The 115,343-nt window shown below is 70.0% G+C and carries 97 protein-coding genes and 1 pseudogene (2 of these 98 cut by a window edge); 61 read left to right on the top strand and 37 right to left on the bottom strand.

Annotated features, from left to right (window positions below):
* Together ACGFWE_RS18915 and ACGFWE_RS18920 are read left to right on the top strand one after the other, a co-directional pair.
* Positions 1-2,037: the 3' portion of a transglycosylase domain-containing protein gene (locus ACGFWE_RS18915; RefSeq protein ID WP_393600523.1), read on the top strand. The gene continues 309 nt to the left of window position 1, outside the view; only the last 2,037 of its 2,346 coding nucleotides appear in the window; its start codon lies off the left edge, out of view; it ends in the stop codon at positions 2,035-2,037.
* 141 nt (positions 2,038-2,178) lie between these two features.
* Complete coding sequence (locus tag ACGFWE_RS18920) at positions 2,179-2,613, top strand: hypothetical protein (protein ID WP_393600524.1); 435 nt, start codon at positions 2,179-2,181, stop codon at positions 2,611-2,613.
* Between the two features lie 380 nt (positions 2,614-2,993).
* Here ACGFWE_RS18920 and ACGFWE_RS18925 read toward each other — a convergent pair whose 3' ends face one another.
* The 4 genes from ACGFWE_RS18925 to ACGFWE_RS18940 form a co-directional block, all read right to left on the bottom strand.
* Positions 2,994-5,117 (bottom strand): SpoIIE family protein phosphatase, encoded by a 2,124-nt coding sequence (locus tag ACGFWE_RS18925; RefSeq protein ID WP_393600525.1) that lies wholly within the window; start codon positions 5,115-5,117, stop codon positions 2,994-2,996.
* A 295-nt stretch (positions 5,118-5,412) separates the two neighbouring features.
* Positions 5,413-6,105 carry a DUF402 domain-containing protein gene (locus ACGFWE_RS18930; RefSeq protein ID WP_352388917.1) on the bottom strand — a complete coding sequence of 231 codons (693 nt, stop codon included), beginning with the start codon at positions 6,103-6,105 and terminating at the stop codon, positions 5,413-5,415.
* Between the two features lie 72 nt (positions 6,106-6,177).
* Complete coding sequence (locus ACGFWE_RS18935) at positions 6,178-7,581, bottom strand: class II fumarate hydratase (RefSeq protein WP_352388916.1); 1,404 nt, start codon at positions 7,579-7,581, stop codon at positions 6,178-6,180.
* A gap of 597 nt (positions 7,582-8,178) precedes the next feature.
* Positions 8,179-9,846 (bottom strand): fumarate hydratase, encoded by a 1,668-nt coding sequence (locus ACGFWE_RS18940; protein ID WP_352388915.1) that lies wholly within the window; start codon positions 9,844-9,846, stop codon positions 8,179-8,181.
* Positions 9,847-10,023: 177 nt separating this feature from the next.
* On the opposite strand from ACGFWE_RS18940, the gene ACGFWE_RS18945 reads away from it, so the two are divergent.
* Together ACGFWE_RS18945 and ACGFWE_RS18950 are read left to right on the top strand one after the other, a co-directional pair.
* Positions 10,024-10,755 carry a DUF1707 domain-containing protein gene (locus tag ACGFWE_RS18945; protein WP_352388914.1) on the top strand — a complete coding sequence of 244 codons (732 nt, stop codon included), beginning with the start codon at positions 10,024-10,026 and terminating at the stop codon, positions 10,753-10,755.
* A gap of 174 nt (positions 10,756-10,929) precedes the next feature.
* Entirely contained in the window at positions 10,930-11,304 is a 375-nt protein-coding gene (locus tag ACGFWE_RS18950; RefSeq protein ID WP_164432724.1) for a WhiB family transcriptional regulator, read from the top strand.
* A gap of 137 nt (positions 11,305-11,441) precedes the next feature.
* Here the strand turns inward: ACGFWE_RS18950 and glpX are convergent, their stop codons facing one another.
* Positions 11,442-12,476, bottom strand: coding sequence for a class II fructose-bisphosphatase (gene glpX / locus ACGFWE_RS18955; protein WP_352388913.1), 1,035 nt, complete (start codon positions 12,474-12,476; stop codon positions 11,442-11,444).
* A 127-nt stretch (positions 12,477-12,603) separates the two neighbouring features.
* Between glpX and ACGFWE_RS18960 the strand changes: the two genes are divergently transcribed.
* On the top strand, positions 12,604-13,125 hold the full coding sequence (locus ACGFWE_RS18960; RefSeq protein ID WP_393600526.1) for a DUF4245 domain-containing protein: 522 nt from the start codon (positions 12,604-12,606) through the stop codon (positions 13,123-13,125).
* Positions 13,126-13,186: 61 nt separating this feature from the next.
* On the opposite strand, the gene ACGFWE_RS18965 is transcribed toward ACGFWE_RS18960, so the two are convergent.
* The 4 genes and pseudogenes from ACGFWE_RS18965 to ACGFWE_RS18980 all read right to left on the bottom strand — a co-directional run.
* Complete coding sequence (locus ACGFWE_RS18965) at positions 13,187-13,777, bottom strand: malonic semialdehyde reductase (RefSeq protein WP_393600527.1); 591 nt, start codon at positions 13,775-13,777, stop codon at positions 13,187-13,189.
* Positions 13,778-13,924: 147 nt separating this feature from the next.
* A complete protein-coding gene (locus ACGFWE_RS18970) occupies positions 13,925-14,158 on the bottom strand; it encodes an exodeoxyribonuclease VII small subunit (protein WP_352388910.1) in 234 nt (77 codons plus the stop codon).
* A gap of 9 nt (positions 14,159-14,167) precedes the next feature.
* Positions 14,168-15,376, bottom strand: coding sequence for an exodeoxyribonuclease VII large subunit (gene xseA, locus ACGFWE_RS18975; RefSeq protein ID WP_352388909.1), 1,209 nt, complete (start codon positions 15,374-15,376; stop codon positions 14,168-14,170).
* A 68-nt stretch (positions 15,377-15,444) separates the two neighbouring features.
* A pseudogene (locus ACGFWE_RS18980) lies at positions 15,445-15,843 on the bottom strand (amino acid permease); the annotation flags it as partial.
* Between the two features lie 100 nt (positions 15,844-15,943).
* Between ACGFWE_RS18980 and ACGFWE_RS18985 the strand changes: the two are divergent.
* Together ACGFWE_RS18985 and ppgK are read left to right on the top strand one after the other, a co-directional pair.
* Entirely contained in the window at positions 15,944-16,954 is a 1,011-nt protein-coding gene (locus tag ACGFWE_RS18985) for a 4-hydroxy-3-methylbut-2-enyl diphosphate reductase (protein WP_393600528.1), read from the top strand.
* Between the two features lie 29 nt (positions 16,955-16,983).
* Positions 16,984-17,727 carry a polyphosphate--glucose phosphotransferase gene (gene ppgK, locus ACGFWE_RS18990; protein ID WP_352388907.1) on the top strand — a complete coding sequence of 248 codons (744 nt, stop codon included), beginning with the start codon at positions 16,984-16,986 and terminating at the stop codon, positions 17,725-17,727.
* Positions 17,728-17,925: 198 nt separating this feature from the next.
* Here the strand turns inward: ppgK and ACGFWE_RS18995 are convergent, their stop codons facing one another.
* Positions 17,926-18,453 (bottom strand): DUF6542 domain-containing protein, encoded by a 528-nt coding sequence (locus ACGFWE_RS18995; RefSeq protein WP_352388906.1) that lies wholly within the window; start codon positions 18,451-18,453, stop codon positions 17,926-17,928.
* A gap of 178 nt (positions 18,454-18,631) precedes the next feature.
* On the opposite strand from ACGFWE_RS18995, the gene ychF reads away from it, so the two are divergent.
* Positions 18,632-19,720, top strand: coding sequence for a redox-regulated ATPase YchF (ychF, locus tag ACGFWE_RS19000; protein ID WP_352388905.1), 1,089 nt, complete (start codon positions 18,632-18,634; stop codon positions 19,718-19,720).
* A gap of 179 nt (positions 19,721-19,899) precedes the next feature.
* Entirely contained in the window at positions 19,900-20,298 is a 399-nt protein-coding gene (locus tag ACGFWE_RS19005; RefSeq protein ID WP_393600529.1) for an SseB family protein, read from the top strand.
* A gap of 31 nt (positions 20,299-20,329) precedes the next feature.
* Here the strand turns inward: ACGFWE_RS19005 and ACGFWE_RS19010 are convergent, their stop codons facing one another.
* Positions 20,330-21,067 carry a GAF and ANTAR domain-containing protein gene (locus ACGFWE_RS19010; RefSeq protein ID WP_393600530.1) on the bottom strand — a complete coding sequence of 246 codons (738 nt, stop codon included), beginning with the start codon at positions 21,065-21,067 and terminating at the stop codon, positions 20,330-20,332.
* Between the two features lie 52 nt (positions 21,068-21,119).
* Entirely contained in the window at positions 21,120-21,884 is a 765-nt protein-coding gene (locus tag ACGFWE_RS19015; RefSeq protein WP_393600531.1) for a GAF and ANTAR domain-containing protein, read from the bottom strand.
* 223 nt (positions 21,885-22,107) lie between these two features.
* Between ACGFWE_RS19015 and ACGFWE_RS19020 the strand changes: the two genes are divergently transcribed.
* Both ACGFWE_RS19020 and ACGFWE_RS19025 read left to right on the top strand, forming a co-directional pair.
* Positions 22,108-24,231, top strand: a complete 2,124-nt coding sequence (locus ACGFWE_RS19020) for a SpoIIE family protein phosphatase (protein ID WP_352392353.1) — start codon at positions 22,108-22,110, stop codon at positions 24,229-24,231.
* A gap of 91 nt (positions 24,232-24,322) precedes the next feature.
* On the top strand, positions 24,323-24,511 hold the full coding sequence (locus ACGFWE_RS19025; RefSeq protein WP_352392352.1) for a hypothetical protein: 189 nt from the start codon (positions 24,323-24,325) through the stop codon (positions 24,509-24,511).
* Between the two features lie 74 nt (positions 24,512-24,585).
* On the opposite strand, the gene ACGFWE_RS19030 is transcribed toward ACGFWE_RS19025, so the two are convergent.
* From ACGFWE_RS19030 to ACGFWE_RS19045, 4 genes are all read right to left on the bottom strand, one after another.
* Positions 24,586-24,972, bottom strand: a complete 387-nt coding sequence (locus tag ACGFWE_RS19030; protein WP_352392354.1) for an ANTAR domain-containing protein — start codon at positions 24,970-24,972, stop codon at positions 24,586-24,588.
* 127 nt (positions 24,973-25,099) lie between these two features.
* Positions 25,100-25,837: a GAF and ANTAR domain-containing protein gene (locus ACGFWE_RS19035; protein ID WP_393600532.1), complete on the bottom strand. Its 738-nt coding sequence runs from the start codon at positions 25,835-25,837 to the stop codon at positions 25,100-25,102.
* 51 nt (positions 25,838-25,888) lie between these two features.
* Positions 25,889-26,656, bottom strand: coding sequence for a GAF and ANTAR domain-containing protein (locus tag ACGFWE_RS19040; RefSeq protein WP_393600533.1), 768 nt, complete (start codon positions 26,654-26,656; stop codon positions 25,889-25,891).
* Positions 26,657-26,918: 262 nt separating this feature from the next.
* Positions 26,919-28,202, bottom strand: coding sequence for a cytochrome P450 (locus ACGFWE_RS19045; RefSeq protein ID WP_352390375.1), 1,284 nt, complete (start codon positions 28,200-28,202; stop codon positions 26,919-26,921).
* Between the two features lie 284 nt (positions 28,203-28,486).
* Here ACGFWE_RS19045 and ACGFWE_RS19050 point away from each other — a divergent pair, with 284 nt between their 5' ends.
* Positions 28,487-30,697, top strand: coding sequence for a DEAD/DEAH box helicase (locus ACGFWE_RS19050; RefSeq protein WP_393600534.1), 2,211 nt, complete (start codon positions 28,487-28,489; stop codon positions 30,695-30,697).
* Positions 30,698-31,262: 565 nt separating this feature from the next.
* Here ACGFWE_RS19050 and ACGFWE_RS19055 read toward each other — a convergent pair.
* Complete coding sequence (locus ACGFWE_RS19055) at positions 31,263-32,180, bottom strand: LysR family transcriptional regulator (protein ID WP_393600535.1); 918 nt, start codon at positions 32,178-32,180, stop codon at positions 31,263-31,265.
* Between the two features lie 82 nt (positions 32,181-32,262).
* Here ACGFWE_RS19055 and ACGFWE_RS19060 point away from each other — a divergent pair, with 82 nt between their 5' ends.
* On the top strand, positions 32,263-33,093 hold the full coding sequence (locus ACGFWE_RS19060) for an oxidoreductase (protein WP_393600536.1): 831 nt from the start codon (positions 32,263-32,265) through the stop codon (positions 33,091-33,093).
* A gap of 13 nt (positions 33,094-33,106) precedes the next feature.
* Here the strand turns inward: ACGFWE_RS19060 and ACGFWE_RS19065 are convergent, their stop codons facing one another.
* Positions 33,107-34,288 (bottom strand): serpin family protein, encoded by a 1,182-nt coding sequence (locus tag ACGFWE_RS19065; protein WP_393600537.1) that lies wholly within the window; start codon positions 34,286-34,288, stop codon positions 33,107-33,109.
* A gap of 83 nt (positions 34,289-34,371) precedes the next feature.
* Between ACGFWE_RS19065 and ACGFWE_RS19070 the strand changes: the two genes are divergently transcribed.
* From ACGFWE_RS19070 to ACGFWE_RS19095, 6 genes are all read left to right on the top strand, one after another.
* Positions 34,372-35,667 carry a DUF4190 domain-containing protein gene (locus tag ACGFWE_RS19070; RefSeq protein WP_393600538.1) on the top strand — a complete coding sequence of 432 codons (1,296 nt, stop codon included), beginning with the start codon at positions 34,372-34,374 and terminating at the stop codon, positions 35,665-35,667.
* A 147-nt stretch (positions 35,668-35,814) separates the two neighbouring features.
* Positions 35,815-36,567: a GntR family transcriptional regulator gene (locus ACGFWE_RS19075; protein WP_352390369.1), complete on the top strand. Its 753-nt coding sequence runs from the start codon at positions 35,815-35,817 to the stop codon at positions 36,565-36,567.
* 312 nt (positions 36,568-36,879) lie between these two features.
* The gene (locus ACGFWE_RS19080) at positions 36,880-37,071 is read left to right on the top strand and encodes an SPOR domain-containing protein (protein ID WP_352390368.1); all 192 of its coding nucleotides are present in this window, start codon (positions 36,880-36,882) and stop codon (positions 37,069-37,071) included.
* A 25-nt stretch (positions 37,072-37,096) separates the two neighbouring features.
* Entirely contained in the window at positions 37,097-37,498 is a 402-nt protein-coding gene (locus ACGFWE_RS19085; RefSeq protein WP_393600539.1) for a (deoxy)nucleoside triphosphate pyrophosphohydrolase, read from the top strand.
* A gap of 107 nt (positions 37,499-37,605) precedes the next feature.
* Positions 37,606-38,013, top strand: coding sequence for an ATP-binding protein (locus tag ACGFWE_RS19090; RefSeq protein ID WP_352390366.1), 408 nt, complete (start codon positions 37,606-37,608; stop codon positions 38,011-38,013).
* Between the two features lie 199 nt (positions 38,014-38,212).
* Entirely contained in the window at positions 38,213-40,840 is a 2,628-nt protein-coding gene (locus ACGFWE_RS19095; RefSeq protein WP_352390365.1) for a SpoIIE family protein phosphatase, read from the top strand.
* Positions 40,841-41,081: 241 nt separating this feature from the next.
* Here ACGFWE_RS19095 and ACGFWE_RS19100 read toward each other — a convergent pair whose 3' ends face one another.
* Complete coding sequence (locus tag ACGFWE_RS19100; RefSeq protein WP_327721981.1) at positions 41,082-41,645, bottom strand: TetR/AcrR family transcriptional regulator; 564 nt, start codon at positions 41,643-41,645, stop codon at positions 41,082-41,084.
* Positions 41,646-41,783: 138 nt separating this feature from the next.
* Here ACGFWE_RS19100 and ACGFWE_RS19105 point away from each other — a divergent pair, with 138 nt between their 5' ends.
* From ACGFWE_RS19105 to ACGFWE_RS19115, 3 genes are all read left to right on the top strand, one after another.
* Positions 41,784-42,509 carry an SDR family oxidoreductase gene (locus ACGFWE_RS19105; RefSeq protein WP_393600540.1) on the top strand — a complete coding sequence of 242 codons (726 nt, stop codon included), beginning with the start codon at positions 41,784-41,786 and terminating at the stop codon, positions 42,507-42,509.
* Positions 42,510-42,578: 69 nt separating this feature from the next.
* Positions 42,579-43,661 (top strand): aldo/keto reductase, encoded by a 1,083-nt coding sequence (locus tag ACGFWE_RS19110; protein WP_352390363.1) that lies wholly within the window; start codon positions 42,579-42,581, stop codon positions 43,659-43,661.
* Between the two features lie 57 nt (positions 43,662-43,718).
* Entirely contained in the window at positions 43,719-44,465 is a 747-nt protein-coding gene (locus tag ACGFWE_RS19115; protein WP_393600816.1) for an SDR family oxidoreductase, read from the top strand.
* A gap of 145 nt (positions 44,466-44,610) precedes the next feature.
* On the opposite strand, the gene ACGFWE_RS19120 is transcribed toward ACGFWE_RS19115, so the two are convergent.
* Positions 44,611-45,993, bottom strand: a complete 1,383-nt coding sequence (locus ACGFWE_RS19120; RefSeq protein ID WP_393600541.1) for a hypothetical protein — start codon at positions 45,991-45,993, stop codon at positions 44,611-44,613.
* Between the two features lie 81 nt (positions 45,994-46,074).
* Here ACGFWE_RS19120 and ACGFWE_RS19125 point away from each other — a divergent pair, with 81 nt between their 5' ends.
* Both ACGFWE_RS19125 and ACGFWE_RS19130 read left to right on the top strand, forming a co-directional pair.
* Positions 46,075-47,151, top strand: a complete 1,077-nt coding sequence (locus ACGFWE_RS19125) for a hypothetical protein (RefSeq protein WP_393600542.1) — start codon at positions 46,075-46,077, stop codon at positions 47,149-47,151.
* 45 nt (positions 47,152-47,196) lie between these two features.
* Complete coding sequence (locus tag ACGFWE_RS19130) at positions 47,197-48,168, top strand: phosphotransferase (RefSeq protein ID WP_393600543.1); 972 nt, start codon at positions 47,197-47,199, stop codon at positions 48,166-48,168.
* Positions 48,169-48,322: 154 nt separating this feature from the next.
* Here ACGFWE_RS19130 and ACGFWE_RS19135 read toward each other — a convergent pair whose 3' ends face one another.
* Complete coding sequence (locus ACGFWE_RS19135; RefSeq protein WP_352390359.1) at positions 48,323-48,940, bottom strand: TetR/AcrR family transcriptional regulator; 618 nt, start codon at positions 48,938-48,940, stop codon at positions 48,323-48,325.
* A 122-nt stretch (positions 48,941-49,062) separates the two neighbouring features.
* Between ACGFWE_RS19135 and ACGFWE_RS19140 the strand changes: the two genes are divergently transcribed.
* Entirely contained in the window at positions 49,063-49,467 is a 405-nt protein-coding gene (locus ACGFWE_RS19140; protein ID WP_352390358.1) for a Dabb family protein, read from the top strand.
* A gap of 28 nt (positions 49,468-49,495) precedes the next feature.
* A complete protein-coding gene (locus ACGFWE_RS19145) occupies positions 49,496-50,398 on the top strand; it encodes an NAD-dependent epimerase/dehydratase family protein (protein WP_393600544.1) in 903 nt (300 codons plus the stop codon).
* A gap of 68 nt (positions 50,399-50,466) precedes the next feature.
* On the opposite strand, the gene ACGFWE_RS19150 is transcribed toward ACGFWE_RS19145, so the two are convergent.
* Genes ACGFWE_RS19150 through ACGFWE_RS19165 form a run of 4 tightly spaced genes read right to left on the bottom strand, consistent with a single transcriptional unit; the run spans position 50,467 to position 54,314 of the window.
* A complete protein-coding gene (locus ACGFWE_RS19150; RefSeq protein WP_393600545.1) occupies positions 50,467-51,237 on the bottom strand; it encodes a succinate dehydrogenase/fumarate reductase iron-sulfur subunit in 771 nt (256 codons plus the stop codon).
* On the bottom strand, positions 51,234-53,168 hold the full coding sequence (locus ACGFWE_RS19155) for a fumarate reductase/succinate dehydrogenase flavoprotein subunit (protein ID WP_352390355.1): 1,935 nt from the start codon (positions 53,166-53,168) through the stop codon (positions 51,234-51,236). Before ACGFWE_RS19155 ends, ACGFWE_RS19150 begins: the two co-directional genes overlap by 4 nt.
* Positions 53,168-54,004: a hypothetical protein gene (locus ACGFWE_RS19160; protein WP_352390354.1), complete on the bottom strand. Its 837-nt coding sequence runs from the start codon at positions 54,002-54,004 to the stop codon at positions 53,168-53,170. Before ACGFWE_RS19160 ends, ACGFWE_RS19155 begins: the two co-directional genes overlap by 1 nt.
* Before the next feature lie 19 nt (positions 54,005-54,023).
* Positions 54,024-54,314, bottom strand: coding sequence for a hypothetical protein (locus tag ACGFWE_RS19165; RefSeq protein ID WP_352390353.1), 291 nt, complete (start codon positions 54,312-54,314; stop codon positions 54,024-54,026).
* Between the two features lie 299 nt (positions 54,315-54,613).
* Between ACGFWE_RS19165 and ACGFWE_RS19170 the strand changes: the two genes are divergently transcribed.
* The 12 genes from ACGFWE_RS19170 (at position 54,614) to ACGFWE_RS19225 (ending at position 71,843) form a co-directional block, all read left to right on the top strand.
* Positions 54,614-56,863, top strand: coding sequence for an ABC transporter family substrate-binding protein (locus tag ACGFWE_RS19170; RefSeq protein WP_393600546.1), 2,250 nt, complete (start codon positions 54,614-54,616; stop codon positions 56,861-56,863).
* Between the two features lie 128 nt (positions 56,864-56,991).
* Complete coding sequence (gene typA, locus ACGFWE_RS19175; protein ID WP_352390351.1) at positions 56,992-58,899, top strand: translational GTPase TypA; 1,908 nt, start codon at positions 56,992-56,994, stop codon at positions 58,897-58,899.
* A gap of 372 nt (positions 58,900-59,271) precedes the next feature.
* Positions 59,272-60,291: an ABC transporter permease gene (locus tag ACGFWE_RS19180; RefSeq protein WP_352390350.1), complete on the top strand. Its 1,020-nt coding sequence runs from the start codon at positions 59,272-59,274 to the stop codon at positions 60,289-60,291.
* Between the two features lie 100 nt (positions 60,292-60,391).
* A complete protein-coding gene (locus ACGFWE_RS19185) occupies positions 60,392-62,197 on the top strand; it encodes an ABC transporter substrate-binding protein (protein ID WP_352390349.1) in 1,806 nt (601 codons plus the stop codon).
* A gap of 98 nt (positions 62,198-62,295) precedes the next feature.
* Positions 62,296-63,273 carry an ABC transporter permease gene (locus ACGFWE_RS19190; RefSeq protein ID WP_352390348.1) on the top strand — a complete coding sequence of 326 codons (978 nt, stop codon included), beginning with the start codon at positions 62,296-62,298 and terminating at the stop codon, positions 63,271-63,273.
* Positions 63,274-63,288: 15 nt separating this feature from the next.
* A complete protein-coding gene (locus ACGFWE_RS19195; RefSeq protein ID WP_352390347.1) occupies positions 63,289-64,350 on the top strand; it encodes an ABC transporter ATP-binding protein in 1,062 nt (353 codons plus the stop codon).
* Positions 64,351-64,363: 13 nt separating this feature from the next.
* Positions 64,364-65,497 carry an oligopeptide/dipeptide ABC transporter ATP-binding protein gene (locus tag ACGFWE_RS19200; protein WP_352390346.1) on the top strand — a complete coding sequence of 378 codons (1,134 nt, stop codon included), beginning with the start codon at positions 64,364-64,366 and terminating at the stop codon, positions 65,495-65,497.
* Positions 65,498-65,927: 430 nt separating this feature from the next.
* Positions 65,928-67,571: an ABC transporter substrate-binding protein gene (locus ACGFWE_RS19205; RefSeq protein WP_352390345.1), complete on the top strand. Its 1,644-nt coding sequence runs from the start codon at positions 65,928-65,930 to the stop codon at positions 67,569-67,571.
* A 7-nt stretch (positions 67,572-67,578) separates the two neighbouring features.
* Entirely contained in the window at positions 67,579-68,502 is a 924-nt protein-coding gene (locus tag ACGFWE_RS19210; RefSeq protein WP_352390344.1) for an ABC transporter permease, read from the top strand.
* Positions 68,495-69,463, top strand: coding sequence for an ABC transporter permease (locus ACGFWE_RS19215; protein WP_352390343.1), 969 nt, complete (start codon positions 68,495-68,497; stop codon positions 69,461-69,463). The genes ACGFWE_RS19210 and ACGFWE_RS19215 overlap by 8 nt, the downstream gene beginning before the upstream one ends.
* Before the next feature lie 375 nt (positions 69,464-69,838).
* The gene (locus ACGFWE_RS19220) at positions 69,839-70,813 is read left to right on the top strand and encodes an ABC transporter ATP-binding protein (protein WP_352390342.1); all 975 of its coding nucleotides are present in this window, start codon (positions 69,839-69,841) and stop codon (positions 70,811-70,813) included.
* Positions 70,806-71,843 (top strand): dipeptide ABC transporter ATP-binding protein, encoded by a 1,038-nt coding sequence (locus tag ACGFWE_RS19225; RefSeq protein WP_352390341.1) that lies wholly within the window; start codon positions 70,806-70,808, stop codon positions 71,841-71,843. Before ACGFWE_RS19220 ends, ACGFWE_RS19225 begins: the two co-directional genes overlap by 8 nt.
* A 130-nt stretch (positions 71,844-71,973) precedes the next feature.
* Here the strand turns inward: ACGFWE_RS19225 and ACGFWE_RS19230 are convergent, their stop codons facing one another.
* Positions 71,974-74,094 (bottom strand): prolyl oligopeptidase family serine peptidase, encoded by a 2,121-nt coding sequence (locus tag ACGFWE_RS19230; protein ID WP_393600547.1) that lies wholly within the window; start codon positions 74,092-74,094, stop codon positions 71,974-71,976.
* Between the two features lie 177 nt (positions 74,095-74,271).
* Here ACGFWE_RS19230 and ACGFWE_RS19235 point away from each other — a divergent pair, with 177 nt between their 5' ends.
* The 8 genes from ACGFWE_RS19235 to ACGFWE_RS19270 all read left to right on the top strand — a co-directional run bounded on the left by ACGFWE_RS19235 (position 74,272) and on the right by ACGFWE_RS19270 (position 82,081).
* Entirely contained in the window at positions 74,272-74,466 is a 195-nt protein-coding gene (locus ACGFWE_RS19235) for a hypothetical protein (protein ID WP_352390339.1), read from the top strand.
* An 86-nt stretch (positions 74,467-74,552) separates the two neighbouring features.
* Complete coding sequence (mshB, locus tag ACGFWE_RS19240) at positions 74,553-75,440, top strand: N-acetyl-1-D-myo-inositol-2-amino-2-deoxy-alpha-D-glucopyranoside deacetylase (RefSeq protein WP_393600548.1); 888 nt, start codon at positions 74,553-74,555, stop codon at positions 75,438-75,440.
* A complete protein-coding gene (locus ACGFWE_RS19245; RefSeq protein WP_393600549.1) occupies positions 75,437-75,847 on the top strand; it encodes a DUF6113 family protein in 411 nt (136 codons plus the stop codon). Before mshB ends, ACGFWE_RS19245 begins: the two co-directional genes overlap by 4 nt.
* Positions 75,848-76,095: 248 nt before the next feature.
* On the top strand, positions 76,096-78,507 hold the full coding sequence (locus tag ACGFWE_RS19250) for a hypothetical protein (protein WP_393600550.1): 2,412 nt from the start codon (positions 76,096-76,098) through the stop codon (positions 78,505-78,507).
* 109 nt (positions 78,508-78,616) lie between these two features.
* On the top strand, positions 78,617-79,528 hold the full coding sequence (locus ACGFWE_RS19255; protein ID WP_393600551.1) for an ABC transporter ATP-binding protein: 912 nt from the start codon (positions 78,617-78,619) through the stop codon (positions 79,526-79,528).
* Entirely contained in the window at positions 79,525-80,265 is a 741-nt protein-coding gene (locus ACGFWE_RS19260; protein WP_352390334.1) for an ABC transporter permease, read from the top strand. The genes ACGFWE_RS19255 and ACGFWE_RS19260 overlap by 4 nt, the downstream gene beginning before the upstream one ends.
* A gap of 5 nt (positions 80,266-80,270) precedes the next feature.
* Positions 80,271-81,467: a sensor histidine kinase gene (locus tag ACGFWE_RS19265; RefSeq protein ID WP_393600818.1), complete on the top strand. Its 1,197-nt coding sequence runs from the start codon at positions 80,271-80,273 to the stop codon at positions 81,465-81,467.
* Positions 81,464-82,081 (top strand): response regulator transcription factor, encoded by a 618-nt coding sequence (locus ACGFWE_RS19270; protein ID WP_352390333.1) that lies wholly within the window; start codon positions 81,464-81,466, stop codon positions 82,079-82,081. The genes ACGFWE_RS19265 and ACGFWE_RS19270 overlap by 4 nt, the downstream gene beginning before the upstream one ends.
* A 64-nt stretch (positions 82,082-82,145) precedes the next feature.
* Here ACGFWE_RS19270 and ACGFWE_RS19275 read toward each other — a convergent pair whose 3' ends face one another.
* Positions 82,146-82,997 (bottom strand): transglutaminase-like domain-containing protein, encoded by an 852-nt coding sequence (locus tag ACGFWE_RS19275; protein WP_352390332.1) that lies wholly within the window; start codon positions 82,995-82,997, stop codon positions 82,146-82,148.
* 29 nt (positions 82,998-83,026) lie between these two features.
* On the bottom strand, positions 83,027-84,034 hold the full coding sequence (locus ACGFWE_RS19280; RefSeq protein ID WP_352390331.1) for a GNAT family N-acetyltransferase: 1,008 nt from the start codon (positions 84,032-84,034) through the stop codon (positions 83,027-83,029).
* A 140-nt stretch (positions 84,035-84,174) separates the two neighbouring features.
* Between ACGFWE_RS19280 and fdxA the strand changes: the two genes are divergently transcribed.
* Positions 84,175-84,492, top strand: coding sequence for a ferredoxin (gene fdxA / locus ACGFWE_RS19285; RefSeq protein WP_007384503.1), 318 nt, complete (start codon positions 84,175-84,177; stop codon positions 84,490-84,492).
* A gap of 121 nt (positions 84,493-84,613) precedes the next feature.
* Positions 84,614-85,708 carry a bifunctional succinyldiaminopimelate transaminase/glutamate-prephenate aminotransferase gene (locus ACGFWE_RS19290; RefSeq protein ID WP_352390330.1) on the top strand — a complete coding sequence of 365 codons (1,095 nt, stop codon included), beginning with the start codon at positions 84,614-84,616 and terminating at the stop codon, positions 85,706-85,708.
* Positions 85,709-85,785: 77 nt separating this feature from the next.
* Here ACGFWE_RS19290 and ACGFWE_RS19295 read toward each other — a convergent pair whose 3' ends face one another.
* Both ACGFWE_RS19295 and ACGFWE_RS19300 read right to left on the bottom strand, forming a co-directional pair.
* Positions 85,786-86,241, bottom strand: coding sequence for an ATP-binding protein (locus ACGFWE_RS19295; RefSeq protein WP_352390329.1), 456 nt, complete (start codon positions 86,239-86,241; stop codon positions 85,786-85,788).
* A 274-nt stretch (positions 86,242-86,515) separates the two neighbouring features.
* Entirely contained in the window at positions 86,516-87,505 is a 990-nt protein-coding gene (locus ACGFWE_RS19300) for a heavy metal transporter (protein ID WP_393600552.1), read from the bottom strand.
* An 84-nt stretch (positions 87,506-87,589) separates the two neighbouring features.
* Here ACGFWE_RS19300 and dapE point away from each other — a divergent pair, with 84 nt between their 5' ends.
* Together dapE and ACGFWE_RS19310 are read left to right on the top strand one after the other, a co-directional pair.
* The gene (gene dapE, locus ACGFWE_RS19305) at positions 87,590-88,669 is read left to right on the top strand and encodes a succinyl-diaminopimelate desuccinylase (RefSeq protein WP_352390327.1); all 1,080 of its coding nucleotides are present in this window, start codon (positions 87,590-87,592) and stop codon (positions 88,667-88,669) included.
* A 121-nt stretch (positions 88,670-88,790) separates the two neighbouring features.
* The gene (locus ACGFWE_RS19310; RefSeq protein WP_057610047.1) at positions 88,791-89,549 is read left to right on the top strand and encodes a TIGR00730 family Rossman fold protein; all 759 of its coding nucleotides are present in this window, start codon (positions 88,791-88,793) and stop codon (positions 89,547-89,549) included.
* Between the two features lie 40 nt (positions 89,550-89,589).
* Here the strand turns inward: ACGFWE_RS19310 and folP are convergent, their stop codons facing one another.
* On the bottom strand, positions 89,590-90,450 hold the full coding sequence (folP, locus tag ACGFWE_RS19315) for a dihydropteroate synthase (protein WP_352390326.1): 861 nt from the start codon (positions 90,448-90,450) through the stop codon (positions 89,590-89,592).
* A 143-nt stretch (positions 90,451-90,593) separates the two neighbouring features.
* Between folP and ACGFWE_RS19320 the strand changes: the two genes are divergently transcribed.
* Both ACGFWE_RS19320 and ACGFWE_RS19325 read left to right on the top strand, forming a co-directional pair.
* A complete protein-coding gene (locus ACGFWE_RS19320; protein ID WP_352390385.1) occupies positions 90,594-90,947 on the top strand; it encodes a DivIVA domain-containing protein in 354 nt (117 codons plus the stop codon).
* Positions 90,944-91,522 (top strand): DNA-3-methyladenine glycosylase I, encoded by a 579-nt coding sequence (locus tag ACGFWE_RS19325; protein WP_352390325.1) that lies wholly within the window; start codon positions 90,944-90,946, stop codon positions 91,520-91,522. The genes ACGFWE_RS19320 and ACGFWE_RS19325 overlap by 4 nt, the downstream gene beginning before the upstream one ends.
* 3 nt (positions 91,523-91,525) lie before the next feature.
* Here ACGFWE_RS19325 and ACGFWE_RS19330 read toward each other — a convergent pair whose 3' ends face one another.
* The gene (locus tag ACGFWE_RS19330; protein ID WP_352390324.1) at positions 91,526-92,317 is read right to left on the bottom strand and encodes an enoyl-CoA hydratase-related protein; all 792 of its coding nucleotides are present in this window, start codon (positions 92,315-92,317) and stop codon (positions 91,526-91,528) included.
* A gap of 357 nt (positions 92,318-92,674) precedes the next feature.
* Here ACGFWE_RS19330 and ACGFWE_RS19335 point away from each other — a divergent pair, with 357 nt between their 5' ends.
* A complete protein-coding gene (locus tag ACGFWE_RS19335; protein ID WP_003966491.1) occupies positions 92,675-92,842 on the top strand; it encodes a DUF3117 domain-containing protein in 168 nt (55 codons plus the stop codon).
* Between the two features lie 111 nt (positions 92,843-92,953).
* Here the strand turns inward: ACGFWE_RS19335 and ACGFWE_RS19340 are convergent, their stop codons facing one another.
* Positions 92,954-93,652: an O-methyltransferase gene (locus tag ACGFWE_RS19340; protein WP_352390384.1), complete on the bottom strand. Its 699-nt coding sequence runs from the start codon at positions 93,650-93,652 to the stop codon at positions 92,954-92,956.
* 235 nt (positions 93,653-93,887) lie between these two features.
* Between ACGFWE_RS19340 and sigE the strand changes: the two genes are divergently transcribed.
* The 4 genes from sigE (at position 93,888) to ACGFWE_RS19360 (ending at position 97,238) form a co-directional block, all read left to right on the top strand.
* Positions 93,888-94,586: an RNA polymerase sigma factor SigE gene (sigE, locus tag ACGFWE_RS19345; protein ID WP_037943029.1), complete on the top strand. Its 699-nt coding sequence runs from the start codon at positions 93,888-93,890 to the stop codon at positions 94,584-94,586.
* A complete protein-coding gene (locus tag ACGFWE_RS19350) occupies positions 94,583-95,563 on the top strand; it encodes an anti-sigma factor family protein (protein ID WP_393600553.1) in 981 nt (326 codons plus the stop codon). The genes sigE and ACGFWE_RS19350 overlap by 4 nt, the downstream gene beginning before the upstream one ends.
* Before the next feature lie 304 nt (positions 95,564-95,867).
* Positions 95,868-96,293: a sec-independent translocase gene (locus ACGFWE_RS19355; RefSeq protein WP_393600554.1), complete on the top strand. Its 426-nt coding sequence runs from the start codon at positions 95,868-95,870 to the stop codon at positions 96,291-96,293.
* 279 nt (positions 96,294-96,572) lie between these two features.
* Entirely contained in the window at positions 96,573-97,238 is a 666-nt protein-coding gene (locus ACGFWE_RS19360; protein WP_352390320.1) for a hypothetical protein, read from the top strand.
* Positions 97,239-97,283: 45 nt separating this feature from the next.
* Here ACGFWE_RS19360 and ACGFWE_RS19365 read toward each other — a convergent pair whose 3' ends face one another.
* Positions 97,284-99,215, bottom strand: a complete 1,932-nt coding sequence (locus ACGFWE_RS19365) for a glycosyltransferase family 2 protein (protein WP_393600555.1) — start codon at positions 99,213-99,215, stop codon at positions 97,284-97,286.
* Between the two features lie 509 nt (positions 99,216-99,724).
* Between ACGFWE_RS19365 and ACGFWE_RS19370 the strand changes: the two genes are divergently transcribed.
* The 4 genes from ACGFWE_RS19370 (at position 99,725) to ACGFWE_RS19385 (ending at position 112,427) form a co-directional block, all read left to right on the top strand.
* Complete coding sequence (locus tag ACGFWE_RS19370) at positions 99,725-101,281, top strand: FG-GAP repeat protein (protein WP_393600556.1); 1,557 nt, start codon at positions 99,725-99,727, stop codon at positions 101,279-101,281.
* A gap of 32 nt (positions 101,282-101,313) precedes the next feature.
* Positions 101,314-104,949 (top strand): LamG-like jellyroll fold domain-containing protein, encoded by a 3,636-nt coding sequence (locus tag ACGFWE_RS19375; protein ID WP_393600557.1) that lies wholly within the window; start codon positions 101,314-101,316, stop codon positions 104,947-104,949.
* A 94-nt stretch (positions 104,950-105,043) separates the two neighbouring features.
* Positions 105,044-111,937, top strand: coding sequence for a polymorphic toxin-type HINT domain-containing protein (locus ACGFWE_RS19380; RefSeq protein WP_393600558.1), 6,894 nt, complete (start codon positions 105,044-105,046; stop codon positions 111,935-111,937).
* Positions 111,921-112,427 carry an Imm21 family immunity protein gene (locus ACGFWE_RS19385; RefSeq protein WP_393600559.1) on the top strand — a complete coding sequence of 169 codons (507 nt, stop codon included), beginning with the start codon at positions 111,921-111,923 and terminating at the stop codon, positions 112,425-112,427. Before ACGFWE_RS19380 ends, ACGFWE_RS19385 begins: the two co-directional genes overlap by 17 nt.
* Positions 112,428-112,541: 114 nt before the next feature.
* Here the strand turns inward: ACGFWE_RS19385 and ACGFWE_RS19390 are convergent, their stop codons facing one another.
* The 3 genes in view from ACGFWE_RS19390 to ACGFWE_RS19400 are tightly spaced (at most 43 nt apart) and all read right to left on the bottom strand, a layout consistent with a single transcriptional unit that may run on beyond the window.
* The gene (locus ACGFWE_RS19390; protein WP_393600560.1) at positions 112,542-113,675 is read right to left on the bottom strand and encodes an Mrp/NBP35 family ATP-binding protein; all 1,134 of its coding nucleotides are present in this window, start codon (positions 113,673-113,675) and stop codon (positions 112,542-112,544) included.
* A 43-nt stretch (positions 113,676-113,718) separates the two neighbouring features.
* Positions 113,719-114,354, bottom strand: a complete 636-nt coding sequence (locus tag ACGFWE_RS19395; protein ID WP_352390318.1) for a DUF1003 domain-containing protein — start codon at positions 114,352-114,354, stop codon at positions 113,719-113,721.
* Positions 114,344-115,343 carry the 3' portion of a magnesium transporter MgtE N-terminal domain-containing protein gene (locus ACGFWE_RS19400; protein WP_352390317.1) on the bottom strand. The gene runs 278 nt beyond the window's last position, so only the last 1,000 of its 1,278 coding nucleotides appear in the window; its start codon lies beyond the right edge, outside the window — the gene reads right to left on this strand; the stop codon is at positions 114,344-114,346. Before ACGFWE_RS19400 ends, ACGFWE_RS19395 begins: the two co-directional genes overlap by 11 nt.

A 115,343-nucleotide genomic window follows, 5' to 3' on the forward strand; every position in this document is an offset into this window, starting at 1 on the left:
GAGTACAGCGACGGCTCGGTCATGGCCCGCGTAGGCGACAAGAATCGCGAGATCGTGGACCTCTCGGAGGTGCCCAAGCCCGTCCAGCGCACTTTCGTGGCGGCGGAGAACAAGACCTTCTACACGGACTCCGGCGTCGACCTCAAGGGCACCGCCCGCGGTCTGCTCAACACGCTCTCCGGCAAGGGCAAGCAGGGTGGCTCGACGATCACCCAGCAGTACGTCAAGAACTACTACCTCGACCAGGACCAGACCGTCACGCGCAAGCTGAAGGAACTGGTCATCTCGTTGAAGGTGGACCGCACGACGTCCAAGGACAAGATCCTCGCGGGCTACATCAACACCAGCTACTACGGCCGCGGCTCCTACGGCATCCAGGCCGCCGCCCAGGACTACTACCGCGTCGACGCCAAGAAGCTCAGCGTCGCACAGGGCGCGTACCTCGCCGCGCTGCTCCAGGCCCCGAGCCAGTACGACTGGGCGGTCGCCAGCGACACCGGCAAGAAACTGGTGACGGCCCGCTGGAACTACGTCCTGGACAACATGGTCGAGCAGGGCTGGCTGAAGAAGACCGAGCGCGACGCCATGAAGTTCCCGGTGCCCAAGCCGCCGAAGGCCGCCCCCGGCCTCGAGGGCCAGAAGGGCTACCTGGTCAAGCTCGCCAACCAGCAGCTGGAGAAGCAGCTGGTCAAGACGCAGGGCATCACCCAGGACGAGGCGGAGGCCCGGGTCGAGAACTCGGGCTGGACCATCACCCTGAACATCGACAAGAAGAAGCAGGCCCAGCTGGAGAAGTCCGTCAAGACCCAGCTGATCAGCAAGCTGGACCCGAAGAAGCGGTCGGTCGACAAGAACGTCCAGGCCGGCGCCGTCTCCGTCGATCCCAAGACGGGGAAGATCGTCGCCCTGTACGGCGGCCAGGACTACACCAAGCACTTCATCAGCAACGCCAACCGCACCGACTACCAGCCCGCGTCGACCTTCAAGCCGGTCATCCTCGCCGCCGCCCTGGAGAACGCCTCCGAGACACAGGGCGGCAAGGCGATCGGCGCGAACACGATCTACGACGGCACCAGCAAGCGCCAGGTCGTCGACAGCAACGGCGACAAGGTCGGATTCGCCCCCGAGAACGAGGACGACCACAGCTACGGCAAGCAGGTCACCGTCCAGACGGCGATGAACCAGTCCATCAACTCCGTCTTCGCGCAGATGGGCGTCGACGTCGGTATGGACAAGGTGCTGAAGACGGCCACAGATCTCGGCATGGACACCGGCAAGCTGAGGCCGCTGCCCGCCTACACCCTGGGCACCATGGGCGCGAGCCCGATCCAGATGGCCGCTGTCTATGCCACGCTCGACAACCACGGCAAGCAGGTCACGCCGACCATCATCAAGTCGGCCGAGAAGGGCGGCACCGAGACGCAGCTGCCGGACCCGATCGGCGAGCAGGTCATCAGCCGGAAGGCCGCCGACACGGTGACGTCGGTACTGACCGGCGTGGTCGCCGACGGTACGGCGAAGGTGTCCGTGGCGGAGAACCCGGCCCGCGACGGCCGCAAGGTCGCCGGCAAGACGGGTACCTCCGACGACAACCTCTCGGCCTGGTTCAACGGCTTCACCCCGGACCTGGTCACCTCGGTCGCCCTGTTCGGCGAGGACGCCAAGACCGGCGCCCAGACCAAGATGTACAAGACCGCCGGCCTCCCCCGCGTCAACGGCGGTGGCTTCCCGGCGCAGATCTGGGCGGCGTACACCTTCGGCGTCGCGGCCGAGAACACCAAGTTCGACCTCGACACCGACCAGGGCGCCGCAGTCCAGCCGACATGGACCCCGAAGCCCTCGGTGACCCCGTCGGAGACGCCCTCGGAGACGCCGTCGGAAACCCCGTCGGAGACGCCGTCGGAAACCCCGTCGGAAACCCCGTCGGAAACCCCGTCGGAGACGCCGTCGCCGAGCGCGCCGACCGGTGAGCAGAGCACTCCCGTCGAGACATCGACCTCACCACTGAACCCGTTCGACCCGAACGACGACCAGTAGCGAATCCATGAGAAAGGGCGCCCGGCCCGTGCCGGGCGCCCTTTTGCGTGCAGGCGGTTTTCAGTCGACTCGCGGTCGGGAAGGCGGCCGCGGCATGAAGGCCACCCTCCTCGCCAATCAGAAGAAGAATCTGCGTTCCCGATGACACTTTCCGGTTCGGCGGTACTGATCGCCCTCGTACTATTCGTTCTCCTCGCTGCCCGGTGCGCGCGCAGGCTCTCCACTCCACAGGTCGTCGGCCTGGAGAGAAGGACATGGGCATGGACGGGCGCCGCCCTGCTGGGAGTGCTGCTCTCGCTCGTCGTTTACGCCGTCGGCGCCCTGTCCGGATTCACGCGGAGCGAGGAGAGCTGCGCGATCCAGGCCGGGAAAGGACCGCCGAACCGGCCGCAATCGATCACCGACGGTGCGTTCCCGGTGTCCCGCGTCTGCCGTTGGAGCGATGGAACAACGGTCGACCTGGTACCTGCCGCGATCAACCCCTTGCTCTACGCCTGTCTGACCGGCGTAGCCGTCTGCTCAGTCCTGGCAGTGCGGGGGGCCGTGAAGCGAAAGAAGGAGCTCGTCCGTGAGTGACGTCGTACCGCCCTCGGCGTGGCTGGATCGTCGGCGTTTCCTGAGCGTGGGCCTTGGTGCCACCGGTGGCATCGCGCCAGGAGTGGGCGGTGTTGCGGGCACCGCTGTGGCCGCGCAGCAAAAGTCATCGACGCCCCACCGCCGCAGAAGATCGAGGGAAGCGGTCTGAGCGTGGCGGTCAGCGACGGGGAGGTTGCCACTGTGCTGCTCCACGTTGCCTCGAACCTGCCCGCCGCCGTGCGGCCGTAGAGCTGCAGCGCCATCAGCGCTCCGCCTGACCTGCACATTCTCTCCGGCTCAGGAGCAACAGGAACCGTGCGCGGGCGGGATCCGTCTCGTCGCGCACGGTTTCCTGCGGGGCTCTGTGCACATCACTTGGATCAGCTCCTGTTGAGCTCGAACCACACCACCTTGCCGGTGCTGAGCCGGGTCGCTCCCCACCGCCGGGCCAGCCGGTTGACGAGGTACAGGCCCCGGCCGCCCTCGTCGGTGGCCCGCGCCTGCCGCAGCCGCGGCAGTTGCGGCACGTCGTCCCCGACCTCGCACCGCAGCACATCTGTGCGCAGCAACCGCAGCGTCACCGGCCGCGTCGCGTACCGGACCGCGTTGGTCACGACCTCACTGACCAGCAGCTCGACGGAGTCGGTCATGTCCTCCATGCCCCAGCGGGACAACGCCCGCCGCGCGAGCCGCCGTGCACGGCCCGGAGCCGCGTCCTCCGGCTCCAGGAACCAGTACGCCACATCGCTGGGCGCGATCCCGTCGAAGCGGGCCGCGAGCAGCGCGATGTCGTCGTCCCGGTCGCCGGGACCGAGCATGTCCAGCACCTCGTCGCACAGCGCCTCCAGCGGCGGCGGATGATCCGGCCCGGTGAGCTGCGCGGTGGCGGCGAGCTTCTCGCGCAGCTGCTCTATCCCGGTCCACACGTCCCGCAGCCGGGACTCGACGAGCCCGTCGGTGTACAGCAGCAGCGTCGCCCCGGCCGGCGCGTCCAGCTCCACGGCCTCGAAGTCCACGCCCCCGACACCGATCGGCGCGCCCGGCGGCACCCGGAGCACCTCGGCCCGGCCGCCCAGATGCAGCAGCACCGGCGGCGGATGACCGGCGTTGGCGATGGTGATCCGGTGCGACACCGGGTCGTACACGGCGTAGAGGCAGGTCGCCATGCGGTCCGTACCGAGCCGCTGGGCCTGCTCGTCGAGGTGGTGCAGCACCTCCTGCGGGGGCAGGTCGAGCCCGGCGAGCGTCTGCGCGGTCGTCCGCAGCTGGCCCATGATCGCCGCGGACGTCATGGAGTGCCCCATCACGTCACCCACGACCAGCGCGACCCGGCTGCCGGGCAGCGGGATCGCGTCGTACCAGTCACCGCCCACCCGAGCCGTCTCGGCGGCCGGCAGATAGCGCGAGGCCAGCCGTACGCCGGTCGGCCGCGGGAGCGTCTCGGGCAGCATGGTGCGCTGCAGCTCGTCGGCGATGTACGCCTCACGGCCGTACAGGACCGCCTTGTCGATGCCCAGCGCGCTGTGCGTGGCCAGCTGGGCGGCGACGAGCAGGTCGTCCGGGTCGAAGGGGATGCGGTCGGGGCGGCGCAGGAACAGGGCGGCGCCGATGACCCGCCGTCGGCCGCGCAGCGGGGCGAGAATCGCCCGACGACCGGTCGGTACGGCGAACTCGCCGCCCTCCCCGAGCAGTTCCGGCAGCGCCGCATGGGCCGCGGGGGTGTCCGTGAAGACCGGCCGCACCCCGCGCAGCACCTCGGCGAGCGCGCTGCCCGGCTGCACCTCGCACAGTTCGGTGCCGAGGGCGTCCAGCTCGGTCGGATTCTCCGGCACCGGCACCGGCAGGATGCCGTCCTCCAGGTCCCGCTCCTGCTGCGGGATGCGGTCGCTGCGCCGCAGCCGCAGCACGAGGGGGCCGGTGGGCCGCTCGTCGCCGACGGGCAGCGGATCGCGCAGATAGACGAGGATCGCGTCCGAGAAGGTCGGCACCGTCGCCCGGCACAGACCCATCACGATCTCGTCCAGGTCGATGCCGCGGGCGATCCGGCGGGTCGCCGCGCCCACGAAGCGCAGCCGGTCGCCGTCGCGCCGCATGGGCGTGGGCCGGCCCGGGGCCAGCCCCTGCCCGGTACGGCGTTCGTCACCGCTCTGCGGTGGCCGCTCGTCCCCACCGCCCGGCTGGACAGGCACCCCCTCGGGGACGGGCCGCGGGCGGTGCGTGTCCGGCTCCGCGGTGGCCGGCTGGGAGTGCTCGGGGCCGGTACCGGCCGGGTTCATGCCCATGTCCTTGTGGTTGCCGGTCCTGCCGGTCGTGCCGCTGCCGGCCTGGACGACGGGTGCCGCCTCCGGAGCGGGGTCACCGGAGCGCGCCTGGACCGGTAAAACGGTCGGCGCCTCGACGCCCTGGGCGGGCGGTGGCGCCGGGGAACGCAGGAGCGCCCCGCGGGGGTCCGTGGGGTCGACGCCCGGCTGGGGGCGTTCGAAGGAGGTCGGGTGCTCCGTCACGCGTGTCGAATCCGTCCGTCCGGGGCTGCGCGCCGTACGCGCAGTGGGTCCCGCCGAAATCCCGATACCCGGAATACGTGTCCCAGGAACGGAATTCCCGCGTGGTCAGGGGCTGTTCCTGCGTTTTTGGTCAACCTTCCACGGCCCGTACCGGTGTTGCCCTCGTACCCCACGCTCACGTCCTGCCGCCCCTCGGTGACGATCGGTCAAGCCCAGTGCCCGCTCTGGTAGTTGCCACTGCGCACTCTTGCGGAGGACGATCCTACGTTTGCAGCCCGGGGGCGCATCAAGGGTCTCATGAGGACAAGTGCGCGGGAGTACGGTCCCAGTCTTCCGGAAGGAGCGGGACAGTCCAGGACGGATCGGGCCGCCAGTCGGGCCAGCCGTCCGAGAACGGCGGGCCCCAGGCGCGGATCACCTCCACCGCGGAGCGCCCCGCCGACCTGACCTGTTCGGCCAGGTCCGGGCCCATCAGCCCGTCCCGCTGGGCCTGTGCGAACTCGTCCTCGTCCCGCCACTGCCAACTGCGGTCCGGATCCACGGTGATGTCCAGGAAGTGGTCCTCGGAATCCACACCCCCGGCCCAGCGCGCCAGCGGCTCCTCGAGGTTCACGTACCAGTTCTTGAACCGCCAGCCCGGCTCCCAGAACAGCCACACCGACCACGGCAGCCCCGGCCGCGCCAGCTTCAGCACCCCGGTGCCGAACCAGCGGTCCCGCTGCACGGCACGCGGCTTGGTGTAACGGGACTCCAACGGCTCGGCGTGCACCGGCGTCCCGTCCGCCAGCACCGGCCGCACGCACTCGGTGCCCGGCGCCAGCCACACGGCGAGCAGGTCCTCGTCGTCGCGTACGACGGTGACCGGGCGGGCGATGTGGAAGTGCGCGCCCGCGTTCTCCCGGTAGCGCCACAGGATGTGACTCCCGGGCTCCCAGAAATGCGCCGACGTACCTGCTTCCACCGCTCTCACCGCTCCACCGTCTGCCATGCACAGATATTAGGTGCCATAGGCATACGACGCTGCGGTGCGTGTCACGGTTCACGCCGACGGCGGGAAAGGTTACGGCCGTGTCATCCGCAGGACATCCAGCGCCTCGTCGAGTTGCTGCTCGGTCAGGTCGCCGCGCTCGACGTACCCGCTCTCCACCACGACCTGCCGGATCGTCTTCCGCTCGGCCAGGGCCTTCTTGGCGACCTTCGCGGCCTCCTCGTACCCGATGTACTTGTTGAGCGGGGTGACCACGGAGGGCGAGGACTCCGCGTACTCCCGGGCCCGTTCGCGGTGGGCCACGATGCCGTCGACGGTCCGGTCGGCGAGCAGCCGGGAGACGTTGGCGAGCAGCCGGACCGACTCCAGGACGTTCTTCGCGATGACCGGCAGCATGACGTTGAGCTCGAAGTTGCCGGCCGCACCGGCGGTCGCGACGGTCGCGTCGTTGCCGATCACCTGGGCGGCGACCATCAGAACGGCCTCCGGGATCACGGGGTTGACCTTGCCGGGCATGATCGACGAACCGGGCTGGAGGTCGGGCAGGGAGATCTCCGCGAGGCCGGTCATGGGCCCGGAGGACATCCACCGCAGATCGTTCGCGATCTTCGTCAGGCCGACCGCGATGGTCCTGAGCTGCCCGCTGGTCTCGACGATGCCGTCCCGGGCACCCTGCGCCTCGAAGTGGTCCCGCGCCTCGGTGAGCGGCAGCCCGGTGGTGCGGGCGACCTCCTCGATGACGGCGGCGGAGAAACCGGGCGGGGTGTTGATGCCGGTACCGACGGCGGTACCGCCGAGCGGCAGTTCGGCGAGCCGGGGAAGAGAGGCCTGCAGCCGCTCGATCCCGTACCGCACCTGTGCCGCGTACCCGCCGAACTCCTGACCCAGCGTCACCGGGGTGGCGTCCATCAGATGGGTCCGCCCGGACTTCACGACGTCGGCGAACTCCTCGGACTTGCGGGCGAGGGCGTCGGCGAGGTGCTGGAGCGCGGGGATCAGGTCCCGGGTGACGGCGGCGGTGGCGGCGATGTGGATGGAGGAGGGGAAGACGTCGTTGGACGACTGGGAGGCGTTGACGTGGTCGTTGGGGTGCACGTCACGGCCGAGCCGCTCGGTCGCCAGCGTCGCGATGACCTCGTTGGTGTTCATGTTGGACGAGGTGCCGGAGCCGGTCTGGAAGACGTCGACGGGGAAGTGCGCGTCCCAGTCACCGCGGGCCACCTCGTCGGCCGCCTCCTGGATGGCCTCCGCGATGTCCTTGTCGAGCACGTTCAGCCGCGCGTTCACCGTCGCGGCCGCCCCCTTGATCCGGGCCAGCGCCTCGATGTGCGCCCGCTCGATCCGCTGCCCGGAGATCGGGAAGTTCTCGACGGCCCGCTGGGTCTGGGCCCGCCACCTGGCGTCCACCGGGACCCGGACCTCGCCCATGGAGTCGTGCTCGATACGAAACGCCTGTTCCTGCTGCTCGTCGGCCACTGCCGATCACCTCCGTCTTGGTCAGCGTCTGCCCCTGTGGCACCTATTCCTGCCATTGGCCCACGGCATGTCACCGAGCTGCGGACACCAAAGGGACCCAGCTGCGGGTGCCCGCTCCGTAGGGCGGCGATGCGAGTCAGGGGTGAGCGACATCGGGCGAGCACCGGGCTCTGGAAGGGGTCGTTGCCCTTTGCCGGCTCGACGGGGTGTTCAGTCCGCCCGCCGTATGAGGTCAAGGGCGTCGGGGGCGAGCCCGGGGGCGGGGGCGCAGGCTCGGTGGGACCGAGGGGGCACAATTCATCCGCGCCGGCCCGCAGGAGCCGCGTCCGCTGTTGCCCTCGCATGGGGATGCTGAGGGGGCGCCGCTGGTTTTGGAAAAGGCTGTTTCCCGGGCTCGCTCGGCGGCACCGTTCAGCCCGTCCGGCGTCGGGGGCGACGCCGTCGGGCCGAAGCCGGGGCGGGGGCGCAGGTCGCGTGGGATCGAGGGGCGTAATCCATCCCGCCGCCCCGCCGGAGCTCCGTCCGCCCTGTGCCTGCGCCCCACGGGACAGGTAGGGGCGGCGGGGGATAAACCCTCCCCGCCGCCGCCGAAGGGCGCTACGCCAGACCGGGCCCGCGCACCGGGATCGTCGTGAACGTCGGTGCGGGTGCCGGGTCCTGGAAGAAGTCGTTGCCCTTGTCGTCGACCACGATGAACGCCGGGAAGTCCTCGACCTCGATCTTCCAGACCGCCTCCATGCCGAGCTCCTCGTACTCGACGACCTCGACCTTCTTGATGCAGTCCTGGGCGAGCCGGGCGGCCGGGCCGCCGATGGAGCCGAGGTAGAAGCCGCCGTGCGCATCGCACGCGTCGGTGACCTGCTTGCTGCGGTTGCCCTTGGCCAGCATCACCTTGGAGCCGCCCGCCGCCTGGAACTGCTCGACGTAGGAGTCCATACGGCCGGCCGTCGTCGGGCCGAAGGAACCGGACGCGTAACCCGCGGGCGTCTTCGCCGGGCCCGCGTAGTACACCGGGTGGTCCTTCAGGTACTGCGGCATCTCCTCACCCGCGTCCAGCCGCTCCTTGATCTTGGCGTGCGCGATGTCACGGGCCACGACCAGCGGGCCGGTGAGCGAGAGACGCGTCTTCACCGGGTACTTGGTCAGCTCGGCGAGGATCGAGTCCATCGGCTGGTTGAGGTCGATCTTGACGACGTCACCGTCGGACTCCAGGTGCTCGTCCGTCGTCTCCGGCAGGAACCGCGCCGGGTCCGTCTCCAACTGCTCCAGGAAGACGCCCTCGGCGGTGATCTTCGCGACGGCCTGGCGGTCGGCCGAGCAGGACACGGCGATGGCGACCGGGCAGGAGGCGCCGTGCCGGGGGAGGCGGACCACGCGGACGTCGTGGCAGAAGTACTTGCCGCCGAACTGCGCCCCGATCCCGATCTTCTGCGTCAGCTCGAAGACCTTCTCCTCCAGCTCCTTGTCCCGGAAGCCGTGGCCCAGCTCGGAGCCCTCGGCCGGGATCTCGTCCAGGTAGTGCGCGGAGGCGTACTTCGCGGTCTTCAGCGCGTACTCGGCCGACGTACCGCCCACGACGATCGCCAGGTGGTACGGCGGACAGGCGGCCGTACCGAGCGAACGGATCTTCTCCTCCAGGAACTTCATCATGGAGGCCTCGTTCAGGACGGCCTTCGTCTCCTGGTACAGGAACGACTTGTTGGCCGAGCCGCCGCCCTTCGCCATGAAGAGGAACTTGTACGCGCCGCCGTCGGTGGCGTACAGCTCGATCTGCGCGGGGAGGTTGGAGCCGGTGTTCTTCTCGTCCCACATGGTCAGCGGGGCCATCTGCGAGTAGCGCAGGTTGAGGTTCAGGTACGCGTCGTAGATGCCCTTCGACAGGGCCGCCTCGTCACCGCCCTGTGTGAGGACGTTCTGTCCGCGCTTGCCCATGACGATCGCCGTGCCGGTGTCCTGGCACATCGGCAGGACGCCCGCCGCCGCGATGTTCGCGTTCTTCAGCAGGTCCAGCGCCACGAACTTGTCGTTGCTCGACGCCTCGGGGTCGTCGATGATCCGCCGCAGCTGGGCGAGGTGCGCGGGCCGCAGGTAGTGCTGGATGTCGTGGATGGCCTCGGCGGCGAGCTTGCGCAGCGCCTCCGGCTCCACCTTGAGGAAGGTCCGCCCGTCGGCCTCGAAGGTGGAGACACCCTCGGAGGTCACCAGCCGGTAGGGGGTGGTGTCCTCTCCCATGGGGAGCAGATCGGTGTACGCGAACTCAGGCATCTCAGCCCATTCCTCACTCTGCGGGTCGACCACCCGCCTCCGTCGGCGGGCCCCACCAGCCTAGAACCTGTCCAGGGACGGAAGTTTGTGAGGTAGGGCTCAGTGAGGTCCCGTGCGCGGGCCAAGAGTTGTCCACAGGGCTAGTCGCGATCTATCGCGTTTGGGTACGCTGCTGTCGTGGACCTTCAGAAGCCCGACCTTGCCCGGCACACGGGCCCCGCGCCCTCGGGCCCCGCACCCGCGGTGGCCGACCTGCGTGCCTCGGACGCCGACCGCGACCGTGTCGCCGACATCCTGCGCGAGGCCCTCGCCGAGGGCCGCCTCAGCGCGGACGAGCACGCCGAGCGGGTCGAGGGGGTGCTGAGCGCCAAGACGGTGGGCGAGCTGGAGGTCTTCATACGGGACCTGCCGGCGGCCCACGGGCGCCGTACCGCCCCGGCCTGGTCCCCGGCCCCCAACCGTCCGACCGACGCGATTCCCCCGGACCCGGACGACAACGTGGTGGCGGTCTTCAGCGCCGCCGTCCGCAAGGGCCGCTGGCGCGCGGGCCGCCGTATCCACGCCTACGCGATCTTCGGCAGTGTCGAGATAGACCTCAGCGAGGCGATCTTCGAGTACCGCCAGGTCGTCATCAAGGCGTTCTCGCTCTGCGGCAGCGTCGAGGTGCGGGTCCCCGAGAACATCTCGCTGCGCGGCACGGGAGTCGGTGTCCTCGGTGACTTCCAGGTGGACACCCTGGACTCGGCCGAGCCGGACGCGCCCGTGGTGTACGTCGACGGCTGGGCCGTCCTCGGCAGTGTCGACGCGAAGCCGAAGCGCGGCAAGCTCGTCGCGGACATCCTCGATCGGGTTCAGCGCGCGGTCGATCGCAAGGTCGACAAGAGTTTGCGCAAACACCTGGATCGTTGACGCTTGTGAATCGGGGTGTGTCCGCAGCGGAAGGATCCGTCCGCGGGCGGCTCCCGGAAGCGCACGCGACCACCCGGGATCCAGCGGTTCGGGACTCAGTGCATAGGCGCGCGTACAGCGGGTAGGGCTTGCTCCATCGTCTCTCGCTCGCGAAGCCGTCGTCAGGAGTAGACCGTGCTGCAACCGCCGCATTCGTCCCTGCAGGTAGCTGCCGTTCCTGCCCAGCGGGTGCCAGTGCGGGACAGGGACCAAGACGCTCCATGGCACACCGAGGCGGTGTGCCGGCGCGACGAGGCTGGCCTGTTCTTCGCCCCGTCCAAGGAACCCACCGCCGCCAGGCTTTCCCGCGAGGAGGCCGCCAAGCGCGTCTGTGCCCGCTGTCCGGTCATGGTCGAGTGCCGCGAACACGCCCTGCTCCAGCCCGAGCCCTACGGCGTCTGGGGCGGCCTCACCGCAGCGGAACGCCGGGTCGTGCTGGCCCGCAGGCGTCGCCGCGACATGGAACTGAAGAACGCGGCGCGGGCGGCCCGCATAGCCCAGGCGGGCTGAGTACTCGCGCAAGAAGGCGCCCCCACCGCACCGGGGGCGCCTTCTTGATCAACGGCGAGTGGACTCACCCGGGGGCGCGGGGAACTGCGCGACAAGCCACGACGCACCCGCAGCCGCCAACGCCGCACAGCCCCGGGCTATTTGGCGCGATCGAAATCAATCGCGCTGTAGGCCCGCAGCTTGCTCAGCCGATGCTCCGAGTCGATCCGCCGAACCGTCCCCGACTTCGACCGCATCACGATCGAGTCGGTCGTGGCCGTCTCCGAGCGATACCGGACGCCCCGGAGCAGCTCCCCGTCGGTGATGCCCGTGGCCACGAAGAACACGTTCTCCCCGGACACCAGGTCGTCGGTCGTCAGCACTCGGTCCAGGTCGTGCCCGGCGTCGATCGCCCGCGCCCGCTCCTCGTCGTCCTTCGGCCACAGCTTGCCCTGGATCGTCCCACCGAGGCACTTCACGGCACAGGCCGAGATGATCCCCTCGGGCGTACCACCGATGCCCAGCAGCATGTCGACGCCGGTGCCCTCGCGCAGCGCGTAGATCGAGCCGGCCACGTCACCGTCGGAGATCAGTTTGATCCGCGCTCCGGCCTCCCGGATCTCCTTGATGATCCCTTCGTGCCGGGGCCGGTCGAGGACGACCACGGTCACGTCCTCCGGAGTGACCCGCTTGGCCTTGGCGACCCGCCGGATGTTCACGGAGACCGGCGCGTCGATGTCGACGAAGTCCGCGGCCTCCGGGCCTGTGACCAGCTTGTCCATGTAGAACACGGCGGACGGGTCGAACATCGACCCCCGGTCCGCGGCGGCCAGTACCGCGATCGCGTTGGGCATGCCCTTGGCGTTCAGCGTCGTTCCGTCGATCGGGTCGACGGCGATGTCGCACTCGGGCCCGGTCCCGTCGCCCACGCGCTCCCCGTTGAAGAGCATCGGGGCCTCGTCCTTCTCGCCCTCGCCGATGACGACCACGCCGTTCATCGACACGGTGGAGACGAGGGCTCGCATGGCGCGCACCGCGGCGCCGTCGGCGCCGTTCTTGTCGCCCCGGCCGACCCAGCGGCCCGCGGCCATCGCGGCGGCTTCGGTCACCCGGACGAGTTCCAGGGCGAGGTTGCGGTCGGGGGCCTCGGAGGGGACTTCGAGTTCGGACGGCAGATGATGATGCTCGGTCATCGGAGCGCACCTTTCTGATACGACGACGGCCGGATGAGGGTTCGACCGTCGACTCTATCCCCAGTCCGACAAAATGAGCAGGGGACCCCACGGATGAGCGGACCGGGCACCTGCGACGATAGGGGGCGTGGCAGGTTCGAACGGCAAGCAGAAGACGGTCCGGGACATGATTCTCTCCCTGGGCCTGATCGGGATCGCGGCGGCGGTCATCTACGTGTTCATTCCGCACGACGACTCCGCTCCCGACATCAAGACGGTCGACTACCGCGTCGAGCTGCTCACGGCCCGCCGCGCGGCCTCCTACCCGGTCGCCGCGCCCGAGGGCCTGCCGGCCGGCTGGAAGGCGACCTCGGTGCGCTTCCGGGGCGACGAGTTCGACGCCTGGCACCTGGGCTTCCAGGCCCCCGGTGATCAGTACGTGCAGATCGAGCAGTCGACTCAGAAGCCGTCGGCGTTCATCGACGAGGCGAGCCAGGGCGCCGAGGCGACGAAGCAGACCCAGCAGATCGCGGGCCGCACCTGGACGCGGTACTCGGGTGGCCGTTACGACGCCCTCGTGCACCAGGGCGACGGGGCGACGACGGTGATCGCGGGCACGGGATCGCTGACCCAGCTGACCGAGATGGCGAAGTCCCTCGAGATGGCGTGAACCGCACGAGAGGGGCCCGGCCGCTTGGCGGCCGGGCCCCTCTCGTCGTGTGTCAGTCGTCTCAGACGGTGGTGACGACCTCGTCGTACGCCAGACGCGGGGAGCGCGGGAACCAGGCGTCGTCGCCCGGCTTGCCGATGTTGACGACCATCAGCGGGGTGTGGTCGTCGTCCAGGAACTCCTTGCGGACACCTTCGAAGTCCAGACCGGTCATCGGGCCGGCGGCGAGGCCCGCGGCGCGGACGCCGATGATGAAGTAGGCGGCCTGCAGGGCGGCGTTCAGTCCGGCGGCACCCTCGCGGGCGGGGCGCTCGCTGAAGAAGACGTCCTTGGCCTGCGGGAAGTGCGGGAAGAGCTCCGGCAGCTCCTGGTGGAACTCGTTGTCCGCGGAGAGGATCGCGACCAGCGGGGCGGTGGCGGTCTTCGGCTGGTTGCCCTCGGCCATGTGCTGGACCAGGCGCTCGCGGGCCTCGGCGGAGCGGACCAGGGTGATGCGCAGCGGGCTCTGGTTGAAGGCGGTCGGGCCGTACTTGACCAGGTCGTAGATCGCCTGGACCTGCTCGTCGGTCACCGGCTCGTCGGTGAACGTGTTCGCGGTACGGGCCTCGCGGAACAGCAGGTCCTGGGCGGCGGGGTCAAGAACGAGAGACATGAAGAAACCTTCTCAAGAGGTACGTGGGCCCCGGAAACGGACCGTGGACCGGTTGGCGTCTCCGACCGTACGCCAATGAAGTTCAACCTTCAATCAAACCCGGGGCGTGGTGATCCGCTTCACAGACACCAGCTCTTCCGCCCGCGGCTACTCGGAGTCGCTCTCGCCGTCTTCCGACTCCTCGGCCAGTGCCGCGTCCAGCCGGGCCCGCGCCCCGTCCAGCCACCGCCGGCACACCTTGGCCAGCTCCTCGCCGCGCTCCCAGAGCGCGAGGGACTCCTCCAGCGTCGTACCGCCCGCCTCCAGCCGCCGCACGACCTCGATCAGCTCGTCCCGCGCCTGCTCGTACCCGAGCGCCTCTTCCGCCACCTTGCTGGTCATCCGCCCACCCTACGCATCGACTCGGACAGTGAACTCACCCTCGGCGACCCGCGCCCGCAGGGGCTCCGCCGCCGTCACCTCGTCGGGTGCCCGCACCACGTGCCCGTCGGCCTTCTGCAGCACGGCGTACCCGCGCCGGAGGGTCGCGGCGGGGGAGAGGGCCACCACGCGCGCGTGAGTGTGCGTCAGCTCGGAGTCCGCGCGGTCCAGCAGATGACCCAGGGTGCGACGGCCGCGGTCGGCCAGGGCGGCCACATGGTCGGCGCGCTCGTCGATCATCCGGTGCGGATCCTCTATCGACGGCCGCGAGAGCGCCTGCGCGAGGCCCCGCTCCTCCCGCTGGAGGAAGGACTCGACGCACCGCCGGGCACGGTCCCGCAGCGCCCGCACCCGCTCGTACTCCTCCCCGACATCCGGTACGACCTTCTTGGCCGCGTCCGTCGGCGTGGAGGCCCGCAGGTCGGCGACGTAGTCCAGCAGCGGGGTGTCAGGTTCGTGCCCGATCGCCGACACCACCGGCGTACGGCAGGAGGCGACGGCCCGCACCAACTGCTCGTCGGAGAACGGCAGCAGATCCTCCACGCTGCCCCCGCCGCGCGCCACGATGATCACGTCCACGTCGTCCAGCGCGTCGAGCTCCTTGACCGCCTGCACGACCTGCGGGACGGCATGCACCCCCTGCACCGGCACATTGCGCACCTCGAAGCGGACGGCCGGCCAGCGGTGCCTCGCGTTCTCCAGGACGTCCCGCTCGGCGGCCGAGGCACGCCCGCAGACCAGCCCGACGAGCTGCGGCAGGAACGGCAGCGGCTTCTTGCGCTCCTGCGCGAACAGCCCCTCCGCGGCGAGGGACTTCTTGAGCTGCTCAAGGCGTGCCAGCAGCTCACCGACGCCGACCGGCCTTATCTCGGCGGCCCGCAGCGAGAGCTGCCCCCGCGGCGCGTACCACTCCGGCTTCGCCAGGACGACGACCCGGGCGCCCTCGCCGACGACATCGGCGACGTCGTCGAAGACCTGGCGGAAACAGGTCACGCTCACCGAGATGTCATACGACGGATCGCGCAGCGTGAGGAACACCACGCCCGCGCCCGGGCGCCGGGAGAGCTGGGTGATCTGCCCCTCGACCCACACGGCGCCGAGACGGTCGATCCAGCCGCCGATGAGGCGCGACACCTCGCCGACGGGCAGAGGCGTTTCGGGGGTCGAGTTCACAGCCATGCCGCGAGCGTAACGGCCGGGTACGACAACGCACCGTCACGGCCGGCGAACTACCGGCTGCGCTGGGCGACCAGCACCCCGAGCCCGACCAGCAACCACACCGCGCCCACCACTTGCGTCACGGCGGGGATGAGGAGGTAGTCCAGCATGGCCATCCAGCCCGCCCCGAACCCGGCCCGCTGGCCGAGCCCCGCGCGCGCGTAGGCGAACACCGACCCCGCCCGGGGGACGACTCGCACCATCTGGGCGTAACTGAATGCGGTGAAGGCCATCGCCACGGTGGCGACGGCATAGACGAGCGCGACCGCACCGTGCGACTTCGCGTCCAGGGTGCCGTAGACGCCGACGGGGGCCATGGGAACGATGAACAGCAGCCCGTAGACGACGAGGTCCCGAAAGCCCAGGCTGCGCCGCAGACCGCCGTGCTCCTCCTCGGCCGTACGGTCCGCCGTACCCGTACCGGACATCGCGCCTCCGCCTGTGCCTCGCCCGTCCCGCCCCTCCTGCTCCGTTTTCCCGGGAAGGTCACGGGCACGCGATCTTCGACCGGCCGAACGCGGCCTTACGATGGGACGCATGACCGCTTCGCCTGGCCGCCGTGTCCTGCTCGCCGCCCCCCGTGGTTACTGCGCGGGTGTGGACCGCGCCGTGATCGCCGTCGAGAAAGCCCTGGAGCAGTACGGCGCTCCGGTGTACGTCCGACACGAGATCGTCCACAACAAGTACGTCGTACAGACCCTGGAGAAGAAGGGCGCCATCTTCGTCGAGCGCACGGAGGAGGTCCCGCCGGGCAACATCGTCATGTTCTCGGCCCACGGCGTCGCCCCCGTCGTCCACGAGGAGGCCGCGCGCGGCAAGCTCGCCACCATCGACGCGACCTGCCCGCTGGTCACCAAGGTCCACAAGGAAGCCGTCCGGTTCGCGAACGAGGACTACGACATCCTCCTGATCGGGCACGAGGGCCACGAGGAGGTCATCGGCACGTCCGGCGAGGCCCCCGACCACATCACCCTCGTCGACGGCCCGTCGGACGTCGCCAAGGTCGAGGTCCGCGACGAGTCGAAGGTCGTCTGGCTCTCCCAGACCACGCTCTCCGTCGACGAGACCATGGAGACCGTCGACGCCCTCAAGGAGAAGTTCCCGCAGCTCATCTCCCCGCCCAGCGACGACATCTGCTACGCCACGCAGAACCGCCAGCTCGCGGTCAAGCAGATGGGCGCCGAGGCCGAACTGGTCATCGTGGTCGGCTCCCGCAACTCCTCCAACTCCAAGCGGCTCGTCGAGGTGGCCAAGCTGGCCGGCTCGCGCGAGGCCTACCTCGTGGACTACGCGAGCGAGATCGACGAGGCCTGGCTTCAGGGTGTGACCACGGTCGGTGTGACCTCGGGCGCGTCGGTGCCGGAGGTGCTCGTCGAGGAGGTCCTGGAGTGGCTGTCGCAGCGCGGCTACGGCGACGTCGAACTCGTGAAGGCGGCCGAGGAGTCCATCACCTTCTCCCTGCCCAAGGAACTGCGGCGGGACCTGCGCGAGGAGGCCGCGGCGCTGGTCGCGGAGCGCAAGGGGACCTCACAGGCGTGACCGTCAGTCGTCCGTCGTAACGTAGGGCCATGCAGATCTTCGGCTTGGACATCGGCGGATCCGGGATCAAGGGCGCCCCTGTGGACCTGGACAAGGGCGACCTCGCCCAGGAGCGCCACAAGGTGCTCACCCCGCACCCGGCAACGCCCGACGGCGTGGCCGACGGGGTGAAGCAGATCGTGGACCACTTCGGGTGGACGGGACCGGTCGGGCTGACCTTCCCGGGCGTGGTCACCGGCGGATCCCACATCCGTACGGCGGCCAATGTCGACAAGAGCTGGATCGACACCGACGCGCGCGCATTGTTCAGCGACCGGCTCGGCGGGCTGCCGGTGACCGTGGTCAACGACGCGGACGCGGCGGGCGTCGCCGAGATGAGCTTCGGCGCGGGCAAGGACCGCAAGGGCACCGTCATCCTGCTCACCCTGGGCACCGGCATCGGCAGCGCGGTCTTCGTCGACGGCGTCCTCGTCCCCAACACGGAGCTGGGCCACCTCGAACTGCACGGCCACGACGCCGAGACGAAGGCCTCCAGCAAGGCCCGCGAGGTCGAGGAACTCACCTGGGAGCACTGGGCCCACCGCGTCCAGAAGTACCTTGCTCACGTCGAGATGCTCTTCTCGCCCGAGCTGTTCATCATCGGCGGCGGCGTCAGCCGCAAGTCCCAGAAGTTCCTGCCCCACATCGAGGGCATCAAGGCCGAGATCGTCCCGGCCCAGCTGCAGAACAACGCGGGGATCGTGGGGGCGGCGATGCGGGCGGTGCAGGACTAAGGGGGCCCGCCCCCGTCTGAGCCGACGCCTCCTGTGGGCCGGCGCGGCGCGGTCGGTTGTCGGTTGTCGGCACCGAGTGACCGGCAGGCAGGGGTCTCGGGCCCCGGGGCATCCCGAGAGCCCCACGCGTCGCCGGTGCCGTTGCCCGAGTCGGCCGCCCCGGAGTGGTTCCTCGCACCCTCGGCCCCAGTCGGCGCGTCAGCGTGAGCGGTCGCGTACCAGGTGGATCCTGCGGGCCAGTGCGATGAGGCCGGCGGCCAGGGTGCCGGCGTAGAGCCAGCCGGCCTGGGTGGCCAGGGCGGTGAACAGGCCCATCAGGCGTCCCGAGGTGCCGCCGCCGCTGTCCGCGACCGGGACGAGCCCCACGGCGAAGGCGATCGGGACGACGATCGGGGCGGTCAGCAGGTCGCCCCGGCGCAACCAGACCGACGTCAGCACACTGACCGGCACGAACAGCACGCCGTACGTCGTGAGCGACGAGCCGAACAACAGGGAGACGAGGCAGCCCAGCACGAACATCAACGCGCCGCAGAACAGGCCGGCGCCGAGCCCGGTGAGCCGGGGATTCGGCAGCCGCCGCAGCCGCCGCAGCGTCCGGACCACCGGCGGCGTGGGTCTGCGGACCACCGGTGGCCGTCGCTCGCCGCGGGCCTGCGCGGGCAGCGGCGCTCCTTGGGCCGGTCGTCGCGTTCCGTTGTGCGGGGGTCGTGTCCTGTGTTGCTCCACTGGACCAACCTAGGTCTGTTTATGTGCGGAATCGCTCGTCGGACACGCCGTGGGAAAGACCTTGGCCATGCGTTCGAGAGGGCCGCCGGAGCGTGCTGCCGCACGCCGTAGACTGGTGGATCGGCCCCCTGGCCGCCCAGTCTCCTCACGTCTCCTCTCACGTACGGGAAGTCGCAACGTGTCGCTCACGATCGGAATCGTCGGCCTGCCGAATGTCGGCAAGTCGACCCTGTTCAACGCCCTGACCAAGAACGACGTGCTGGCGGCCAACTACCCGTTCGCCACGATCGAGCCGAACGTCGGCGTGGTCGGCGTCCCGGACGCGCGGCTGACGAAACTGGCCGAGATCTTCTCCTCCCAGAAGATCATTCCGGCCACCGTCGACTTCGTGGACATCGCGGGCATCGTGAAGGGCGCCTCCGAGGGCGAGGGCCTGGGCAACAAGTTCCTCGCGAACATCCGTGAGTCGGACGCGATCTGCCAGGTCATCCGCGCCTTCAAGGACGAGAACGTCGTCCATGTCGACGGCAAGGTCTCGCCCAAGGACGACATCGAGACGATCAACACCGAGCTGATCCTCGCCGACCTCCAGACCATCGAGAAGGTCCTGCCCCGCCTCCAGAAGGAGTCGCGGATCAAGAAGGACATCGTCCCGAAGGTCGCGGCCGTGGAGGCGGCGAAGGAGATCCTGGAGAAGGGCGACACCCTGTTCTCCGCGGGCATCGTCCAGGGCTCCGGTAACGAGGAACTGCTGCACGACCTGCACCTGCTGACCACGAAGCCCTTCCTGTACGTCTTCAACGTCGACGAGGACGAGCTGGTCGACGAGTCCTTCAAGGAGGAGCAGCGCGCCCTGGTCGCCCCCGCCGAGGCGATCTTCCTCAACGCCAAGCTGGAGGCGGACCTCGCCGAGCTCGACGAGGAGGACGCGATGGAGCTCCTGGAGTCGGTCGGCGCCGAGGAGCCGGGCCTGGCCACCCTCGCCCGCGTCGGCTTCAACACCCTCGGTCTGCAGACCTACCTCACGGCAGGCCCCAAGGAGTCCCGCGCCTGGACCATCAAGAAGGGCGCCACCGCCCCCGAGGCCGCCGGAGTCATCCACACCGACTTCCAGAAGGGCTTCATCAAGGCGGAGGTCATCTCCTTCGACGACCTGGTCGAGACGGGGTCGGTGGCCGAGGCCCGCGCGAAGGGGAAGGCGCGGATGGAGGGCAAGGACTACGTCATGCAGGACGGCGATGTCGTGGAGTTCCGCTTCAACGTGTAGTGAATCCGCAGGTCGGAAGGGGCTCGGCTCTTCGGAGTCGGGCCCTCGGCTTTTCTCTCCCCGGGACCCGGTCGCGTCACCACCCCGCACATGGGCCATGACCCCGTGGGTAGTCGGGCCGTGGAACACGAGCGGGAGCAGCGCTGCCCCGCGCCTTCGACGTGCCGATCGGAGCAGCCATGACTGATCACTCTTCCAACGGCGCCGCCCCCGCCGTGCAACTGGCCCTGCGCGCCGTCGTGGCCGGCGACGCGGACGAAGCCGAGCTCGACACCCTTGCCGGCAGCGAGGTCCTCGTGCCCACCGCCGACGCCGCCCAGGACGGGGTTCCCGGAGAGGTGACCCTGCCCGTCTACCAGGTGGAGGACGGCACCGAACTGGTGCCGGTGTTCACCACACGGACCCGCATGCAGCATGCCCTCCCGCAGATCACCGAGCATCAGCAGGTGACCCTCGGCGTCCTCGCCCACCGCTGGCCGTCCGAGAAGCTCGCACTGGTCATCGACGCCGGAACACCGGAGGAGCTGGCACTGACCGCTCAGGGCGTCAAGGAGTTGCTCGACCGCGACGTCGCCTGAGCAGCGCGGTCACGTCCGAGTCCCGTCCGAGTCACGTCCGGGGCCTCGCCTCGGTGATGGTGTCGGGGGGGAGGGTGCGGGTGACGAGGGCTTGGACGGTGTCGGTGAGGCGGAGGTGGTGGTGGTGGGCGTAGGTGGTGAGGATGTGGGCGGCTTGGGTGATGGTGGTGTCGGCGTGCTGGGCGATCATGCCTTTGGCGATTTCGAGGGTGGCTTTTGCGGCGAGGGCGCCCTGGACGCGGGTGATGACGTCGTGGGTGGGGGTGGGTTCGGTGGTCCAGTGCATGAGGGCGAGGGCGGCGGAGTCGGCGAGGGCCTGGGCGAGGTGGGTGTCGTTGTCGGGGAGGCGGCCGGGGGCTCGGCGCAGGAGGGTGAGGGTGCCCAGGGGGCGTTTTTGCAGGCGTAGGGGGATGGCTTGGAGGGCGTGGTAGCCGGTGTGGGTCATGGCGGTGGCGAGGTGGGGCCAGCGGGTGTGTTCGGTGGTGATGTCGGGGACGCTGACGGGTTGGGCGGTGTGGTAGCTGTCCATGCAGGGGCCGTGGCCGCTTTGGGTTTGCAGGAGTTCGGTGAAGGCGGCTTCTTCGTTGGTGGAGGCCATGGTGCGCAGGCTGCCGCGGGCATCGGCGATCATGACGGCTGCGGCGTCGATGTCGAGGAGGTCGTGGCAGGCGTGGACGAGGTGGTGGAAGAGGTGCAGGGGGTCGAATTCGGGGGTGTAGGTGTCGGTGAGGGCGAGGAATGCCTGCGTCAGTTGTCGCTCGCGGTTCATGGGTGCCTCCCCGGCGCTGTGGTTGGGGGTGCCGGCAGGGGGTGCGGGCGGTTCAGTCATCGTGGAGGTCCGTGGTGCGGGCGATGATGGCTTTGGCGAGCTGGGTGGCGGTGCGGCCCTGGGTGAAGGCTCGGGCGCGTAGGCGTAGGAGTGCTTCTTCGGCGCTGACGCCGAGTTGCATCATGATCATTCCGGTGGCCTGGTGGACCTCTTCCCGGTCCGATTCGGCTCCTGACAGCCATGCGACGACTCCTTCGAAATCCGCGGCTCCCCGGTCCAGTGCCAGCACCGCCAACGTCACCGCATCAGCGACCAGCAGTGCTCTGCGAAGACGATCGGCGCTCAACGAACCCGGCCTGTCCCGGTACAGGTCAAGGGTGCCCAGTGCCGATCCGGTGCTCGCCAGCGGCAGTGAGAACACCGCCTCGACGCCGGCTTTGGTGGCCTGCGGGCAGAACAGCGGCCAGCGGCGACTGTCCTGAGCGCGTGTCAGATCCGTCGCGAACACGGGGGCACGCAGGCCAGTCGCCTCCCGGCACGGTCCCTCGCCGAGGGTGAACTGGATCTCCGCCAGGTGCGCGGAGACGTCGTTGCTGGCACACAGCACCACGCCGGTGTCCGCGTCGTCCGCCAGCACCGAGATGGACAGCCCCGACACCTCCGGGATCAGCGCGACGCAGTTACGGCACAGGGCGGCGGGCATCTCGGACGGAGACAGGCCACTCATCCCGGCGATGAGTTCGCCGGTGATACGAGACCGCTCGAGGTTGGACTCCTGTTCGGCGTCTCCGCCCCCCAGCAGGTCGTCACCCGGCAAGTCCCTCACCTCCCGTCCCACTCCGCGCAACGGTTCCACCGGATCTTGGCACAGGCACGTCGCTACGGCCGACAATCGGTCCAGGTGAGGCAGAGAGGGTGCCGGCGCCGAAGGGCTGTCGCGCGCGGGGAACGGCGTGCCGACCACTTTCCAAGGGCGTAGCGTCCTCGTAGGGGCAAGTTCGGGTACACGTTCGGGTACACCAAGACGCTGGAGGTGCCTCGTGACCAGCGCGGGTGATCGGGCCGCCGGCGACCACGGCGATCTGGATGCCGTGTTCGCGCAGACGGTGCGCCGAACCGGCGCGTCCATCGGTGCCCTGTACCTGCTCACCCCCGATGAGCGGCTGCTGAGTCTGGACGTGCTGTGCGGGGCGCCCCCCGAATTCGCCGCACCCTGGGCCAGGGTGCCGACGGCCTCTCCGGCCCCGGTGGCTGTCGCGGTCCGTGAGAACCGCCTGGTATGGGTGGGCAGCCAGGAGGAGATGGTCCGCGCCTACCCCCGTACCGCGGTGGTGCTTCCCTACCCGTTGGCCCTGGTCGCCGCACCGGTGGTCGGTGTCCGGCCGTGGGGAACGCTGCTGCTCATGTGGCCCGCCACCCGGCCGCCGTACATGACCGGACGCGAGCAGGGGCACATCACGTCCAGTTGCCGGCGCCTGGCCCGGCTGCTGGAGGACGCCGTCGCCCACGGAAGCGCCCCCTCCGGCGACGGCCGGCCCCGTGTCGTGTCCCTCGGACGCCGGCCCGAGAGCCCGGCGATGGCCGCCGCCGACTTCGCGGAGCGCCTGCCCGGCGGAAGCTGCGCGCTGAACCTCGAGGGGCAGTTCAGCTACCTCAGTTCCGGCGCCTGTGAGCTGCTGGGCTGCGAGGCCGGCCGTCTGCTGGGCACCCTGCCGTGGCAGTCCTTGCGCTGGCTGGACGACCCCGTCTACGAGGACCGCTACCGTGCCGCGGTGCTCAGCCGCGAGCCCGTCTCGTTCACCGCGTGCCGCCCACCGGACCAGTGGCTGGACTTCCATCTCTACCCGGACGCCAGCGGCATCAGCGTCCGCATCGTTCCCAGCGGCGCCGAGCCCGTGCCGTCCCCGGCGCCCGCCCGCAGTCACCGTACCGGCGCACCGGCCGACGCGGGCCGGCTGTACCAGCTCACCCACCTGGCCGCGGGACTGACCGAGGTCGTCGGCGTCCAGGACGTCATCGCCCTGGTCGCCGACCAGGTCATGCCCGCCTTCGGAGCCCAGGGTCTCGTCCTGTCCGCCGCAGACGCCGGCCGGCTGCGGATCACCGGACACCGCGGCTACGACCCCGACGCCATCGAGCGCCTCGACGGGCTGCCCCTCGACACCGACTTCACCCCGGCCGGGCATGTCCTCGACAGCGGCATCCCGGCGTTCTTCGCCGACCAGGAAGAGATGCGCCGCATCTACCCGCAGGCTCCGCCGGCCAGCGGGAAGCAGGCGTGGGCCTTCCTGCCCCTGATCATCTCCGGCCGCCCCGTCGGCTGCTGTGTCCTGTCCTACGACCGGCCGCACCCGTTCCCCGCCGAGGAACGCGCCGTCCTGACCTCGCTCGCCGGGCTCATCGCCCAGGCCCTCGACCGGGCCCGCCTCTACGACGCCAAACACGACCTAGCCCACGGCCTTCAGCAGGCACTGCTCCCGCGCGCCCTTCCCCACATCACCGGTCTGCGCGTGGCCGCCCGCTACCTGCCCGCGACCCGGGGCATGGACATCGGCGGAGACTTCTACGACCTGATCCGCCTCGGTGACACCGCCGCCGCGGCCGTGATCGGCGACGTCCAGGGACACAACGTCGCCGCCGCCGCCCTGATGGGCCAGGTCCGCACCGGCGTCTACGCGCACGCGACCCTCGGCACGCCCCCGGACCAGGTTCTGGCCCGGACCAACCGGCTCCTGACCGACCTGGCCCCCGAACTCTTCAGCAGCTGCCTGTACGCCCACTTCGACTTCGCCCGCCGAAGCGTGTGCCTGGCCAGTGCCGGCCACCCGCCACCCCTGCTGCGCCTGCCCGATCGGACGACCCGGCCCGCCGTCGTCCCGCCCGGACCACTCCTGGGAATCGATCCCGACGCCGACTTTCCCCTGACCGAGATCCCGCTGACCGAGGGCCTGATGCTCGCCTTCTACACCGACGGCCTCGTCGAAACACCCGGGGTCGATCTCGACGAGTCCATCGCCCACCTCGCACAGCACCTCGCCCAGGCCGACGCGCGGGACCTGGACCTGCTCATCGACGACCTGCTCAGGAAGTCCGGCACCGCCGGGCAACGCACCGACGACGTCGCGGTCCTTGTACTGCAGGACAGGTCGCACGACAGAACATGAACCGCGATCCGGGCGGTCGGCACGCTTCGGCCGGACTCTGCGGGGAACTCGCCGGTCCGAAGGATTTCCGAGGTGAGCGAGGTGTCCTGGCATGTCCAATCCGCAGCAACCAGAACAGCGACGCAGCCAAAAGGGCGGCGGCACGCCCCAGCAGAGCGGCGAGCTCAAGGCGGGCCGGCCCGAGACGGGGACCGGCCGTGTCCACGGCACGGACAAGGGAGACAAGGGCGGCGGGGAAGGCGGCGGGGTGCCGCCGGACCAGCAGCCCGAGCACCCGTGAGTCCGTGAGTTCTCCTCGTCCGGAGGACCTGGCTGGAGCCGCGTCGTCGGCGATGCGGCTCCAGCCGGCGCTCGCTAAGCGCCGTCCCCGTCCCGCCCTTCGACGCTCTGCCGCGTGTCGGTGGGCCGTGCGGCGGCCAGCGCCTGGTCCAGTGCGGCGCGGACCTCGTCGGACAGCTTTCCGGTCTGGACCCAGTCGACGATCTCTTCGGCGACCTGCCGCAGTTTGATGTTGGTGTGCTGCGACACCTCTCGCAGCACTTCGAAGCCCTGGTCGGACCGCATGCCGCCCAGTCCGATGACCACGCCGATCGCATGGTCGATCACGGCGTGGGAAACGATGGCCTCCTGCAGCTGGCCGATCTCCGTCTGCAACTCGCTGATCTTGTTCAGCAGGCTTTCCCGCCCTGGAACAGAGTGGACACCGGCCCGTACGGGGGCGCCGTTCAGCGGGTTATCCATCGTGATCACATCCCAGGTCCCGGGTCTCCCGCCCGGGTTGTCGGTTCCGGAGCCGAATCGTGAGGACGACACTTCGACTATTACCCCAGGACGCTGTTTCTGTGCATGCCCGAACGCTTCAGCGAACCTAACCGTCGGCCCTTGCCCGAGTGATGGTGTCGGGGGGGAGGGTGCGGGTGACGAGGGCTTGGACGGTGTCGGTGAGGCGGAGGTGGTGGTGGTGGGCGTAGGCGGTGAGGAGGTGGGCGGCTTGGGTGATGGTGGTGTCGGCGTGCTGGGCGATCATGCCTTTGGCGATTTCGAGGGTGGCTTTTGCGGCGAGGGCGCCCTGGACGCGGGTGATGACGTCGTGGGTGGGGGTGGGTTCGGTGGTCCAGTGCATGAGGGCGAGGGCGGCGGAGTCGGCGAGGGCCTGGGCGAGGTGGGTGTCGTCGTCGGGGAGGCGGCCGGGGGCTCGGCGCAGGAGGGTGAGGGTGCCCAGGGGGCGTTTTTGCAGGCGTAGGGGGATGGCCTGAAGGGCGTGGTAGCCGGTGTGGGTCATGGCGGTGGCGAGGTGGGGCCAGCGGGTGTGTTCGGTGGTGATGTCGGGGACGCTGACGGGTTGGGCGGTGTGGTAGCTGTCCATGCAGGGGCCGTGGCCGCTCTGGGTTTGCAGGAGTTCGGTGAAGGCGGCTTCCTCGTTGGTGGAGGCCATGGTGCGCAGGCTGCCGCGGGCGTCGGCGATCATGACGGCTGCGGCGTCGGTGTCGAGGAGGTCGTGGCAGGCGTGGACGAGGTGGTGGAAGAGGTGCAGGGGGTCGAATTCGGGGGTGTAGGTGTCGGTGAGGGCGAGGAATGCCTGCGTCAGTTGTCGCTCGCGGTTCATGGGTGCCTCCCCGGCGCTGTGGTTGGGGTGCCGGCAGGGGGTGCGGGCGGTTCAGTCATCGTGGAGGTCCGTGGTGCGGGCGATGATGGCTTTGGCGAGCTGGGTGGCGGTGCGGCCCTGGGTGAAGGCTCGGGCGCGTAGGCGTAGGAGTGCTTCTTCGGCGCTGACGCCGAGTTGCATCATGATCATTCCGGTGGCCTGGTGGACCTCTTCCCGGTCCGATTCGGCTCCTGACAGCCATGCGACGACTCCTTCGAAATCCGCGGCTCCCCGGTCCAGTGCCAGCACCGCCAACGTCACCGCGTCAGCGACCAGCAGCATGGTCCGCACATGATCGCTGCCTAGCGAGCCCGACGTCTCTCGGTACAGATCAAGGGTGCCCAGTGGGCTCCCGGCAGCCATCAAAGGGGCCGAGAAGACCGCCCGTGCCCCCGCCCTGGCGGCTTGAACGGAGAAGAGCGGCCAGCGGTCGGCATCCGGAGGACGGGTGAGATCCGTCGCGAACACGGGGGCACGCAGGCCAGTCGCCTCCCGGCACGGTCCCTCGCCGAGGGTGAACTGGATCTCCGCCAGGTGCGCGGAGACGTCGTTGCTGGCACACAGCACCACGCCGGTGTCCGCGTCGTCGCCGAGCACCGACACCGAGAGCCCCAGGCCCGCCGGAAGCAGCCCGGCACATGCTCGGCACAGTGCGTCCGGCACGTCCTGCGGAGGCAGTCCGCGCACCCCGGCGATGAGCTGTTGAGCGATGCGGGCACGCTCGATGTCCGTCTCTTCCCCGGCGTCTCCACCACCGCCCAGCGGACCGGTGCCGGACATGGCCGTCACCTCCCCGCAGTCGCAGCGCACGAACGGCCTCGTACGATCCTTGCACGAGTGGCCGGGGTGGGTAGCGGGAAAGTGTCGGCCTCACGACCGGGTGCCGACGGCCGGCACCGCGAATCCGCCCCTTTCACGACGTGATCACGATGACTCAGCGGCGGGCCAGGTCTTCACCTCGCACGCCGAGGTGTCCCGGCACCCCGGCAGCGCCCGCGGGTGGATCGCCGAGCACGTGGTGCGCCGGGCCCTACGCGGGGCGTCACCCGACTGCCAGCGGACGTTCACTCGGTACTCGTACGTCCTGTACGGCGAAGCCGCTTCGTACCCTCGCCGGGATGCGCCGCAGGGAGATCCTCAGGTCCTGGTCGGGAACGGTGTACTCGAGGCGGGCGAGGCGGATCGCGAGGGCTTCGAGCAGTCCGATGGTGATGCCCTCGCCGGGGCAGCGGTGTCCGGTGCGCGGCTCGCCCCCGCCCTGCGGGATCAGTTCGTCGCGCTCGACCGGGTGTTCGAGGAACCGCTGCGGCCGGAAGGCGTACGGATCGCCCCACAGCTTCTCGTCGTGGTTCTGGCCGAAGACGTCGAGGAGCACCATCCCGCCGGCCGGCACCGAGACGCCTCGCCAGGTCAGGTCACGGGTGGCGAGGCCGCCGAGGAACGGCGCGAACGGATAGAAACGGCGAACCTCGTGCACGAACGCGGCGGCATAGGCGGTGTCGCCGTCGCGCAGCCGTTCGCGCTGTTCGGGCCGCAGATGCAGGGCGTGCGCCGTATAGGAGGCGAACCAGCAGACCGCGACGGTGGGGCGGATGACGTTCAGCAGCTCGACGGCGGCCGTGTGGGGGTGGAGCAGTTCGCCGCCGGCCTCGCGGTGCTCACACACAGCGGCGAGCACCGACCCCTCGGGGGCGTCGGCGCGGCCCGAGCGGACGTCCTCGACCAGCCGGGTGAAGCGGTCCTCCTGGCGGCTTCGGGCCCGCCGCGCCCGCCAGTGCCGTGGTCCGGCGGTGGCGAAACCGTCCACCATGGCGACCAGGTCGCGGGCGAGGTCCTCCACTGCGCCGTCCTCGTCCGCGCTGGCGTCGTCGAGCGGAATGCCCGCCCAGCGGCACACACCGCGGGTGAGCACCACGCTCGACGCGTCGAAGAGCACGATCTGTTCGCCGCCGCTCCATTCCCGTACCGCGTCGTCCCAGGCGGTGGTGACGTGCTCGACGAGGCCGGCGATCCGGTCGGGGTGCAGCAGCGGCAGGAAGAACTCCTTGCGGGCGCGGTGCGCGGCGCCGTCGAGGGTGTGGACGGCGTCATGGCCGAACAAGGTGCTCAGCACGGGCTCCGGCAGCGCGCCGCCGCGGCGCACGTTGTCTTCGTCGTAGAAGAACCGCACCGCCTCCGGCCCCCGCACCACGAGCGCGGGCTTGCCCATCACACGGGTGCGTGCCACGCCGTCGGGGTGCTCACCCAGGAGGCCGGGCAGCCAGGAGTAGCCCTGGACGAACGCCGGAAGGGAACGGTCGATCACAGGCGAGGTCGGCATCTTCATGGACGCCGGGTGCCCACACCCGAGGCCCGAACACGTGCGGCCGGTCGCGAGGGGAGCGGTGTGATCTCGCCGGTGGGGAGCGTTTCGGGCGAAGGCCCTCGGGGACACGGAGGGCGGAGGCCGCGTCGCATGCGGGTTCGGCAAAGAGCCGGCGTTCAAGTCGTCCGCCACTGTGTCGGCCTGCCGTGATCGCGACAGGCCGACAGAGCTGTGCCATCCCGTCGGCACCCCGCTTTCCGTACCGCCACAGCACCGTCCGCGCCGCCTGCCCGAGCGGTGGGAGGATGCGGGAGGGCAACGGAGGGGCGGGAAACGTGGGGCGTGGCGAGCGGGACACGGTCGCGAGGGGAGCGCGGCTGTACGAGGCGGCGCGGGCGGTGGCCGGTGACCACCGAAGGGCGGTGGAGGCGGCCCGGGCGGCGCTCCAGCCGATCCACGACGCGGCGGTGAAGCGGGAACTCGACGCCATCCCCGTCGCCCGACTGCAGGACGTCACCGAAGGGCGGCTGCGGCTGGGCAGTGTCGAGAAGGGCGGACTGCGCACCGTGAGCAGTGTTCTCGAAGCGGGCCCCTACCGGCTGCGGCAGATTCCCGGAGTCGGGCAGCGCACCGTCGACCAGATGCTCGCGGCCGCCCGTCGGCTCTCCGAGGCCGTGCACGAGACCGTGGCCGTCCACATCGACGTGGACCGGCCGGAACCGGCCACGACCGCGCTCGTCACGGCTTTGCACGTACTGGTCGAGGCCGGCCCCGACGCCCGCCGTGCCGTGGACCGCGCCGCCCTCCTGTCGGAACGCCTCGGTCCGCTGCTCGCCGACGCGGGGCCCGCCACCAGCCGCATCCGCATGTTCCTGACGGGCCCGGAGAAGAAGGCTCGCGCGTCGGCCGCGGTCACCGCGATCCGGTCACTGGTGGACGAGGTAGACCGGGCGGACCTGGCCGGGCTGTTCGCCCAGGCATCGGTGGACCTGCTCCGGGGGCCCTCGACCGACATCGCGGCCTGGGTGGACTTCGAACTCCGCTCCGCCGAGTACTACAGCCTGCTCGCCGAGATCTCCGGGCGGCCGCCGGACGCGGCGGCCGCCGAGGGTTTCCTGCCGGACGAGATCGCCGAGAGGGTCCGCGGCCAGCGTCTCGACGACGCGCACCGGCGGGTCTCCCTGCGCGGGTACCAGTCGTTCGGCGCGCGCTTCGCGCTCGCGCAGCGCAAGGTGATTCTCGGCGACGAGATGGGCCTCGGGAAGACCATCCAGGCGATCGCCGTGCTGGCACACCTGGCCGCCGAGGGACAGAGCCACTTCATGGTCGTCTGCCCGGCGAGCGTCCTCGTGAACTGGACGCGGGAGATCGAGGCCCGCAGCGCCCTGCGGGTCATGGTCCTCCACGGCCCCGACCGGCACGAGGCGTTCGCCGACTGGAAGGGGCGGGGCGGGGTCGGAGTGACCACCTTCGACGCGCTGCGCGGTTTTCCCGCGCCGGGCGACGGGGAGGTCGGCGTGCTCGTGGTGGACGAAGCGCACTCCGTGAAGAACCCGAAGGCCAAGCGGTCCCAGGCGGTCGCTCTGTGGGCGGAGCGTTGCGGGCGCACGCTCCTGATGACCGGAACGCCGATGGAGAACCGGGTCGTGGAGTTCCACAACCTGGTCCGGATGCTCGACGGCGACCTCGCGGACTCCCTCGGCGAACGGGACGCGTTCGCCGGATCGGTCGCCTTCCGCAAGGCCGTGGCCCCGGTCTACCTGCGGCGCAACCAGGAGGACGTACTGACGGAACTCCCGAGTCTTCAGCAGACCGACGAGTGGGAGGAGCTGAGCGCGTCGGACGAGGAGGCGTACCGGGAAGCCGTGCGCGCCGGCAACTTCATGGCGATGCGCAGGGCCGCGTACCTGCGCCCCGAGAAGTCGGCCAAGCTGGACCGGCTCCGGGAGATCGTTCAGGAGGCGGGGGAGAACGGGCAGAAGACGGTGGTCTTCTCCTATTTCAAGGACGTCCTGACCGTGGTGAAGGAAGCGCTGGCGGCCCGGAACACCGAGGGCGTGCCCCTGTTCGGTCCGCTCACCGGAAGCGTCCCGGCCGGGCGGCGGCAGCAGATCGTCGACGACTTCGCCGGTGTTCAGGGCCCCGCGGTGCTCGTGGCGCAGATCCAGGCAGCGGGCGTCGGCCTCAACATGCAGGCCGCCTCCGTCGTCGTCATCTGCGAACCCCAGATCAAGCCGACCATCGAGCACCAGGCGGTGGCCCGGGCCCACCGTATGGGTCAGGTCAGGCCGGTCCGGGTGTACCGGCTCCTCGCCACCGGGGGCGTCGACGAACGCCTGGTGAAGCTGCTGGAGGCCAAGACGCGTCTCTTCGACGCCTACGCCCGCCGCAGCGCCGTCGCCGAGGCATCCCCGGACGCGATCGACGTGTCGGACACCGAACTGGCCCGCCGGATCGTCGAGGAGGAACAGGCCCGCCTGGGCATGACGGACGACAGGCTCACAACAGCGGAGTGAACCGCCCTCCCGCCGGCCACGCCGACCGTCCCGCGCGGCCGGGGTGGGGGCGGGCATCGTGCGCAGTGTCCCGCGCCCCCGAGTGCCTGCGGCGGCGCGCGAGGTTGGCGGACGGTCCGTCCTGGCGCAGGGTGACCGCAGCTCCCCAGGGGCGCGGGGAACTGCGCGACCAGCCCCCACCGGCCGGTACCCGCCCGACGACCGGACCCGGCACCCCGATAGGCGCCCCGGCCAAGCCCAGCGCAGCGGCACCGCGGGGAACTGCGCGACCAGCCCCCACCGGCCGGTAGACGCCCGACAACCGGACCCGCCACCCCGATAGGCGCCCCGGCCAAGCCCAGCGCAGCGGCAGCGCGGGGAACTGCGCGACCAGCCCCCACCGGCCGGTAGACGCCCGACGACCGGACCCGCCACCCCGATAGGCGCCCCGGCCAAGCCCAGCGCAGCGGCACCGCGGGGGACTGCGCGCCCACCACACACGCCCACCACACACGCCCACCACACACGCCCACCACACACGCCCACCACACACGCCCACCGCTCCCCGCGCCGATGGTCGCCCTCGTCAGACCACCCCCGCCCCCGCCACCGACCGGCAAGCCTGCGCGTACCCCCGTACCAGCGGCCGCTCCCTGTCCTCCTTGCGCCAGGCAAGGGCGTATCTGCTCGGGCCGATTCCTCGCACCGGGCGGGTGACCACCCCGCCCAGGGTGATCAGGGGGGCGTTGCCGGCGGCCACGAGGCAGATGCCCAGGCCGGCGACGAGGGCCTCGTACGTCTCCTCGGTGCCCGCGATCTCCGCGCCGACGCGGGGCGGGCGTCCGGCCCGTTCGTCGAGGGCGAGCCAGAAGTCGCGCAGGGGGCCGGCGCTCGGCGGCAGGGCGAGGAACGGTTCGTCGGCCAGGTCGGCGAAGTCCACCTCGGCGCGGGCGGCGAGCGGGTGGGTGTCCGGGAGGGCGACCAGGCGGGGTTCCTCGGCGACCACGGTCCACCCGTAGCGCTCCCCGTCGGGCAGCGGCAGCCAGACGAACGCGACCTCCGTCTCGCCGTCCGCCAGCCCCGCGGTGGGGTCCTGCCAGCCCATCTGCCGCAGCCGTACGACCGCCTCCGGATGCGCGGCCGTGAAGCGGGAGCGGATCGCCGGGAGCAGGCCGCCACGCCCGGGGCTGGTGCTCATGCCCACCACCAGCGTGCCCCGCCCCGCCGCCCGGGCCGTCGCCATCGCGGCGTCCGCCGCGGCCCAGGCCGCCAGCACCTGCCGGGCATGCGGCAGCAGTGCCTCGCCCGCCTCGGTGAGCAGCACGCCCCGCGGCTCCCGCCGGAACAGCGGCACGCCCAACTGCCGCTCCAGCGCGCGGATCTGCTTGCTCAGCGCGGGCTGTGACACATACAGCCGCTCGGCCGCACGCGTGAAGTGCAGCTCCTCGGCCACCACCAGGAAGTAGCGCAGATCCCGTACATGCACGTCGGTCGTCATAGCCATCGGTTATCACCGTGGGTCTTGGACCGGCAACCGACTTCGGCAGCAGGCTGGTTCGTGGAACAACCCAAGAAGAGGAGTTGTGATGAACAAGGTCTGGCTGATCACGGGCGCGAACAGCGGGTTCGGGCGGGCGATCGCCGAGGCGGCCCTGGCCGACGGCGATGTCGTGGTGGGCGCGGTCCGCAGGCCCGAGGCGCTGGACGACCTCGTGGCCGCCCACCCCGACCAGGTGGAGGCGGTGCGTCTGGACGTGACCGACACGTCCGCCGCGGAGGCCGCCGTACGGGACGTCGTGGCCCGGCACGGGCGGATCGACGTGCTGGTCAACAACGCGGGCCGCACGCATGTCGGCGCCTTCGAGGAGACCACCGACGACGAACTGCGCGAACTGTTCGACCTGCATGTCCTCGGGCCGGCGGCGCTCACCAGGGCGGTGCTGCCGGCGATGCGCGAGCGGCGTTCGGGCGCGATCGTGCAGATGAGCAGCATGGGCGGCCAGTTGTCCTTCGCGGGCTTCTCGGCGTACAGCGGGACGAAGTTCGCGCTGGAGGGCATGTCCGAGGCTCTCGCCGACGAGGTGCGGGAGTTCGGCATCAAGGTGCTGATCGTGGAGCCGGGGGCCTTCCGCACCTCGCTGTTCGAAGCGAGCCGCGCGGGGGCCAGCGCCGACAGCGGGGTCTACGCCAAGGTGAGCGAGACCCGCGGGTTCGTCTCCGGCGGCGACGGCACCCAGGCCGGTGACCCCGCGAAGGCGGCGGCCCTGATCCGCGCCGCCCTCGACGCCGAGGAGACCCCGCTGCGGCTGCCCCTCGGCGAGGACGCGGTGACCGCCGTACTCGACCACCTCGACGGCGTACGGGCCGACGTCGCCGCCTGGGAGAAGAGCACCCGGGCCACCGCCTTCGAGGACTGAGACCGCAGGGCGGCTACCGGAGTGGCGCCGGTTCCGTCACCCACCCCGCCATCAGGACCAGCCGCGTCTCCCGGTGTACGGCGAGGAAGCCGAAGGGGCGGTCGAAGGCGGCCGTGACCACGGTCGCCGTGTACCGGGGCGTGGGCGGCGGCGCACCGGGCGCCGCCGCGACCGCCGTCACCGCGGCCGCCTCGAAGCCGAGCGCGTCGAAGCGGGCCAGGACGGACTGCCGGGCGGAGCCGACGGCCAGGGGCGAGGCGCTGATGCCGGGGAAGTGACCCTGCCGCGCGTCCCGAGCCGCGGTGAGGCCGAACAGCCCGTGCAGGTCCAGCAGATCGTGGTGCGCCCGCACCTCGAACGCCGCCGTCGTCACCTCCAGCGTCGGCTGCTGAGGGCCGGCACACGGCCGCTCCTCCACCCGCAGTCCCGGCCCCGCGGGCCCGTACGGAAGCGATGATCCCCGTACGACCGGACACGTGCCGTCGAGCACGGCCGTCCCTGCCGCCAGCACCTGACCCGGCGTCATGCGCTCGTCCCCGAGCAGGAGATGGACGTCGACGCCGTTGTCGCCGAGCACCCTCACCTCGGTGACCCGGCCCCCGGGCACGGTCGCCACCCCGACCCGGTCCAGCCGCACGCTGCGGCGGTTCAGCCCGCGCAGGGTCCGGCCCTGCCAGGGGCCTGCGGACGGCCGTACCGGACGCACCTCGAAGGGCCGCAGCCACGTGGTCCGCAGGGCCAGCGCGCTCGCCAGCACCAGCGCGGTGTCGGCCCGCACCTCCACCGGCATCCGCTCGATCAGCCCGCCCGTCCGCTTGTCCGCCCAGGCGTCCAGCTCCCGCTGGTCGAGGGCGGGATCGCCGGTGAGGACGCCGTGCGCGTCGGTGGGCAGCCCGGCCGCCCACTCCTCGCGCGGCTCCAGTGTCCGCTGCGTCCACAGTCCGAGCGCCGAGTCCAGGGCTTGGGCGTCGGCCAGTTCCGCGAGCAACTCCCGTGCCGCGGCGGCCGCTTGCTCGGCGGGCACTCCGAGCGCCCGCGCCAGCTCGGCCCGTGCCGTGCCCTGTGCCCCGTCGGCCAGGAAGGCCAGCAGCGGCCACACCCCGGCGGCCGAGAACACGGTCCCCCCGGAAGCCGGCCCCGCCCACCGTGCCGTGAGCCCGTTCACCGCCTGGGTCGTCGCACCCGTGATCGGCATTCCACCCCGCCCGCCCCGCGCATACCATGCGCCCTGTCGTACGTCAGTTCCCCACCACTGCCTGAACCAGGAGCACGGTACCCGTGTCCATACCCCCGCCCCCTGGGCCCCACCAGCCCGACCCCGCCCAGGGACCGTCCCCGGCCCCGGACCCGTACGGGCCGCCGCCACAGGGGCAACAGCCCCAGGGACAACAGCCGCAGGGACACTACCCGTACGGGCAGGGGCCGTACGGACCACAGCCGTACGGACAGCAGCCGTACGGGCAACCCTATGGCCCGCCGTACCGGACCTGGGGGCAGGGCTACAGCCCCTACGCCCGCCCCTCCTCCGTCAACGGTCTCGCCGTCGCCTCCCTGGTGCTCGGCGTCCTGTGCTGCTTCCCGGCCGTGGGACTGGTGCTCGGCGTGATCGCGCTGGTGCAGATCAAGAAGAAGGACCAGTCCGGCAAGGCGCTCGCGATCGCCGGGTCGGTCCTGTCGTCGCTGGGCCTGGCCCTGTGGGTCCTGGTGCTCGCCACCGGCGGGCTCTCCGACGCCTGGGAGGGGTTCAAGAAGAGCGCGACCGAGAGCACGGCGTTCTCGGTGGTGAAGGGCCAGTGCTTCGACGCGCCGGGGGAGTCCCTCCAAGGCCTGACCTACGACGTCGACGAGGTGCCCTGCGCGGGCGAGCACGACGGCGAGGTGTTCGGCGAGTTCACGATGACCGGCGGCTCCGCCTTCCCGGGTGACGGCGCCGTCTCCGACGCCGCCGACGAGAAGTGCTACCCGCTCCAGGACACCTACGCGATGGACACCTGGGCGCTGCCCAAGAACGTCGACGTGTACTACTTCGGCCCGACCCGGCAGAGCTGGCGACTCGGCGACCGCGAGGTCACCTGCATCTTCGGCAACACCGACGACAACGCGACCCTGAAAGGCTCACTGCGCGCCGACGAGACCACGCTCGACACGTACCAGATCTCCCTCCTCAAGTCCCTCAACGCCCTCGACGCCGTGCTGTGGGAGGAGCCCGAGGACTACCCGGAGGACGATCTGTCCGGCTACCGGGACTGGTCGCGGGACGTCCACGACAGCCTCGGCGAGCAGATCAGGGCCCTCGGTTCCCACTCCTGGCCGGACAAGGCCGACAAGCAGGTCGCGGCCCTGGTGAAGGACATGGAGAAGGCGCGCGGCGAGTGGGCGAAGGCGGTCACCGCAGCCGACGACGAGGACGTGGACGCCTTCTACATCCACTACGACAAGGGGTACGAGTACGTCGACGGCCCCAGCACGGTCACGGCACGCAAGGCTCTGGGGCTGGCCACCAAGCGGCCGACGTACGACGAGGACTCCGGCGACGAGGGCGGCGATTCGGGCGACGGCGAGCTCAATGTGTGAGCGCCGCCATAGCGGGGAGAAAGTGCCTGCGTAAAGCCCCCCACCGGAACATGTCATCACATCGAGTGATTCTCTGGCCTTTGCTTGCATGGGCCAACCCACGGTTGCCAGGCTGTTGCTGTCTGTACAACCTGATGGGAGCGGCCAGTGACATTCGGTGAGCAGCCGGCGTACCTGCGCGTCGCGGGTGATCTCCGCAAGAAGATCGTCGACGGTTCGCTGCCACCGCACACCCGCCTGCCCTCCCAGGCCAGGATCCGCGAGGAGTACGGCGTCTCGGACACCGTCGCGCTGGAGGCCCGCAAGGTGCTGATGGCCGAGGGACTGGTCGAGGGCCGCTCCGGCTCCGGGACCTACGTCCGCGAGCGGCCCGTGCCCCGGCGGATCGCCCGCTCCGGCTACCGCCCGGCCTCCGGTGCCACCCCCTTCCGGCAGGAGCAGGCCGACGGGGAGGGGCGCGGCACCTGGGAGTCCAGCAGCCGGCAGACCGAGGCCTCGGTGGCCGTCGCCGAGCGGCTCGCCATCCGGCCCGGTGACCGGGTGATGTGCACGAAGTACGTCTTCCGGGAGGCCGGTGAGCCGATGATGCTCTCCACCTCCTGGGAGCCCCTCGCGGTCACCGGGCGCACTCCCGTGATGCTCCCCGAGGAGGGCCCCCTCGGCGGCATGGGCGTGGTCGAGCGCATGGCCGCCATCGATGTCGTCGTGGACAACGTCACCGAGGAGGTCGGCGCCCGCCCCGGCCTCGCCGAGGAGTTGCTCGCGCTGGGCGGTGTCCCGGGGCATGTCGTCCTCGTGGTCCACCGCACCTACTACGCCTCGGGCCGCCCGGTGGAGACGGCCGACGTGGTCATTCCGGCCGACCGCTACCAGGTCGCGTACCACCTCCCGGTGAAGTAGCGCGCGCCCCGGGGAGGTTGCCCGGGGCGAACACCGAACCGGCCCGTAGGCGAACGCCGTTCGAATCCGGCCGTTCTCGCAGGTCGACACCGCTGTGTCCAAGGCGTCCCCGACCGGAGGCAATGCCGTCCACCGGGGGCGTGTTCACCGGCGCGCCCCCGGTCGGAGGAGTCCGTCCTGGCTGGTTGCGTACCTCTTTGTGAAAACGCGTGTTCGCTGCGTAAAGGTTGGGCGTAGGCTCGGGCATATGCGGAGTGCGGTTTCCTTATCGGGTGGGGCTCGACGCAGGTCGGGAAGGAGCGGTGGGGCGCAATGAACGACGGCACGATCACTCTCCCCTGGCTCGTCATACGACAGGACGACAACGGCAATCGCTACCGCGTGGGCAGGTACGCGACCCGGGCCGAGGCCCAGAAGATCGCGGACAGTCTCGATGCCCGCGGCCACAAACAGCTCTACTGGGTCGAGCGCATCGGCCCGAACGGCTCGAGTTCGGCCGACTGACGGAGCCTCCCGTAGGCTCCGGCGCATGACGGAACGGATCGTGGTGGTGGCGGCCGCCCTCTGTGACGGCGACCGCCTCCTCGCCGCCCGCCGCAGCGCACCGCCCGAACTGGCCGGCCGCTGGGAGCTGCCGGGCGGCAAGGTGGAGCCGGGGGAGTCACCGCAGCAGGCGCTGGTACGCGAACTGCGCGAGGAACTCGGGGTCGAGGCGGAGGCGCTGGAGCGCGTGCCGGGTGAGTGGCCGCTGAGACCTCCGTATGTCCTGCAGGCGTGGAGGGCCCGCCTGCTGCCGGGTTCCGCCGATCCCGAGCCCCTGCAGGACCACGACGCGCTGCGCTGGCTGACCCCGGACGAGTTCGGGGACGTGAACTGGCTCGACCAGGACGTGGAAGCGATCGGCGCACTGAAGGCGTTCCAGCGGCCCTAGGGATCCTTGAACGGCCCCCGCTTACCCCATTCGCTGCGGTACTTCACCGTTGATATCGGGTATGTGCCCCTTAACCCCACGAAAGCGGACATGGGCTGGCCCGGGATGTGATCGGCGTGATCGACACCGAAGGCGACTGCGCCAAGTGGATCTTCCCGGCGGACCCGGGCGCCGTACGCGCTGCCCGCACGGCTGTCAGAAGCCGGCTGACCGTCTGGAACCTCGACGGTCTCGCCGACGTCGCCGCCCTGCTGGTCAGTGAGCTGGTGACCAACTCGCTCCGGCATGCCACCGGCCCCATCGGCGTCCGTCTGGTCCGCCCGGAGAGGGTCGACGGCGTGCTCCTGGTGGAGGTCTCCGACCCCCTGCCCGATCTGCCCCGCGAACGCGTTGCCGAACTGGACGACGAGAGCGGCCGCGGACTGCAACTGGTCGCCCACGCCGCCCACCGCTGGGGCACCCGCCCCGGCGTCACCGGCAAGACGGTCTGGTTCGAACTCTCGGTACCAGGATGAACAGGACGTGATCGCGGCGGTTCGACGCCGTGCCTGCTGGTTAGAAGACTGGAAGTGTTGTCGCAGCCCGGACCGAAAACCGTCGGGATCGTGCTGTGATCGTGAACACCGTGTTGTGCGGCGCCGTAGTGCTGGATACTGCGGGCAGCCGCCCCCGGTGACCGGTACCGGACGCGGTGAGCTGGAGGGGACGGTTCGCGTGAGCGAGATACCAGCGAAGGCCACGGAGTCGAAGGACCCGTCGGAGGGCGCGAGGGCTGAGGCCATGGATGCTGTCGCGGTCCATGTCCGTCACGGCGACGCGCCGTCCGGTGACGCCATGTGGCAGAGCAGCCCGCCCGGCTCGATCTACGACTACATCAAGGTCGCGTCCTTCTCCATCGGCCCCGACGGTCTGGTCGACCAGTGGAGTCTGCGCGCCGAGCAGCTCTTCGGCATCCCCGCCGAGCACGCCGTCGGCATGGACCCCATCGAGGCGTTCATCGACGACGACCTGCGCGCGCAGGGCCAGCGCAAGATGGCGGAGATCCTGGACGGCCGCGAGTGGACGGGTGTGGTCCCCTTCCGGGTGCCCGCATCGGCGGCCGACGGCGAGTGCGGCCGGGAGGGACTCGCCGAGGTCTACGTCATGCCGACGCGGACCGAGGAGGGCGAGAAGGCCGCCGTCTGCATCGTGGTGGACGTGCGCACCTTGCGCAGCATCGAGACCGACCTCGCCGCCTCGCAGGCGATTTTCGGTCAATCCCCCTTCGGTTTCGTGCTGATCGACCCCGAGCTGCGGGTGCGCCGGGTCAACTACCGTTTCGCCTCTCTCTTCGGCGGCAGCCCGGACGACCACCGCGGCAAGGGCGTCCACGACTATCTGCCGCGCCCCGAGGCCGAGCGGGTCACCGCCACCCTGCGCCGGGTCCTGGAGACCGGTGACTCCATCACGGACATGCACGTCACCGGTTTCCTGCCGGGCTCCGACGAGCGCCGCCACTGGTCCATCAACCTGTACCGGGTGCGCAGCGGGTCCGGGCGGCCCATCGGCATCGCCTGGCTGGGAACCGACATCACCGCCCGTCGTGCCGCCGCCCGTGAGGCCGCGGCCGCCCGGCGCAATCTCGCCCTCCTCAACGAGGCCGGCGCCCGCATAGGGAACTCGCTCGACCTGGAGACCACGGCCCGCGAACTCCTCGACGTCGTCGTCCCCGGCTTCTGCGACCTGGCCACCGTCGACCTCTACCAGGGCCTGCTGGTCGGCGACGAGACCCCGCCGGGGCTCGCCGACGGCAGCGCCGAACTGCGCCGGGTCGCCTTCGCCAGCGCGGTCTCCGACGCCCCCTTCGCCGGCTCCGGCGACCCCGTCGCGCTCGGCGCGGTCCACCACTACCCCTTCAACTCGCCCTGCGCGGACGCCCTGCGCACCGCCCGCCCGCAGTACATCCCGGCCGAGGAGGGCGGCCTCGTGCAGTCCACGCTCGCGGTGCCGATGGTCGCCCACGACACCGTCGTAGGACTCGCGCAGTTCTCCCGGACGAAGGGCAGCGAGCCGTTCGGGGACCGGGACCGGGATCTCGCGGTGGAGCTGGCGGCGCGGGCCGCGGTCTGTATCGACAACGCGCGCCTGTACCGGCGGGAGCACGAGCGGGCCCTGATGCTGCAGCGGTCCCTGCTGCCGCCCGGCGACCCGGTGGCCGCCGGCCTGGACATCGCCTGCCGTTATCTGCCCGGCAACTCCTCCGCGGACCGGCCAAGCGAGGTCGGCGGCGACTGGTTCGACGTCATCGAACTGCCCGGTCACCGCACGGCGTTGGTCGTCGGGGACGTGATGGGCCGCGGTCTGCGCGCGGCCGTGGCCATGGGCGAACTGCGCTCGGCCGTCCGCACCCTGGCCCTCCTGGACCTCGAACCGGCCGAGGTGCTCAGCGCGTTGGACGAGATCGCCCGCGGTCTCGGCGCCCCCGGCGGGGTCCAGCAGGCGACCCGCGCGGCCCGCCGCCCCCGCGAGGCGGACCTCCTGGAGGTGTACCTCGCGACCTGCGTCTACGCCGTCTACGACTCGGTGACCCGCCGCTGCACCTTCGCCAACGCGGGCCACCTCCCGCCGGTCCTGGTCGAACCCGGCGAGGACGCGCTGATGCTGGACGTGCCGCCCGGCATGCCGCTCGGTGTCGGCGGCGAGCCCTTCGAGGAGGTGGAGGTCGAACTACCCGAAGGCGCCCTGCTCGCGCTCTACACGGATGGACTGGTCGAAAGCCGCGATCACCCCCTCGACGAGGGTCTCCAGGCGTTCGTCGGAGCGCTCACCGACCCCTCCGCCCCGCTGGAGGACGTCTGCGACCACGTTCTGAACACCCTCGACACCCACCACGGCGAGGACGACATCGCGCTGCTGATGGCACGTGTCCAGGGCCTGCCCGCGAACTCGGTCGGCGACTGGACCCTCCCGCGCGAGCCGCGCAGCGTGGGCCGGGCCCGCGAGTACGCCCGCGGCCAGCTGCTCAGCTGGGACCTGGAACCCCTGGTCGACACGACGGAACTCCTCGTCAGCGAGCTGGTCACCAACGCCCTGCGGTACGGGGAGGGCGACATCCGTCTCCGTCTGCTCCTGGACCGCACCCTGGTCTGCGAGGTCTGGGACTCCGGTCTCGTCCAGCCCCGCCGCCGCCGCGCCCGCGACACCGACGAGGGCGGCCGGGGCCTGCAACTGGTCGGACTGCTCAGCGCGGCCTGGGGTTCCCGGCGCACCCCGCGCGGCAAGACGGTGTGGTTCGAACTCCCGCTGCCGGACGGGCAGAACGGCATGGTGGACCCGGCGGAGGCACTGCTGAGCCTCTTCTAGGCCCTGTTCTGGGTCCACCTCGGTGATCCCCCTTGAGCGGCGCACCTCGGTGGTCCCCCTTGAGCGGCGACGGCAGGAACACCTGACGAGCCGTTCGGGCGCTGTCGCGAGGCGGGGAACGAGCCGAACGTAGGCAACCATCCCGACGGTCCTCACCAAGGTCTGGGGCGCCCCGACCGCCGCGGCCGCAGCCATGCCGTCAGGCATGGGCCGACGCATCGCCGAACCGCCGGCGTATCGCTCAGCGGGGCCTGAGTCCGTCGACGACGACGTCCAGCATGCGGTTCAGCTGGGGGCGCTGCTCGGGTGCGCCGGCCACGGAGAGCAAACCGGCGAGGATGCCGCCCACCTCGACCGGGTCGATGTCGCTGCGCAGTTCTCCTGCTGTGGCGCCGGCCTCGAGCACCATCGCCAGGACCTGCTGGACCTCGTCGCAGACCGGTCCGGTGCCGAAGCGGCCGGAAGCGCTCATGGCGACCAGGGCCTCGCAGATGCCGCGTCGTTCACCGGCCCAGTCGGCGAATCGGAGCATCCACGCGTGGAGGGCCTGCGCGGGCGGCTTGGTGGCCAGCAGGGTGCGCGCGTCTTCGCGCAAGGGCCGGATCTGGTCCCGGTAGACCTCTTCGACCAGATCCTCTCGGGTGGGGAAGTGCCGGTACAGGGTGGCGTTCCCCACTCCCGCGCGTTTGGCGATCGCGTCCAGCGAGATCGCGCGTCCGGACGCGAAGGCTTCGGCGGCCGTGGCGATCAGCTGCTCGCGGTTGCGCTGCGCGTCGGCGCGCAGGGTGCTGCGTGGAGGTGTCATGACCTTCGCGATCGTGAGTGTCGGATGAGGCTCGGGAACGATTCGGGGACCTCCCCGGTTCAGTGTACGGTGAGACAACCGGGGAGGTCCCCGATTACGGGTGGTCCCACCCGTCGCTTCAGCGACGAAAGGTTTGCCATGCCTGCAGCTCTCATCACCGGGGGAACGACCGGGATCGGCAGAGCGACGGCCGAGCTGCTGCACGCCCGCGGCTACCAGGTCGCGGTCACCGGACAGAATCCCGATTCCCTCGCACGAGCAAGATCCGAGCTCCCCGGCGACGTGCTCGTCGTCCGGTCCGACGGGCGCGTGCTCTCCGACACCGACGCCCTGATGTCGGCGGTGTCGGCGCGGTTCGGATCGCTGGACCTGCTCTTCCTCAACGCCGGGATCTTCCGTCCGGCACCGGTTGCCGAGGTGACGGAGGAATCGTTCGACGAGCACGCCGACCTCAACTTCAAGGGCCAGTACTTCACCCTCCAAAAGGCCCTTCCCCTCATGGACGACGGCGGCTCGATCGTGCTGACCGTCGGCATCGGATCCCGTCGCGGCACCCCTGGCGCCACGGTGGGGGCGGCGACACGCGGCGCGCTGCTGGCCATGCTGCCCTCGCTCGCGCTCGAACTGGCCCCGCGCAGGATTCGCGTCAACGCCGTGAGCCCCGGGGTCACCGACACCCCGCTGCTCAACAAGCTGGGGGTGCCCGAGAGCGGCCGGGACGCCATGCGCTCGAAGATCCCCTTCGAGCGCTTCGGATCCAGCCAGGAGGTCGCGGAAGCAGTCGCCTTCCTCGCCTCGGACGCCGCCGGCTACATCACCGGCCAGGACATCACCGTGGCCGGCGGCTACGGGCTCGGCGCCTGAAACCCGGGCGAGCCGACCACCGATCCGCACCTCTCGAACGCCACGAACCGCACCTCACAGGAGAACACGATGGCACTCACTCTCGACACCTATCGGCTGCTGGGCCGTTCCGGACTCCGGGTCTCACCGCTGGCGCTGGGCACGGCGACCTTCGGCACCGAGTGGGGCTGGGGCGCCGAGCGCGACGAGGCGCGCAAGCTCTTCGACCGCTACACCGAGCTCGGCGGCAACTTCTTCGACACCGCCAGCACCTACACCAACGGCAGCTCCGAGCGACTGCTCGGCGAATTCGCCCGCACCAACCGCGACAAGATGGTGCTGGCGACGAAGTACTCGACGCTGCGCCGGCCCGGTGACCCGAATTCCGGGGGTACCCACCGCAAGAGCATGCTGGCGTCGGTGGAAGCCAGTCTGCGGCAGCTGAACACCGACTGCATCGATCTGCTCTACGTGAACGTATGGGACTTCAGGACGCCGGTGGAGGAGATCCTGCGGGGCCTGGACGACCTGGTGAGGCAGGGCAAGGTGCTGTACGTGGCGATCTCCAGCGCCCCGGCCTGGCAGGTGTCGCGCATGCAGGCGATCGCCGACCTGCGCGGCTGGTCGCCACTGGTCGCACTGGAGACCGAGTACAGCCTGATCGAGCGCACCGCGGAGCGTGACCTGATCCCGATGGCACGCGAGATGGGACTCGGCGTGGTCCCCTTCTCCCCGTTGGGCGGCGGGGTGCTCACCGGCAAGTACAGCCGGGAGGACCAGAATCCGGAGGGCTCCGTTGCCGGTGAAACGGCCGGCAACCGCAAGAGCCTCAACGTCGCCCTGGGATGGGTCACCGACCGCAACCTCGGCATTGCCGATGTGGTGAAGGAGGTGGCCTCGGAGCTGGGCCGCACACCCGCCCAGGTCGCACTGGCCTGGACCCTGAACGCCCCGGGCGTGACGGCACCCATCATCGGCGCCCGCACCATCGCGCAGCTGGAGGACAACCTGGGTGCCCTGCAGGTCGACCTCGCTCCTTCCCAGCTGGCCCGCCTCGACGAGGTCAGCGCCATCGATCTCGGCAATCCGCACGGCCTGCTCGCCAGCGATCACATCCGCACGGTCACCACAGGCGACATGAAGATCGAAACCCTCGGCCGATTCGCTTCATGAACAGCGGCATCCAGATATATCGACATGTTTTTGATGACGGAACGGATCAACCTCGGTATGGGTGAGTACAGCGACAAGAATGTGGTGATCACGGGTGGCAGCAGCGGCATGGGGCTCGCGCTGGCGGAGCTGCTGGTGCGAGGCGGAGCCCGCGTGGTGATCACCGGCCGTTCTCAGGCCAAGCTCGACGCGGCACGCGAGTGGCTCGGCGAGAATGCCGTGGCCGTCCGGGCGGATGTGGCCTCACTGTCCGACCTGGACATGCTCGCCGGCCGTGTAAAGAGCGAGCTCGGCTCGATCGAGGCTTTGTTCGTCAACGCCGGCATCTCACCCCTCACGCCCCTCGAGTCGACGACCGAGGACGTGTACGACGAGCTGTTCGCGATCAACGTCAAGGGCGCCTTCTTCACTGTGCAGAAGCTCGCTCCACTGCTGAGCGCGAACGCCGGCATCGTCCTCACCACCTCGATCGCGAACGTCATCGGCATGGTGGACACCAGCGTCTACGCGGCCGGCAAGGCGGCGCTGCGTTCGATGGCCCGCACCTTCTCCCGCGAGCTGCTTCCGCGGGGAATCCGTGTCAATGCGATCAGCCCGGGTCCCATCGACTCGGGGATTCTGGAAACGATGAACTTGTCCAAAGAGGCCGCCGACCAGTTCAGGGCGGAGCGGACCGCGAGCAACCCCATGAAGCGCTACGGCACCGTCGAAGAGTTCGCCAAGGCGGCCGCGTTCCTCGCCTTCGATGCCACGTACACCACCGGCATCGAGCTGGCCGTGGACGGCGGCGAAACCCAGCTCTGAACTCGTCTGCCGTCCCGCCACGGGCGAACGCAAAACGCTCGGCTGGGAAACCCCAGCCGAGAGCCTGCATAAACCGCTCATGGTGGCGGGCCCTACGGAGGTTGTGGCGGCTCACGGAGACACGCCGATACGAGAGCAGGGCCTTCTAGGCGGGATGCCCGCGCAGCCGTACGTCCCGCTCGGCGAGGTCACGCGCCTCGCGGGCCAGGATGTCCGCCCGCGGGAGATCACCGGTCAGCCGCGCCTCCTGCAGCAGCACGCGGGGCGCGGCGCCGACCGCCTCGCGGTGGACGGTGACGTAGTCGTCCGCCGCGGCCACGGACTCCCGGGCGACCAGCAGCGCGGCCACCGGGAGCACCCCGGACCGGCCGGTCACCAGGGGCGCGGTCACGTGCACGATCCGGCGCAGCACACCGAGCGGATCGTAGGGCTGCCCGGACGTCGTCTCCTGTCGTACGGCGGCCAGGACCGCGTCGGCGTGCAGGAGCCGGGCACGGGTCTCGCCCTCGTCCGCGGTGCCGTCACGGAAGGGGGCCAGTTCCGCCTCCGCGCCCGTGAGGGCGGCCGGGATCAGCCGGGCGGCCCCGGTGAGCGCCTCGCGCAGCCGGGTCACGGCCCTCACCAGCGCATCGGCCCGGGCGATCGCGGTCTCCGCCGCACGGAGGTGGTGGGCCGCCTCGTCGGGCCGGCCCGAGGCGGTGGCCTGGTGGGTCTCGTTGAGCTGGACGGTCGCGGTGACCAGGCTGTCCTTGGCCAGTTCGACATACCCGGCGACGGAGTCGTCCGTGAGCGTGGTCTCCGCCCCGGCGGTGCGGGCGGTCAGCTCACGGAAGCGGGTCTCGGCCGACGCCAGGGCGGCGGCGGGGTCGCGGTCCAGCCCCCGCAGGGCGCCCAGGCTCTCCGCCGCCCCGGTCAGCCGCCGCTCGGCCTCCTCGCAGCGGCCCACGACTCCGGCGAGGGCGGCCGCTTCCTCCGGTACGCCCTCCTCGTACCGCCGCCGTATCGCGCACGCGGCCGCCAGTTCGGCCTCCGCCGCCTCGGCCGCCCCGGCGAAGGGAGCCACCGCCTCGGGGCCCAACCCGGCCTCGGCGAAGGTGAGTTCCTCGCGGAGGGTGCGCAGACGGTTGTCGGCGGCGACCAGCGCGGCCCGGGAGCGCTCGTCGAGGTCGGCGAGCGGGGGCGTGGCCGCCGGGGCGGGATACGCGCCGACATGGGTCGTGCCGGCGGCCGCCGGTGTCGTACGGCTGCGGGTGCGGCGCATCCGGCGGACAGAGCCGTATCCGGCGAGGACCAGCACCACGGCGAGGGCGGCCAGAGGCAGGACGAGGTCGGTGCCGGAGGACGTGTCCTCGGCCGGGGCGGCGGCGCTCGTGCGCGCGCCTGCAACCGGAGCGTCGTCGTTGATCGTCATCCACGGCAACACCAGCCACACGACCCCGGCGACCACACCCAGCAGGGCATGTGCCACCCGCGCGGATATGTGCGAGCGGCCCCGCCGCGGTCGGCCCCGTATCAAGGATGGCGTCACGTTTCGGAGCGTATGGGCTGGAATGCGGGGGCGCGAGCGGGGTGGGACGGGTGGGCGTACGCGAGGAGAGTGGGGGAGCGGATGTCAGACGTGCGGGACATACAGGTCGACGGGAACGGTGAGGCGGAGAAGGAGGCGCCGGCGCCGAGGCGCACACGTCGCCGCCGGCTCCGCCGGGGTCTGATCGCGCTCGCGCTCGTCCTCCTCCTTCCCCTCCTCACCGTCGCCGTCGCCCTCCGCCTCAACTACGCCGGTGACCCCGCGGACGGCACCCGCACCCGGGGCAAGGACGCGATCTGGCTCGGGCACGCCTGGGTGGACGGGCGCAAGACCGACGCCGACGTCACCGCCCTCGCCCGGCGCCTGCGGGACACCGGGATCCGGGACCTGTACGTCCACGCGGGGCCCCTGGAACACGACGGGACGCTGCCCGGGTCGGCGTACCCGAAGGCGCGGTGGCTGATCGGTGCCGTGCACAAGGCGGCTCCCGGCATCCGGGTGCAGGCCTGGCTCGGCGACCAGCTCGCCACCGAGAGCCCCGACGGACTGCGCCTCACCGAGAAGGACACCCGCGCCGCCGTCGTACGGTCCACCCGTCAGATCCTCGACACCGGGTTCGACGGCGCCCACTTCGACCTGGAGCCCCTGCACTCCGGCGACGAGGACTACCTCGACCTCCTCGACGCCCTCCACCAGGTCACCCGCGCCCACGGCGTGCCGCTCTCCGTCGCCGCCCACCAGATCGACCCGCTCCCCGCACTGCACTCCGTCGCGGGCACGCTCACCGGGCACCCCAAGTGGTGGTCGCAGGCCTACTTCGGTCAGGTCGCGCGCCGGGTCGACCAGATCGCGGTGATGTCGTACGACACGGCCACGCCCCTGGAGAGCCTGTACGGCGGCTATGTCGCCCAGCAGACCTCACTGGCCCTGGAGGTCACCCCCGACTCCACGGACCTGCTGATGGGACTGCCCTTCTACCGGGAGGACAACTTCGCCCACTGGTCCTTCGCCGAGACCGTCCCCGCGGCGGTCCGCGGCGTCCGCCTCGGGCTCTCCCGCACGGACGCGGACCGCGCGAACTTCGGCGTGGCGCTGTACGTCGACTTCGCGGCCACGGAGGCGGACTGGACGGCGTACGAGAAGGACTGGGTCCGTTAGAAAACCACCTGCGGTCCGGCGCGCCGCACTGCGACGATCTGCCGGATGACCACCACCCGCAGACACCTCACCCGCGACGACCTCGCCCCCCTCGCCCGCGCCGCGACCGGCCGCGCCCTCACCGGCGTCACCCGGCTCCGCGGCGGCAGCAAGAAGGGTGTCTACCGGCTGGCCCTCGACGACGGTACGACGGTCGTCGCCTACGTCTGGTCGCCGGACGAGGACTACTGGGACGCCGGCCCCTCCGACCCCCGCGACCCCTTCTCCGCCGGCACCGGTCCCGACGTGTTCACGGCCGCCCACGACCGCCTGGTCGCGGCCGGCGTGCGCACCCCCCGCCTCCTGCACGCCGACACCGCCATGGACGCCGTGGTCGTCGAGGACCTGCGGGGCGGCAGTCTGGAGGAGGCCCTGGAGCGGGACCCGGCCGCCGGTCGCGCCGCGCTGGAGCTGCTGGCCGCCGAACTCGGGTCTCTGCACGCGCAGGAGGGCCCCGCCTTCGGCAAGGTCGGGCTCGTCGACAACGGCGGTACCTCGTCGTCGGGTTCGGCCGCCCGGCGCATCACCGAGGGAGCCCTGCGCCACATCGAGCAGGCCGCCGTACGGGACGAACGGATCGCCGTCGTACGGGACGAGCTCGAGGAGACCGTCCGACGGCTCGCCGCAGCCGTCCGGCCCCGCGCCCGGCACACCCTCGTCCACGGCGAACTCGGCGCCGACCACGTCCTGTTGGACGACCGGGGCAGACCCGCCCTCATCGACGTCGAAGGTCTCATGTACTTCGACGTCGAGTGGGAGCACGTCTTCCTGCGCATCCGCTTCGGACCGCGGCACTACGACGTCCTGCGCGTCCCTGGCCTGGACGAGGACCGGATGAACCTCTACCGCCTCGCCATGCACGTGTCCCTGGTCGCCGGCCCCCTCCGCCTGATCGAGGGCGACTTCCCGAACCCGGACCGCATGCGGGAGATCGCGGAATCCAACCTGGTCAGGGTGCTGGAGCTCATCAGCCGGTGATCGGTACCTGTCTGTACGCCGGTTAGTGCTCCGACCGCGTAGGTTCGCCGGGTTGGTGGTCGTGGATCACGATCGATCGGCAGCCCCACGAAGACGATCTCGACGAACGCCCCGGTCCTTCCTCCAACCCGGCGAACCACAGCGGTCAGAGCACCTAGCTTCTCGCCGGTCGACCGTTCGCCAGGCTCTCGGTTTGCCAGCCGAGAAGGATCGCGCGGAGCGCCTGTTCGGCGAGGCGGCGGGCGCGATCGCTGCCTACGTTGCCGAGGTAACCGAGCGACGCGATGCCGTACAGCGTGCCCCAGAGGATCTCGCAAGCCTCGTCGAAATCGGCCAGGACCACGTCGTGGGCAGCCGACCAGGAGGTGAGCAGATCCTTGAGGACGTCGATGACCGGTTCCGCGACGCGTCGGCGTTCGTCCGCGTCGACCACCGGGTCGTTCATGACCTGGAAGAGGTGGGGGTGCTCGCCGGCGAACCGGACGTACTGCGACGCAATGCGCGTCATCCGCCGGTCGGTGTCGGGCTCCTGCGCGGCTCGGCGGAACTCGGTCAGCATCAGGTGGTGGCCGTGCGCGACCAGCTCCAGTACGAGCGCGTCCTTGTTGGCGAAGTGCTGGTAGACGACGGGCGCGGAATATTCGACGTCGGTGGCGATGCGCCGGATCGTCAGGGCCGCGATGCCCTCGGTCTCGAGGACGTGCAGCGCGGCCTCGATGATCCGCTCCCGGGTGTTCGCCCGTTCGCGGGCCCGTCTTGTGCTGGTCGGCATGGTCTGTCACTTCGCTTCGATGGTGTTCTCGAACACTAGTCATCGCCTTGACCGCGTCGGCGATGCGCGTCATAGTTAACGCCGTTAGGAAACCTAACGACGTTAGGAACGGGTAGTAAGTCATGATTTACCACATCAACAGAGTCACGATGAAGGCCACTGCGACGCCTGAGCAGATCGAAGGGGTGCTGGAGAGCTGGCGCAATCAGGGCCGGTCGAACCCCGCCGTCAAGTCCTTCGTCGTCGGCCGCGACCACGGCGGCGACTACACGTACGGCGCGGTGTTCGTCGTCGAACATCTCGACGGGCTCTTCGCCTACCTGACGCACCCGACCACCTACCAGACCGACCACCTCGGGCTGCACCTGGTCGAACGGCTGGAGATCTTCGACGTCAGTGACGACGACGACCCCGACCTGAACGCCAAGATCCAGGAACTGCACCGGCGCCGCAACGAGCTCAACCCGCAGATCGCCGGCATGCTCGCCGACGTGCCCACCTATACCGGCTCCGGCGTGGACGACTGACCGAGACCCTGGAGAAGGAGAAACCGTCATGGCCAAGCACGTCGTCATCGGTGCCGGTTCCATCGGTACCAACGTCGCCCGTCTGCTCGCCGAGCGCGGCGAGAGCGTCCGCATCGTCACCCGCAGCGGCTCCGGCCCCGAGCACCAGCTGGTCGACCGGGTCGCCGCGGACGCGTCCGACCCGTCCCGCCTGACCGAGCTGTCCCGCGGCGCGGAAGTGATCTACCACTGCGCCAATCCACCCTCGTACACGGTGTGGGAGCGCCTGTTGCCGCCCCTGCAGACGGCGGCCATCGCCGCCGCCAAGGCGAACGACGCCGTCCTCGCGCTGACCGGCAGCCTTTACGCCTACGGTCCGCAGCCCGGTGGCCGGATGAACGAACACACCCCCATGGCCGCCACCGGGCACAAGGGCCGCCTGCGCAGACGCATGTGGGAACAGGCCCTCACCGGAGGGATCCGCACCGTCGAGGTCCGCGGCTCCGACTACATCGGCAAGGACGCCAAGGGCATCTACTCCCTGCTCGTCAAGTCGGCCCTGCAGAAGGGAAAAGCGGCCTGGATCACCGGCCACCTGGACATGCCGCACACCTTCACCTTCAACGGCGACATGGCACAGGCCCTCATCACGCTGGCCTCGGAAGAACGCGCGTGGGGCCGACCCTGGCACGTGCCGTCTCCGCCGGCCGTCACCATTCGCGAGCTGGCGCGGCGCTACGCCGTCGCGGCGGGCCGGCCACCGGTCAAACTCATCCAGATACCACGCTCCGTGACGCGTACGGCCGGGCTGATCGTGCCGATCGCCCGCGAGATGGCCGAGATGGACTACCAGTGGTACGCGCCGTTCCACATGGACGCGACGGAGACCGCCGACACCTTCCGCCTGACCGCCACCGACCTCGACACCGCCGTCCGCAACGAGGTCAGCTGAACTCGCACCGCCACACCTGCAGGCCGACGGCACGGCCGCCGACACCGTGAACGTTCGTGGTCACGGCACTAGGAAGACCTCCTCCTGATCTTCGATCCCAGCCAGACCAGCGGGTCGTACTTGCGGTCGACCGCCCTTTCCTTCAGCGGAATCAGCGCGTTGTCCGTGATCTTGATGCCCTCGGGGCACACTTCCGTGCAGCACTTGGTGATGTTGCAGTAGCCGAGACCGTGCTCGTCCTGGGCCGTCTTCTTGCGGTCCAGGCCGGACTCCTCGGCCGCGTCCAGGGGATGCATGTCGAGCTCCGCGACCCGCATCAGGAAGCGCGGGCCCGCGAACGCGGTCTTGTTCTCCTCGTGGTCGCGCACGACATGGCAGGTGTCCTGGCACAGGAAGCACTCGATGCACTTGCGGAACTCCTGCGGGCGGTCCACGTCCTCCTGCATCATCCGGTACTCGCCCGGCCCGAGATCCGGCGGCGGCACGAACGCCGGGACCTCGCGCGCCTTCTGGTAGTTGAACCCGACGTTCGTGACGAGATCGCGGACCACCGGGAAGGCCCGCAGCGGGGTCACGGTGATCGTCTCCTCCGGCGTGAACACCGACATGCGGGTCATGCACATCAGCCGGGGCCGCCCGTTGATCTCCGCCGAGCACGAACCGCACTTGCCCGCCTTGCAGTTCCAGCGGACGGCGAGATCGGGCGCCTGGGTGGCCTGGAGGCGGTGGATGATGTCCAGCACCACCTCGCCGTCGTTGACCTCGACCTTGAAGTCCTCCAGGTCGCCGCCCTTCGCATCGCCCCGCCACACCTTGAAGTGGGCCGTGTAGCCGCTCATTCGTACAGCTCCTCTTCGGCGAGGTACTTGACCAGCTCCTCCTTGTCGAAGAGGGCGAGCAGGTCGGCGCGGATGGGGTCGGTGGTCTCACGGGTGAGGTCGATCTGGCCCCGGACGGGGTCGGTCGCCGCCAACCCGCCCGTCGGGTCGGTCAGTCGGCACAGCAGGTTGACGTTGCGCCACTCGCGGTCCATCCCCGGGTGGTCCTCGCGGGTGTGGCCGCCGCGGGACTCGGTCCGCTCCAGCGCGGCCCGCGCCACACACTCGCTGACCAGCAGCATGTTCCTGAGGTCCAGCGCGAGGTGCCAGCCCGGGTTGAACTGCCGGTGCCCCTCGACCCCGGCCCGCCGGGCCCGCACCCGAAGGTCCCCGAGCTTCTCCAGGGCCTGCTCCATCTCGCCCTCGCGGCGGATGATGCCGACCAGGTCGTTCATCGCCTGCTGGAGCTCCTGGTGCAGGGTGTAGGGGTTCTCCGGAGGTCCTACGGCGGGTTCGGTGCCCTCCGCCGAGAACGGCCTGAGCGCCTCGGCCGCCGCCGCGTCGACCTGGACCTCGTCCACCGGCGGACGGTCCGCCGCGAGCCCGGTTGCGTACTCGGCCGCGTGCCAGCCCGCCCGGCGCCCGAACACCAGCAGGTCGGAGAGGGAGTTGCCGCCGAGCCGGTTCGAGCCGTGCATGCCGCCCGCGACCTCACCGGCCGCGAACAGCCCCGGCACCCCGCGCGCCGCCGCCGTGTCCGACTCGACCGCGATGCCGCCCATCACGTAGTGACAGGTCGGCCCGACCTCCATCGGCTCGGCCGTGATGTCGACGTCCGCCAGCTCCTTGAACTGGTGGTACATCGAGGGGAGCCGCCGCCGGATGACCTCCGCAGGCATCCGCGTCGACACGTCCAGGAAGACCCCGCCGTGCGGGGAGCCGCGGCCCGCCTTCACCTCGGAGTTGATCGCCCTGGCCACCTCGTCGCGGGGGAGCAGCTCCGGGGGACGCCGGTTGTTGTCCGCGTCCTCGTACCAGCGGTCGCCCTCCTCCTCCGACTCGGCGTACTTCTCCTTGAAGACGTCCGGGACGTAGTCGAACATGAACCGCTTGCCGTCGGCGTTCCTGAGCACTCCGCCGTCGCCGCGCACCGACTCGGTGACGAGGAGGCCCTTGACCGACGGCGGCCAGATCATGCCGGTCGGGTGGAACTGCACGAACTCCATGTTCAGCAGGGGTGCGCCCGCGAGCAGGGCCAGTGCGTGGCCGTCGCCGGTGTACTCCCACGAGTTCGACGTCACCTTGAAGGACTTGCCGATGCCACCGGTCGCGATCACGACGGCCGGGGCCTCCAGGACGAGGAAACGGCCGCTCTCACGGTCGTAGGCGAAGACACCGGAGACGCGGCCCCCGTCCTTCAGGACCCGGGTGACCGTGCACTCCTGGTAGACCTTCAGCCGGGACTCGTAGTCGCCGGTCTCCTTGTGGTCCTCCTGCTGGAGCGACACGATCTTCTGCTGGAGCGTGCGGATCAGTTCGAGGCCCGTGCGGTCGCCGACGTGGGCCAGGCGCGGGTACTCGTGGCCGCCGAAGTTGCGCTGCGAGATCCGGCCGTCCTTCGTGCGGTCGAACAGGGCGCCCCAGGTCTCCAGCTCCCAGACCCGGTCCGGGGCCTCCTGGGCGTGCAGCTCGGCCATCCGCCACTGGTTGAGGAACTTCCCGCCGCGCATGGTGTCGCGGAAGTGGACCTGCCAGTTGTCGTTCGCGTTGGCGTTGCCCATGCTGGCCGCGATGCCGCCCTCGGCCATCACCGTGTGCGCCTTGCCGAACAGCGACTTGCAGATCACCGCCGTCCGGGCACCGCGCTCGCGGGCCTCGATGGCGGCCCGCAGCCCGGCCCCTCCGGCGCCGACCACGACGACATCCCATTCCTGCCGGTCGACCACGGACATCAAAAAAACCTCGGATCGTCAAAGGCGCCGGACGCGACCAGGTACACGTAGAAGTCGGCGAGCGCCACGCTCACCAACGACGCCCAGGCGAGCTGCATGTGCCTGGCGTTGAGCTTCCCGACCCACTGCCACATCCGGTACCGCACGGGATGCTTCGAGAAATGCCTCAGCTTGCCGCCGACGATGTGCCGGCAGGAGTGGCACGAGATCGTGTACGCCCAGATCAGCGCGATGTTGATCAGGAACACCAGGGTGCCCAGGCCCATGTGGCCCCACGCGTAGTGCTCGTCGCGGAAGGCGAGCACGGTGTCGTAGGTCAGGATCCCGGCGACCACGATCGCGGCGTAGAAGAAGTACCGGTGGATGTTCTGCAGGATCAGCGGGAAGCGGGTCTCACCGGTGTACTTCTTGTGCGGCTCGGCCACCGCGCAGGCCGGCGGGGACGCCCAGAAGCCCCGGTAGTAGGCCTTGCGGTAGTAGTAGCAGGTCAGCCGGAAGCCGAGCGGGAAGATCAGGATGATGATCGCCGGGGAGATGCCCCACCAACCGCCGAAGATCTCCCAGTTGGGGCCGTGGCGCATGGGCGCGCAGCGCTCGGCGAGGCAGGGGGAGTAGAACGGCGAGACGTACGGGGCCGCGTAGTAGTCCGTGTCGGCGAACGCCCGCCAGGTCGAGTACACGATGAAGGCGAGCAGCCCGGCGGCCGTGGCCGCCGGTGCCAGCCACCAGCGGTCGGTGCGCAGGTGCGGGGCGTCGATCGCGGCGCGCGTACCGGCGCGTACGCCGCCGCTCACGGGATGGGATTCGGTGTCGGGAGGTTCCGTACCAGTGGCCAACGCTTGACTCCGGTCGGGATCAGGGGGCTCGGCGGTCGCGGGCGCCGAGTCCCTCGTCGTCCGAGTCCGTCCACAGGGTGTTGTCGTACGGGGTGTCGGAGATGGAGACGAGATCCGGGCGGCGGGCCTTGGCCAGCGCCGGGTCGGTCTCCCTCAGCAGGGCGAGGCTCTCGCGCAGGCGGTCGGTGTCGATCCGCACCCGGCGCATCTCCAGACCGCCGCTGCCCAGCTGCTGCTCCAGGCGCTTGACGTACCTGAGCACCTCGTCGAGCGAGCGCTGGGCCGCTGCCAGTTCGTCGTTCACGGACATGACGTGACCTCACTTCCGTGGGCGGGGTTGCCCTGGACGGGAACGGTCATGCGCCTGCGAGTGTTGCGCGTCACACCTGCCGGTGTGAAGGGACGTGCACCGATTGGCGGATCGTGAGCCCTCCGTGCGCGCCCCTCGTGCGCCGTCGATTGCGCCGCACGGGTGGGCTTCCCGGCTGTCGTCGCCGTGTCGCCGTCCGTTGCCGAACCCTTTCCTCTTCAGTGGCCGCATACATGTGATCAGCTCCATATACCGCCAAAAGTGATCATAACGCCCGCGGCTCCCGGAGGTAAGCAGAGATGTCCCACAACGGCGTCGCCCTGCGCGCGGTCACGCGCTCGGTCGGCTTCCTCACCGCGGGCGCGCTCGCGGTCACCGCGCTGTCCGGGTGCAGTTCCGACGACAAGGCGAGCAAGCCGCTCGCGGAGCAGGACATCGCGCCCGCCGCCCGCGACCTGGTCGCCGACGGCGGCACCCTGCACTGGGCGGTGGACGCCGTCCCCGAGACCCTGAACACCTTCCAGGCGGACGCCGACGCGACCACCACCACCGTCGCCCAGGCGGTCCTGCCCTCGATGTACCGGCTGGACGCGAACGGGCGGCCGCAGGTCGACGCCGACTACCTGGAGTCGGCCAAGGTCGTCGAGACCGAGCCCAAGCAGGTCGTGCTGTACAAGCTGAACCAGCAGGCCGTGTGGAGCGACGGCCGGGAGATCGGCGCCGCCGACTTCGCCGCCCAGTGGCGCGCCCTGTCCGGCAAGGACTCCGCGTACTGGACCGCCCGCAACGCCGGCTACGAGCGCATCGACAGGATCGAGCGCGGTGCCAACGACCTGGAGGTCAAGGTCACCTTCGCGCGGCCGTACGCCGACTGGCGCTCGCTGTTCTCGCCGCTGTACCCGAAGGACGTCATGGGCACCCCGGACTCCTTCAACGACTCCGCCCGCAAGAAGCTCAAGACCACCGCCGGTCCCTTCCAGGTGAAGAAGGTCGACCGCAAGGGCGACGAGATCACCCTCACCCGCAATCCGCGCTGGTGGGGCCACCCCGCCAAGCTGGACGAGATCGTGCTGCGCGCCGTACCGCGCGACAAGCGGGCCACCGCGCTGGCCGCCGGCACGGTCGAGCTCGCCGAGGTCGACCCCGAGGCCCTCGGCCGCATCGGTCTCGCCGCCCGCGCGGGAGCCACCTCCGGCAGCAGTCCGCTCGCGGGCCCCGACGGGCTCCACGGCCACCGCTCCGGCAGCAACCTGAAAGCCGCCGACGCGCTGCGCTCCTGGGCCCTCGCCCACGGGGACGACGAGGAGGCCGCCGACGAGGAGCTCAGCGCCCGGCAGAAGGAGCGCAGGGCGCTCGCCGCATACGCGCGTGAGCAGGCGGCGCTGAAGGGCTTCGAGGTCCGCAGATCCCTGGAGCCCGCCTACACCCAGCTCGCCCTCAACGGCGCCTCGGGTCCCCTCGCCGACGAGCGGGTGCGCCGGGCCGTGGCCCGCGCGATCGACCGCAAGGCGCTGGCCGGCGTCGTCCTCTCCCCGCTAGGGCTGCCCGCCGTGCCGGTCGGCAGCCACCTCGCGCTCTCCGGCCAGGACGCCTACGCCGACAACAGCGGCGCCCTCGGCGGCCAGGACACCAAGGAGGCCCGGGCACTGCTCGCGGACGCCGGGTGGGTGCCCGGGGGCCCGGTCGAGAAGGAGAAGAAGAAGGGCGAGAAGGCGGCGGGTACCGAGGGCAAAAAGGCCGGCCGGGACTCCGCGCACGGGGACGACGGGACGTACATCGTCGGCGAGGACGACAACAGCGACGACAAGAGCGCTGACAGCAGCGACGACAAGGATCCCAAGGACCACCGCAGCGGCGGCGACGGCCCGCGGCACCTCGCCCAGGACGGCAAGCAGTACGCGAACAGGCTGAAGCAGGGCGGTGCGCCGGGAGCGTACGCCCCCAAGGGCACCGCGGCTCCGGCGGACGCGGCGACGAAGGCGCTGGCCAAGAACGGCAAGGCGCTCGCCCTGCGGTTCGTGCTCCCGTCGGGACCGGGCTCCGAGACGCTGCGCACGGTGGCCGGGCGGATCTCCGCGATGCTGGCGAAGGTCGGCATCCGGACCGAGATCTCCAAGGTCTCCGACGAGAGCTACTTCAAGGACCACGTCGCGTCCGGGCAGTACGACCTCGCGCTGTACTCCTGGCCCGCGTCCGCCTTCCCCGCCACCGACGCCCGCCCGATCTTCGCGAAGCCGGTGCCGGCCGCCGACGGGTCGCTGAACGTCGAGCAGAACTACACCCGGGTCGGCACGGACCAGGTGGACCAGCTCTTCGACCAGGCCGTCGCCACGCTCGACGAGGGCAAGAGCCGGAGCCTGATCCGCAAGGCCGACTCCCGGATCTGGGCCGCCGCGGGATCCATCCCGCTGTATCAGCGGCCCCAGCTGACGGCCGTGAAGAAGAACCTGGTGAACGCCGGTTCCTTCGGATTCCAGACGCCGGTCTACGAGGACATGGGCTTCCTGAAGAAGGGCGCGAAGCCGGCGGCCGGCCCCACCGCTCACTGAGCCCGGCGAGCCCCTACCCGGGAGGCAACGTACGATGGGGTGAGGCCGTGGCATGTTGAGCCCGGCAGGCCCGCGTCACACGGACGTTCGTAGCAGGGCCTTCTCACCACTTGGGAGTACGCCGCAATATGGCCACGCGCCACGACATCCGCAATGTCGCCATCGTCGCCCACGTCGACCACGGCAAGACGACTCTTGTCGACGCCATGCTGAAGCAGGCAGGCGCCTTCGCCGCGCACGCCGCCGAATCGCTCGACGACCGCATGATGGACTCGAACGACCTGGAGCGTGAGAAGGGCATCACGATCCTGGCCAAGAACACGGCCGTGAAGTACCACCCCAAGGATGGCGGCGACGTCATCACCATCAACATCATCGACACCCCGGGCCACGCCGACTTCGGTGGCGAGGTCGAGCGCGGTCTGTCGATGGTGGACGCGGTCGTGCTGCTGGTCGACGCCTCCGAGGGCCCGCTGCCGCAGACCCGCTTCGTGCTGCGCAAGGCACTGCAGGCCCGCCTGCCCGTCATCCTGTGCATCAACAAGACGGACCGCCCCGACTCGCGCATCGACGAGGTCGTGAACGAGGCGTACGACCTCTTCCTCGACCTCGACGCCGACGAGGAGCAGATCGAGTTCCCGATCGTCTACGCGTGTGCGCGGGACGGCGTGGCCTCGCTGACCAAGCCGGAGGACGGCACGGTCCCGCAGGACAGCGACAGCCTGGAGCCGTTCTTCTCCACGATCCTCTCGCACGTCCCGGCCCCGGAGTTCGACACCGAGGCCCCGCTCCAGGCGCACGTCACCAACCTGGACGCCGACAACTTCCTCGGCCGTATCGCGCTGCTGCGCGTCGAGCAGGGTGAGCTGCGCAAGGGCCAGACCGTCACGTGGATCAAGCGCGACGGCACCATGTCCAACGTGCGTATCACCGAGCTGCTGATGACCGAGGCGCTCACCCGCAAGCCCGCCGAGAAGGCGGGACCCGGTGACATCTGTGCCGTCGCCGGTATCCCGGACATCATGATCGGCGAGACCCTCGCCGACCCCGAGAACCCGATCCCGCTGCCGCTCATCACGGTCGACGAGCCGGCGATCTCGATGACCATCGGTACCAACACCTCGCCGCTGGTCGGCCGCGGTGGCACCGGCAAGGGCGCGGAGAACAAGGCCGCGGTCAAGGACCGCAAGGTCACGGCCCGTCAGGTCAAGGACCGTCTGGACCGCGAGCTGGTCGGCAACGTCTCGCTCCGCGTGCTCGACACCGAGCGCCCCGACGCCTGGGAGGTGCAGGGCCGTGGTGAGCTGGCCCTGGCGATCCTGGTCGAGCAGATGCGCCGTGAGGGCTTCGAGCTGACCATCGGCAAGCCGCAGGTGGTCACCAAGGAGGTCGAGGGCAAGGTCTACGAGCCCGTCGAGCGCATGACCATCGACGTGCCCGAGGAGCACATGGGCGCGGTCACGCAGCTCATGGGTGTCCGCAAGGGCCGGATGGACAACATGTCCAACCACGGTTCCGGCTGGGTGCGCATGGAGTTCGTCGTTCCCTCCCGCGGCCTCATCGGCTTCCGGACCGAGTTCCTGACCGGCACGCGCGGCACGGGTATCGCCCACTCCATCCACGAGGGCCACGAGCCGTGGTTCGGCACGCTTACGACCCGTAACAACGGCTCGCTGGTCGCCGACCGCGCCGGTGCCGTCACCGCCTTCGCGATGACGAACCTCCAGGAGCGCGGTGTGCTGTTCGTCGACCCCGGCACCGAGGTGTACGAGGGCATGATCGTCGGCGAGAACTCGCGCTCCGACGACATGGACGTGAACATCACCAAGGAGAAGAAGCTCACGAACATGCGGTCGTCCTCGGCCGACTCGTTCGAGGCGATCGTCCCGCCGCGCAAGCTCTCCCTGGAGCAGTCCCTGGAGTTCTGCCGCGACGACGAGTGCGTCGAGGTGACCCCGGAGGCGGTCCGTATCCGCAAGGTGAACCTGGACGCCCGCGAGCGCGCCCGCGCCGCGAGCCGCGCAAAGAACGCCTGACCCGACCGCCGGCGACTGTCGGCAGCCCGGTTCTCCGGCACTCGGGGAACCGGGCCTTCGGTGTGCCCGCGAAAGCCTGTCCGCGATCCATGAGACAGCGTTCGGATATCGGTAAGCGGCCGATCGTGTTTCGGACATGTGAACCGAAATCCATTGTGTTATGTCCGTTTTGACGGTCTGTCGGCTCACGTGTCAAGCGCGACCAGGTGTCAATCTTTGCAATTTTTCCTCAAAATATTGCCGGTAGGGAGATCCCTATGTCTTCCGCCCTTGACGCGCGTTGAACACTTTGGCGAAAGTTCCCCCAAACCACAGAACCTGCCGGTATCTGTGCTGCGCTCAACTCTCCAACCCCCCGGGGGAAGTACACACATGACCAGTCCAGTCGCCTTGGACCCCGAGCTCGAGTCGAACGCCGAGCCTGTCAAGGCCGAGCAGAAGCTCGAGGGTCGTTCTCCCGGCCAGTTGATGTGGCAGCGCTTCAAGCGCGACCGTACCGGGGTCATCAGTGCCTGGGTAGTGATTTTCTACTTCGTCGTCGCCATCGCGGCGCCGCTGCTGACCAAGATCAGCGGGACCAACCCGTACTCGCTGTACGGCCAGGATCCGGCCTATCAGGACAAGCCGATCCTGGACGAGTTCGGGCTCCCGCTCGGCTACTTCGGCGGCATCTCCGGGGACCACTGGTTCGGTGTGGAGCCGCAGTTCGGCCGCGATCTGTTCGCCATGCTGATGTACGGCATGCGGACCTCGCTGCTCATGGCGCTCGGCGTGACGGTCCTGCTGATGGTCACGGGCGTGATCATCGGTCTGGTCGGCGGCTACTTCGGCGGCAGGACGGACTACTGGCTGGGCCGGGTCACCGACTTCTTCCTCGCGTTCCCGCAGCAGCTGTTCTTCATCGCCTTCATGCCCGTGGTCACCTCGTTCTTCGTGGACCCGCGTGAGGAGACGCCCACCTACTTCCGGGCGCTGGCGATCCTGATCGTGCTCTGGGTGCTCGGCTGGATGGGCATGGCCCGCATCGTGCGGTCCGTCGTACTGTCGCTGCGCGACCGGGAGTTCGTCGAGGCCGCCATGGTCTCCGGTGCCTCGCCCTGGCGGATCGTCCGCAAGGAGATCCTGCCGAACGTGGTGACGCCGATCCTGGTCCAGTTCACGTACCAGCTGCCCAGCACCATCCTCACCATCGCGTTCCTGTCCTTTGCGGGTGTCGGTTTCGTCGAGCCGACCCCCGACTGGGGCCGGTTGTTCGCCGCGGGTGCCAACTACACCCAGCAGGACCCGGCGTTCATCTTCTTCCCGGGCATCGCGCTGGTGATCTTCGTCCTGGCCTTCAACCTCCTCGGAGACTCGGTCCGGGACGCCTTCGACCCCAAGTCCGGGCGGTAACCGTCCATTGGTGGGGGGTGACTGCCGCCCCCGCGTCGGCCTACCAGCCGCGTCAGGCAGTACTCATGGATAACAACCGACAGGTAGGTGCATTCGCCACATGAAGTCGTTCACCTCGCGCAGAGCGCGTGGCATCGTGGTCGCCATAGCGGCCGGCTCACTCGCGCTCACCGGCTGCTCCGAGAACAAGGGCTCGAACTCCGGCGCCGACTCCAAGAAGGACCAGCAGGAAGCGGCCACCCAGTCGAAGGCGGTCACCTACGCCGACGCCGCCGCCTCCACCGGTCCCGCCCCGGACGTCGCCGGCGCCAAGAGCGGCGGCACCATCCAGGTCTACCAGGAGTCGGGCCTCACGCACCTCGACCCGGGCCAGATCTACGTCTCCGACGCCGGCCAGGTCGCCAACCTGCTCTTCCGTCGTCTGACGCAGTTCAATGAGGACGACAAGGGCAACGTCAGGATCGTGGGTGACCTCGCCACCGACTCGGGCAAGTCCTCCGACGGCGGCAAGACCTGGACCTTCACGCTGAAGAGCGGTGTCAAGGACGCCAACGGCAACGCGATCACGTCCAAGGACATCCGCCACACCGTCGAGCGCCAGTTCGCGAAGTTCATCTTCGACGGCCCGCCCTACCTGCAGCAGTGGCTGGCCGGCAAGAAGTACGCCGCCGACTACCGCAAGCTGCTGCCGGGCGGCGGTTTCGACGGCAAGCACCTGCCTGCCTCGGTCCTCGACACGCCGGACGACAAGACCGTCGTCTTCCACTTCGACCAGGCGCGTCCCGACCTGCCGCAGACGCTGGCCATGGCCGGCTACGCGGTCGTGCCGGAGAAGACCGACACGAAGGAGAAGTACGACACGGCCCCGGTCGCCACGGGTCCGTACAAGATCGCGTCGTACAAGGCCGGCAAGTCCCTGGTGCTCGCGAAGAACACGAACTGGGACCCGAAGACCGACTCCGTGCGTCACCAGTACGTCAACGGCTTCGACTTCCAGTTCGGCATCACCGAGTCGACCCAGACCAAGCGTCTGATCTCCGACCAGGGTGGCGACAAGAACGCCATCCAGTTCACCGGCGGTGTCGAGTCCACCCAGATCCAGGACGTCATCGGCAACCCGGCGGTCAACAAGCGCACCATCAAGGGCTACCAGCCCTACGTGATGTCCCTGACCTTCAACCTCGACCGGGTCAAGGACCTCAAGGTCCGCCAGGCCGTCACCTACGCGGTCAACTCCAAGTCGCTCATCGCCGGTGAGGGTGGCGTGTACGGCGGCGACGTGGCCCCGAACTACTTCGCCCCGACCCTGCCCGGCTACGAGGCGAAGTACGACCCGTACGGCCGTCTGAAGACGCCGCAGGGCAACATCGCCAAGGCCAAGGAGATCCTCAAGGGCGTCCCGGCCTCCGAGAAGACCCTGGTCTACGCCTACAACAACAACGAGCCCGGCCAGAAGCGCAAGGTCGCCATCGAGGACGCTCTGACCTCGGCGGGCTTCAAGGTCGTCTCCAAGGAAGTCGACTCCGCGAGCTACTACGAGCAGATCGGCAAGCTCGACAACCCGTACGACATCTACATCACGGGCTGGGGCCAGGACTGGCCGTCCGCCGCCACGGTCGTCACGCCGGTCTACGACGGTTCGCTCGTCTCCGACGGTTCGCCGAACTACTCGCACGTCAAGGACCCCAAGGTCGACGCCCTCATCCAGAAGGCGCTGACCCAGCAGCCCACCGAGGCCGCCGCCACCTGGAAGGAAGCGCAGCACTACCTGCTGGAGAAGGTCCTCCCCGGTGCTCCGCTGTGGTACACGAAGAGCTTCCAGCTCAGCGGTTCCAACGTCGGTGGCGCCCGCTACAGCAGCGTGTCCAGCCTCATCGACATGACCCGTCTGTACCTGAAGTCGTAACTCTCTACGGCTGATCGCGGGGGCGCGCACCAGGCGGAGCGCGCCCCCGCACCTCCGTGAAACCTTCCACCGTCTCCGCAGAGAGCAGCCCTCCCGCCATGTTTCAGTTCATCCTCCGGCGCACGGTCGGTGCCCTTGTCACCCTCTTCCTCATCGGCGCCGCCACGTTCTTCCTGTTCGTCGCCGCGCCCTCCGACTACGCCTCCCTGGCCTGTGGCAAGGACTGCTCTCCCCAGAGACTGTCGGACATCCGCGAGGCGCTCGGCCTCAACCTGCCCATCGCCCAGCAGTTCTGGGACTTCATGTCCGGCATCGTGACCGGCCGTGACTTCCCCCAGGGCCACTGCAGCGCCCCTTGCCTCGGTGTCTCCTTCAACCAGGGGGACATGGTCTGGTCCACGATCATGGACCGCTTCCCGACGACCCTGACCCTCACCGCGGGCGGTGCCGTCGTCTTCCTGGTCGTGGGTGTGGGCGCCGGCATGGTCGCCGCCTACCGGCGGGGATCGATGATCGACAAGGTCGCCACCGGCGCGTCCATGGTGCTCAGCTCGTTCCAGATCTACTTCCTGGGCCCCATCGTCCTGTGGGTCCTCGTCTACAGCACCGGTCTGATGGAGAGCCCCAGGTACATCCCGATCACCGAGGACCCGTGGGGCTGGTTCGTCGGCATGCTGCTGCCGGTCCTGGTGATGGCCACCATCTTCACCGCCCAGTACACCCGTATGGCGCGCTCCTCGATGATCGAGCAGCTCGCCGAGGAGCACGTGCGCACCGCCCGGGCCAAGGGCATGTCGAAGCCGTACGTCTTCTTCCGCTACGCCTGGCGCGGCTCGCTCATCCCGATCGTCACCGTCCTCGGCATCGACATCAGCTCCATGCTCGGCGGTGCCGTCGTCACCGAGATCACCTTCTCCCTCCAGGGCGTGGGCCGTCTCGCCGTCCAGGGCGCGCAGACCAAGGACCTCCCGCTGACCATGGGCGTCATGCTGTTCGGTGCCTTCTTCATCCTGATCATCAACATCCTCACGGACATCGCGTACGCCCTCATCGACCCGCGCGTCCGCCTCTCCTAGGAAGAACGAACCCCCGTGACCACACTGACCAAGACCGAGGACGCTCCGGCCCCTTCCGGCTCGGACAAGTTCCTCTCAGTGCGCGATCTGAAGGTGCAGTTCTCCACCGAGGACGGCATCGTCAAGGCCGTCGACGGCCTGTCCTTCGACGTCGAGCGCGGCAAGACCCTGGGTATCGTCGGCGAGTCCGGCTCCGGAAAGTCCGTCACCAACCTGACGATCCTGGGCCTGCACAACCCGCGCACCTCCACCGTCGACGGCGAGATCGTCCTGGACGGCAAGGAACTCGTCACCGCCACCGAGCGCGAGATGGAGCAGCTCCGCGGCAACAAGATGGCGATGATCTTCCAGGACCCGCTGACCGCGCTGTCGCCGTTCTACACGGTGGGCCGCCAGCTGTCCGAGCCGTTCATGAAGCACCGCGGCGCCTCCAAGAAGGAGGCGAAGGACCGGGCGATCCAGATGCTGGAGAAGGTCGGTATCCCCCAGCCGAAGACGCGCTTCGACGACTACCCGCACCAGTTCTCCGGCGGTATGCGCCAGCGCGCGATGATCGCCATGGCGCTGATGTGCGACCCCGAGCTGCTGATCGCCGACGAGCCGACCACCGCGCTGGACGTCACCGTGCAGGCCCAGATCCTGGACCTGCTCAAGGACCTCCAGCAGGAGTTCGGCTCCGCGATCATCTTCATCACCCACGATCTGGGCGTCATCTCCAACATGGCCGACGACCTCCTGGTGATGTACGCCGGCCGGGCCGTGGAGCGCGGCAGCGTGCGCGAGGTCATGCGCGCGCCCCGCCACCCCTACACCTGGGGTCTGCTCAGCTCGATGCCGCGTCTCGACAGCGACGTCAACGAGGAACTGGTGCCGATCCCCGGCTCCCCGCCCTCCCTGCTCAACCCGCCCTCGGGCTGCCCCTTCCACCCGCGGTGCACCTTCAGGGACGAGGTGCCCGGCACGCTGTGCACCGACTCCCGGCCGCCGCTGGGCGAGGGCCGTGCCTCCGCGTGTCATCTGACGGCGGAGCAGAAGCAGACCATCTTCATCGACAAGATCCAGCCCCGGCTGCGCTAGGGAGAACCGAGACATGAGCGACAACCTCACCCTCCCCGCACAGCAGGGCTCAGCCGACACCACCGTGCCCGAGACCCTGCTGAAGGTCGAAGGGCTGACCAAGCACTTCCCGATCTACGGCGGCTTCCCGATCAAACGGAAAGTCGGCGCTGTCCAGGCCGTGGACGGCATCGACCTCTCGGTCGGTGTCGCTGAAAGCGTCGGCCTGGTCGGCGAGTCCGGCTGTGGCAAGTCGACGACGGGCCGGCTCATCACGCGGCTCCTGGAGCCCACGGCCGGCAAGATCACCTACTCGGGCAATGACATCACCCACGCCTCGCGCAGGCAGCTGGCGCCGGTGCGGTCCGAGATCCAGATGATCTTCCAGGACCCGTACTCCTCGCTCAACCCGCGCCAGACCGTCGGCACGATCATCAAGTCGCCGATGGAGGTCAACGGGATCGATCCGGAGGGCGGCCGGGAGAAGAAGGTCCGGGAGCTCCTCGAGCTCGTCGGCCTCAACCCGGAGCACTACAACCGCTTCCCGCACGAGTTCTCCGGCGGTCAGCGCCAGCGCATCGGCGTGGCCCGCGCGCTCGCCCTGAGCCCCAAGCTGATCGTGGCCGACGAGCCGGTCTCCGCGCTGGACGTGTCCATCCAGGCGCAGGTGGTCAACCTGCTCAAGAAGGTCCAGGACGAGCTCGGCATCGCCTTCCTGTTCATCGCCCACGACCTGGCCGTCGTACGGCACTTCTCGCAGCGCGTCGCGGTGATGTACCTCGGCAAGATCGTCGAGGTCGGCGACCGGGACTCGATCTACAACCGGCCGCGTCACCCGTACACGCACGCGCTGCTCTCCGCCGTCCCCGAGGTCGACATCGACGGCGACGGCGAGGGCCGGGAGCGGATCCGGCTCTCCGGTGACGTGCCCTCGCCGATCCACCCGCCGTCCGGCTGCCGCTTCCGCACCCGGTGCTGGAAGGCGCAGGACAAGTGCGCGAGCGAGGAGCCGCCGCTGGTCCAGATCTCCGGGAACCGGGGCGGTCACCTGACGGCCTGCCACTTCCCGGAGGACCCGACCACGGCCCGTGACGAGGACGTCGTCCTCGACCCGGCGCTGAAGGCCCTGGAGGACGCGGCGTCCCAGGAGGCACCGGCCAAGGACTGACGACTCCCGTACTCCCGTACACGACCGGGGGCAGAGGCGAACTACCTCCGCCCCCGGTCGCCGTGCGCCCGGGGCTCCGAACTCCCGGACCCCGGGCCTCCCGGGCTCCCGGGCCTCCGAACTCCCGGCCTCCGGACTCCCGGCCCCCGGCCCCGGACTCCCGTACTCCGGGCCTCCGGACTCCCGGCCCCCGGCCCCGGACTCCCGTACTCCTGGCCTCTGAACTCCCGGCCTCCGGCCCCGGACTCCCGTACTCCGGGTCTACGAACTCCCGGCTCCCGGCCTCCGGGCTCTGGCCCCCGGCCCTGGCTTCCCGGCGCCCCGGCCTCAGCACCCGCACCCCGCGCCCCCAAAGGCCTACCCAGGCGTGCGAAGTGCCCCCGTTGATCCGATATTGGCCGGTAACGGATCAGTCTTGAGGAGGCACTCCATGCGTGGAGCCACGCACGCCACATGGGCCGCTTGCGCGGTCGCGGTAGCCCTCGCGGTGACGGCCTGCGGTGGTGGGGACAGCGGCAGTGACAGCGGTGGCAGCGCCGACGGCGGCGCCGTGCTGAGCTCCTCCTGGGGCGACCCGCAGAACCCGCTGGAGCCGGCCAACACCAACGAGGTGCAGGGCGGCAAGGTCCTCGACATGATCTTCCGCAGCCTGAAGAAGTACAACCCGGAGACCGGCAAGGCCGAGGACATGCTCGCCGAGAAGATCGACACGAGCGACTCGCAGAACTTCACGATCACCGTCAAGGACGGCTGGACCTTCAGCAACGGCGAGAAGGTCACCGCCCAGTCCTTCGTGGACGCCTGGAACTACGGGGCCTCCCTCAAGAACAACCAGAAGAACGCCTACTTCTTCGGCTACATCGACGGCTACGACAAGACGCACCCCGACGACGGCGGCAAGCAGTCCGCCGACACCCTCTCCGGGCTGAAGGTGACCGGCCCGAGGACCTTCACCGTCAAGCTCAACCAGAAGTTCTCGACCTTCCCCGACACCCTCGGCTACCCGGCCTACGCCCCGCTCCCGCAGGCCTTCTTCAGCGACCACGCGGCCTGGCTGAAGAAGCCGGTCGGCAACGGGCCGTACACCATCGACTCGTACACCAAGGGCTCGCAGATGGCCCTGAAGAAGTGGGACGGCTACCCCGGCCCCGACAAGGCCCAGAACGGCGGGGTGACCCTCAAGGTCTACACCGACAACAACACCGCCTACACCGACCTCATGGCCGGCAACCTCGACCTCGTCGACGACGTCCCCGCCGCCCAGCTCAAGAACGTCAAGAACGACCTCGGCGGCCGGTACATCAACACCCCGGCCGGCATCATCCAGACCCTCGCCTTCCCGTTCTACGACAAGAAGTGGAACAAGGCCGGGATGGAGAAGGTCCGCACGGGCCTGTCCCGGGCGATCGACCGCGAGCAGATCACCGAGACGATCTTCCAGAAGACCCGTACCCCCGCCACCGACTGGACCTCCCCGGTCCTCGGCAAGGAGGGCGGCTTCCAGGACGGACTGTGCGGGGACGCCTGCGACTACGACCCCGCCGCGGCCAAGAAGCTCGTCAAGGAGGGCGGCGGACTCCCCGGCGGACAGATCAAGATCACGTACAACGCGGACACCGGCTCCCACAAGCAGTGGATCGACGCCGTCTGCAACTCCATCAACAACGCGCTCGACAACGACAAGGCCTGCGTCGGCAACCCCGTCGGCACCTTCGCCGACTTCCGCAGCCAGATCACCGCGAAGAAGATGAGCGGCCCCTTCCGGGCGGGCTGGCAGATGGACTACCCGCTCATCCAGAACTTCCTCCAGCCGCTCTACTACACCAACGCCTCCTCCAACGACGGCAAGTGGTCCAACAAGGACTTCGACAAGCTCGTCAACGAGGCCAACGCCGAGACCGACACCGGCACGGCCATCGAGAAGTTCCAGGAGGCCGAGAAGGTCGTACGGGACAACATGGCGGCCATCCCGCTCTGGTACCAGAACGGCAGCGCCGGCTACTCGGAGCGGCTCTCGAACGTGAAGCTCAACCCGTTCAGCGTCCCCGTCTACAACGAGATCAAGGCCGGCTGACCCCGCCATGGGACGGTACGTCCTCCGGCGGCTGCTCCAGATGGTCCCGGTGTTCATCGGGTCGACCCTGCTGATCTTCCTCATGGTGAACGTGATGGGCGACCCCATCGCGGGCCTGTGCGGCGACAAGCAGTGCGACGCCGCGACGACCGCCCAGCTCAAGAAGGAGTTCGGCCTCGACAAGCCGGTCTGGCAGCAGTACCTGACCTACATGGGGCACGTCTTCACCGGCGACTTCGGCACCGCGTTCAACGGCCAGAAGGTCACCGAGCTGATGGCGACGGCGTTCCCCGTGACCATCCGGCTGACGATCGTCGCGATCCTCATCGAGATCGTCATCGGCATCACCCTGGGCGTGATCACCGGACTCAAGCGCGGCCGTCCCGTCGACACCTCGGTCCTCCTGGTCACCCTCGTCGTGATCTCCGTCCCCACCTTCGTCACCGGTCTGCTGCTCCAGCTGCTCCTCGGCGTCGAGTGGGGCTGGATCAAGCCCTCGGTGTCCACGGACGCCACCTTCGGCGAACTGCTCGTGCCGGGCCTGGTCCTCGCCTCCGTGTCACTGGCGTACGTGACCCGGCTGACCCGCACGTCCATCGCGGAGAACAGGCGCTCCGACTACGTCCGTACGGCGGTGGCGAAGGGCCTGCCCAGACGGCGGGTCATCGTCAGGCATCTGCTGCGCAACTCGCTCATCCCCGTCGTCACCTTCATCGGCACCGACATCGGCGCCCTGATGGGCGGTGCGATCGTCACCGAGCGCATCTTCAACATCCACGGCGTCGGCTACCAGCTCTACCAGGGCATCCTGCGCCAGAACACCCAGACCGTGGTCGGCTTCGTCACCGTCCTCGTCCTGGTCTTCCTGGTGGCCAACCTGCTCGTCGACCTCCTGTACGCCGTCCTCGACCCCAGGATCCGCTATGCCTGAACCCCAGCAACAAGAGGGAGCCATCGCCGGGACCGGAGCGGGCGGCGCGATGGACCTCGCGGTGAGCGAGGCGACCACCCTGGAGAAGGGCCCCGACGGCACCGGCCCTCAGGACAGACCCCGTTCCCTCTGGTCCGACGCCTGGCGCGACCTGCGCCGCAACCCCGTCTTCATCATCTCCGCCCTGGTGATCCTCTTCCTGGTCGTCATCTCCCTGTGGCCGTCGCTGATCGCCTCGGGCAACCCGCTCAAGTGCGACCTCTCCAAGGCCCAGGAGGGCTCCCAGCCGGGGCACCCCTTCGGCTACGACGGCCAGGGCTGCGACGTCTACACGCGCACGGTGTACGGCGCCCGTACGTCGGTGACGGTCGGCGTCTGCGCCACGCTGGGGGTCGCGATCCTCGGGTCGGTCCTCGGTGGCCTCGCCGGGTTCTTCGGGGGCTTCTCGGACTCGATCCTGTCCCGCACCACCGACATCTTCTTCGCGATCCCGGTGATCCTCGGCGGCCTGGTGCTCCTGTCGGTCGTCACGAGCAGCACGGTGTGGCCGGTCATCGGGTTCATGGTGCTGCTGGGCTGGCCGCAGATCTCCCGCATCGCGCGCGGCTCGGTCATCACCGCCAAACAGAACGACTACGTGCAGGCGGCCAGGGCGCTGGGCGCCTCCAACTCCCGCCTGCTGCTGCGCCACATCACCCCGAACGCGGTCGCGCCGGTGATCGTGGTGGCGACCATCGCGCTGGGCACGTACATCTCGCTGGAGGCGACCCTGTCGTACCTCGGCGTGGGCCTGAAGCCCCCCACGGTCAGCTGGGGCATCGACATCTCCGCGGCCTCCGCCTACGTCCGCAACGCTCCCCACATGCTCCTGTGGCCCGCCGGAGCCCTCGCGATCACGGTCCTCGCCTTCATCATGCTCGGCGACGCGGTCCGCGACGCCCTCGACCCGAAACTGAGGTGAGGGGAGGTGGCGGCAACCGCAGGCCGGTCTTCGTGGAGGGGCGTCACGCCGGCACGGGCTCGTCCGGCCCGGTGGTGCTGTCCGCGAGGCGAGCGGGCGTGGTGCTCCGGCGGTCGCGCGCGAGGAGCCCGGGCTCACTGCGGTGCTGCGCCGGCGGCGATGGAGTCTCGGGCGGGCGGGCGGCCGGGCGTCTCGTGGTCGCCACGCGTGTGTCCGGGGCGGCCGTCGGAGGTCTCGTCGCCGCCGCCTCGCCACGCCCATCAAGCCCCCGCCCCTGTTGCCCCTGCCACGCCCTCACACCCCCTCCCCGTCTCCCCGTTCCCCCACCCCCGGCGCCCCTCGCGACGCCCCGACCCGAAGCCGAGGTGAGTCGTCGTGCTGCTCGAAGTGCGTGATCTGCACGTGGAGTTCAGGACCAGGGACGGGGTGGCCAAGGCGGTCAACGGGGTCGACTACGGGGTGGACGCGGGGGAGACGCTCGCGGTGCTCGGGGAGTCCGGGTCGGGGAAGTCGGTGACCGCGCAGGCGATCATGGGGATCCTCGACATGCCTCCCGGAAGGATCACCGGGGGCGAGATCGTCTTCCGGGGACAGGACCTGCTGAAGCTGAAGGAGGACGAGCGGCGCAAGGTCCGTGGCGCCGAGATGGCGATGATCTTCCAGGACGCGCTGTCCTCCCTCAACCCCGTGCTCTCCGTGGGCGACCAGCTCGGCGAGATGTTCGTCGTGCACCGGGGGATGTCGAAGAAGGACGCGCGGGCCAAGGCCGTCGAGCTGATGGACCGGGTGCGCATCCCGGCCGCCAGGGAACGCGTGAAGGACTACCCGCACCAGTTCTCCGGCGGCATGCGCCAACGCATCATGATCGCGATGGCACTGGCCCTGGAACCCGCGCTGATCATCGCCGACGAACCCACCACCGCGCTCGACGTCACCGTCCAGGCCCAGGTGATGGACCTGCTCGCCGAACTCCAGCGCGAGTACCACATGGGGCTCATCCTCATCACCCACGACCTCGGTGTCGTCGCGGACGTGGCCGACCGGATCGCCGTCATGTACGCCGGACGGATCGTCGAACAGGCCCCCGTCCACGACATCTACAAGGCGCCGGCCCACCCCTACACGCGCGGACTGCTCGATTCCATCCCTCGTCTCGATCAGAAGGGCCAGGAGCTGTACGCGATCAAGGGACTGCCGCCCAACTTGATGAACATCCCGTCGGGTTGCGCGTTCAACCCCCGCTGCCCGATGGCACGGGACGTGTGCCGCACCGACGTACCGCCGCTGTACGACGTTGACGACAGACGCACGAGCGCCTGCCACTTCTGGACGGAGTGCCTCAATGGTTGAGCCGATCCTGGAAGTGGATGGACTCGTCAAGCACTACCCGTTGACCCGGGGCATTCTGTTCAAGAAGCAGGTCGGTGCCGTCAAGGCCGTGGACGGTGTGGACTTCACGCTGCACAAGGGGGAGACCCTCGGCATCGTCGGGGAGTCCGGCTGCGGCAAGTCGACCGTCGCCAAGATGCTCGTCAATCTCGAGCGCCCGACGCAAGGGTTGATCAAGTACAAGGGCGAGGACATCACCAAGCTCTCCGGCAAGGCGCTCAAGGCGGTCCGACGCAACATCCAGATGGTCTTCCAGGACCCGTACACCTCGCTCAACCCCCGTATGACGGTCGGCGACATCATCGGGGAGCCGTACGACATCCACCCCGAGGTGGCCCCCAAGGGCGACCGGCGCAGAAAGGTCCAGGACCTGCTGGACGTCGTCGGCCTCAACCCCGAGTACATCAACCGCTATCCGCACCAGTTCTCCGGCGGCCAGCGCCAGCGCATCGGCATCGCGAGGGGGCTGGCCCTGCGCCCCGAGGTCATCGTCGCCGACGAACCGGTCTCCGCCCTCGACGTCTCCGTCCAGGCCCAGGTGATCAACCTTCTCGACCGGCTCCAGAGCGAGTTCGAGCTGTCGTACCTCTTCATCGCGCACGACCTGTCGATCGTCCGGCACATCTCGGACCGGGTCGGGGTGATGTACCTCGGGCGGATCGTGGAGATCGGCCGGGACGAGGAGATCTACGACCATCCGACGCACCCCTACACCCAGGCGCTGCTGTCCGCCGTGCCGGTGCCCGACCCGGAGGTCCGCGAGCGCCGGGAGCGGATCATCCTCACGGGTGACGTCCCGTCCCCGACGAACATCCCGTCCGGGTGCCGCTTCCGTACCCGTTGCTGGAAGGCCCAGGAGCGCTGCGCGCTGGAGGTCCCGGCGCTGGCGGTGCCCGCGGAGTTCCGGTTCGCGGGCGGGCCGGCGGCACACGACTCGGCGTGCCACTTCGCGGAGGAGAAGCAGGTCGTCACGACCAAGGAGCCGGAGTAACACGGAGGCAACTTGGCCGACCCGGTTCCGATATACGGACGCGTCAGGCTCTACGACGTACGGCCGTGCGGGTGCCGTAAGCGGGCCGGGACGCGCCATGTCGTCCCGGCCCGCTGCTGTTCCTACGCCCCTACGCCATCCCCAACGACCGCTTCAGGAAGTCCAGCTGAAGCCGCAGCAGGTTCTCCGCGACGGTCTCCTGCGGTGTCATGTGGGTCACGCCGGACAGCGGCAGCACCTCGTGCGGGCGGCCCGCGGCCAACAGGGCCGAGGACAGGCGCAGGGAGTGGGCGACCACCACGTTGTCGTCCGCGAGGCCGTGGATGATCATCATCGGGCGGTGCGGCTCGGCCGCGTCGACCAGCCCCTCGTCGTCGAGCAGCGAGTTGCGGCGGTAGATCTCCGGCTGCTCGTCCGGGTGGCCGAGGTAGCGCTCCTGGTAGTGGGTGTCGTACAGGCGGAGGTCGGTGACCGGGGCGCCGACCACCGCCGCGTGGAAGACGTCCGGGCGGCGCAGCACCGCGAGGGCCGCCAGATAGCCGCCGAAGGACCAGCCGCGGATCGCGACCCGGGAGAGGTCCAGGGGGAAGTCCGCGGCGAGCGCCTGGAGCGCGTCGACCTGGTCCTGGAGGACCACCTCCGCGAGGTCGTCGCGGACCGCCTTCTCCCAGGCGGGGGAGCGGCCCGGGGTGCCCCGGCCGTCGGCCACGACCACCGCGAAGCCCTGGTCGGCGAACCACTGCGAGGTCAGGTGCGCGTTGTGCGCGGCGACCACCCGCTGCCCGTGCGGACCCCCGTACGGGTCCAGCAAAACCGGAAGGGGGCTGTCACCGGCGTAGTCCTGCGGCATAAGCACGGCGCACGGAATCCTCCGTGCGCCCCCCTCGATCAGCGTCACGCGCGGGGTCAAACCGGGATCTTCCGCGTACGACGTGACGGTCGCCGTCTCCTTGCCGTCCCGCAGGACCCGCGCGCGGGTGCCCGGCTGGTCGAGGGTCGCCGACACCAGCACGGTCGCGCCCCCGGCGCGCACCGCCGAGTGCACGCCGGGTTCCTGTGACAGGCGCTCCATTCCGAGCTCGTTCACCCGGTAGACGTGCACCTGGCCCGTCTGAGGGGACTCGGCCTCCGGGCCGGCCGACGCGGAGACCAGCACGTCGTGCGCGGTGACGTCCAGCACCGCGCGGACGTGCAACTGCGGTCCGGTCAAAGGGCGTTCACCGACCGCCAGTACCCGCGCGCCGCCCTCGTCCGCGATCCGCACGAGCTGTCCCGAAGGGCTCCAGCAGGGCACCCCGGGGAAAAGATCCAGCCAAGTTGGATCTTCGTCCGCGTGCACCATCCGGGTCGCGCCGGACTCCGGGTGCACCGCCAGATACAGCTGGCTGCGCTGGTCGCGCGCCTGTACGAGCAGCAGCGGAGCACCCGCCGCTGACCAGTGCACATGCGCCAGATACGGATAGCGCTTCCGGTCCCAGGAGACCTCCGTGCGCGTTCCGTCCAGATCGATCACGAACAGTCGTACGTCCGCGTTGGCGGTGCCCGCGGCCGGGTACGGGACGTGTTGTGGGTCACGCTCCGGGTGGGCCGGGTCGGAGATCCACCAGCGCCGCACCGGCGTGTCGTCCACGCGCGCGACCAGCAGCCGGTCCGACTGCGGCGACCACCAGAATCCCCGTGTGCGGCCCATCTCCTCGGCCGCGATGAACTCCGCCAGGCCGTAGGTGACGTGGTCCGACTCCGGAGCGGCAAGCGCCCGGTCGCCCTCGCCCTCGGCGCCCACGACCCGCAGGGAGCCCTGGGCGACGTACGCGATGTGCCGTCCGTCGGGAGCCGGGCGGGGGTCGATCACCGGCCCGGGGACGGCCAGTTCACGGGCCGTGCCGGCCCGCAGCTCCGCCGTGAAAAGCCGTCCTGACAACGCGAAAGTGGCCAACTCGACGGCCGCGTCGGTGGCGTAGCCGACGATGCCGGCACCGCCCTCGCGGCTGCGTTCGCGGCGCGCCCGCTCCTGGGGCGAGAGGCGCTCCTCGGCGCCGCCGAGGAGGGCGCGCGGGTCGGCCGCCACGCGCTCCCCGCCGTCCGCCGTGTCGAGCACCCACAGCGAATTGGCCCGGTTCGTGCCGGAGTTCGAGCGCAGGAACACGACACGCGACCCGTCGGGCGCCACGGAGAACGCGCGCGGCGCGCCGAGCGTGAAGCGCTGGGTACGGGCGTGCCGGCGGGGAAAGGAGTCAGCCTCGGTCGTCATGCCCCGACCATATTGGCCATGCGCCCCCTTGTGCGGCCGTGCGCCGACGGATGCGCAGGCCCGGATAGTTATGATCACTACCGCATAGTGGGTATGAACCTGCTGGCTGACGTATGGATTTATCTGCTTCCCCGGTCCGACCCCCCGCGCTCTTGGGATCTTTGGAGGTGAGCCGCCGTGGCACTCTCGATTTCGGCGGTGGTGCTGCTGGCGATCATCGTCTTCTTGTTGGTCAAGAAGTCGGGACTGAAGGGCGGGCACGCCCTGGTGTGCATCCTGCTCGGCTTCTATCTCGCCGCCTCTTCGATCGCACCGACGATCAGCGAGGTGACGACCAACATCGCGGGCATGATCGGCAGCATCAAGTTCTGACCCGGCTGCGACGACTCGACTGCGACGACCCCGCCGCGACGACCCGGCCGCGCGGGACTGTCGGTGGCTCCTCGTAGGCTGGGGCCATGACGGAACAGCCCGATCGGCGCCTGCTCCTGGTGCACGCGCACCCGGACGACGAGTCGATCAACAACGGCGCGACCATGGCCAGGTACGCGGCCGAGGGCGCCCGGGTGACCCTGGTCACCTGCACCCTCGGCGAACTCGGCGAGGTCATCCCGCCCGGGCTGCGGCACCTGACCGGCGCCGCCCTGGCCGAGCACCGGCGGGGCGAGCTCACCGAGGCCCTGGGTGCGCTCGGCGTCGAGGACTCCCGCCTGCTCGGCGGCGCCGGGCGCTACCGGGACTCCGGAATGATGGGCCTCCCGGACAACGACGACCCGGCCTGCTTCTGGCAGGCCGATGTCGACGAGGCGGCCCGTCATCTCGTTGAGGTGATCCTGGAGGTGCGCCCCCAGGTCCTCGTCACCTACGACGACCACGGCGGGTACGGCCACCCCGACCACATCCAGGCCCACCGCGTCGCCATGCGCGCCGTCGAGCTCGCCGCCGACGCCGGGTGGCGGATCCCGAAGGTCTACTGGAACCGGGTGCCGCGCACGGTCGGTGAGCAGGCCTTCGCGCAGCTCCACACCGACCTGCCGGGCCTCACCTTCGCCAAGGCCGCCGTCCTCGACGACGTACCGGGCGTGGTGGACGACGAGCGCGTCACCACGGAGATCGACGGTACGGCGTACGCCACCGCCAAGAGCGCCGCGATGGCCGCGCACGCGACCCAGATCGATGTGTCGGGAGCGTACTTCGCGCTCTCCAACGAACTCGCGCAACCCCTCTTCACCACCGAGTACTACGAATTGGTGAGAGGGGAACGCGGGACCACGAAGGAGACCGACCTGTTCTCCGGGATCGAGTTGTCCGGGATCGAGTTCTCCGGGATCGAGGACGCGTCATGAGCGACCGTACGCCGATGCTGGCCCAGCCCCTGCAGTGCCCCTCCGCCGGACGGGCGGCCGCCTACCTCGGCCTCTTCGTGCTCGGGGCGGTGGTGGGGCTCGCCGGGGCGCTGGTGCAGGGCGGCTGGTTCCCGGGCGGACTGCTGCTCGCGCTGCTCGGAGAGGCCGGACTGCTGCTCGGCGGGGCCCGCGCCACCGGCAGCCGTGCCGGAGCCGTCGCACCGGCAGGCGGCTGGATGGTCGCCGTCATCTTTCTCACCACCAGCCGTCCGGAAGGCGACTTCGTCTTCGCGGCGGGAAGCGGCTCCTATCTCTTCCTGCTCGGCGGCATGGCTGTGGCTGTGATCTGCGCCACCCTTGGCCAGGGGCGGCAACCGGGCGGCGACGCCGTCCGACTTGGCAAGTGACGTACCACTTCTCCGCATCGCGCGCGTGCGAGTCCCGTGTGGGTTTCCCCGGCGGTCGTGGGATACAGGCCAGAAGTGGCCAGTATGGTGGTGCGCGCCGCCGGCGCCCGAAGCAGTGAGGTCGAAACGGGCGGCGGAGCCAACCGGGAGAACCTGCCTTGAGTCGTGAAACTGACAGTCCGTCCTCCGGGCCCAACGGGCGCGGCGGAGCCGCCTACCCCTCGGGCACGCCGCCGTACGGGACGCCCATGGCTTCCGACGGCGGTCCGGACGCGGGCCGTTCGGCCACGCAGCCGGAGGAGCGCAAGACCGAGACCACGCTGACGACCCGGATCCGGATCAACATCCCCGGTTCGCGGCCCATCCCGCCGGTCGTGGTGCGCCAGCCCGTCGGGGACACCGGGAGTTCCGGCGACAGAGGTCCCGAGACCGAGGCGCCGGCGCCGAGTTCCGCGCCGTCCACGGGCACCGTCGAAGTGCCCGCCGAAGCCGGCCAGCCCGGCGCCGACGGGAAGCCGAGCGACTGGTTCGCGCCCCGCAAGTCCGGCCCCGCCAAGGGGCCTCAGGGCGGCGGAGCCACCAACGGGGCCGGTCTGCCGGGCGGTTCGGCCGCGGGTGCGTCCGGAGCGGGTGCGTCCGGAGCGGGTGCGACCGGCGCGGGTCCGACCGGCTCGGGTGCCGGTGGTCCCGGCGCGTCCGGTCCCCGTCACGGTGGTGCGCGTTCCGGGGCGGGGCGCCCCGGTGGGGTGGTCGGTTCCATGAGCGTGCCGGGCGGTTCCCGTCCGGGCGCCACGAACGGCGCCGGACTTCCGGGCGCCACCGGCGGTCCGGTGGCTCCGGGCCACGGTGGCGGCACGGGCTCCTTCGACGTCACCGAGGCGCTGAACGCCGGCCCGCGCGGCACCGAACCCCGCCGCGACGAGCTGCCGTACTTCGCCGAGAACGGCTCCGGCGGCACGGGCGGGGAGCAGGGTCAGGGCGGCTTCGGCGCACAGAGCGGCCCCGGCGGCCCCGGCGCCCAGAACGGCCAGATCGACTACGGCGGCGGCCAGGGCGGTCAGATCGACTACGGCGGCGGCTTCGGCGGACCGCAGGGTCCCGGTGGCCCGGGCGGCTCCCAGGGGCCCGCGGGCCCGACGGGCGGCCCGGTCACCGGCGACGGCCCGGTCGTGCCGCCCGCCGGACCGGACCCCTTCGCCAGGGCTGAGTCCTTCGGCGGCGAGTCCTTCAACGGTCCCGACGGCTTCGGCGGTCAGGGCGGCCAAGGCGGTCCCGGCGGCCCGGGCGGAAACCGCGGTCCGGCCGGCCAGTCCGCTCAGGGCGCTCCCGGCGCCCTCGGCGGCCCGGGCGGTCCCGACGGCTACGGCGGCCAGGCCGGTCAGGCCGCTCAGGGCGGCCCCGGCACCCTCGGTCGGCCGGGCGGCCCCGGCGCCCCCGCCCCCGGCGGTGCTCCCGGTGCCGGTCTCGGCCCCCATGGCGGCCTGAGCGACGACACCGCGATCCTCACCCCGCAGAAGCCGGCCCCCTCATCGGGCGCTCCCGGCTACGGCGCCCAGGACAACGTCTCCGGGCACACCGTCACCAGCGGCATGCCGGTCGTACCGTCAGGTACCCGGAGCGCCCCCCGCGGGCCGGCCACCGACGGCCGTACGCCCCCGAAGCTGCCCGACACCGCGACGCAGGAGGCCCCGGCCGCCGCGTCGAAGAAGAAGAAAAAGAAGGGCCGCAGCAAGCTGGCGCTGCTCGGCGGCACCGTGGTCCTCCTCGGCGTCGGTGCGTACGGCGCCGGTCTCCTGATGAACCGGTCCGACGTGCCCAAGGGCACCACCGTCCTGGGCGTGGACATCGGCGGCGGCACCCGTGACGACGCCGTCAAGAAACTCGACGACTCCCTCGGCGACCGCGTGAACCAGGCCCTGAAACTGTCGGTGGGCGGCGACACCGTCTCGCTCAAGCCGGACCAGGCCGGGCTCCAGCTCGACGACCAGGCCACGGTCGCCGCGGCCGCGAAGAGCGACTACAACCCGGTCTCCGTGATCGGCTCCCTCTTCGGCAACCACCGGGTCGTCGACCCGGTCATGCCGGTCGACGAGGAGAAGCTCCAGGCGGCCCTGGAGGACGCCTCCGGCGGCGCCGGCTCGGCGACCAACGGCACGATCAAGTTCGTCAACGGCAAGGCCGTCGCCGTGTACGGCAAGGCGGGCAAGGGCATCGACGTCGCCAGGTCGACCACCGCGGTCGAGGAGGCGTACCGCACCCAGGTGGAGACCGGCACCGCAGGGTCGGTCACGCTGCCGACGACCACCAAGCAGCCGTCGGTCTCGAACGCCGAGGTCGACCGGATGATGAAGGAGTTCGCGAAGCCCGCGATGTCCGAGCGCGTCACCATCCGGACCGACGCGACGCACAGCATCGACTTCGGCTCGCTGTCCCTGCCGAAGATCCTCGGCTTCAAGGCGGTCGGCGGCAAGCTCGTGGAGACGTACGACCTCGAAGCGCTCAAGGAGGCGTACGGCACCACCTTCGCCGGGGTGCAGATCAACGGCGCGAGCGGCAAGCGCGACGTCCTGCCGCAGGATGTCGCCTCCGCGCTGGGCAAGGCGCTGCGCGGCAAGACGGCGGCCGATCGCATCGTGGTCATCGACACGAACCCGAGCTGACCGACCAGCGAGAACCGCACCGGAGTGCCGCCCGACATGACATCTGTCATGCGGCACTCCGGACGGCCGACACTGCCCGCCACCGCACCCGCGGAGCCACCATGACCGTATGACAACGACAAGCCCGGTGGTCGAGTTCGACCAGGTGAGCAAGGCATACGGCGAAGTACGGGCCGTGGACGGACTGACCCTGACCCTGCGCCCGGGGGAGACCGTGGCGCTGCTCGGCCCCAACGGCGCCGGCAAGTCGACCACCCTCGATCTGCTGCTCGGCCTCAAGCAGCCCGACAGCGGCAGCGTCCGTCTCTTCGGCACCACCCCGCGTGAGGCGATCGTCGCCGGACGCGTGGGCGCGATGCTGCAGAGCGGCGGCCTGATGGACGAGGTCACGGTCGCCGAACTGGTACGGCTCGCCTGCGCCCTGCACCCGAAGCCGTACCGGCCCTCCGAGGTGCTGGCCCGCGCGGGCGTCGCCCAGATCGCCGACCGCAAGGTCAACAAGCTCTCCGGCGGCCAGGCCCAGCGGGTCCGCTTCGCCCTCGCGACCGCCGGCGACAGCGACCTGGTCGTCCTGGACGAACCGACGACCGGCATGGACGTCACCACCCGCCAGGCCTTCTGGGCCACCATGCGCGAACAGGCCGACCAGGGCCGTACGGTCCTCTTCGCCACCCACTACCTCGAAGAGGCCGACGCCACCGCCGACCGGGTGCTCGTCCTGCACCGGGGCCGCCTCCTCGCCGACGGCACCGCCGCCGAGATCAAGGCCAAGGCGGGCGCCCGCAGGATCGCCTTCGACCTGGAGGGCACGATCGACGAAGTCACCCTGCGGAACCTGCCCTTCATCAGCACCGTCGCCGTCTCCGGCCAGACCGTCCGCATCCAGTCCACCGACGCCGACGCGACCGTCCACGCCCTCTACGGCCTCGGCGTCCACCCCCGCAACCTCGAAGTCGCCGGGCTCGGTCTGGAGCAGGCCTTCGTCGCCATCACCGCCGCCGAGGAGGCGAAGTCGAAGTGAACAGCCTCATCAAGCTGGAACTCACCCGCGCCCTGCGCAACCGCAAGTTCCTGTTCTTCTCGGTGCTGTACCCCTCGCTGCTGTTCCTGATCATCGCGGGCAACGCCGACAGCACGACGAAGGTCGACGGCACGGGCCTGACCCTGCCGACCTACATGATGGTCTCGATGGCCTCCTTCGGCGCCCTGACCGCCGTCCTGATGGGCAACAGCGAGCGCATAGCGAAGGAACGGGAGGGCGGCTGGGTACGGCAGTTGAGGCTGACGACCCTCCCCGGGCGCGGCTATGTCCTCGCCAAGACGGCGAGCGCGGCCGTGGTGAGCCTGCCCTCGATCGTGGTCGTGTTCGTCGTCGCCGCGGCCGTGAAGGACGTACGCCTCGACGCCTGGCAGTGGCTCGCCCTCACCGGCGCGATCTGGGCCGGAAGCCTCGTCTTCGCCGCGCTCGGCGTCGCCATCGGCTACCTCGCCACCGGTGACGCGGTCCGCCCGATCACGATGATCACCTACTTCGGGCTCTCGATGCTGGGCGGCCTGTGGATGCCCACGACGACCTTCCCGCAGTGGCTCCAGGACATCGCCGAGTGGCTGCCCACGCACGCGTACGCTGCCCTCGGGCAGGCCATCGAGCAGAGCCGCGCCCCGCACGCACAGGACATCGCCATCCTGGCCGTCTCCTTCGTCCTGTTCGCGGGCGGCGCGGCCTGGCTGTACCGGAAGGACACGTTGAAGGCGTGAGCGCGATGACGGACGAGCTGGGCGGGGACGAGGAAGCGCGTGCGGAGCGGCTGGTGCGCATCGGCCAACCGCCCCGCAACCGGGCCGAGGTCATCCGCAAACTGGTGTGGATCGTGCCGTGGCTGGTCTTCCTCGGCTCACCGGTGCGCGACCTGGCCTCCGGCCACCACACCGGCTCGGCCACCGCGGCGGGCTGGGCGGGCCTCACGGTCTTCACCGGCACCTATCTGGCGCTGGTCTTCCGGAACATGGGCCGGGCGTTCCCCGGCCGGATCGTCTGCGCCCTGGTCGGTGTGCTCTGGCTGCTCGCGATCGTCCTGACCCTGAGCCTCGGCGGCTCCTGGCTCGGACTGTTCGTGTACGTCTCCGTGGCCTGCGGTGTCACCTTCCCCCTCCGGGCCGCGTACTGGGCGATTCCGGTGAACACCCTCTCGCTGATGCTGGTGGGCCTGCGCACCGACCCGGACTCGGCCTGGGGACTGTTCCTCGTCGTGCTGCTCGTCGGCTACTCCATGACCGGCGTCCGCCAACTCGTGCGCACGACCGTGGAGTTGCGCAAGGCCCGCGCGACCGTCGCCCAACTGGCCGCGAACGAGGAGCGGCTGCGCCTCGCCCGTGACCTGCACGACCTCCTCGGCCACTCCCTGTCCCTGATCACGCTGAAGAGCGAGCTCGCGGGCCGGATGCTGCCCGGCCATCCCGACAAGGCCGCCCAGCAGGTCGCCGACATCGAACAGGTCAGCCGCCAGGCACTGGTGGACGTGCGCGAGGCCGTCACCGGATACCGCCGGCCACGCCTCGCCGGCGAACTGGCGGGCGCCCAGGTGGCCCTGACCGCGGCCGGGGTCACCGCCCAGCTCCCCACCGAACCCGACCTGGCCGATGTCCCCGAGGAGAGCGAGTCGACGCTCGCGTGGGCGCTGCGCGAGGCCGTCACCAACGTCGTACGGCACAGCGGGGCCCGGCGCTGCACGGTGGAACTGCTGCGCCGCCAGACCCTCGACGGTCCGGTGCTCGAACTCTCCGTGGAGGACGACGGCTCCGGAGGCTCGGGAGGCGGCCCGGGCAACGGTCTCACCGGTCTCACCGAGCGCCTGGAGAAGGCGGGCGGCACCCTGGAGGCCACCGGCACCCGGCACGGCTTCCGCCTGGTCGCCCGTGTGCCCGCCGGCCCCGCGGCCGACGTAGGATCCGCCTCATGACGAGCCGCACGATCAAGGTCCTGCTCGCCGAGGACCAGTCGATGGTCCGCGAGGCCCTGGCCGCCCTGCTCGGCCTGGAGGACGACATCGAGGTCGTCGCCCAAGTGGCCCGCGGCGACGAGGTCCTGGCGGCGGCCCGCGCCCACGACATCGACGTGGCCCTCATGGACATCGAGATGCCGGGCGCGACGGGCATCGAGGCGGCGGCCCAGCTCCACAGGGAACTCCCGGCGGTCAAACTGGTCATCCTCACGACCTTCGGCCGCCCCGGCTATCTGCGCAGCGCGATGGAGTCGGGCGCCGACGCCTTCCTCGTCAAGGACGCCCCGGCGGCCCAACTGGCGCAGGCGGTACGCAAGGTGCTGGCGGGGGAGCGGGTCATCGACCCCACGCTCGCGGCGGCGGCCCTGGCGGACGGCGCGAACCCGCTGACGGACCGGGAGCGAGAGGTCCTGCGCGCGGCGGCCGACGGCTCCACCAACGCGGAGCTGGCGCGGACCCTCCACCTGTCCCAGGGCACGGTCCGCAACTACCTCTCGACGGCGATACAGAAGCTGGCGGTACGCAACAGGGCGGAGGCGGTCCGGATCGCGCGGGAGAAGGGCTGGCTGTGACCCACTCAGGGGCGCGGGGAACTGCGCGACCAGCCACAACGGACCGGTAGGCGCCAGGACGGCCTCAGTTCAGCCTCGCTCGCGCGGCCTGGGCCTGCTGCCGCAGACGGTCCGCCGCGGCCTCGTCCACCGCGGCCACCACCCCCGCGTACGCCTCCAACTCCCCGGCGCCCTCGACGAAGTCACCGCGCTGCACCAGCAACTGCGCCCGCTCGTACCGCAGTCGCGCCGGATGGGAGGGGAGCAGCAGGGCCAGCTCCACGGCCCACAGGCCCACATCGGACCGTTCGGGCCGAGTCGCGGCCCAGGCCCGGACGTTGTTCAGAATCCGCTGCACGACCTCCAGCGGCTCGGCGGGACCCAGCATCGCGGGATCCAGCGAACCCCCCGTCGCCCCGGCGACCAGCAGCTCCGCGTCACCCCCGCTCAACACCCGCCCCCCGTCGAAGGGATCAGCCAGGACCTGCTCCTCCGGCGGCCCGAACCCCACCACGAAATGCCCCGGCAGAGCGACCCCGTACACGGGAGCTCCCGCCCGCCGGGCCACCTCCATCCACACCACCGACAACAGGATCGGCAACCCCCGCCGCCGTACCAGCACCTCGTGCAGCAACGAGGACTCCAGCCGCTGATAGTCCGCGGCGGAGCCGCGAAACCCGCACCGGTCGCCCAGCAGCTCCCGCAACGACACCGCCCAGGACCGCGGCCCGCCCGGCCGGAACGGCAACTGACCGGCCAGCGCGTCGAGTTCGATCTGGGCCGCGTCGATGCCGGCCTCGTCGAGCGCCCCGTCGGCCTGCGCCCCCACGAGCAGGCACAGCGCGGACAGATCGGGCCGCTCGGACCGCGCCTCTTCGGCGAACCGCCTCCGGAGCTCGGCGGAACGTTCGGGCGGTGGTGGAAACGGGGGACGCATAGCTGGCTCGTGCCCTTTCGCGGCGATCGCTACCGCGTCCCGCCGGAGACGTCCGGTTCGCGGTAGTGGTGGTAGGCGTGGTGCGCGGCGAACCCCATCCGGTCGTACAGGGCCCGCGCACCGGCGTTGTCCGACTCGACCTGGAGCCAGGCGGCCGACGCCCCCTCTTCGAGGGCGCGCTGGGCCAGCGCCGCCATCACGGTCGAGGCCAGCCCCCGTCGCCGTAGCGCGGGATCCACCTCGACCGCGGCGAACCCGGCCCACCGGCCGTCCACGACACACCGTCCGATCGCGGCCGGCGCTTCCTCGCCGGGGACGGTGGCGAACCACACCGACGGCCCGCTTCCCAGGACGCGCAGGGCCACCTCGCTCACCCCCTTGCGCTGATAGCGCGCCAGCCAGTCGGCGTCGGCCTCCCGGGACAGCACGACCTCCCCGGCCTCCGTAAGGTCCGCGACCGGCGCCAGTGCCCCGGTCCACAGCTCCGCCGTCACCTCCCGCGTCCACCCGCGCGCCTCCAACTCCGCACACAGCACCTCCTGGGTGCCCGCGGCGCCTGTCGCGGTCTGGACGTACGCCGGCAGACCGCGGTCGCCGTACCACCGGCGTACGGCGGCCAGCGCCTCGTCGAGCGGCAGGCCGGGGTCGCCGAGCGGCAGGACGGAGTTGGCGCGGCGGGTGAAACCGGAGGCAGCACGCAGCTCCCACTCGCCGAGCCACTCGCTCTCGACGGGCCGCCAGCCGCGCGCGGTGATCCGGGCCAGCTCCTCGTAGGAGGCGGCCGGGCCCCGGCGGCGGGCCGGCTCGGCGGGCACGATCTTGCCCGCGACCAGCGCGGATTCCGCGATACGGACGCTCCGGCCGTCCCGGCGCGTGATCAGCAGCACACCGTCGTCCCATGATGTGAGAACACCGACCGTGTCGGTGAACTTCTCCCCGGTGTCGGCGGTTTCGTCCAGGCACCGTACGGAGACCCGTTTGCCCACGTCAGCGGCGGAGATACGGACGACGAGACGTCCCGCGGCGGAGATTTCCACAGGTCAGTTCACCCCTCCTGTTCGGATCGTGCCCAAGAACGGAGATACTAGGGGCGGGCATCGACGACGCCGCGCTCCCGCGCGCCAGGCGGCGGAGCCTGAGGAGGCCCGCCAGCGCCCAATGGAGGAGGAACGACAGCGTGACCTACGTCATCGCGCAGCCTTGTGTCGACGTGAAGGACAAGGCCTGCATCGAGGAGTGCCCGGTCGACTGCATCTACGAGGGCTCCCGGTCCTTGTACATCCACCCGGACGAATGCGTCGACTGTGGTGCCTGTGAGCCGGTCTGCCCGGTCGAGGCGATCTTCTACGAGGACGACACTCCGGACGAGTGGAAGGACTACTACAAGGCGAACGTCGAGTTCTTCGACGAGCTCGGCTCGCCCGGCGGCGCCAGCAAGCTGGGTCTGATCGAGCGGGACCACCCGTTCATCGCCGCGCTGCCGCCGCAGGCCTAGCCGTCCGCTTCAGCGGCCCGCACCTCGTGCCGCCTCGGTCCCGTACGGCCTGATCGCCTCCGATCGTGGCCGTACGGGGCCGAGGCGTTTGCCGTACGACCCGAAAGTGAGCCCGAAAGCCGTGTCCGCAGTCTCCGACCGCCTTCCCACCTTCCCCTGGGACAAGCTGGAGCCGTACAAGAAGACGGCCGCCGCGCACCCCGGAGGCATCGTCGACCTGTCGGTCGGCACCCCGGTCGACCCGGTCCCCGATCTCGTGCAGAAGGCCCTGATCGACGCGGCGGACTCCCCGGGCTACCCGACGGTCTGGGGCACCCCGGCCCTGCGCGACGCGATCACCGGCTGGGTCGAGCGGCGTCTGGGCGCCCGCGAGGTCACCCACCGCCACGTCCTGCCGATCGTCGGTTCCAAGGAACTCGTCGCCTGGCTCCCCACCCAGCTGGGCCTCGGTCCCGGCGACCGGGTCGCGTACCCGCGCCTGGCCTACCCGACGTACGAGGTCGGCGCGCGCCTGGCCCGCGCCGAGTACGAGGTCTACGACGACCCCACCGAGCTGGACCCGGCGGGCCTGAAGCTCCTGTGGCTCAACTCCCCGTCCAACCCGACCGGCAAGGTGCTGTCGAAGGACGAGCTGACGAGGATCGTCGCCTGGGCCCGGTCCCACGGCATCCTGGTCTTCTCCGACGAGTGCTACCTGGAGCTGGGCTGGGAGGCCGACCCGGTCTCCGTCCTGCACCCGGACGTCAACGGCGGCTCCTACGACGGCCTCGTGGCCGTCCACTCGCTGTCGAAGCGGTCGAACCTCGCGGGCTACCGAGCGGCCTTCCTCGCGGGCGACCCGGCGGTCCTCGCGCCCCTCCTGGAGATCCGCAAGCACGGCGGCATGATGACCCCGGCGCCCACCCAGGCCGCGGTGGTGGCGGCCCTGGGCGACGACACCCACGTCCGCGAACAGCGCGAGCGCTACACGGCGCGCAGGGCGCTGCTCCGCGAGGCCCTCGTGAACCACGGCTTCCGCATCGAGCACAGCGAGGCCAGCCTCTACCTGTGGGCGACCAGGGACGAGTCCTGCTGGTCCACGGTGGCCCACCTGGCCGACCTGGGCATCCTGGTGGCCCCGGGCGACTTCTACGGCACGGCCGGCGAGAGGTTCGTACGGGTCGCGCTGACGGCGACGGACGAGCGGGTGCGGGCGGCGGTCGAGCGACTGGCGTGACTCGCTCCGGACACGACGACCGGACACGGCGAAGGGGCCCGGGGGATTCCCCGGGCCCCTTCGCCGTGCGCTGGGTACTAGCCGATGGGGAGGCTCTTGACCGGCAGGGTGTCCGCCGACGGCAGGCCGCCGCCCTTTCCGAGGGAGTCGGTCGGCAGGCCGCCCTTCGTCGCCGTGGACGCGGTGTCGCCGAGGACGCCACCGGCGGAGCCCGCGGCCTCGCCCGCCGTCTTCTGCGCGACCGGCGTCGCCTTCTTCACGGCCTTGCCGCCGGCCTTGCCCGCGGACGGCACCGCCTTCTCGACGGCCTTGCCACCGGTCTTGCCCGCGGTCCCGGTCAGGTTCTGCGCCGTGCCGTCCACCGTGTTGCCGACGTGCGCCCCGTCCAGAGCGGTCAGCCCGCCGAGGTTCGGAGTGGCGGGCAGCGCGGCGGGGGCCGCACTGGCGGAGCCGGCCGCACCGACCCCGGCGGCCGCTCCGGCAGCGACGAGCAGCGCGGCACGGGCGATCCTGCGGGTCAGGGGGAGGGACATGTTGCTCCTTCGACGGAGGAAACGTTGCTAGGACGCCGTGACTACCGCTCGAAGCCGACGAAGGTTGCGGACGCGCAACGTAAAGAGTTGGCAATGCGTCGCATTATCACCTGCGGATAAAAACGGGCAAAAAGCTTCCGGTCTGAAAGTCCGCCGAATCCTCGCAGCCCTGTGATCACAAGGGATTTCGCGGATACGGGGGTGAGATGGCGAAAACCTGCGCACACCCGCTCCGGCGGCGGCCGGACATGACCCTTCCGGGTGATCGTCCGAACTACCGTGCCGTCAGTATCCGCACCGAGCCGGTACCGCCTTCGCCGCCCGCGGTACGCCACTGGCTGTCGGTGCTCCCGGCCGTCCACTGCCGTCCGGCGTAGGAGACCCGTTCGATGTGCAGGGCCGAGGAGTTGGCGACCGCCCAGTGGGCGAGCTGCCAGCCGCGTTCCCCGAGGCTGCGGCCGGACTTCGGGTCGGTGTCCGCACGCACGGGGAGGGTCACGGTGCGCGCGTCGGTGGTGGTCGGCGTCGGGCTCGGCGCCGCCTTGCCGCCCACCTCCGCGGCGGTCGTCTCCAGCGCGTCGCGCCCGAAGTCCCGAACGAGGGCCGACCGCACCGCGTCGGGGCCCGTGGCGGGGGCCTGGGTGCCCGTGTCGGCGGCCCGGGCGGCCTGGGTGGTGTCCTGGCGGCCGTCACAGGTGAGGGTGGCCGCCGAGGTGCCGGTGAGGGCGGCGGCCAGCAGCTCGGCGTCCGGCTCGTGCTTGGCGTACGCCTCCGGATAACCACTGCGCTGCACGCGCTGGGCGGCGACGGTCAGCGGAAGGTCCTGGTAGCCCCGCACCTTGACCAGGTGCTTGTAGAACTCGCCCGCCGCGTACGTCGGGTCCAGGATCTCCTTCGGAGTGCCCCAGCCCATCGAGGGCCGCTGCTGGAACAGCCCGAGGGAGTCACGGTCGCCGTGCGTGATGTTGCGCAGCCCCGACTCCTGGATCGCGGTGGCGAGCGCGATGGCCACGGCCCGCTCCGGCAACCCGCGCCCGGTGCCGACCGCGGTGATCGTCGCCGCGTTCACCGCCTGCTCGGGCGTGAACTCGTACGACGGCCCGTCCGCGCTGCCGGAGACGACTTTGCAGCTCGGCCCGTCGCTGCCTCCGGTGACGTACTGCACCACGAGGTAACCGGCGACCGCGCACAGGACCACGAGGGCCGCCCCGAAGCGGAGGAGACGGCCACGGCGTTTGCGAGTAGGGGGCAACGGCTCTGGCATCCGGACAAGATACTGGAGAGTACTGAGACCTCTGCGCCGGATGTGGACAGTGGGCGCGGACAGCGGGGCGTTAGGGTCGGGAGCATGGCCGACACCCCTCTTGACCTTTCGCTGGACGCAGCTCAGCTCACCGCGCAGCTCGTCGACTTCCCCTCCGAGAGCGGCACCGAGAAGCCCCTCGCGGACGCGATCGAGAGCGCCCTGCGCGCCCTGCCGCACCTGACGGTCGAGCGCCACGGCAACAACGTCGTCGCGCGCACGAACCTCGGCCGCCCGGAACGCGTCATCCTCGCCGGCCACATCGACACCGTTCCCATCGCGGGCAACGTCCCCTCCCGCCTCGACGACGAGGGCTACCTGTGGGGCTGCGGCACCTGCGACATGAAGTCCGGGGTGGCGGTCCAGCTGCGTATCGCGGCGACGGTCCCCGAGCCCAACCGTGACCTCACCTTCATCTTCTACGACAACGAAGAGGTCGCGGCCCACCTCAACGGTCTGGGGCATGTGGCCGAGGCCCACCCCGAGTGGCTGGAGGGCGACTTCGCGGTCCTGCTGGAGCCCACGGACAACCAGGTCGAGGGCGGCTGCCAGGGAACCCTGCGGGTGCTGCTGACGTTCAAGGGAGAGCGTGCGCACTCCGCGCGCGCGTGGATGGGGTCCAACGCGATCCACAAGGCCGCTCCCGCCCTCGCGAAGCTGGCCGCCTACGAGCCGCGCAAGCCGGTGGTGGACGGCCTGGAGTTCCACGAGGGGCTCAACGCCGTACGGGTCGAGGGCGGCGTGGCCACGAACGTCATCCCCGACTCCTGCACGCTGACGGTCAACTTCCGTTACGCGCCGGACCGCAGCGAGGCCGAGGCGGAGGCCTTCGTGCGGGACTTCTTCGCGGACTGCGGGGTCGACGAGTTCATCGTCGACGACCACACCGGCGGGGCCCGCCCCGGCCTCACCCACCCCGTCGCCCAGGCCTTCATGGCCGCGGTCGGCGGTGTCGCCCGCCCCAAGTTCGGCTGGACGGACGTGTCCCGCTTCAGCGCGCTGGGCGTGCCCGCGGTCAACTACAGCCCCGGTCAGCCGCTGCTCGCGCACAAGGTGGACGAGCGGGTGAAGGCGTCGCTGATCCCGCAGGCGGAGGAGAAGCTGAGGGCGTGGCTGACGTCCTGAGGACGCCTCCCGCGCGGTTGCGCCCCGTGGCGCTTCATGGCGGACACGCGGACGTCCCCCCTCCGTAACCCGCGTAGATCTACGCTGAGATGGAAAGACCAGGCAAGCGGAGGGAGCGCACATGGCTACCGGGAACCCCGAGGGCAAGAAGCAGCCGCCGGAGGAGCAGCGCCTGGGACCTGTCCTCCGCAGGCGGGGACAGGTCACGGCGAGCACCACCGACCAGCGCCTGCTGGACGCGGGCGGCCCCTCGGACTGGGTCCACACCGACCCCTGGCGCGTCCTGCGCATCCAGTCGGAGTTCATCGAGGGCTTCGGCACGCTCGCCGAACTCCCGCCCGCCATCAGCGTGTTCGGCTCCGCGCGGACGCCTGCGGACTCTCCGGAGTACGAGGCGGGCGTGCGGCTCGGCAGGGGCCTGGTGGAGGCGGGCTTCGCCGTGATCACCGGCGGCGGCCCCGGCGCCATGGAGGCGGCCAACAAGGGCGCCTGCGAGGCCAACGGCACCTCCGTCGGCCTCGGCATCGAGCTCCCCTTCGAGCAGGGCCTCAACCCCTACGTCGACATCGGGCTCAACTTCCGCTACTTCTTCGTCCGCAAGATGATGTTCGTGAAGTACGCGCAGGGTTTCGTGGTCCTGCCGGGCGGACTCGGCACCCTCGACGAACTCTTCGAGGCCCTGACCCTCGTCCAGACCCAGAAGGTCACCCGCTTCCCGATCGTGCTCTTCGGCAGCGAGTACTGGGGCGGCCTCGTCGACTGGCTCAAGAACACCCTGATCGCCCAGGGCAAGGCGTCGGAGAAGGACCTGCTGCTGTTCCACGTGACGGACGACGTGGACGAGGCGGTGGCGCTCGTGTCCAAGGAGGCGGGCCGCTAGCCGTGCGCACCGGCCAGGACCGGGGGTTGCGCCCCCGGTCCTAGGCCAGCCCCCTGCGGGCCACCGCCGGAGGCCGGTGTCCCGCGATCGACGCGACCATGTCGAGCACCTGCCGCGTCTCCGCCACCTCGTGCACCCGGTACACCTGTGCCCCGAGCCACGCCGACACGGCCGTCGTCGCCAGGGTGCCCACCAGGCGCTCCTTCACCGGCCGGTCCAGCGTCTCCCCGACGAAGTCCTTGTTGGAGAGGGACACGAGCACCGGCCAGCCGGTCTGCGTCATCTCCCCGAGCCGTCGCGTCGCCTCCAGGCTGTGGCGGGTGTTCTTGCCGAAGTCGTGCCCGGGATCGATCATGATCGACTCCCGCGGCACGCCCAGTCCCGCCGCCCGCTCGGCCAGTCCCACGGTCACCCGCAGGATGTCGGCCATGACGTCGTCGTACGTCACCCGGTGCGGACGGGTGCGAGGTTCCGAGCCGCCCGCGTGCGTGCACACCAGGCCCACCCGGTGGCGCGCCGCGACCTCCGCGAGCCTCGGATCCACGCCGCCCCACGCGTCGTTCAGCAGGTCGGCCCCCGCCTCGCAGACCGCGTCGCCGACCTCCGCCCGCCAGGTGTCCACGCTGATGATCACGTCGGGGAAGCGCCGCCGGACCTCGGCCACGAAGCCGACCGTCCGCCGCGCCTCCTCCTGCGCGGTCACCTCTTCGCCCGGGCCGGCCTTCACCCCGCCGATGTCGACGATGGCAGCCCCCTCCGACACCGCCTGCTCCACGCGCGCGAGGGCCGGCTCGTCGCGGAAGGTCGCGCCCTGGTCGTAGAAGGAGTCCGGGGTCCGGTTCACGATCGCCATGATCACCGGCTCGTGCGCGTCGAATTCACGCCTGCCCAGCCTGAGCATCGCCTGTGACCTCTCCTAGTACGTCCTGCACATCCGCCGCCTGCGACCCTAACTGTCCGACTCGCATGGCACGATCGGACCCTGACACATTCGACGCCGGTGGCCGGCCGCCGGCAGGGACCCTGGGGACCTCAGCGATGGTTATGTTCTTGTTCCTGGTCATCGCGCTCGCGGTCGTGGTCGCCGCGGTGACGCTCGCCGTGGTGGGCGGCGGCGACAGCGACGGCCCGCTGCCCGACGTCGCCCCCGAGCGGCTCCAGGACCCGCTGCCGCTGGACCGACCGGTCAACCGCGCCGACATCGACGGCCTGCGCTTCCCGCTGACCGCCCGCGGCTACCGCATGGCGGACGTCGACGACGCGCTCAGCCGCCTCGGCGCCGAACTCGCCGAGCGGGACGCCCGGATCGCCGACCTGGAGTCCGCGCTGGCCGGCGCCCGGGCCGCGGCCCACGTCGCCCTGCACAAGCCGGAGCACGGCCACGGGGAGCAGCAGTGAGCGTCGGCACCGCCCTGGCCGGCCCGGACGGCGCGCCGCGCTGCCCCTGGGCCCTGTCCACGCCGGACTACGTGACGTACCACGACGAGGAGTGGGGCCGCCCGGTCCACGGCGACGACGCCCTCTACGAACGCCTCAGCCTGGAGGCCTTCCAGTCCGGTCTGTCCTGGATCACCATCCTGCGCCGCCGTGAGGGCTTCCGGGCCGCCTTCGCGGGCTTCGAGATCGCCAAGGTGGCGGCCTTCGGCGAGGCCGACCGCGACCGCCTGCTCCTCGACCCGGGAATCATCCGCAACCGCGCCAAGATCGACGCGACGATGGCCAACGCGCGCGTGCTGGCCGAATGGGCCCCCGGCGAGCTGGACGAGCTGATCTGGTCCCACGCGCCCACCTCGCACGTGGTCCCCAAGATCCTGGCGGACGTTCCCGCGGTCACCCCGGAGTCGACGGCCCTGTCGAAGGCCCTGAAGAAGCGCGGTCTGCGCTTCGTGGGCCCGACGACGGCGTACGCGCTGATGCAGGCGTGCGGACTGGTGGACGACCACCTGGAGACGTGCGTCGCGAGGGGCCGCTGAGCCCTACCGGCCCAGGTACTCGGGCGTCTCCTTGTTCACGAAGGCCCGCACCGCGATCGCGTGGTCCTCGGAGGCCCCCGCCCGCGTCTGCAGCTCGTCCTCCTTCTCCAGCGTCTCCGCCAAGGTGTGCGACAGCGCGTACGCGAGGGACTCCTTGATCGCGCCGTACGCCACCGTCGGCCCCTCGGCGAGGGCACGTGCCACCTTCTCGGCCTCCGCGGGCAGGTCGGTGGACGGCACGAGACGGTTCACGATCCCCAGGTCGTGCGCGTCCCGGGCCGACATGGTCCGCGGGAAGAGCAGCAGGTCGGCGGCGCGACCCGGCCCCACCACGCGCGGCAGCGTCCACGAGATCCCGGAGTCCGCGGTCAGCGCCACCCCCGCGAACGACGTGTTGAACGCGGCCGTGTCCGCCGCCACCCGGTAGTCCGCCGCGAGCGCGAGCCCGAAACCGGCGCCCGCCGCGACCCCGTTCACCCCGGCCACCACCGGCTTCGGCATCTCCGTCAGCGCCCGCACGACCGGGTTGTAGTGCTCCTTGACCGTGCTCATGACCTTCGCCGAGCCCTCGGCGAGCAGCCCGATGTGCTCCTTGAGGTCCTGCCCCACGCAGAACGCCCGCTCCCCGGCGGCAGTGAGCAGCACGGCCCGCACGGAGTCGTCCGAGGCCGCCGACTCCACGGCCTCCCGCAGCGCGACCTTGGTGGCGATGTTCAGTGCGTTCATCGCCTCCGGCCGGTTCAGCGTGATCGTCGCGAGCCCGTCGTGCACCTCGTAGAGCACGGTGTCGGCCATGGCGTATCCCCTCCGGTGTGTCCACTGCGTCGATGTCCGAAGGACAGCATGGCGGAGATCGTCGTCCGAGGACCGGACCGGACGTGTGACCTGCGTCAAAGAATTCAGGAGCGCTCATGGCCGGCCGGGATCCGCGCGGCGGCGGAGTATCGCAGCCACTTCGCCGAATTGAGTGGTTTTGCTCGCGCGCGTTGCCCAAGCGATGCCGACTGATGTTGGTCATCGGGTCCTGAGATGCGGGATAATGGCTGGGAAGCAATGTGTTCGATGCCGGTGGCGCGTGTCCCACTTGGACCCGCGTGCCCTCCCAGGGCTGTCGGCTTTGACGATGAGCTGGTTTCAGGAAGGGGAACGAGCATGGCGGCCATGAAGCCGCGGACGGGCGATGGCCCGCTCGAGGTGACCAAGGAGGGGCGGGGCATCGTCATGCGCGTTCCGCTCGAAGGCGGCGGTCGGCTCGTCGTCGAGCTGACCCCTGACGAGGCCGACGCCCTGGGCGACGCCCTCAAGAAGGTCGTCGGCTGAGCGGACGCGACCATACCCTTTCGGCTGCCCCGGCATCTCCTGAGGTGCCGGGGCAGAGGTCTGCCCGGGCGATGCCACGAATGGCGGTACGGCCCTCACTCGCTCGAAGTTCTACCGCTTGACCGCGCAGAGCAGTCCGTCACCCACCGGCAGCAGCGACGGCAGCAGCTCCTGGCTCTCGCGTACGGCCCGCAGCAGCTCCCGCAGGCGCAGCACCTCCGTCGGCTGGGGACCCGAGTCCACCGTGCGGCCGTTGGCGAAGACGCCCTCGAAGACCACCAGGCCACCCGGCCGCAGCAGGCGCAACGATTCAGCGAGATAGTCCATGACCTCCTGCCGGTCACCGTCGCAGAAGACGAGGTCGTAGCCGGCGTCGGCGAGACGGGGCAGGACGTCCAGGGCGCGGCCCGGGATGAAACGGGCCCGGTTGCTGGCGAAGCCACAGGCGCGCAACGCCTGGCGGGCGAACTGCTGGTGCTCCGGCTCGGGGTCGACGGTGGTCAGCACCCCGTCCGGGCGCATCCCGTGCAGCAGATGAATGCCCGACACGCCGGTCCCGGTGCCGATCTCGGCGACGGCTTTGGCGTCCACGGAGGCGGCCAGCAACCGCAGCGCCGCGCCCGTGCCGGGCGACACCGAGCGCAGCCCCGCCTCACGGGCCCGGTCACGGGCCCAGCGCAGTGCTTCGTCCTCGGCGACATAGGCGTCGGCGAACGCCCAGCTCGTCTGCCGGTTGCCGGTAATGACCCTCTCCTTGCCCCGTGGTTGCCTGGGCGTGACTGTATCCGTTGGCGTCGGGAACCCGCAGATGGGACCGGGCGTTTAGAGGGGTGGAGACGCACCCGGGGGGACACAGTTGGATCACGAAGCCGAGCGGGCCCTCGAGCAACTGCTGACGCAGGGGACCGAGTGGTATCAGCCCAGATCAAATTCTCGTAAAACCGCTTATCCGGAGCTAACGGGCGAGGTGGCTATGGTAGGGGCTCCACTGGAGACAACCAGAGCCGACAGGGGAGGTGCGGCCGCGCCTGAGGATCGTGGGGGAGTGCTGCGGCGCTTCCTCGGATCGGCGGGCAGGCCGAGATCCGTGAACGACACCGCTGACCACAGCCACGCCGGCGACTACGCCCAGACCGCGACCTTTGCCACCGACGCGGACGGGCAGGCGTGGACTCCGCCCACCTGGGAGGAGATCGTCAGCACGCACAGCGGGCGCGTCTACCGCCTCGCGTACCGCCTCACCGGTAACCAGCACGACGCCGAGGACCTCACGCAGGAGGTCTTCGTCCGCGTCTTCCGCTCACTGTCCACGTACACGCCGGGGACCTTCGAGGGCTGGCTGCACCGCATCACCACCAACCTCTTCCTGGACATGGTCCGCCGCAAGCAGCGCATCCGCTTCGACGCCCTCGGCGAGGACGCGGCGGAGAGACTGCCCAGCCGTGAGCCGTCGCCCCAGCAGGTCTTCAACGACGCCCACTTCGACGCGGACGTCCAGCAGGCCCTCGACACCCTCGCGCCGGAGTTCCGCGCCGCGGTCGTGCTGTGCGACATCGAAGGGCTGTCGTACGAGGAGATCGCCGCGACCCTGGGCGTCAAGCTCGGCACCGTCCGCTCGCGGATCCACCGCGGCCGTTCCCAGCTGCGCAAGGCCCTCGCGCACCGCTCGCCCGAGGCCCGCGCCGAGCGCCGCTCCTTCATGGCCCGGGTCCCCGCGCTGGGGGGAGGGGGTGCATCCGCGTGAGTGGATCACTGCCCAAACCCGGCGAGGGAAGCCTCGCGGAACAGCATCTGGGGGACCGGCTCGCCGCCCTGGTGGACGGCGAGCTCGGTCATGCCACGCGCGAGCGTGTCCTCGCGCATCTCGCCACCTGCCCGAAGTGCAAGGCGGAGGCGGACGCCCAGCGCCGCCTGAAGAACGTCTTCGCGGAGGCCGCCCCGCCACCGCCCTCCGAGAGCTTCCTGGCCCGCCTCCAGGGCCTGCCGGGAGGTGACCCGGAGGACGGCGACGGCTCGCCGTTCGGCGGGGGAGGATTCGCCGGACTGTCGGGGCGACCCGGCACCACCGGGGCCTTCGGCGTAAGACGTGGCGAGCGCTTCGCGTTCGACTACGTCCCCGCCCGCCCGCACGCCGCGGTGCTCCCGCCCTCCACCGGCCGGGGCTTCCGCATCCATGACGTCAGCCGTCACGAGGCCGACCGCTCGGCCTCGCGCGGCATGCGGTTCGCGGTCGTCGCCGCCGGGGCGGTCTCGCTGGCCGCCATCGCGCTGGGCGGCGTCACCACGGGCGTACCGGGCGACACCGACGCCCGCGGGGCCGGCAGCAATGTGACCCCGGCGCGCGCACCGGGCACGGCAGCCGCGGTGCCGGACAACCAGCGCCGCCGTGGCGGGGGCTCGCTGCTCGCGCAGGACCAGGACCAGGGACGGGCCCAGGGACAGCGGATGCCGGGTGACACCCCCGTCGCCCCGACCACGGCGTCCGCACCACTGCTGCCGGGTATCCCCGCGCAGGTGCGGGAGGCAGCGCTGCACACCCTTACGGCGCCCGTGGTCGCCGGTGCCGCCGCGATGTCCCCTCTCATACGTCCGCTCAGTGCCACCCCGCCGCTCACCCTGACGTCCTTGTCCACGACCCCGGACCTCACCGCCGCCGGTCTCCTCGCCGCACCCGTCCCCCCCTCCACGTCAGCGCCCACGCCCCCCAGCGCCACCCACTGACCGGCGCCCTGCCCGGCGGCGCACGAACCCGGACCGCCCCGGCAGGGGCCGACGGTGCCTTCCTGCTCGGAGGACGGGGGCCGGGGCCCGGGCTCTCCGGGTTGACTGAAACCTCACAGAGACGCTCCCGAGCCCGGTCCCACAAGGCAAACAACCCGGAAAACCGCGTGCCCGCCCGCATTCGGAGCGTCCGGGACAGTACCCGTCGTACGGGATCCCCAGGTACCGTGGACCCGGCCCGGACCACGGAAGACCGCACAGACCACCGAGGGCCGAGGACCGAGGACATCGCAAGGAGCTTCAGGTGTTCAATGACATAGGACCGCTCGAGCTGATCACGCTCGTTGTCCTCGCCGTGCTCGTCTTCGGTCCGGACAAGCTCCCGAAGGTCATCCAGGACGTCATGCGGACCGTGCGCAAGATCCGCGAGTTCTCGGAGAGCGCCAAGCAGGACATCCGCTCGGAGCTGGGCCCGGAGTTCAAGGACTTCGAGTTCGAGGACCTCAACCCCAAGACGTTCATCCGTAAGCAGCTGGACAACGACGAGCTGGGTCTCAAGGAGATCCGCAACGGCTTCGACCTGAAGAAGGAGATGGCCGAGGTCACCGACTCCGTGCACAGCACGGACACGTCGACGTCCGCCTCCTCGGGTGGCCGGATCGACATGACCAAAAAGCCCGACGAGCCCGGCAAGGACGACCGCCCGCCCTTCGACGCGGACGCCACCTGAGCCGTAGTTCCACGGAAGGCGCCTGCCGAGCAGTTCAGCTCGCGGGCGCCTTTTCCCGTCGTACGTGACGCGTCTCATACTCCGCCCGCACCCCGTACGGCCTGCGTACGGCCCGAAGCCACCCCCCGTGCGCCCCGCGCGCCGGGCGGTTTCCCCGCAGCTCGGAGCGGTGTGGCTATGCTGCCGAGTTGTTGTGCGGGCCGACGCGAACCAGCGACGCCGCCCGAAGGGGGGCTGGCCGGTCCGGTCCGACGAGAGCTAGTAGGAGGCGTCCGGCACATGGAGACGACGAGTGGGGCAGTCGCGCAGGCGCCGGCCGCGGAGGGTGGCCAGCAGGTTCCCTCCGCCCGGCGCACGGTCGACGGCTACCTTCAGGCGCCCTTCCCGTGGTACGGCCTCGACGAGGCGTTCACGGGGCCGCGCTGGCTGATGCAGGTCGGCACGTCGGCCGACGGGGCCGTCGAGCACGGGTCGATCGGACACGGCGACGAGCCCTCCGTGAAGAACGAGGCGGGCTCCACGGGGGAGTCGAAGGAGAAGTTCGCGGTCGTGGTGACCGTCGCCGCGAACCCGTCCCGCAGGAGCGCGGACGGCACGGGTCTGCTGGAGGCCACGTCGGTCTCCTCCGCCGCCTGGCTGGCCGGGGTGGGCCTGCTGTCGTTCACCTGGCCCGGGCAGATGGACCACTCCCTGCGCGACGACTGGCTGGACCAGCAGACCGAGACGGCCTGGGTCCTGGCGGACGACCTCGAAGGATCCGACTGGTCCACCCTGTCCCTCCCGGTGGACGGCGTGCCCACGCCGTTCCACTACCGGGAGTCGGAGTTCGGCTGGGTGCTCGCGGGCTCCACGCAGGAGGGGGTGCACGTGGGGGCGTACGGGAGAGGTATGAGCGCGTACGGGCTCGGGTTCGCGATGATCAAGGACATCTCGGCGTACGCCTAGCGCACGGTGGGGCACCGGGGTTCCCCGCGGTGCCCCATGACCGTCCTATCGGCCCAGTCGTCGCCGTACCCGCCGGATCTGGCGGTTGTCGGCGACCGCGTCGAGGAGCCGGCGTCCCGTGCCGGCCTCGTGGGCCGGACCCTCGAGACGCAGCAGGGCGCCGTCGCGGACGACGGCGTACGCGAGCGGGGCGTCGGTCTTCGGCAGGCCGACCGGGTGGCGTCCGGCCGGGAGCCTGAGCCGGGCGGGCAGCCGCAGTACGGCCGTCGTCCCGTCGTTACCGGGGACGAGCTCTGCGTCCACCGTCAGGGCGGACACGGTGACCTTGAGGCGAGCGGGGCCGCTGGAGGCCGCGGACGCCACGTACGGCAGCGGGAGCGACCGCTCCCCGCGCCCGGAGTTCGCCGCGGCGGCACCGGCCGTGTCGGAACCGAGTCTGCGCTGGCGCTGGTCCACGTCGAGGGCGAGCTGACCGCTGCCCGTCCAGTACGGCAGCGAGAGCCGACCGCCGGTCAGCGCCGGGCCAGCGGCCGGGGTTCCCGGGGTGCCGTCGCCGGTGAGGCGGACCATTCGGTCGACGCCCAGCAGCTGGACGTACGCCCACACGTCGTGCACCCCGCGCTCCAACGGCCGCCCGCCCGCGAGCCGTTCAGGGTCGAGCAGCAGCCGCCCGGACGCGACGAGCCGGGAGCGCCCCTCGCCGCAGGGCTCGAGCCGCACCTCCAGATCGCCCTCCGGGTACCACCAGTCCTCGCGGTCACGGTCCTTGACGACCAGTTCGGCGTACGCCAGCCGGAACGGATCGCGGACCTCCCAGCCGTCCTCGGTCCCCGGCACCCCGGCGAGCAGCTCCGGGTCCAGCCACCGCTTCCCGTCCCGCTCGACGAGCACCAGCGGCTCGCCGTCCCCGCGCAGCAGGTCCAGCGTGACGTCGGCGACCAGCCGGCCGTCCTCCCACCGCAGTCCGCTCACAGCGCTGCGGGCCTTGACCTGACGGACGCGCTCGGCGAGGGCCACGGCTCCGTCGAAGTCACCGCGTTCGAGGAGTTCGGCGCGGAGCCGGGACACGGTGGGCAGCCCTTCGCGCACGGCCGCGGGGAACTCGGTCAGCGCCAGTTCGCGGGCGGCGTCGAAGCGGGGGCGCTGGTCGGCCGGGTCCTCGCGGAGGATCTCGGGCTCGCGGGTGCGGGAGAGGATTTCGACGTGGTAATTGCGGTGCAGGAGGCGGTTCTGGAGGGCATCGACGTCGTCCGAGGCCTCAGTGCCGTCCTTGATCTGGCGGACGATGGTACGGACGTTGTTCCAGAAGCCGAACCGGGGGGCGAACCGATGCTGGGTGTTGTTGCCCCCGTCCTCCCGCTTCATCCAGTAGTAGCAGGGGTAGTCGGTGAGGATCGAGATGCGTTCCGCCTTCAGATAGGCGGCGCTGACGAAGAGCATGTCCTCGAAGAACCACGGTCCCTCGGGGAACTGGAGGCCGTGCTCCTCGACGAAGGCGCGTCGGAACATCTTGTGCGGCGTCATGCTCTGCATGAGTTCGTCGTTCTCGATGGTGCAGGCGTCCACCGTGTGCCGGAACAGCCGCCGGGGCCGCACCATCGTGCTGGACATCTTGCCGAGGACCACGTCGGCGTCATTGCGCTTGGCATGCTCGTACAGCCGCTCCAAGGCCTCTGGCCCGAGCGTGTCGTCATGGTCGACGAACTGGATGTACTCGCCCTTGGCGTGCCGCATGCCGAGATTGCGCGGTGCGCCCGGCCAGCCGGAGTTCGGCCGGGTGTGCACCTGGACGTTGGTGTGCGCGCCGGCGATCTTCTCCAGCCGGGTCAGGGTGTCGTCCGTCGAGCCGTCGTCGACGTAGATGACCTCGTACTCGTCGGCGGGCAGACTCTGCCCGAGCAGCGACGGCGCGCACTCGTCGACGTACTTCCCGGTGTTGTAGACGGGGACGACGACGCTGACTTTGACTCTCGGCATTCCATGGACCTTACCGGGCTGACTGGATACCGCTCTATCGCGGGCTGAGCGGTGGAGTCGATGCAGGCGTGGAGAGGACCGCCGCAATGACGGCTCGGCTATCGGCCGTTCTTTCTCAGCGAATGGGTACGGGTAATTGGCCTGGGCGGCGTCGAACCTGATATTCGACAGTCTTGACGGCAGGCCTATTTGCATACCTGAAATTGTTTTCGGCTTGTGAACCTATCACGACCTTCTGGGGCCTGTCATGTGGAAATTCAGTGAAGTGGTGGCTGGTTGGCTGGATTTGGGAGTGTGACCACTGCTGTTTTTGTCCGGATTGCGCGCAATGGATACGTTTCTCATTGGTTACAACGCAAAAGGCAAAGATGGTCACTTCCTGTGTAGCTGCTGTGTGCAGACGGTTGCCTGGAAAGTCTTGACGATCTTTATTTAACCTGTATTTAGTTTCCTCTTACGTCATTCATAGGTGGCTTATCCAGGCGACCGAAGACAGCGAGGGGTGGGGTGTGCGTACGCGTACACATCTGGCCGGGGGGTTGGCCGCGCTGGCCGGCCTGTTCCTGGCCGCTACGGGGGTTGTGACGGTGACGTCGCCGGATGCTGCGGCGGCGACGTGCGCGGCGGGGACGTCGAGCGATTTCAACGGCGACGGCATCGGGGATCGCGTGATCGCGGATCCCGAAGCCACGGTGAACGGCGCCAAGCGAGCAGGACTCGTCCGTGTGCTGCTCGGTGGCGGCAAGGGTGTATCCGAGATCTCCCAGGCCACCTCGGGCATGCCCGCGGCGCCCGAGGCCGGTGACGGCTTCGGTACTTCTTACGCGGCCTATGACGCCGACGGCGACGGCTGTAGCGACCTGGTGGTCGGAACGCCGTACGAGGACGTGGTCAAGGACGGCGCGAATCTCGTCGACGCCGGGGCGGTCTACGTGATCCACGGCACGCCCACCGGAATCGGGGTGGGCTCCATCATCGACGGTTACACCCAGGCCGGCTTCGACTCCGCCACCACGACCGAGGCGTACGACTGGTTCGGTTATGCGTTGAAGGCGGGTACCACCGCGAGCAGCGTGCCGTACTTGGTCATCGGCGTGCCCGGCGAGGGCGTCACCGCGAGCGGCACGACGTCCACCGACGCGGGATGCATCGAGTACGTCCAGGGCGGCACCAAGATCTCCCTGAGCCAGAACTCCACCGGAGTGCCGGGCGACGCCGAGGCGAACGACCGGTTCGGCTACTCGCTCTCCGGCACCAACCGTTACTTCGCCGTCGGCGCGCCGGGTGAGAGCGCCGGTGACCTGGAGTTCGCCGGTGGAGTGGCGATCTTCAACCACACTCTCTCGGGTGGCATGCCCACGCCACTCGTCGGTCTCGGGCAGGACAGCACCGGGATCGGCGGAGGGTCGGAGGCCGGCGACGGCTTCGGGACATCGGTCTCTCTGACCGGCTACCGGCCGAGCGATCAGACGTACAACTCCGATGCGCTGCTCGCCGTGGGCATCCCGGGCGAGGACATCGGAGCCACGAAGGACGCGGGCGGCGTCCTGGTGCTCCGCATCCAGCCGTCCGGCGCGTACACGCAGATCGCCGCTTTCGACAACAGCGGCCCGGGTTTCGAGGGTGGCGGAGCGCTGGCCAACGACTTCATGGGCCAGCGCGTGGCGATCGTCAACACCGATTCGAACGTCGTGACCACCTCGACCAACGTGCGCCTGGCCGTCGGCGAGCCCGGTAAGGACACAGCGGCCAAGGATGCGGGCGCCGTCCATGTCTTCAGGCCGCTCGACGCGGATCTCGGTACGAACGACAAGCTCCTCACCCGGGGCTCCGGACTGCCGGGCACGGCGACAGCGCGGGACTACACGGGCCTCGCGGTCGTCGGCGGTACCTCCTACCTCTACGTGGGCGTGCCCTACAGCAAGGAGTCGGCCACTTCGAAGGGCGCCCTCTACGTCCTGCCGTGGACGGATGTCGACGGCACCACCAGCACGGGGATCACTACGAATAAGCCCGGCTCCGACGGACTGCCCGACGCGGGTACGGCCTTCGGGGTGATCGGGTGAACGGCGGACCGAGAAGCAGAAGGCACGGCATCATGAAGATCCGCAAGAGACGCCCCTTCATCGCGGCCGCCACCATCGCGGCTCTGCTGACCCCGGGCCTCAGCGTCCTGCCCGCCCCCGCCACCGAGCAGACCGCAGCCGGCGCGAGCACCTCCACGGACGGCAACACCTCCCTCTCCCCATCCGCCGCTCAGGCCAAGGCGAAGAAGTCCGGCAAGGCGGTCGAGATCCAGACCCTGCGCGACGAACGCAGCACCACCGTCGCCAACCCGGACGGCACCTTCACCACCAGGCAGTACGTCCAGCCCGTCCGCACCCGCAAGGGCGGCAGGTGGACGGAGATCGACACCAGCCTCGTCAGGCAGAAGAACGGCACGCTCGCACCCAAGGCCGCGACCACCGCGATGTCCTTCTCCGGCGGTGGTGACACGACCTTCGCCCAGATCGAGAAGGACGGCCACGCGCTCTCCCTCGACTGGCCGTCGAAGCTGCCCAAGCCGAAGATCGACGGTTCGACCGCCACCTACGCCAATGTCCTGGACGGCGTCGACCTCAAGGTCACCGCCAGTGCGGAGGGCTTCTCGCACGTCCTGGTCGTCAAGAACGCCGAGGCGGCCGCCAATCCGGAGCTGACCGAGCTCCGGCTCCCCGTCGAAACCGACTCCGTCGACCTCACCGAGGACGCGGACGGCGGCCTCACCGCCACCGACCCCGGTGCGGGCGGTGCCATCTTCGAGGCACCGCAGCCGCTGATGTGGGACTCCGCGCACGGCGGCGACCCGACGAACGGCACGGACAGCGCAGCCGAAGAGACCGCACCCGACGACACCGCAACCGTCACCCCGCCCGACGGCGCCCAGGTCGCCGACGTCGGCATCGACGTCTCGCAGGACACCGTCACCCTCACCCCCGACCGGAGCCTGCTCACCGACCAGGACACCGTCTACCCGGTCTACATCGACCCGGTCGTCAAGACGGCCAGCCGCACCGGCTGGGCGATGGTGTCCTCGAACTGGTCGCAGAACTCGTACTGGAAGTTCGACGACGACGAGGGCGTGGGCCGCTGCCCCACCGACGTCTCGGTCCGCTGCGCCGGCTCCACCGACGTCAAGCGGCAGTTCTTCGCCCTGCCCACCGGGTCCTTCGAGGGCAAGGACATCATCAGCGCCGAGTTCGCGGTCACTCTTGTCTTCACCTACAGCTCGTCCGCCCGCGAGGTGCAGCTGGCCCGGGTGAACAGCACCGGCGCCAGTGCGATCAGCTCCAAGACGAACTGGGACAACCAGCCCGGCTCCAAGGCGACCGTCGACACCAAGTCGCCCACTGCCAACGCCGGTTCGTGCACCTCCACCAACCAGAACGCCGTCTTCGACGCGACAAGCACCGTGCAGACCGCGGCCGACAAGGGCTGGGACACCACCACGTTCCGGCTGAAGGCCGGCAGCGAGTCGGATACCTCGTACTGGAAGCGGTTCTGCGGCAACGCCTTTCTGTCGGTGAAGTACAACCGCCCGCCGCTTGAGCCGGTCCAGTCCGACCTCAACATGAAGCCCGGCGGCAGCTGCGAGTCCGGCAGCGCGACCGAGCACTACGTGACCAAGGCACCGCGCGTCTCCGCCGTCATCAGGGACTACGACCACGGCGACACAGGCGCCAACTCCGAGACGCTGCAAGCCCAGTTCAAGGTCTGGTGGACCTCTGGCACCACGACGGTCACGCACTACGCGACCACCGTCAAGAAGACCACGGTGGACTCCAGTTGGAGCGACCAGACCGGCGTGGCCACCTTCTTCTACACCATCGGTGACGACATCTCGGGCGACGGCGAGGCCGGTTTCAGCATCCCGTCGGGTGTCACCGTCGCCTGGGCGGTCCGTGGCTACGACCAGCAGTCGTACGGCGCCTGGTCGACGGAAGGGGGCCAGACCCGCTGCGAGTTCATTTACGACACCACCAAGCCCGGGTCGGCCGTGATCACCTCGGCCGAGTACCCGGACGACGACGCCTGGCACACGGGAGTCGGCGACTACGGCAACTTCACCATGGACTCACCGGCCAACGACGTGACGCAGTACCGGTACTACTTCACCGGACCGAACGCCGACAGCGCCCAGAAGACGGCGACGGCCGCGTCCGCGGGCGGACCTGCGACCATCCGCTGGATGCCGCCGAGCGAGGGGCCGTACACGCTGCACGTGACCTCGGTGGACGGTGCGGGCAACGCGCAGAAGACACCGACCGCCCACGTCTTCGAGGTCAGCGACGGCCGCGCGCCCGTCGCCGCCTGGACTCTGGGTGACGCCAAGGGTTCCACGAAGGCGGCCGGCAGCGGCAAGACCCCGGCCGCGGCGGCCGGCTCCGGAGTGACCTTCGGGGACAAGGGCCCGCTCGGCTCCACCGACACCGCGGCCACGTTCGACGGCACCGAGAACGCCTACCTGGACGCGGGGAAGGCCGCCGTCGACACCGGCTCCACCTTCTCGGTCAGCGCCTGGGTGAAGCTGCCGACAACACCCACCGAGGACATGACCGTGGTGAGCCAGGACGGTACCGCCAAGCCCGGCTTCGAGCTGGGTTACGACGCGGACAGCGCCTCCTGGACCTTCCGTATCCCGATCAGCGACATGGAGGCCCTCGGCAGCTGGAAGGTGTCCGGCGCCACGGCCGTCGCCGGCAGTTGGACGCACCTCATCGGGGTGTACGACGACGAACTCGGCAAACTGATGCTGTACGTCAACGGCGTCCTCGTCGCCGACGACGTCCAGGCCCGGCACACCGTCTGGACCTCCTCCGGCGCTCTGCAGATCGGTCGGAGGCTGGACCTCGACGGCTACACGGCCGCACTCAAGGGCAGCGTCGCCGACGTCAAGCTCCACGACCGGGTCGTCCCGCCCGCCGAGGGCCAGGAACTCGGCGGTATCCAGCCGCACCAACTCGCCTACTGGCAGCTGGACTCGGTCACCAACGGCGTCTCCCCGGAGACCGGCGGCGGCACCGGGCTGACCCTCGGTGGCGGCGCCTCGATCTACGCGATCCCGGACGACTCCTGTGACTCCGAGGCCGACCCCGACTGCGCCCCGCCCGCCCAGCCGCTGAGGGGCGACGGACACCTGGCTCTCGACGGCACCTCCGCGTACGCCACCCGTGCGGCCGCCGGACCGCTCACCGCCCAGGACAGCTTCACCCTCACCGCCCGCGCCCGGCTGGCGGCGGCGAACCCGGCGACGGACCAGACGGTGCTCTCGCTGTCCGGTGCCCACGGCACCGCCATCAAGGTCAAGTACTCGGTTGCCGACAAGCGCTGGCAGCTGGTCGTGACCAACGGCGACACGGCCGCTCCGGTGACTACGAAGCAGCTCGACACGGGTCACGCCCCGAGCTCCACGGGCGAAGGCGACCACCTCGCGCTGGTCTACAACGCGGTCTTCGGCGACGTACTCCTCTACGTCAACGGCATCGCCGCGGTGGACGTCTCCTGGGACAACTCCTGGGACTTCAGCACCACGAACCTCCAGGTCGGCCGGGCGCTGACGGGGACGACGGCGAGCGAGTACTTCTCCGGTGCCGTGGACGAGGTGCGCATGTACCAGGGCCCGCTGGACGCCTCGCTGGTGTCCCTCGTGGCCGGACTGCCCGGCGGCTCCAGCGTCGAGGAGACCTCGGCGTAACCAACCCCGTGTGTGGGCGGGCGGCTTTAATGCCGCCCGCCCGTCTCGGCGTGCGTATCCGTCCCCCCATCCCCCCTACGAGCTAGGAGAGTTGATGTCCTCGCCTGCTTGGTTCCGGTCATCCTGGCCGGCCTGGCGAAACGGTCGCAGACGGGCCGCGTTGGTCCTCGGACTGGCGCTGTCCATAGGGCTGCTCCCGCAGTACGCGCCCACGGCCACCGCCGACAGCGGCCTGACCCGCCCCAAGTCGCAGACCGACCTCGACGACCCGGTGCGCGGCAAGAACGCCACCCCCGAGACCTTCAAGAAGACCGACCAGGCCGAGAAGGCCGCCGTAAAGAAGACCAAGAAGGCGCACTGGCCGGTGGCCGGCAGCGCCGAGGTCGATCTCGCGGACAAGGCCGTCGAGGCCAAGGGGCTGCCCCTCGCCGCGAAGGCGGCCGGTGGCAGCAAGGGCGCCGACTCCGTCCGCCTCGAGATGCTCGGCCGCAAGGTCACCGAGGCGGCGGGCGTGGACGGTGTGCTGTTCACTGTCGCCCGCACCGATGGCGGTGCCACCCCCGGTCCCGCCCAAGTCGCCCTGAACTACTCGGGCTTCGCCGATGCATTCGGTGGTTCCTACAGCTCCCGGCTGCGGCTGGCCACCTACCCGGCCTGTGTCCTGACCACGCCGGAGAAGAAGGCCTGCTCGACACCGACGTATCTCAAGACGTCGAACGACCGGGCCAAGCAGACGCTGACCGCGACGGTGCAGGCGGCCAGTGACACCTCCGGCACCTCCACCCAGCTCCTCGAAGCCGGCACCACCGGCTCATCCGCCTCCTCGGCCACCGTCGTGGCCGCCACTTCCGGCGGCAGCGGCGACGGCGGCTCCTACAAGGCGACCAGCCTGGCGCAGTCCTCCCAGTGGGGTGTCGACACCAGCTCCGGCGCCTTCACCTGGTCGTACCCGATGAACGTCCCGCCGGTCCCCGGCGGCCTCCAGCCGACCGTCGGCCTGAGCTACAACTCCCAGTCCATCGACGGCCAGACGGCGACCACCAACAACCAGGGCTCGTGGATCGGCCAGGGCTTCTCCTACGAACCCGGTTACATCGAGCGCAGTTACAAGCCCTGCGCCGACGACGGTCACGACGGCACCAACGGCGACGAGTGCTGGGCGTTCGACAACGCCACGCTCTCGCTGACCGGCGGCAGCTCCGGGCGGCTCGTCAAGGACAAGAGCGGCGAGTGGCGGATCAGCTCCGACGACAACTCCAAGGTCGAGCACCTGAGCGGCGCCACCAACGGTGACGACAACGGCGAGTACTGGAAGATCACCACCGCCGACGGCACTCAGTACTACTTCGGCCTCAACCGCCTGACCGGCTACGCGAGCGGCAACGAGGAGACGGGCTCCACCTGGACCGTTCCCGTCTACGGCGACGACGAGGGCGAGCCCTGCTACAACGCCACCTTCGCCAGCGCGTACTGCACCCAGGCCTGGCGCTGGAACCTCGACTACGTCGTGGACCCGCACGGCAACGCCATGTCGTACTTCTACGGCACGGAGACCAACTACTACACGCAGGGCCTGAAGACCACGGAGAACGGCAAGGCCTACATCCGCGGCGGCTACCTCAAGCGCATCGACTACGGCCAGCGCGACAAGCAGGTGTACTCCACCAAGCCGGCCGCCCAGGTCGTCTTCACCACGGCCGAGCGCTGCGTGGGCTCCCTGACGGACTGCTCTACGGGCGCTCTCACGGACACCACGGCCGCCGACTGGCCGGACGTCCCCTGGGACCAGAACTGCAAGGCGGGCACCAAGTGCCCCGGGCAGAACTCGCCGACCTTCTGGACCCGCAAGAAGCTCACGAAGGTCACCACGCAGATCCGCACCGGCGACTCGGCCTACACTCCGGTCGACGAGTGGAGACTCACCCACATCTTCACCGACAACGGTGACGCCTCGAAGTCCCTGTGGTTGAACAAGATCGACCACACCGGCAAGGTCGGCGCCGACGCCTCGGTCCCCTCCGTGGAGCTGAACGGCACCACCCTGCCCAACCGGGTCGACGAGTCCGGCGACAACCTCCTCCCCTTCTACCGCTACCGGCTGTCGGGCATCCTCAACGAGAGCGGTGGCGCGCTCAGCGTCAACTACGCCGGCAACCAGTGCACGACGGGCAACGTCCCGGCGGAGGACTCCTCCGTCAAGCGCTGCTTCCCGGTGAAGTGGAACCCGCCGGGTGTCACCGACCCGATCACCGACTGGTTCCACAAGTACGTGGTCGGCTCCGTCGTCCAGACCGACCTGACCGGCGACAACGCCGACCAGGTCACCTCGTACACCTATGTCGGCGACGCGGGCTGGCGGAAGACTCCGGCCGACGGCATCACCAAGTCCGAGTACCGCACCTGGAGCGACTGGCGCGGGTACGGCAAGGTCCAGGTCGTCACCTCCGCCGGCACCAACTCCGCGTCCAACACGAAGACGGAGCACGTTTACTTCCGCGGTCTCGACGGCGATGTCGACAAGGCGGGCAAGACCCGCTCGGCCAAGGTGACCGACTCCACCGGCGGCTCCTACGACGACTCCGACTGGAAGGCCGGCCAGGAGCTGGAGACGATCACCTACGACGGTGACGTGGTCACCGAGAAGTCGGTGACCGTTCCCTGGACGGCGGTGACCGCGACCGAGGTCCGGGACTGGGCCACATACCAGGCCCGCTATGTCGCGACCGGTACGGCGGACACGTACACGGCACTCGCGACGGGCGGCTGGCGTCATCTCAAGTCGACCACGACGTACGACGCTTCGACCGGGCGCGCGCTGACGGTCGACGACGACGGCGAGGTCGGCGTCGCCGACAACCAGTGCACCCGCACCGAGTACGCGGACAGCGTGAGCGCGCACATCTACTCGCTCGTCTCACGGGTGGAGAAGGTCGGCGTCGACTGCGCCTCGACCCCGGACCGCACCAAGGAGGTCATCTCCGACGAGCTGACGTACTACGACGGTTCGACCACCCTGGGCGCGGCGCCGACCAAGGGCGACCCGACCACGACCAAGCGTCTCGAGTCGCACAACGGCACCACGGCCACGTACCGGACGACCTCCGTGACCACCTACGACGACTACGGCCGCCCCAAGGTGGTGAAGGACGCGGAGACGGCGTCGTCGTCGACGCAGTACACGTCCTTGACCACATACACGGACACCTACGGCCTGGCGACGAAGTCCGTCGTCACCAACATCGACGGCTGGACGACCTCCACCGAGTACGCCCCCGCCTGGGGCCAGCCAACGGCCAAGGTCGACCAGAACGGTCTGCGCACCGACCTTGCCTACGACGGCCTCGGCCGTCTGGTCTCGGTCTGGATGCCGGACCGCCCCAAGGCGAACAACTTCACCCCGTCCATCAAGTACGAGTACCTGATCCGTGGCGACGACGGCCCTACCGCGGTCCACACCCAGAAGATCGAGAACGACGGGACGACGTACGGCAGTGAATGGTCGCTGTACGACGGCTGGTTGAGGCCCCGTCAGGAGCAGACCGAGGGCGAGGGCGGCCGCATGGTCGCCGACACCCTCTACGACGGCTCGGGCCGCGTGGTCCAGGTCAACGACACCTACTTCACCACCGGCGCTCCGTCCTCGACCCTGTTCGACCCGGTGGACGCGGACCTGAACGCCCAGACGGTGACCTCGTACGACGGAGCCGGCCGCACCACGGCGTCGATCTTCAAGGCCAAGGGCACGGAGAAGTACCGCACGACGTACGCGTACGGCGGCGACCGCGTCACGACCACTCCGCCGAAGGGCGGCGTCAAGACGACGGTCGTGAAGGACGGCCGGGACCGCACCACGACCCAGCTTCAGTACCCGGCGGACAGCGCCGCGGTCACCACGTCCTACGGCTACAACCCGGCCGGTCTGCTCACGAAGGTGACAGACGACAAGGGCAACAAGTGGTCCTACACATATGACCAGTTGGGCCGGAAGCAGACGGCCACGGATCCCGACGCGGGCTCGTCCTCGTACACGTACGACGTACTGGACCGCCAGACGTCCGTCACGGTCAACGGCGACAAGACCTCGACGGTCTACGACGAATTGGGCCGGGTGGCCTCCACCTGGCAGGGCGAGCCGACGACCGGCACCAAGCTGTCGGTGTCCAAGTACGACTCGGTCTACAAGGGTGAGCTGTACGGCGTCTACACCTACAAGGACGGCGCGGTCTACTCGTCGGTGATCTACCCGACCCTCGACGTCAAGAACGACTACCAGCCCCTCACGACGAAGTACTACCTGTCCAAGACGGCCGAGCCACAGCTGGGCGGGACGTACGAGTTCGGGGTCGCGTACAACGACGACGGCACGGTCAACTACCAGACCCTGCCCGCGATTGCCGATCTCTCCGGCGAGTCGGTGACCAACGTCTACGACGACCTCCGGCGTCCGGTGGGCCTCAACACCTCTCTCGGCGGCTTGAGTTACGTCACGGACGCGTCGTACTCCCCGACCTCCAATCTGGAGACGCTGGAGCTGTACACCGGCGAGCCGACGGCGAAGAAGACCTGGATCAACAACTACTACGAGGCGGGCACGAACCGCCTCACCAACTCCTCGGTACGGGTCGAGGGTGCGTCGGCCATCGCCTACGACGCCGACTACACCTACGACGCCGCGGGCGACATCCTCTCGATCGCGGACACGCCGTCGGGCGGCACGAGTGATGTGCAGTGCTTCGCGTACGACGGTCTCGGCCGCGTTTCTTCGGCCTGGACGTCGTCGGTGGCGTCGAACGGTGCGAAGGGCACGGGCGGCACGGACGCGTCCTGCTCCTCGGGAGCGTCCTCGTCGACGGTCGGCGGCGTGTCCCCGTACTGGACGGACTACGGCTACGACACACTCGGCAACCGCACGAGCGAGGTCCGGCACGGCCTGAACGGCACGGCGACGTCGAGCCGCACCTACAAGTACGGCGAGACGGGCTCCGGGCCGAACGGCGCCGCGTCCGGCCCGCACACGGTGTCCTCGGTGACACAGCAGACGGCGGCGACGAGCACGACCCCGCAGGTGACCTCCAAGGACACCTACGTCTACGACGCCTCGGGCAACACCACCAAGCGCGTCCTCGACGGTGACACCCAGTCGCTGACCTGGGACAAGCAGGGCGAGCTGACGCAGGTCACGAACGCGGACGCGTCGGTGACGACGTACAAGTACGACGCACAGGGATCCCGGCTCATCCGGGACACCCCGACCGAGAAGACGTTCTACCTTCCCGGCACGGAACTCCACTACGACAAGTCCACCGCCAAGGTCACGGCGACCCGCTATTACACCTTCGCCGGCACGACGGTCGCGATGCGGGAGGCGGACGGCGTCCACTTCCTCGCCTCCGACCACCAGGGCACGGCGGAGCTGGCGGTCGACGCGAAGACGGGTTCCACGACCCGCCGTCGCATGGACGCCTTCGGCAACGCACGGGACGCGTCGACGTCGTCCGCTTCGGGCTGGGTGAACGACAAGGGCTTCGTCGGCGGCACAGTCCAGAAATCCACGGGCCTGACGACGCTCGGCGCCCGCGAGTACGACTCGGACACCGGCCGCTTCATCTCGGCGGACCCGGTCATCGACTACACCGACCCACAGCAGATCAACGGCTACGCCTACGCCAACAACAGCCCGGTCTCGAACAGCGACGCGTCGGGGTTGCGTATAGCCGAGTGTGTGGGCGGCTGGAACCAGTGCGGAGGTGGTCCGAAGACGAATCCGGGCGGGGTCGACAGCGACAACGACGGCAAGGTGGACACCAAGGCCGGCAACAGCACCTACACGGAAGCCCAGGCCAGGGCCGACATCGCCCGCGACGCGGAGGACTCCGCCAAGCAGAAGGCGATCGCGATCGCCAAGGAACTCGGCAAGATCGCGGCGGACGAACTGGGCATCACCGACGCCTTGGACTGCTTCACGACGGGCAACCTGGCGGCGTGCGGCAACACGGCACTGAACGTGGTGTCGTCCTTCCTGGGCGGCGGTCCTCTGGCGAAGCTGGCCAAGAAGTACCTGTTCCGATGGAACAAGGCCACGGCCTTGGGGAAGCGCATCTGGGGGCTGGGCAAGGACCTGCTGGAGACCTTCAAGGACTGGCGGAAGAGCAGGAAGGCGGCGAAGGCTGCCGAGGAGGCCGCGTCTACGACGGGTAAGGGATGCAACAGCTTCGTACCTGGCACACGCGTACTGATGGCCGATGGCTCGATGAAGAAGATCGAGGACATAGACATCGGTGACGAGGTGCTCGCTACGGACCCCCAGACCGGCGAGACCAAGGTCGAGAAGGTCACCGCCGAAATAAAGGGCACAGGTCTCAAGCACCTGGTCAAGATCACCGTCGATGTCGATGGGAAGAACGGCACGAAGACGGCGTCCGTCACTGCGACCGACGGGCACCCCTTCTGGGTGCCGGAACTTGGTGCGTGGCTGGAAGCCAACGATCTCTCGTCAGGCGAATGGCTGACAACGAGCACCGGCGCGCGCGTCCAGATCACGGCAGTTCAGCGCTGGACACCACTGACCGCCACAGTTCACAACCTCACGGTAAACGGGCTGCACACGTACTACGTGATGGTCGGCCAAGAGGCAGTTCTGGTTCACAACGCCAGCAGGCGCGTGCGCAGTGATCCTGAACAGGTATGCCCTATCGGACCTTATGCGGTTGAATCCATACCCGCGCGAAGCAAGTCCCAGGTATTTACTGACGCGGAGCACGACCAGATCGACGATCTCGGGTTCAGGTACGGGTGTCACACTTGCGGCATCCTTGATCCGGGAGGCAACGGGAGGTTCGTTCCGGATCACCAGCCGATCAGCTCCTGGGTTCCGGATGGCACACCTCAGCGGCTCTACCCCCAGTGCCGACCATGCAGTAGTCGGCAGGGCGGATGGGCAGGACAACTGAAGCACGTCATGAGAGGTCTCTATGGGGCAAACGACTGAGGGACACAGGTGGCTGGAAACGGACGGCGGTCCTTTCCTGCTGACGTCGGCATCGACGCTCAACTCCTGGACCGGATACGAGGGCGACTACGATCTCGTTATCGATGCGACAGACGCCGGAAACTCTCTGCCATACGCAGTGGCCGGAAGGAACGTGGTGGTACTCGGAGACGAACCACTCCGCACCACGATCCTGGAATCGCGGCACCTGATCGTCCAATGGATCTATGCAAATTCTGAGGACGATATTCTGGTGAACGCCTCCGAATTCGATCTCGATTCCATTGAGTGGCGAGAGGGACCGGTTCTGGAAAGTGACGGGGCTCTCGTCCTCATGGATTCGGCCATTCCGGGTGCCGAGGCGACTGAGGAGAGCAAGCTCGTGTGGCAGTGGCAAGCGGGGCGGGCCCGCCTTGACAGCGCGGAAGTGCCGCTAGCTCCTCACTGCGCCGCGAAACTGCACCGTCTGGTGCCGATGACAGAGAGCTAGTCCGCCGACTGGTCCAATGGGCCCCGCCTGTACGGTGGCCCATTGGATTCGGTCGGTAGCGATTGCCAAAGCGGGCAGCGTTGCCCTGAGAGCGGCTTATTGCATGCCGCGACCTCAGAACTTGTTCTTAGGAGTAATCCCCAAAGACAGCCCCGAAAGCCCCCGCTGCCGCCCGCCGAGCTTCCCCGCGATGCCCCGCAGCGCCGCCCCCGCAGGAGACTCCGGGTCCGTCAGGACGACCGGCTTGCCCTCGTCGCCCCCCTCGCGCAGGCGGACGTCGATCGGGATGGAGCCGAGGACCGGGACCGTCGCTCCCGTCGTGCGGGTCAGGCCGTCAGCGACCGTCTGGCCGCCGCCCGTGCCGAAGACGTCCACCATCTCGCCGCAGTGCGGGCAGGGCAGGCCGGACATGTTCTCGACCACGCCGACGATCTTCTGGTGGGTCTGGACGGCGATGGAGCCCGCGCGCTCGGCGACCTCGGCGGCGGCCTGCTGCGGGGTCGTCACGACCAGGATCTCCGCGTTCGGGACCAGTTGGGCCACCGAGATCGCGATGTCGCCGGTGCCGGGCGGCAGGTCGAGGAGCAGGACGTCCAGGTCGCCCCAGTACACGTCCGCCAGGAACTGCTGGAGCGCGCGGTGGAGCATGGGGCCACGCCACACCACCGGCGCGTTGCCCGGGGTGAACATGCCGATCGAGATGACCTTCACGCCGTGCGCCGACGGCGGCATGATCATGTTCTCGACCTGGGTCGGACGTCCGTCGGCGCCCAGCATGCGCGGCACCGAGTGGCCGTAGATGTCGGCGTCCACGACACCGACCTTCAAGCCGTCCGCCGCCATCGCCGCCGCCAGGTTCACCGTCACCGACGACTTGCCGACGCCGCCCTTGCCGGAGGCGACCGCGTAGACCCGCGTCAGGGAGCCGGGCTTGGCGAAGGGGACCTCGCGCTCGGTCTGGCCGCCGCGCAGCGCGGTCGCCAGCTCCTTGCGCTGCTCGTCGCTCATCACGTCGAGCGTGACGTCGACGCGCGTGACGCCCTCGACCGCCGCGACCGCGTCCGTCACGCGCTGCGTGATCGTCTCGCGCATGGGACAGCCGGAGACCGTCAGGTACACGGTGACCGCGACCGCCCCGTCCGCGCCGATCTCCACCGACTTCACCATCCCGAGTTCGGTGATGGGGCGGTTGATCTCGGGGTCGTTCACCGTCGCCAGTGCCTCGCGCACCGCGTCTTCGCTAGCCATACAGACGATGGTACGGCTCCGGACAGGCCCCTCAGTAAGTTCCTCAGCGGTCTTCTACGTCACGTCCCGACGGACGTTCCGGCCGTTCTGGCCGGTCTGTCGGGAATACGACGTGCCCGTGTCCGTCCTGCCGTGTCTCCAGCTCCTTCATCAGGTCCTGGAGCTCCGAGCGGATCCAGTCACGGGTCGCCACCTCCCCGAGGCCGATCCTGAGCGAGGCGATCTCGCGGGTCAGATACTCGGTGTCCGCGATGGACCGCTCGTTCTGCTTGCGGTCCTGTTCGAGGTTGACCCGGTCCCGGTCGTCCTGCCGGTTCTGCGCGAGCAGGATCAGCGGGGCGGCGTAGGAGGCCTGGAGGGACAGCATCAGGGTGAGGAAGATGAACGGGTAGTTGTCGAAGCGCAGATCGCGGGGCGCGAAGATGTTCCACAGCACCCACGCGATGATGACGACCGTCATCCACACGATGAACCGGCCGGTGCCCAGGAAGCGGGCGATCCGCTCCGACAGCCGCCCGAACGCCTCCGGGTCCCACTCGGGCAGCAGCCGGCGGCGCGGCGGGCGGGGCTGGTCGAGGCGGGCGCGGGTGCGCCCGGTCGCCGTGGCGCCGACGGGCGTGCGCTCCCGGACACCGGAAGTGGCGCGCTCGCGGTTCGGGGTCTCGCGCTCAGGCGTCATCGTGGGCCACCCCCTCCGCGTCGAACTCCGTCTCCCGCCAGTCCTCCGGCAGCATGTGGTCCAGTACGTCGTCCACCGTCACCGCGCCGAGCAGCGAGCCCGAGTCGTCGACCACGGGCGCCGCGACCATGTCGTACGTCGCGAAGAACCCGGCGATGACCGGCAGCGTCGCGTCCGGGTCGAGGGCCTGCAGGTCGTCGTCGACCATGGAGCTGACGAGGGTGTACGGCGGGTCGCGCAGCAGCCGCTGGAAGTGGACGGTGCCGAGGTACTTGCCGGTCGGCGTCTCGTCGGGCGCGCGGCACACGTACACCTGGGCGGCCAGGGCGGGGGACAGGTCGGGGTTGCGGACGCGGGCGAGCGCGTCGGCGACGGTCGCGTCCGGCCGCAGGACGATCGGTTCTGTCGTCATCAGACCGCCGGCGGTGTGCTCCTCGTAGGCCATCAGGCGCCGCATGTCGGCCGCGTCGCCGGGCTGCATCAGGCTCAGCAGCCGCTCCTGCTCCTCCGTGGGGAGCTCGGAGAGCAGGTCGGCCGCGTCGTCGGGGTCCATGGCCTCCAGGACGTCGGCGGCCCGCTCCTCCTTCAGCTTGCCGAGGATCTCGATCTGGTCGTCCTCGGGGAGCTCTTCCAGTACGTCGGCCAGGCGGTCGTCGTCGAGAGCGGCGGCCACCTCGGCGCGCCGCTTGGCGGAGAGGTGGTGCAGGACGTTGGCGAGGTCGGCCGCGCGCAGCTGCTCGAAGGTGGCCAGGAGGCTCTCGGCGCCCTGTCCGTGCTCCTCCAGCGTGAAGCCGGTGACGGCGGACCACTCGACGGTCAGCGCCTCGCCCTTGCGCCGGAACGCCCCGCCCTTGCCGCCCTTGCGGACGAAGACACGGTCGATCTCCCAGTCCCGGCGGGCCGGCAGCTGCTGCACCGACACGTCGAGGACGGTGGCCTGTTCGCCGGACTCCACGAGCGTGACCCGCCGGTCGAGCAGCTCGCCGAAC

The sequence above is a fragment of the Streptomyces sp. NPDC048523 genome (genome assembly GCF_043199815.1).
Taxonomy (GTDB): Bacteria; Actinomycetota; Actinomycetes; order Streptomycetales; family Streptomycetaceae; genus Streptomyces.

Bases quoted from the DNA above. Each gene is read 5' to 3' on its own strand.
- ACGFWE_RS18920 (WP_393600524.1), top strand. From the start codon at position 2,179: ATGACACTTTCCGGTTCGGCGGTACTGATCGCCCTCGTACTATTCGTT.
- ACGFWE_RS18930 (WP_352388917.1), bottom strand. From the start codon at position 6,105: ATGGCAGACGGTGGAGCGGTGAGAGCGGTGGAAGCAGGTACGTCGGCG.
- ACGFWE_RS18940 (WP_352388915.1), bottom strand. From the start codon at position 9,846: ATGCCTGAGTTCGCGTACACCGATCTGCTCCCCATGGGAGAGGACACC.
- glpX (WP_352388913.1), bottom strand. From the start codon at position 12,476: ATGACCGAGCATCATCATCTGCCGTCCGAACTCGAAGTCCCCTCCGAG.
- ACGFWE_RS18965 (WP_393600527.1), bottom strand. From the start codon at position 13,777: ATGTCTCTCGTTCTTGACCCCGCCGCCCAGGACCTGCTGTTCCGCGAG.
- ACGFWE_RS18970 (WP_352388910.1), bottom strand. From the start codon at position 14,158: ATGACCAGCAAGGTGGCGGAAGAGGCGCTCGGGTACGAGCAGGCGCGG.
- xseA (WP_352388909.1), bottom strand. From the start codon at position 15,376: ATGGCTGTGAACTCGACCCCCGAAACGCCTCTGCCCGTCGGCGAGGTG.
- ACGFWE_RS18985 (WP_393600528.1), top strand. From the start codon at position 15,944: ATGGGACGCATGACCGCTTCGCCTGGCCGCCGTGTCCTGCTCGCCGCC.
- ppgK (WP_352388907.1), top strand. From the start codon at position 16,984: ATGCAGATCTTCGGCTTGGACATCGGCGGATCCGGGATCAAGGGCGCC.
- ACGFWE_RS19005 (WP_393600529.1), top strand. From the start codon at position 19,900: ATGACTGATCACTCTTCCAACGGCGCCGCCCCCGCCGTGCAACTGGCC.
- ACGFWE_RS19010 (WP_393600530.1), bottom strand. From the start codon at position 21,067: ATGAACCGCGAGCGACAACTGACGCAGGCATTCCTCGCCCTCACCGAC.
- ACGFWE_RS19025 (WP_352392352.1), top strand. From the start codon at position 24,323: ATGTCCAATCCGCAGCAACCAGAACAGCGACGCAGCCAAAAGGGCGGC.
- ACGFWE_RS19030 (WP_352392354.1), bottom strand. From the start codon at position 24,972: ATGGATAACCCGCTGAACGGCGCCCCCGTACGGGCCGGTGTCCACTCT.
- ACGFWE_RS19035 (WP_393600532.1), bottom strand. From the start codon at position 25,837: ATGAACCGCGAGCGACAACTGACGCAGGCATTCCTCGCCCTCACCGAC.
- ACGFWE_RS19040 (WP_393600533.1), bottom strand. From the start codon at position 26,656: ATGTCCGGCACCGGTCCGCTGGGCGGTGGTGGAGACGCCGGGGAAGAG.
- ACGFWE_RS19045 (WP_352390375.1), bottom strand. From the start codon at position 28,202: ATGAAGATGCCGACCTCGCCTGTGATCGACCGTTCCCTTCCGGCGTTC.
- ACGFWE_RS19050 (WP_393600534.1), top strand. From the start codon at position 28,487: ATGCGGGAGGGCAACGGAGGGGCGGGAAACGTGGGGCGTGGCGAGCGG.
- ACGFWE_RS19055 (WP_393600535.1), bottom strand. From the start codon at position 32,180: ATGGCTATGACGACCGACGTGCATGTACGGGATCTGCGCTACTTCCTG.
- ACGFWE_RS19060 (WP_393600536.1), top strand. From the start codon at position 32,263: ATGAACAAGGTCTGGCTGATCACGGGCGCGAACAGCGGGTTCGGGCGG.
- ACGFWE_RS19065 (WP_393600537.1), bottom strand. From the start codon at position 34,288: ATGCCGATCACGGGTGCGACGACCCAGGCGGTGAACGGGCTCACGGCA.
- ACGFWE_RS19080 (WP_352390368.1), top strand. From the start codon at position 36,880: ATGAACGACGGCACGATCACTCTCCCCTGGCTCGTCATACGACAGGAC.
- ACGFWE_RS19085 (WP_393600539.1), top strand. From the start codon at position 37,097: ATGACGGAACGGATCGTGGTGGTGGCGGCCGCCCTCTGTGACGGCGAC.
- ACGFWE_RS19100 (WP_327721981.1), bottom strand. From the start codon at position 41,645: ATGACACCTCCACGCAGCACCCTGCGCGCCGACGCGCAGCGCAACCGC.
- ACGFWE_RS19105 (WP_393600540.1), top strand. From the start codon at position 41,784: ATGCCTGCAGCTCTCATCACCGGGGGAACGACCGGGATCGGCAGAGCG.
- ACGFWE_RS19110 (WP_352390363.1), top strand. From the start codon at position 42,579: ATGGCACTCACTCTCGACACCTATCGGCTGCTGGGCCGTTCCGGACTC.
- ACGFWE_RS19115 (WP_393600816.1), top strand. From the start codon at position 43,719: ATGGGTGAGTACAGCGACAAGAATGTGGTGATCACGGGTGGCAGCAGC.
- ACGFWE_RS19125 (WP_393600542.1), top strand. From the start codon at position 46,075: ATGTCAGACGTGCGGGACATACAGGTCGACGGGAACGGTGAGGCGGAG.
- ACGFWE_RS19130 (WP_393600543.1), top strand. From the start codon at position 47,197: ATGACCACCACCCGCAGACACCTCACCCGCGACGACCTCGCCCCCCTC.
- ACGFWE_RS19135 (WP_352390359.1), bottom strand. From the start codon at position 48,940: ATGCCGACCAGCACAAGACGGGCCCGCGAACGGGCGAACACCCGGGAG.
- ACGFWE_RS19140 (WP_352390358.1), top strand. From the start codon at position 49,063: ATGATTTACCACATCAACAGAGTCACGATGAAGGCCACTGCGACGCCT.
- ACGFWE_RS19145 (WP_393600544.1), top strand. From the start codon at position 49,496: ATGGCCAAGCACGTCGTCATCGGTGCCGGTTCCATCGGTACCAACGTC.
- ACGFWE_RS19150 (WP_393600545.1), bottom strand. From the start codon at position 51,237: ATGAGCGGCTACACGGCCCACTTCAAGGTGTGGCGGGGCGATGCGAAG.
- ACGFWE_RS19155 (WP_352390355.1), bottom strand. From the start codon at position 53,168: ATGTCCGTGGTCGACCGGCAGGAATGGGATGTCGTCGTGGTCGGCGCC.
- ACGFWE_RS19165 (WP_352390353.1), bottom strand. From the start codon at position 54,314: ATGTCCGTGAACGACGAACTGGCAGCGGCCCAGCGCTCGCTCGACGAG.
- ACGFWE_RS19170 (WP_393600546.1), top strand. From the start codon at position 54,614: ATGTCCCACAACGGCGTCGCCCTGCGCGCGGTCACGCGCTCGGTCGGC.
- typA (WP_352390351.1), top strand. From the start codon at position 56,992: ATGGCCACGCGCCACGACATCCGCAATGTCGCCATCGTCGCCCACGTC.
- ACGFWE_RS19180 (WP_352390350.1), top strand. From the start codon at position 59,272: ATGACCAGTCCAGTCGCCTTGGACCCCGAGCTCGAGTCGAACGCCGAG.
- ACGFWE_RS19185 (WP_352390349.1), top strand. From the start codon at position 60,392: ATGAAGTCGTTCACCTCGCGCAGAGCGCGTGGCATCGTGGTCGCCATA.
- ACGFWE_RS19190 (WP_352390348.1), top strand. From the start codon at position 62,296: ATGTTTCAGTTCATCCTCCGGCGCACGGTCGGTGCCCTTGTCACCCTC.
- ACGFWE_RS19200 (WP_352390346.1), top strand. From the start codon at position 64,364: ATGAGCGACAACCTCACCCTCCCCGCACAGCAGGGCTCAGCCGACACC.
- ACGFWE_RS19205 (WP_352390345.1), top strand. From the start codon at position 65,928: ATGCGTGGAGCCACGCACGCCACATGGGCCGCTTGCGCGGTCGCGGTA.
- ACGFWE_RS19210 (WP_352390344.1), top strand. From the start codon at position 67,579: ATGGGACGGTACGTCCTCCGGCGGCTGCTCCAGATGGTCCCGGTGTTC.
- ACGFWE_RS19215 (WP_352390343.1), top strand. From the start codon at position 68,495: ATGCCTGAACCCCAGCAACAAGAGGGAGCCATCGCCGGGACCGGAGCG.
- ACGFWE_RS19225 (WP_352390341.1), top strand. From the start codon at position 70,806: ATGGTTGAGCCGATCCTGGAAGTGGATGGACTCGTCAAGCACTACCCG.
- ACGFWE_RS19230 (WP_393600547.1), bottom strand. From the start codon at position 74,094: ATGACGACCGAGGCTGACTCCTTTCCCCGCCGGCACGCCCGTACCCAG.
- mshB (WP_393600548.1), top strand. From the start codon at position 74,553: ATGACGGAACAGCCCGATCGGCGCCTGCTCCTGGTGCACGCGCACCCG.
- ACGFWE_RS19245 (WP_393600549.1), top strand. From the start codon at position 75,437: ATGAGCGACCGTACGCCGATGCTGGCCCAGCCCCTGCAGTGCCCCTCC.
- ACGFWE_RS19250 (WP_393600550.1), top strand. From the start codon at position 76,096: ATGGCTTCCGACGGCGGTCCGGACGCGGGCCGTTCGGCCACGCAGCCG.
- ACGFWE_RS19255 (WP_393600551.1), top strand. From the start codon at position 78,617: ATGACAACGACAAGCCCGGTGGTCGAGTTCGACCAGGTGAGCAAGGCA.
- ACGFWE_RS19265 (WP_393600818.1), top strand. From the start codon at position 80,271: ATGACGGACGAGCTGGGCGGGGACGAGGAAGCGCGTGCGGAGCGGCTG.
- ACGFWE_RS19270 (WP_352390333.1), top strand. From the start codon at position 81,464: ATGACGAGCCGCACGATCAAGGTCCTGCTCGCCGAGGACCAGTCGATG.
- ACGFWE_RS19275 (WP_352390332.1), bottom strand. From the start codon at position 82,997: ATGCGTCCCCCGTTTCCACCACCGCCCGAACGTTCCGCCGAGCTCCGG.
- ACGFWE_RS19295 (WP_352390329.1), bottom strand. From the start codon at position 86,241: ATGTCCCTCCCCCTGACCCGCAGGATCGCCCGTGCCGCGCTGCTCGTC.
- ACGFWE_RS19300 (WP_393600552.1), bottom strand. From the start codon at position 87,505: ATGCCAGAGCCGTTGCCCCCTACTCGCAAACGCCGTGGCCGTCTCCTC.
- dapE (WP_352390327.1), top strand. From the start codon at position 87,590: ATGGCCGACACCCCTCTTGACCTTTCGCTGGACGCAGCTCAGCTCACC.
- ACGFWE_RS19310 (WP_057610047.1), top strand. From the start codon at position 88,791: ATGGCTACCGGGAACCCCGAGGGCAAGAAGCAGCCGCCGGAGGAGCAG.
- folP (WP_352390326.1), bottom strand. From the start codon at position 90,450: ATGCTCAGGCTGGGCAGGCGTGAATTCGACGCGCACGAGCCGGTGATC.
- ACGFWE_RS19320 (WP_352390385.1), top strand. From the start codon at position 90,594: ATGTTCTTGTTCCTGGTCATCGCGCTCGCGGTCGTGGTCGCCGCGGTG.
- ACGFWE_RS19330 (WP_352390324.1), bottom strand. From the start codon at position 92,317: ATGGCCGACACCGTGCTCTACGAGGTGCACGACGGGCTCGCGACGATC.
- ACGFWE_RS19335 (WP_003966491.1), top strand. From the start codon at position 92,675: ATGGCGGCCATGAAGCCGCGGACGGGCGATGGCCCGCTCGAGGTGACC.
- ACGFWE_RS19360 (WP_352390320.1), top strand. From the start codon at position 96,573: ATGGAGACGACGAGTGGGGCAGTCGCGCAGGCGCCGGCCGCGGAGGGT.
- ACGFWE_RS19365 (WP_393600555.1), bottom strand. From the start codon at position 99,215: ATGCCGAGAGTCAAAGTCAGCGTCGTCGTCCCCGTCTACAACACCGGG.
- ACGFWE_RS19375 (WP_393600557.1), top strand. From the start codon at position 101,314: ATGAAGATCCGCAAGAGACGCCCCTTCATCGCGGCCGCCACCATCGCG.
- ACGFWE_RS19380 (WP_393600558.1), top strand. From the start codon at position 105,044: ATGTCCTCGCCTGCTTGGTTCCGGTCATCCTGGCCGGCCTGGCGAAAC.
- ACGFWE_RS19385 (WP_393600559.1), top strand. From the start codon at position 111,921: ATGGGGCAAACGACTGAGGGACACAGGTGGCTGGAAACGGACGGCGGT.
- ACGFWE_RS19390 (WP_393600560.1), bottom strand. From the start codon at position 113,675: ATGGCTAGCGAAGACGCGGTGCGCGAGGCACTGGCGACGGTGAACGAC.
- ACGFWE_RS19395 (WP_352390318.1), bottom strand. From the start codon at position 114,354: ATGACGCCTGAGCGCGAGACCCCGAACCGCGAGCGCGCCACTTCCGGT.